Origin of the sequence: Sinorhizobium americanum (genome assembly GCF_001651855.1) — a bacterium.
In the GTDB taxonomy this organism is placed as follows: Bacteria; Pseudomonadota; Alphaproteobacteria; order Rhizobiales; family Rhizobiaceae; genus Sinorhizobium; species Sinorhizobium americanum.
The window spans coordinates 1-109,143 of sequence record NZ_LNQC01000038.1; the positions used below are offsets into that span (position 1 = coordinate 1).

Consider the following 109,143-nt stretch of genomic DNA (forward strand, 5'->3'; position numbering starts at 1 on the left):
ATCTTGTCCTCATCGATCTCCATGAACCGACGTTACCACGCGCGGCACCCAAAATCCCGCGGCACTGCTCGGATGGATACGCCGGATCGGCCGATCCCCTCTCCGTGACCGTCAGATCGGGTGGTCGATTGATCCTTGTCCCGCCGGCCAAATCAGCCGACGAAGCGTTGGAAATCGTGCGGCAATATGCGGGAAACGCGGTGGTCCGTGTCGGTCTGACGCAGTTTCCAGTTGGCGTGGGAGTCAAGGACCCGGCGGACCTCAATCGGGATTTGCTCGACGCTTGCCAAAACGTTCGCAAGGGCACGGCTATGTTCGCCAAGATCATCAGGATCGTTTCAAAGTGGTACGGCAATCCCACGCACGATGAAGCCTTCCTGCAGATCTTCGAAGACGCCGTCTACGCATGGAAAACGGGAGAGTTCGAGGGGGTGAGGGTGTTTCAAGCTCCCGATCCGGGAGGGAGCGTCACGATGGAAAATGTATCGCCGGTGCGTGCGGAAAACAAAAACAGCGACATCCACCCGGAAGAAGCTGCCACCGAACCGCCCGACGCCATCAAGATTGGTTCAGCCGAGATGCGGATCGACCTGTCGAGCATAGGCGGCAAATGACATTCTCGCGCGACGGAGACAGACGGGAATGTCCTGATTAAAAATCGGTCATTCCGGCCGAGGCCTCCATTGCCACACCTAGGTGGTTGACGAACCGCAAAACTGGGGGAAATTTCTCCCACTGCCCCACGGCAGGTGTGGCAGTCTGTTCCCGGTTACATCGCTGCGCCAGGTGCGGTTTAACCCGGCCGCTTTGTTTTGCCGGAACTAAATTAGAAAACCTGCGTTTAGTACCGTCGCACACCAAAGCGACGTAAATGGCAGATGTAAATAAGGAAGCGGTGTTCTCTGTACGCCCTCAAAAATGCCGCTCCTGCCGCTCCCCTATCCGGGCGGCTTCCCAGTTCATGGCTTGTAACAAGGCAGTGTCCGTGTCGCGCGGGCACTGCCTTAGTCGTGGCAGCTCCCGCCGAAGTCAAAGCGAGATGCGAAGCATGATAATATTCGATGACGACGTGGAGACAGCGCTAGCTTTCGCCTGCGAGGAACTCCAGATGACGCGGGAAGAGCTGATGCGCCTCCTCGTTCGCGAGTGGCTGGAGTCCTATGCTTACCTGCCCCTCAACGACTTGGATGAGGGCAGCGAGACTGCGGGAAGCGCGTAGGTGCCGCGGCCAAAGCCGAACATGTCTCACCGATTGTGCGCTAAGCCGCCACGTTTCCTGAAAGCCGACCGGCTCATCAGAGATGAGAGAATACTGGCGATACACAAACTTGAACTGGCGACCGCCCATGAAGCGCGCCAACGGTAAGACATGCTTGCGCTCCCCTTTCACAGATTGATGACCGCCCCCTGCAGCGTCGGAACGCGTGAGGGGTAAAAACCGTCCGGCTGCCGGCTGGCACCGAATCCGACACCGATGAACCTGCTTGAGTGCAGCACAGGTACGATCATACGGAGCGCTGCTGCCGTCCCTTCGTGGTGTCCGGAAGGGTTCACGAGGGTTACGATCTGGCCCCGGCGGGGTTGTTTTTATAAGGCGCACTCATTCATTTCTTATTCACGATTGCTACCGTAAAGTGTTGACAACGCGCGGATACGCGCCACTCGATCAAGCGGACGATTGCGTTCCTCGCCTCGACGACGGAAGCAAACGTTGCCAGCCTCTTCTTCCAAAATGGACCGTTCAAAGCGCCATGGAAAAAACGCAACTCAGCGTATGGGAAGATTTTTTTCAGTTCGATCACGCACTCGTCATTTCCGATGCCGTCCCTCAGCCGATCATTGTGAAGGACAAACATTCGCGCTTCCGCTTCCTTAACAATGCCGCCTGTGCTCTTCTCGGCAGAGCACGCAGCGATCTGATCGGACGCACGGATCACGACATCCTACCGGCGGCAGAGGCCGATCGCATACGTGCGATGGACCAACAGGTTCTTGAGACCGGGGAAGAATTCTCTTTTGAGGAAGACATCACTGCAGCCGACGGAACCGTCAGAAGCCTGGTGACACAGAAACGGCGCGTCGAACTCGCCAGTGGCGGCTCGAAGGAGATGCTGCTGGTGGTGACGATCCTGGATATGACCGCATGTCGTAGGGCAGAGGCAGAGCTCCGCGCCAGTGAAGAGCATTATCGGTCCTTGATCGAGCTCCATCCTCAGGTCCCGTGGACGGCGCGCCCATCCGGAGAGGTTCTCGAAGTCGGCCCGCGATGGAACGAGATTACCGGCTTCGAGGCTACCGATGCGCTCGGGACAGAGCGGGCGAAGGCGGTGCATGCTGATGATGTTGAGAACGTGGAGCGGCTGTGGTCCAGTTCGCTTTCAACAGGAGACCCGCTGGATGTCGAATTCCGGCTGGCGACCGCCGAGGGAAGCCACCGTTGGTTTCGCAGTCGTGCGGCTGCACGAAAGGCGGAGGACGATACGATTGTCGGGTGGTACGGGCTCCTGGAAGATGTCGACGATCGCCGAAGAGCCTTGGAGTCAGTTAAGGAGAGCGAGGCCCGTTTCCGGGCCATCGCGGACGATGCGCCGGTGATGATTTGGGTGACCGACGAAAGCGGCGCTGCCACGTACCACAGTCGCCTCTGGCTCGAAACGACGGGCCAGACTGCCGAGCAGTCCCGAGGTCTTGGATGGGCCGATGCGGTTCATCCAGAGAAGCGGCAAGAGGTCGAGGCCGGGTTCGTGGCGGCAATGCGCGACCGAAAACCGGTTCGCGTGGAATACCGTCTCCGTCGCGCCGACGGGACTTGGGCCTGGGTCATCGATCTCGGGCAGCCACGCTTTGCCTCCGACGGGCGGTTCCTCGGCTATGTTGGTATTGCCCTCGACATCACCGACCGCCGCAAGGCGGAAGTAGAGCGATTGCTGGCGCAGAAGCAAATGCACCACATGGCACGACACGACGCGTTGACGGGACTGCCGAATTGGCAGTTTCTTCGCGAGGAGTTCGAGTGCATATCGGACAATATCGTGCCCGACACGAAAATCGCAATTCTCTGCCTTGATCTCGAAGGCTTCAAAGCGGTCAACGAGGCATACGGTCGAGCCAGCGGCGACCTGCTGCTGCGCCGTGTCGCCGACCGGCTGCGAAATTGTGTCAAGCAGTCCGACATTCTCTGTCGTTTGGGCAGCGACGATTTCGTCGTCTTGCGCACCGGGATAAAGAGCAATGATGAAGCGCGCAACCTTGCTCAGCAGCTTATCGATGTCGTTGAAGTGCCGTATGAGCTCGCAGGATCGCATGTCGATCTTGGGGTTATTGTCGGACTTGCGGCTGCTCCGAAGGGTGACCAGTCGATAGACGAGCTTATCCAGGCTGCCGATATAGCGCTTGATCAGGCCAAACCCGATGGCCGCGGCACATATGTAGAGTACGAGCCGGGAATGGACACGCATCTCCAGGCAAAACAGCAGATAAAGGTTTTGCTTCGGCAGGCGCTCGCAAACAATGCGCTTGAAGTCCACTACCAGCCGCTGGTCAACCTCCATACGGGCAGGCTCACGACATGTGAGGCGCTGGTCCGATGGCCGCAACCAGGACGAGGCCAGATCTCTCCGGCCGAGTTCATACCGGTTGCCGAGGAAGCTGACCTGATCGGGCCACTTGGCGAATGGGTCCTTCGTCAGGCCTGCACCGAGGCAGCGAAATGGCCGCTCGATATCAGTGTGGCGGTCAACCTATCGCCTGTGCAGTTCGACCGCCGTCTTGCTGCGACGGTCTGCGACATATTGAAAGAGACGGGACTGAATGCCTCGCGCCTAGAACTCGAAATCACCGAGTCGGTCTTGCTCGATGAATGCGACCGCAATTTTCAGATACTGAAGGAGATTCGGCAACTCGGAGTCAAAGTCGCGATCGACGATTTCGGGACCGGTTATTCGTCGCTGAGCTATCTGAGGAGCTTTCGGTTCGACAAAATCAAGATCGACCGCAGCTTCGTTTCCGATCTGCCGGCCGGGAAGGAATCGCTGGCGATCCTCAGGGCGGTTGCCGGAATTGGACGCACGCTGGGAATCACCACTACCGTGGAAGGCGTCGAGGCTCCAGACCAACTCGAGATTATCAAGGCTGAAGGCTTCGATGAGGCGCAAGGTTACCTTTTCTCACGCCCCCTGCCCGCTGCACAGTTACTCAAGCTTATGCAGTCATGGGGTGACAAGTCTTCGCCATAGCAAGTTGCCGACTGACTGCCGACAGCGGCCCGATCTTGTCCGTATTGGCACCCTTTGAGAAAGAAAAGAAAAAGCCTCCACTGCTGCCCAGACAACAAGGAGGCTTCGCGCCCGAGGGTTCGAATTCAAAGGGGCCGCGACAATAGTGAACCTAGGCGCACTGCAACGAGAAACTGCTCACCAGCGGCCGGTGAAGAGATTGACACTCGCGTTCGGTATCTCCACCCACACCTTGTTCATGGCGAATCGCAGGGTCCCGAGCGTCGATCCTGAGACTGATAAGAGGCTGGCGATCTCGATCAACCAGCCTAGATTTTCTAACGCCGCCGCATCGGCTTCGTCGGAGGGAATACAATGGATTTCGCGCAACCCATGAGTTTCGATCCACTTGGATCCGACGGCTTGGAAATGATCGAAAGGGCGCTCCACGCCGAACTGCAAAGGCGCGCATTTTCACGCAAGTCAGAAGAAGCTGAAGCGCTCGCCGCGGAGGTGATTGCAGCCTACCACGCCGGGGTTCGTGATGATCTCGGTCTAAGTATTGTTGCAGGGCTGGCTTAAGGCCCGGCGGGGCTCCGTCCCTACTGTACGCCCCTTTAACTGGAAGTTACGCTTTTGGGAACCAATTCCGGAACACCGGAGTTTGTCTTTGTCGCCCTCACCTCAGCGCGACAAAGGCAAAAGCAGCGGCGCCTTCGATCCCCTCGGAGGACGCCGCTCTTTTTATGCGTCAGCGCTCAGCCACCATTGTGACGCCGCACCGCTCTGAAATCTGGCTTGCGCTTGTGCAAACGGAAGTGAAGTCAGTATACGCCCGCAGGGGAAGGTCACTGGATCGCAGAATAAATTCAGTCACCTTGCGGAACGAACCGATCATGTGCGTGCCCGAGGCTGACAGCCCGCTTGTCCAATACCGCGGACGAGATCTCAAACGCATGCCGGATGAGGATCTCTATCCTCGCTGCTGCCCAGGCGGTCCGATCGTTCCTACGCCTGGGCCTTCCCGGCGAACGCCTTCGAGAACGCCAACTCCTCATTCTTCGGCTCAAAACCTTCCGGCTAATTCTTCTGGATCTATTTGATCTCTATTGCTATCTGGCGTCATCGCGGCGTGCTCGTGGCTGGCGCTGATAACCCCGGCACTCTTTTCATGAAGATGGGCAAAACCGCGGCAAGGACGCCGCTGGCACCTTACCGCTTGTTGGTCGTCGCCGCTCTCACCTGCGCGGGGGGACGACCTCCATAGTCGTGTTCCCATTGATACATTATGCGATCATTTTAGCCCAGAACGTGAACATCCTTGCAACAAGGCGTTGCACGGGGCTCGTGAACAACGGCTCCCTTCGGACGCCGGCCTCGGCGCCAGCCACCACGTGGATGGCCGGCATCCGAAACCCTGCACCGAAGCAGACTCTCAGAGCGGAGTCGTGGTGGCCTCTTTGCGCCCCAATTGCGGCCGCCAGCTAGATCGAACTCTGATCCTGGAAGCGGCCGCTCGGCAGCGCTGGGAATACCAGTCTCGAGCCGTTGCCAAGTCGGCGAACGGTCATGCGACTTTCTTACCATCTTCGAGGTATCATTCGGTGGCGCATTGGGCGCGATGCTTAGGCTCGCAAACGCCTCAGCGAGAACACATGAGTCGGCCGATGACGCGCATACGAATTTCGCAGGACGTCTGACATGGGCGCGACCTCTCGCCCGAGAACCACTGGCCTGCGGCAATTCCTCGACCTTGAGCAGCAGCGCGATTGGATAGCGGGCAAGATCGACTTGCCGGACACGTGCGACCGCTTAGAGTCCCTGGAACAGCGCTTCAAGTATGTCGCTCGATTTGAGAAGCTACTTAGTCGCCCGCAAGCAGGGGAAGTACTGGAGATCCTCAGGCTATACGGTCCAAACTGCATTCCGATCCTCCTGCGCAAGACCGAGCGCTACTACTGGTCGGTTTCCTGTCTGCCGTCGACCTCGGACAAGCCGCTCGTACGCGTCAATGCGAGCTGGATGGAGCTTTTTACACTCTATGCCCAAGGCGAAGATATCCGCGCCAGATTCATCGTGCATCTTTCGGATTTCACTACAGATCGTTCAGCCACGCCGAGCCGAGTGGACGAACCCTTTCTCGAGCAAAGCGTCGCGATGCCAGAGCACGTCAGTTATTTCTTCCCGCGTGGTGCGGACATTTTCGGCATCAACGTGCGCGGCTCTGTCTCGATCCGCAAATTCCTCACGAGCCGCCGCGTGGTGAGCGCCATTCGCACGTTCAACCTGACGCACATGAACCGGGGGAAGAACGCCTATCAGGCGAGCCATTGCTACAGCGTGGCGGATTACATGCAGGCAGATTGAGGGGTTCTCTAATGCGTGCCATCCTGGCGAACTCACCGTCGCCGTCGCGGCCCCATTTCGCGACGTCGAGAATGACGGCGCCAACCTCGGCCGGTGCGCGCCCTGCATGTCGGTCATAGGGCATCTACAAAAGCTGATATCGTGGTGGAACGGCCGCATATTCGTGCCCTATGTCGGTCGTTAGAGCTGCGTTCGCCGATCTCCATAAAGCGGACACTGGCCATAACTCGTCCGAATGTCGGCTGATTATTTCGGAGTATGCATTCGAATCCTGGTCGGTCCGCCAAACACCGCCGATTGCCCTCTATAACTCGCTTTACCGCCGATCACCACACTCGCACCAAGCGGGGCTGAAAGCCGCCGATTCTACGCTACAGCCTCGGCATCGCGTGGCTCCCCGATTGCATCACGTATGAATATGTGGCCTCTGGCGCATTGGTTCCGATCATGACGCGCTATCCGGTCCCTCCGGGGGCCGCGTATGTCGTACGCCCGCCGAGCCAGCATCCCACCCGCAAAGTGCGGGTGCTCACCGAAATGCTGACTGAGTACTTCAAACGGAACCCGGAGCTTTGGGGTGTGGATAGTTAAAACGCGAACGGAGCGAAGCCTCGTCAAGAACCTGCATTCGACGGTCGCTCTATAACGAGGAGCCGAGCTCGACCGCGCCCGCGTTCCGCTGCCTGCGTACAACTCGGCATCATTCATATTTTGCCATTCGCTCGTGACCCTATTTAGGAGGGCTATGGAGGGGAACAGAGTAGATGTGGTTCTCTGGTTCGTCGTTCTCGGCCCACCGGAGGAGATTCGAACTGCACCTAAGTGGCTCGAACGCACTGTGTAAGTCTGCTTTCTTGGCCTCGCTCTCCAGAAGGGGACTGTCAGTTCACGGCCCCTGAACGCGACGTTAGTATATTCGATTGGCAATAACGCTCCTGGCGCAACTTGCTCGTTCAGATGAGCAAGACGAACGGGGGCCGTCTTCCACCTCTGAGACGATCGGAAGGCGGCAACATGCCCCCGAGATGTCGACTCCTATCCCTCGCCTTGAAGGGATCAGAACCAACCGCCCTGTTATTGGAAATTTCCTTTTTCATGGATTCGTTAGGCGAAACAAGAACTTGGCCTGACTGGAATGGGGCCGGAAGCTGAAGGTCGGCTTCCAGCTCAGGCCTCAGGGACAGCGGACATGATATTGGGTCTGATAGTTGGACGACCTACGCGCCAGTGTGACCTTCTTTCCCACATGATCTTGCCAGAGACTAGGCGCTTTAGGCGATGTCAATGGAAAACGAGATCAGGCGAAGCCCCAGACCTTCTCGCAATATCATCAGAGCTCACCCGCGTTGCAACTGCTTCAATCATCCGAGAACGGGGAAGCATCTTGACACGGAAGCTGCTCATTCCGAGCACGGTCTAGTGACAGAGAATCGCGCAGCAGGGCAGGCAAAGCAATGACCCCAGAGATGCGGCTCGGCGATCGGGGATGTTCACATACCGACCCTGAAAGCGTTGGCTTAGCGAGCTACGGATTGGTGAAGGAGAAGGAAAGGCATGGCAAGATGCACTGCACCAGCAAGGGGCCATCGCTCAGCGGCCGCCGCAGCCGACTGTCCTGCATGCGGGGGCCGGTATGGCCGCTATAGCAGTTACGGCGGGTATGGCAGCGGCTATAGCAGCTCCGGATCATACTCGTCCCCTTCATATTCCCCCTCAAGGAGCAGCGGCGGATCGGGGCGCCGCACCTCAAAGCCGCGCTGGTCGGGAGCCGGTTCGGCTGTGTGGTACACGCCTGAACAAGTGCAGGCGCTCATGCCGGTTCGCGAGAACGTCGAGAACCTAGCGGCGTCGCAGCCTGACCTTCGAGACGTGTTTCTCTGTCACGCGTGGGATGACAGGCAGGGCTCCGCTAAGGAACTGCATGATCTGCTCGAAGCGCGCGGTGTTCGCGTGTGGTTCAGCGAGAAGGACCTTGGCCTCGGGGTGCCGATGATGCGGGCGATCGACAAGGGCTTGGTGAATTCGCGTGTCGGTATCGTTTTGGTGACCCCGGCTATGTTGCGGCGCCTCCCGGCAGAAGGCATCGCAGACAAAGAGCTTTCGGCGCTACTCCGGCGAGAGCGGCTCGTCCCGGTTGTCCACGGAACCACCTATGAAGAGCTTGAGCGGGTCAGCCTCCTGCTAGCCTCCCGAGCCGGGCTGAATACCGCCGAAGAGTCGATGGCGGAAGTCGCCACCAAAATCGCCGAACTGGTCGCTACTTAGTCACGCCGGAGGTAAAATCGATGTTTTTCGGCGGACACCGCAGGTTTCTGCCGCGCCTTCGCTTGCTCCTGCACTTCGATAAATTCCAAAGTGATTTTTGCCGAGCTCTTGCCGGCACTGGTGAAGGCGGGCCTGAAACAGCTAAGATCCGCGTGCGTCGGCCCGCCGATCAGCATGGTCTGCGCGTGCGTTGATTTCTGCGAACTACAGCGGCGAAGGCTTTACTTGGGATTGGTGACAATTCATGACTAGGCATAACCTTCTTTTATATCGCCTGGATAGAAGTTTCTAATGATCGATCGTCCGAACAATCCGCGGGCTTTTGCAGAGGTAGTGTCCATCGACGTGTGGCGAACGCCCTATGCAGATGGCATAGGAGAAGCCGACCTGCATATCGATGTCGGTTTCTTTGAAGGTGGTCTGGGCGCTGACGCTTTGGCTGGATCGCCGGTTCGGTTCCGGCTCAGTCTCAAACGAGCCGAAATCCATGTGTTTCGCGACCAGGCAAATATTATCGAAATTCCCGCAAGCAGTGTCGCGCGGGCGGCCCTGGTTGCGAGTAAAGCGAAAACCACCACGACCCAGTCGAGATCGATCAAGGGTGCGGTCAAGGCGGCATTAGCGAATGGAAAGCCTCGGCTCGACCTGGACCTCGATGCCAAGGGCGGCACTGAAATCACCAAACGGATCGAGAAGGACGAAGATCTCGGCGAGATGCGCATAGCGCATCGAAAAATGTCCGACGGTCGCGGATATGTTTTCACAATCCAGCCGGCAACGTCGCGGAGACTCGATGGGTCAGCGTGGGATCCGGCCGCGCCTCGAATGAAGCTTCGCGACACGAAGGCCGGACGAAAGCGCGGCGACCCTCCAGAGGTAACAGTTCAGATCCATTGCAGACGCGAAGACCTCCTCATCGAGGATCCTACAATCGTTGACGCGACGGTGTGGAACGGCGGTCTGCTCAGCAGAAACAAGCAAATTGCAGTCGAACAGTACATCAAGAAGGAGGTACTCGCCATGGGTCTGCCTTGCGGCGATCTATCGGACTCCTTTGCGACCGTCATCCTGGCCGACGCCGTGTCCGTGGAAGAGCGATGATGTTCGACCGGTTGCGGGCGCTTTGTGCTGCCAGGACAGATAACCTTGCCGAACTGGCGGAAATTGCCGCACCCGGCGACTCAGCATTTTTCGACGGCGCCCAATTTGCTGGAGCCGACCTGCGGGCCACAAACCTCACAGGGTTTCGTCTGCAGGGAGCCGCATTCGGAGGGGCCGAAATCGACGAAACGACCATCCTGCCGGACACGACGTCGCTACTCGACCTCAAACGAAACGACAAGGACACTCCGTTTGCTGTTCATGTGGTCGAGGGCATTTCGTCAGCCATTCAGAAAGAGGTGATTGCCTCGCTCGATCATCTTGAAAGAAAGGTCGGCAGGCACGGAGGCTCTAATATAAGAGGCCCGATTTCGCGCCGATCGTCAAATATCCCTCTGAAGAACGACAACGAACGCAATTTCAGACTGAGCGCGATCAGACGCATGCGCCGTCTTGCCAGCGATATCGTCGCATCAAGGGAAAGCGATCTGACGATCGGAGGCGTCCTGAAAAACGTGGAGCGTCTGGTGGCGATGATTGAAATTTGTGAGAGCGTCCTGAAGAAATACGAGCCCCGGATTTATCAGCGTATTTCGCAGTCCATGAAAGCAGAGATGAAAAAGCTTGGCCTGCTGATCGCTAACCATGACGCACAAGTCTCGATAACCAGACAGCAATGGAAAGCCATCCTGTCTGTGCTGCCGGCGACGGTTTCCAGTCTGGAATATATTGGCGAATTTGCGTCGAAAAGCGGCTCCGGAGACATTCTCGCTAACTTACTTTTCAAGATTTTCTTCCTGCTGGAAGACGTCAAGGACCTTTATCTGGCGCTCCCTGCAGATCAGCAGAAAATTGACCCGGTCAGTTTCCAGATCCACCTCGAGACCGCGGACGAAGGTCCCGAAATACACGGACTTCGCGAACCCTACGCGATGTGAGGCGAGCAAATGCACAGTTGTCTGCAATCCAAAGCGAGCATCGCTTTGCCAAAGCACAAGCGAGTAAACGCGCCGACGAGTACATGCAACATGTTTTAGGAACGATCAGAAGCAAAATTCCGGCAAATGGGCTTATTGTCCGCATCGAGGACGCGCGCGAGCAAACCATCGGATAGCATTTTGAGCGTTCGAATGGCGAAGCAGTCGACGTGCACTTCTCGTATCGCCGGTTGGGAGAGAACAATGGATTGGATATGGTTGTCTATCTCGACAATAATCTTCGAATCACAATGCATCATATGGTAGCTGTGACCGCGCAGCGGGTGGGCTAGACTAAGTCGACGGGCCAAAGAAGAGTTGCTGCTTGTGAGGAGGGAAGATGGCGCGCAAAGTGTTTTTCAGCTTTCATTATGATCGTGACGTTCACCGTGTCATGCAAGTAAGAAATTCTTGGATCTTTCGGCCTGAAGGCGAAGCTTCCCCTTTTTTTGATAAGGCCGAGTTTGAACAGGTAAAGAAACGTGCGGGCGGTATCGAGAAATGGATTGAGGAGCAGCTTGCTGGGACGTCAGTTACTGTAGTCCTCTACGGTGCTGAAACCTATCATCGTCCTTGGGTACGTCACGAGATCAAGCGCAGCTATGAGCTTCGTAAAGGGCTACTCGCTATCGACATCCATAACATCAAGCATCCACAGAACGGAGCGGACGTTCAGGGTCTCAATCCGCTTTCTTATTTCAATGTCAACCAGACACCTTTGAACACGATGTACCGCCAGTACAATTGGGTTACCGACAACGGCTATGCCAACATCAGTTCCTGGATCGAAGCCGCGGCAAACGCTGTAGGGCGATAGACCATGGTTGGTAATGGTCGAACGCGTTTTCTTCGTGAATTTCCGGCCTCGTTGCACGAAGGGACTGGTGCCATTTTTGTCGGCGCTGGCGTCTCGATGGCGGCGGGCTATCCCTCCTGGTCAAAGTTGCTGACCGAAATAGGCGAGGAGATCGGCGTAAACTCCCGAGACATTCAGGATCTCGCCGCCTTGGCGCAATGGCACATCCGTGAGACAGGGAATGCGACGGGTGTGCGCAATGTGATCAAGCGCGAAATCGGCTTCGACCGGCCGCTTCCGGAAACCGTTAGAACCCTTGCTCGCCTTCCTGTCCGCCATATCTGGACCACGAACTACGACCGACTGATTGAACGGGCCTTTGCGGAGATTAGTCGGCCGTTGGATCCGGTCGCCGGCGCGAAGGACCTCGCGCTTAAGGTGACGCCCGGAGCAACCCGACTCTACAAAATGCATGGTTCCGTCGACAGGCTGGATGATATCGTCATCTCGACGGACGATTATGAGCTGTTTCGCACGAAGCGGGGAGCGTTCCTTCCGCTACTGCAGGCCCATCTGAGTAGCATGTCCATGCTTTTCGTCGGCCTCAGCTTAACCGATCCCAATGTCCGTCATGTCCTGTCGCTCATTAGAGAAAGCTTCACCGACGCGCCGCCGGAGCATTTCGCGATCCTTAAGCCGCCGAAAGCGGAGGATTTCACAAACGACGACGAGTTCAATGCCCGTCTTGCTCAACACAAACTTTGGGCGAAGGATCTCAGCCGATATGGCCTTGTTGCGGTTGAAGTCGATGATTACGATGAAGTCCCCGAACTGCTGCGCGAGGTCGAAAGGCGAGTCGCCGCTAAGCGTGTTTGGGTCAGCGGGAGCTGGCCACTGGAAGACGGCAATTCATTCACCCCCCGAGTCTATGCAGTGGCTGAAGAGATTGGCCGCCTGATCGGCAAGACCCATCGGGATCTGGTCACAGGCACGGGCCTGCTTGTCGGTCCAGCTGTCGTTTCCGGGTTTATGGACGCGCTTCGGGAAGGTGGCGGTTGGGATATCGACCGTAGGCTTATCGCCCGGCCGTTTCCTCAAGGAGTCTCGGGGCGAGCGGTGGACCGCGCCCAATGGACGGCCCTTCGAACTGAGATGGCTCGTTTGGCGGGCGTGACAATCTTTCTGGGTGGCTTGAAAACTAACAAAGGATCCCCCGTTGTCGCCGACGGAGTGATGGAAGAATTCGCACTAGCACAGACAGCAGGCTCCTTCGTTCTACCCGTTGGAGCATTCGGCGGTGCTGCCGAACAGATCGCCAAAAAAATGATCGGAGCCAGCGCTCCCCCAGACGGCCCGAAAGCCTCCAGGCCAAAAGATGACGAACTCATTGCCCTCTTGAACCCTTCGGCTAGCGACAAACAGATTCTCGCTACGGTTCGCGCGATCCTCGACCGACTCGCCAAGGTCGCATAGCGAGGATGGGCTTCGCGAATGGTTGAATTTATTACATCTGATGAACTCCGCAGGTACGCCGCGAGACGCTCTGCGGCGGAGCAGGCGCGCATGCGCATGACCGCTCGGTCTCGGTCACCCCAAGGCGCTACCTTTCTATCCCACTCCAGCAAAGACCAGGACCTTGTTGTCGGTGCGATCATAGTGCTCGAAAATCACGGTGCGCAGGTCTATGTCGACGAGGTGGATCCTGAGATGCCGCCCTACACTAACACGGACACAGCCAACCTGCTGAAATCGAGGATAAGGCAGTCCAGGAAGTTTGTTGTTCTAACCAGCAAGAACAGTAAGGAAAGTCGGTGGGTGCCATGGGAACTGGGAGTTGCTGACGGCTGTAAGGATCTTACAAACATTGCGCTCTTTCCTTCCTCCGACACCGCATACGACATGTCCTGGGCAGACTGGGAATATCTCGGCCTCTATCATCGTATTGTTTGGGGCAAGCACAAAAATTACGGGAAGGAGATCTGGATGGTGCTGGACCAGAGAACCTTTACGGCCACCGAGCTCTCGGCGTGGCTCCGTCGCTAGCGCTAACCCAAGAAGTAGTCCGGAAGCGTCTCCAAGGTTGCCCAAACTTGAAAAGGCATCCACGTTGCCAACGCAAGCGGCTTCGGCGCTACGTATCTGGCCGCGATGTCGGCTAAACGAGCTGGTACGCGCAAGATGAATCGATCGTCCTCCTCCACTACTGGATAGAGGCCTAAGAACTCGCGTCCACGATACTTGTCGTACTCATCGCGAACGATTGGAAGAACACAAACGCGACGCTGGGCACCGTGGAACCATCCGATCTCCCAGCTCATCCAGTTCGACGTGTTTGCGTGTTCTGAGTCAATGAACATCAGCCCTCTGGACGCGAGCATTTTGCCTTTGATGTATTCCGCGTCGGCGGGCGTGGTCTTACTCCGGTCTGAAATCGGCTTCTCAACCCAATCGCAGAATACGGTGAGGCCGATATCTTCGGTCAGTATGGTGTAGACGCCAAGAACTAGCTCTTCATCACGGATAGCTTGCGACAGAAAGATATCGTAGCGCGCTAAATCCGTTCTGGCATGGTGTGAGAGCAACTGGCGCGCAGTTAGACCGGCAGATTTAACGCTCATGCGAGCGCGCTCTCGGACATGGCTTTCAACTAGTAAACTCATCTTCACTCCAAGACAGCGAAGGGCGCAGCATCCCTAGTGGCTTGGGCGCTCCTCACTCACTCGACCTTGGAGGATTGCCTTCACGGCTCACCTGGCTTCTTGCTTGCTCTATCGAGGGGGTATTGTCTGTCTCTGCGTTTCTAACAAATTTTCGCAAATTTTCGACCTCATCGAAATACCGATCCAGTTGTTCTTCCTCGGTGGAGCCAAACGTGTGAGGCCTGTCCAGCATCCGCCGGTACGTGTCATAGAAGTTTGATTCACCTTCTCTAAAGGCACGGTAATTGTCCGCGATCTTAAACGAGCGATGGATAGCGAGCAGGATAGCTGAATAAGCAGAAATTACGGTAATGAGCCACTTCGACAGTGGGTCGGCGTCTGAGGCCTGAGCCAAAAAGGGGATAATGACTGATGAGGGAATTGTCCAAAACAGACAATAATAGTGGGCCCGCCTAAATAATTCCGCCTGCTTTTTCCAAAATCCTAAGGTCCCACGAATTCGATCAAAATGCTGCTGCAAAGCATCCTTTGCTCCATCAGTGAAATGCTTTGATTGCTCGAAATTTGGCCCGCCGGGATGGAGCTCAATTTTACCGAAAATTGTTCGCAGAACCGGCAGGCCGGTAATAACTGCAAGCGACACATACGCAAATATTGCTATAAGCCACCAATTTACATTCACAAACGCCATCGGCGATCCCAACAGGTTATTGCGCAGGCAGTTTCAGTCCATTTGCTTCATACAAAAAACGCTAGTAAAGGTTGATTCAAAAATGCGGTCAACTGCTACAAAACGCAAGTTGAGAGGGGCGATGATTCGGGGCTCAACACATTTCAATCTTGCGTGCACCAACGGTGGCACACGCTGAACACGCACATGGCCAACATTATACAGGCTACATTCGCCGTGAGCGTCGTGTTAAACCCTCTCGCCACTCCCTGTATCCGATCGCTTCGGGCCTCCTTCTGCGTGACTGGGGGTACGCCTTGTTGAACCCGGCGGACATTATCTCTGGCTCGCAAATCGCGGCAGCGCCGGGTGCCTACGTCCTTGGATTTTACGACACACGCATCACCTTCTACTCGCAGCAAGTGCGCGCACTGGAGCTAGCCCATGCGCTCTTTCATGAGCACCTGCTCCCCGCCAATGCTCGAGTCGCGGTCATCGGCGGCGGTGCAGCCGGCATAACGCTTGCTGCCGGCCTCGCCCTGCAGGGCGGCGTAAGCGTCCAACTGTTCGAAAAGGCCCATCGTCTGCTGCCACTTCAGGGTGACTCGCTACGACGGCGCCTTGATCCGCATATCTATGATTGGCCAAATCCAGATGCCGACCACGAAAGAGCAGAATTGCCGCTGCTCGACTGGCGCTCCGGATCGGCGATCGACGTCCGCGATGCGGTGTTGCACGAATTTGGCGAAGTCATCGCGGCGGCAGAGGGACGGCTCGCAGTACGCGACCGGCATCAGGTCACTGCCGTCACACCCCAAAATGGGCGTTTCATGGTTGCTTTCGACCGCGATACGGTCGGCGGCGGGCGCGAAAACGCAACGAGTGAATTCGACATCGTCGTACTGGCCATCGGTTTTGGTATTGAAGATCGTTTCGCTTTGGCGGATGCCGAAACCGCGAGCTATTGGCACGACGCCGGAGTGCCGGGCGCGGAAATCGCCGGTAATCCACGGCCGACTTTTCTCGTCAGCGGCAATGGTGATGGCGGGCTGATCGATCTGATCGCCGCAGCCAGCGCGACCTTCCGGCATGACGATATCGTCCGAGGCATCGCGCAGCGTCAGGGTGTCCAAGCCCTCAGCGAGCCGATCCTGGCGATTGACCAGCAGGCCATGATCGCCGACGCTGCAGGCCAAGGTTTCGACTTTATAGCGGCTTATGATAACGCCATTGGTGCCCAGGTCGAAGCTCTCGGTCTGGTCGATCAGATGCAAGAAAACTTGCGGGCCGGCGTTCAGCTCTTTTTCCAGACGCGCGAGCAGGAGCTCCTGTCGATCAAAACGGCGCGACTTAACCGCCTCGCCGTGTATTTGCTGAAAAAGGCATGCGAGCGCCCTGGCACGCAAAGTTTCACTCATCTCGTGTGCAATGACGTGCAACGAATTCCGTCCGAGCCTAACGACCGACAGGGTTCCCGACGCTTTGTGTGCGGTACAGAAACGGTCGTCGCGGACTGGATAATTGCGCGGCGCGGCCCCGGGCGAGCTTTGATTCGCCAACCGTTCGGCAATCTGCTTGGTGGCTATGACGCTGAGCACGAAGCCTGGGTGCAGCGCTTTCCTGTCGACAGTATCGCGCCTAGCCTCAATCCAGCAACACGAGAGCACTTCAGGCGGCTCGCCCGCCACGCCAAGCTCCCGCCTCCGCGCTATCAACTGGCCGCGATGATGGCCGCGATGCCACGCAGTGCCAAGCTCTGGCTGACGGAAGGTGGTGCCCGCTGGACCGGGGAATTGGCACCAACCGATGTTGCAACACTCTGGTCAGACGATGTTCCGCCGTTTGAATTGACAGTCATCGACCCGCCGGAGCAGCTCGGGCAGTCTTTAGCTCACGCTGTTGCGCGCCTCTCGATTCATGCGCCACGCATCGACTTGCTCGTCGACGTGGCACGTTGGCGCCCCTTCCTATCATCATTGTCGAGTGAGTCACCGACCGCTTCCGGGCTTCACCCCCCGCCTCTAAGGGCGCTCGGCGGCCAGCCTTCGATCCTCGACCCGATTGTCATGGCGGCAAACGATCTTGCGACAGTAATCAATCGGACGCTCGATAGCTGGTTACTCCAGGCGGTGAACCAACGTCTCATCCGCTACATCCGGCAGGGGGAAGATCCAGGCCACTTCGTTTCGTTTGTGGCTGCCGCCGATCTTCGCCAGCAGATGGCGCCGATCTGGCAAGACTGGGTTGCCCGATTTCAAGCCGAGCCTGTGCTCCTATCCCGTTTTCTTGGACTTTCCGTATGCGCGCGAGACGACGAGGCTGCCGCCATCGGAGCATCGGTCGTGGCCGGGCGCCGGCTACTCCCACAGCTCGTCCGGGCATGCGCCGTGGCACTCGCTGTCGCAACAACTTGGCAGGTCACGACGCCGCGGAGCGCGCATCCCGGTAATCTTGGACGCAACATCGGCGGTACGCAGAGGACCGGCCATACCTGCGCTGCGGGACTCATCGACAGCGAGGAGATGGCGCTGGTAGCCCTTCGACATGCCTGGACGACGGAATTCGTTCTGCTGCCTATGCAAACCATCCCACCAGCGCTGATGGCGGCGGCCAACAGCTCGCTTAACAGAACCGGCAATGCTATACCGCTGCTTGGCCAATCCGGTGCCGATGGGAAGTTGATGCTCACCGTCGATCAGCGCTTCCGTATTGCGGCTCAGGCTAGTGCGCAGGCGCTCGCCAACCTTCTGCTTGGTGTAGAAGAAGAGCATTTCACTCAGCTGAAAGCCGCTATCGAATCCGCTGGAGACCCACAATGAGCGAATCCTTAGCTAAATCTCCAGCGCAGGAGGTCCTGGATGCGGGCGAACTTCTACTCGCCCACCGAGCCAAGGAGATCAATCTTCAAATCGAATCCCGGCCGAATTTCGCCGGTCGCACCTTTGCTGGCGGTAGTGATACGCCCTCTGCCCGAATTGAGCCAAGTGACTTACCAAATCACGTCCGTGGGCTGCAGATCGGCCGCTATCCTGTGCTGCTGACGCTCCTACCCGAAGCCCCCGACGAGGAAGGAATGAGCGACGTTGTCCGGCGGGTGCGCAACCAGTGCGTTGTGGCCCGATCCTATCTTAGCCCGCCGGCGGCGCTCGACCTCCACGCGATCTTGCTCGGCCCCCGTGGCAGTGAGGGCGTCGATCGATGGCGCGCGCTGGCGCTCATTGCCGAGCGCGATGAACGTGTCGCCCGCAAGCTCGTCTGGCTGCGACCGACGGATGCTCGCGCCGACGAACAGAGCTTCGACGATTTTGTGAAGCGCAGCTTTCTCGCCCGCCCGTGGGTTACCGACGCAATCTTTTCAATGGCACCACTCGATAACGTGAGCCGTGCGGCAGCATACGGCGACGTCCCCCGTGACACCGCGGGCGAATGGATTCGAGCGGCGAGCGAACCTGAGGTCGACACTGACCAACTGGTCGAGGAGTTGGTGGCTTCCTGGCAGCGGCGGAGCGCGCGATGAGCAACACGTTTCTTCGGGAGGTTCATCTCCACGATTTTCGAACCTTTGGGGATTTCAAGCTTCCGGTTGCGCCCGGCCCCGGCCTTACATTGCTTGTAGGAACGAATGGACTTGGCAAGAGTAGTTTCTTTGACGGCATCGAGTGGGGCCTGACCGGCAAAATTCGCCGTTTTGAGAATTATGTCGGCCGACTTAAAGAGAGCGATTACATTACTCGACGTGATGCGCCGCCGGGGATGCACAGGGTCAGCCTTACATTTTCCGACGGGCAGCCTCTAACCCGCGGGCTGCTCGACGAACCTGATGACGGCGACTTGAAGGCCTTACTCAAGGATTCCAAATGGACTGAAATAAGTGACTTGGGGGCCTATCTCGGGTTCACTCATTTTCTCGGGCAGGCGTCACAACAACGGTTCACCAGCCGAGATAAAAACGATCAATGGCAGGCGCTCAAGGGTCCGAGCGGCATCGATCGTCTCGAGGCGATCCGGACAGCGTTACGCGGCCGCTCGACTATGAACGCTTTCAAGCGCCGCGCCGATCACGAGGCGGCTGCGGTTGAAATGGCTGCGCGGGCGCTTGAAGAATGGCAGGGATACTCAGCAAAGCTGGCCGAGTTGCGCATGCGTAGCGCCGCACTTGGCGCACAGTCCGAGGCATCGCTTCAACAGCGCCTTGCCGTCATCGAAGGCGCGCTCCTGCCCGACGACAATCTATCCACTGGCGTAGCAGACCGCTTGTCCCGCGTACGGTCTGCAATCGAAGCCGAGGAGCATAAGCTCGCACAGGATCGCGCCGCATCCGAAAGTCTTCGAGCCGTGGTTGTGCGTTTCGCCACGTCGGCCGCGCTTATTGAGAGCGATAACGTGCGAAAATTGGCTGCCGATGAGGCGGTCGCGACAGCAACCGGACAGCTGACCGAGGCGATGCTGGCGGCAAAGCAGGCCGACCAGGCCGCCGCGGAGCAAACGGAGATCGTCGCTCGCGCAAAATCCGACCATGACGAGCGCATTCGTGATCGCGCGGCGATCGCAGAGTCTGCTGCTCTCGAGACCGAGCGGCAGAGCGCGCAGGCGTTGGAAGCGACGCTTCAGGCCGATCGAGACCTTTGCCAACAGAATGTCGCGAATGCGCAGAATGATCTCAAGCGCGCGCAGGAGGCACAAGCGACGCTCGGACGGCTGGACAGCGAGCAGGCGACGCTTCAGCTCTGGTCGCTACGGGCCGCAGCCTTGAAGGCGCAGGAAATTTCGGCTCTCGAGCAGCGAAATGCCGCCCATGCAGCTGGCGCAGATCGGGCACGCAGCCAGCTACCCGAGCTCGAACGTGAAGCGGCCAAATCGCAAAATGCCGAAAATGCGGCCCGTGAACGATTGGCGACCCGCCAACGCGAGGCGTCTCAGTTGGCTGAGCTCTTGTCGGGCCTTGTTGCTCATATCGGACATGATGATATCAACTGCCCTGTCTGTGCCAGCCGTTTCGATCCGGGCGACCTCCAGCAACGCGCCCGCAATGCCTTGGCCGCTCAAGACGTACAATTGGCGGATGAGGTGCGTTCGGTCGACACATTCGCCGCCGCTACTGCAGCGGCGAAGCAGGCACTCAACCAGGCGCAGGCCATAATTTCTGCGGCTGTCGCAGCGGAAACTCTCGCCAAGGCGGCTGAGGAAGCCGTTGCCATTGAGCGGACCGCTATCGCGGAGGCTCTCGGCGTGCCTACCGATACTGACTTCACGGCGCTGATCAATGATCGATTGGCAGAGACCGGCCGAGCGCGGGCCGCGCATATCCGTGACGCGGGCGGCAGCTCTACTGACGTCAGCAGCGCACAGTCGCGCCTCGACGCCCTGACCGCGTCGCTTGCCTCACTCGACGATCGGCTTGCAACGGCAATCCAACGCCGAACTGTATATGAGACGACGTTGAAATCCCTAGAAGAACGTCTTTCAGCGCTCCAACAGCCACGGAGCGCTGAAGCCTCGGATGCTGCAATCGAGGCTCAGGGCAAGGTGCTAGAGGCAGCCCGCTCAAGCCTGGACAACTTGACCGTAAAGCGGGCACTCGCGGCGAACGCCGAAACAGCGGCGCGCGAGCGGCTCGCAGCAGCTGAAACCGAGAGGGACCGTATCGATGCGGCTCTCAGCAATGCCAATTCCGCCCGTTCCTTGGCACTTACGGCATGGCAGGAAGCCGGCATGTCCGAAGGCCCTTCATCCCAGGCCGTCGATGCCCGTGTCGCGGCGTTGGGCGACCGCGCGATCGCTCTTGCGCAGTATTCAGAAGAAATGAGCTCGCTGTCTCGGGCCTACCAAGCATGGCTCGGACAGAATGAACTCCACGAATTGCGCGGCGTCATGGAGACGCTTGGTGGGAAAGAAGCGCCGGACAATCCAGTTGTCCGGGAACAGCAGTTGCAGGATGACCTTGCGGCAGCACGCGACGCGCTGCAGTTGACCAACGATACCCGAGAAGCGGTAACTGCCTACGGTGAGCAGCTCAAATCCGAGGCCGATAGCTTTTCGACCAAGTTTTTGCTGCCGCTCAATGACCTAATCGACGCGTTCAACCGCGCGCTGTTGAGCACTCCGGGTGAGACGGTGCAATTCACTGCCGAGCACACAGTCGAACGGACTTCGCTTGCCATGGAGCTGCGCTATGCGGATCCAATCGAAAATGCTCAATATAGGACGTCCCTGCCGCCGCAGTTGGTCTTGAGTGAGGGGCAGATGGCTGCCAACGGCTTTAGCATCCTTTGCGCCGCCAGCACCGCTTATCGCTGGTCGCGCTGGCGCGCGCTCTTGCTTGACGATCCCCTGCAGCATAACGACATCATCCACGCTGCTGCATTTGTCGATGTGATGCGCAACTTGGTGGAGTTCGAAGGCTACCAGCTACTGATGTCGAGCCATAAGCGTGATGAAGGTGAATTCATTGCGCGCAAGTTCGATGCGGCAGGCTTGCCATGCACCGTTGTTGAGCTTGTCGGCGCTTCCAAGGATGGTGTCCGGACCGAACCGCCACGACACAACGCGGCGGCCCGCCGGCTCCTGGCAGAGCCTCAGGCGAAGCTGGCGTGACAGATCCGCAAACGTTGCGCGATCATTCTGAAGGAGAGCAAATTGGGTCGGCTGATTGATTAATCGATCATGAAAAATGCGAGGGATCGGCGGAGTGCATCGCCCTGCAACCGCAATCACATTACCCCCCATGCCCGAAACCTCCCCCTCCCCGTCATCTCCCGCAGCCCAAGCTCCTCGACGATCCGGAGCGCCGCCCGCGGCGTCACTTTCAGCGTCTCGGCGATCATGCCGGCGGAGACCAGCGGCCGCGCGATGGCGAGTTCGATCAGGCCCGGCAGATTTGAGGACGATCGCCGGCCGACCAGTTTTCGCTCCATCATCTGTTTTGCCAGCGCCAGCCGGTCGTGCTCCTTGAGGCCGAATTCGGCAGTCGCGATGATGCCATTGACGATGGCCAGCAGGCGGGTGTCGCGCGCACGATGCCGGCGCCGCTCGACGGCGATGGATTTGAGGCCGGGATTGACCGCCGCCAGATGTGCCGCCGTCGTCAGATCTGCTTGCCGCAGCGCCGCGGCGGCCAGCAACCGGCCGAGCCAAGGCGCGTGCTGCAGGACCTGCAGATCGTTCCACGCATCGAGCAGCAGCGCGGCCCGCAGCACCGGCGGCAGACCGTCGGTCTCGGTCAGCACAAGACGCCATTCGTCGAACCGTTCGTCCTCGTCCCAATCGAGGTCATAGACCAGCGGATCCTTCTCCCTCGCCCCACCTCGCCCCGGCGCCTTGGCCCCGGCAATAGCCGCGTCGGCGCGGGCGAGCACGGCGTCGATCGCCGCGAGTTCCGCGGCCAGCGGATCGGACTCGTCCGGCTCCCCCTCTCCCTCCCCGTTCGCTCCGGCAAGGGTTGTGGCCAGCGGTGGAGCATGGCTTGTGTTCCGATGAGCCGTGTCGTCTGCGACGGTGCCCTCGGTGCCCTCGGTGCCGCCACCGCCGCGGAGCGTGCGCAGGCCTTCATCGCTCAGTGCCCAGGCGGGCGGCTGCGCCGTGATCCGTCGCCGGCTGCGCAGCACATCGCGAGCGATGGTCAGTTCGTGGGTCGGGGCACGGACGTCGAGGCGGGCGTCGTGCAGCACCAGGTCTTCCAGATGGACGAGTTCGCCGTCGATCCAGAGTGAGGCGCAGGCGTCGGCAAAATGAGAGCGTTCGATCCAGCCGGCGCCAACCGGTGAGCGGGCGATGCGCTCGTCCAGCCGCACCAGAGCCGCGGTCGCATCAGCAACCGGTCGCTGCAGTCGCTGCAGGCTGGTCGTGGGGATTTTCGCCAAATCATAACGCATTGAAAACATGGTAAATGATTTGTTAAAGGGACGCTATATCATAATTATTGTCCGTCACTGGTCGATGTCACAGAGGTGACATCTCACTTCCGATAAGTATCAAGTATCGATAGTCAGCGTAATGCAGATGTATACCACTGCACCATGAAGCGTATTACACATAATGCTATTACTAGAGTGGACGACTTAAACGGGGCAATTCTATAACGTACTTTTAGATGCTTCCACGACCTGCTCAGAGTCTATGCAGCCGTGATTGTCCTCGAGATCGGTCGACCCCGCAAGACGATCGGGACCCTATAGAAAGCTGCCAGAACTGGAAACTCACTCACCCTCCAACGCTTGGCTCTCTGGCTCTGTGGTGGTGTCCTGCGCAAGCGCCTGCCGGCTGAGCAGCCCCGCATCTTCCAACCGCTCGATATCTGGCAGGTCGCGCAGCGTCTCGAGGCCGAACACCGACAAAAATTGCTTGGTCGTCACATACGTGTAGGGCGCCCCAGGCGTGGGGCTCCGTGGCCCGGAGCCGAGGAACCCGGCGTCGCGAAGCGAGCCGATCGTGTCGCGGCTTACGTCCTTCCCGAAGACTTTCGACAACTCCCCGCGCGTTACCGGCTGCAGATAGGCAATTGCGATCAGCACGGCCGCCTCGTGTTCGGAGAGGCTTGCCGCCCCTGAACGGGTCGGGGCGGCGGAAGCGCGGATTACCGATCCATAAGCGGCGCGGGTGCGATGCTGCCAGCCGCCGGCGACGGCGATGATATCATAGGGTCGTGTGCGCAGTTCCTCGCGCAGGTCGTCGATCAGCAAATCGATGCTGCAAACCTGGCCAACGACGCGCGCCAAGGTCTCGCGCGTCACCGGTTCGGCCGAAGCGAAGATCACCGCCTCGACCCGCAACATCCATTCGCGCCAGCGAAGCTCCGCCGGCACGTCCTCCAACTCCCGATCAATCAAACGTGCATCCGCGGCCTTCGTCCTTGAGCTGCGGGATGTGTTTGCGGGTTTGGTTCCGGCCATGCTCACAATCCATAAATCCGGAAGGCGGAGCGCCCGGACAGTTCATGGACCGCACCGAAACTTTCAAGCCGCTCGAACAGCCGTGTGCTCGCCCAACGGGAGAGATTGGCGCCGGGCGCGACGCCCGGCACGGCATCCTCGTCGAGCAGTTTGCGGATGACGGTCTCGGCCCCCTTGGTGCGGACCTTCGGCGCGACGGTAAGAAGCTTTTCCGCACGTCGGGCAATCTCGCCGGCCGAGCGCAACGCAGTACCTGTCCCTTCAACCAGAGCCAGGCACACGGCGCGCGGGAAGGCCGTCTCGCCCGGTCGTACGCGGCCCCTGCCCCCAAGCGTCCGGAAGGCCGATCCATACCGTTCGGCCATCAGCAGCGGTACGGGCAATGGCCATTTCAGCATCGAGGCGACCAGCGCATCGGCGAGCGCCCAGGCGAGCGGCTCGGCATCCGGACGGTCGGCGAGGATGGCGCTCACCAGGTCCGCTGCCGCAAACGGCACGGCGCGGCCGGACTGCAGGGCATTGTCGACATGATCGACGGCCGCCGCCAGCCGGTCGTCCCAGGCAAGGCCGAGCAGGTCAGCCAATTCGGCCACGGTCTTCGAAGAAATGCTGGGTTTTCGGCTGCCCAGCCTTTTGTAGGCCAAAAACACCTTTCCGGCCGGTCCAGTATCGTCGCCGGGTCCGGTCAGCAGCACGGCGTCGCGAAGCGCCGCCTCGTCCTCGTTTCGGCCCATAAGTCGAACAGCGACCGCAGCGCATTTCAGCGCCTGCCGGGCGCGCCAGCAGCCGGCCCAGACGGGTTCGCTTCGGACGAGATCGTCGAGCGATTTCAGGGCGATGCCGGCGGTGAAGGCGACGTCGAGCTCGTTCGGCTCTCGGCCGCGTGGCATGGCCCAGAACGGTAGCTGGGCGGGTGGAAGGGCCGACGATATCGGCTGTAGCGCGAGCGAATCCATGCCAGCAACCTTACCGCAAGCGTGCGGTTTATGCCATGATATTCGCCAATAACTGCACAGCTCGTCCCCAAAGATTTACGTCCGATAATGTTGCATTATCGGACGTTTTGCTCTTTATGTAAGAAATGGCTCAAATCATCGAGCAGAACAGCGAAAATCACGTCGAGGAGAGTTCTGCTCCGCCTGACAGCACGGCCGGCGACAACGATGTTTCCGCGGCGCAGCTGTCGGTGGAGGCCAGCGCTTCACTCCCCTCCCCTGTTGCCGAGGCAACCGCCGCGCTGCCGGCGCATCTCGAGCGCCTTGCCGGTCGCGCCCGCGGGTATGTCGAGGCGGCGAGCTCCGCCAACACTCGGAAGGCCTATGCCTCCGACTGGAAGCATTTCACCGGCTGGTGCCGGCGCCAGGGCCTCGCGCATCTGCCGCCCGACCCGCAAACCGTCGGCCTCTACATTACCGCCTGTGCGTCAGGAGCCGCGACGGTCGACCGGAAGCCCCATTCGGTAATGACGATCGAACGGCGCCTCTCCGCAATCACATGGAACTATGCTCAGCGCGGGCTCCCGCTTGACCGCAAGGACCGCCACATCGCTACCGTTATGGCTGGCATCCGAAATACCCACGCCGCCCCTCCCCGCCAGAAGGAAGCCGTGCTTCCCGAGCATCTGATCGCCATGCTGGAAACACTCGATCGCGGGTCATTACGGGGCATCCGCGACCGCGCCATGCTGCTGATCGGTTTTACCGGCGGCCTGCGCCGCTCCGAGATCGTCGGGCTCGATTGCGGCCGCGACCAGACCGAAGACGGCCGCGGTTGGGTCGAGACGTTCGACAAGGGCCTGCTCGTCACCCTGCGCGGCAAGACCGGCTGGCGCGAAGTCGAGATTGGCTGCGGCTCGTCGGATGCGACCTGCCCGGTCGTGGCCGTCGAGACCTGGATGAAGTTTGCCCGGATTGCAAAGGGGCCCCTCTTCCGCCGTGTCCGCGGCCAAGGCAAGGATGTCGGACCGGACCGATTGAACGACAGGGAGGTGGCGCGTCTCGTAAAGAAGGCGGCCCTCGCCGCCGGTATTCGCGGCGATCTGAGCGAGGGTGAGCGGGCCGAAAAATTCTCGGGGCATTCGCTGCGGGCCGGCCTTGCCTCCTCGGCCGAGGTTGACGAACGCTACGTGCAGAAACAGCTAGGCCATGCCAGCGCAGAAATGACCCGCAAATATCAACGCGTCCGCGATCGCTTCCGCGTCAATCTCACGAAGGCTTCTGGGCTTTAAAGGCCCCTCCCCCGGCTCGACCTGAAGCCGTTCGGCAAAAAATTCGGCATTGGATTTTTCGCTCCGCCCCAAAGGGAAATCGGGAAATGGGCGCTACAGCCTGAAAGGAGCTGATTTCGGTGCATTTCGGCCATAAACGGCCACTGGCGCGATTCCTCCGCCTGCGATGCCCGGGAACCCATCAAACACCAGAGTTAGCGCTGTACGGCCTTCCATTTTGCTTATAAAACACGCTAACAAAGGAACGTTTTCTAACGCGTTCTTATACAGCCCCTCGAAGCGGCCCATAAAATCCGATGACGAACGCTTCGCATCTCAATCCCCCTCCCCCGCCCAAAAGGCTCATCGGGTACGCCCGTGTTTCCACGGACGATCAGCTCAACGACGCCCAGGTCGACGAGCTGCGCGCCGCCGGCTGCGATCGGATTCACCAGGAGCACGGGTCGGGCGCTTCGCGGGCAAGACCGGTTCTGACCAAGCTGCTGAAGGATCTCGCCGCCGGCGACGTGCTCGTCGTCGTTCGCCTGGATCGACTGGCCCGTTCGGTCCGCCACCTGCTCGAGGTCATCGAGGACCTCGAGACGCGCGGCGTGCACTTCCGCTCGCTGCGCGATCCGATTGACACCTCGACACCGCAAGGGATGATTTCTCTGCAGGTGCTCGGCGCCGTCGCCCAGCTGGAGCGTGCACTGATTGCGGAGAGAACGAAGTCCGGCATGCAGGCCGCCAAGGCGCGCGGCAGGCTTGCCGGCAACCCGGGGCTTCGGGAACGGCGACCGGAGGCAATCCGTGCGATTTCCGCAGCGCGCGAGCGCGCCTACCTCGATGAACTGGTTGCGTCGGCGCAGACATGGTTGCCGACCGTACGGCAGCTGCGGCCGCAGCACAGCTGGGACGATGTCGTGCGCATTCTCAATCGTCGCGGGCACGACTGGACGGTCGAGCGATTGCGCCGGGCCGTTCATCGGATGGTGCGCGAAAAGCTCGCTAACCCGGAACTGCTCAGCCGATCTCCGCGTCGGCCGCCCGAGCAACATCTGATGCGGCTGGTCGCCGGTATCGCGATCGCCGATCCCGATCTATCGCTTCGCGACATTGCCGCCCAATTGGACCAGATGCAGGAGCCACCACCACGCGGCGGCAGGAAATGGCAGCCGTCTGCCGTCAGGGCGCTGTTGGACGAGGCGCGCCGCTTCGGGCTGGTTCGGTTCTGAGCGCCTATTCATGGGCCGACCAAGCTTCCTGAGCGGCCCTTCGTTTGTCCCAAACGGTGATACTCGACTTCCGACAGCAACCTGAGCTTGGAAGCCGGTCGCTGGCCTCCTCCAGAATTCGACCTGGCGGCGATGAACCGCGTTCTCAACGCGGCAACCTCGCGCTCGATAAAAAGTAAGGTGACGAGCCGAACCGCTATTTCGCCTGAGCCAGATCCGCAGTTGCGCGGCAGCCGTCAAAGTGACGATGCACCACGAAGGCGCGGGCTGGAGAATGGTCGTCGCAGCGCACGGCGAAGGGTGTCCAAGGAACAGATCAAGCACGCAATGACCGGTTACATGGGCATGCGACGACGCCATGGAGGCCGAAAGTGCAGCTGAGTCGCTGGAATGACGGCTGCGGTCCAAGTCTTCTGGCAGGTTTCGACCGCGGTCTCCACCAAAGAATTTCCATTGAATGCAAAGATGGCCTAGGTGCGCTCACCGTGCGAAAAATCGGTAGAGGGTTGTTCGTCGTCGTCCGCATGCTTCGAGTACCGAGCAAACGGCTCGACGCTCAATGCAGCGACAAGTGCTGCCTTCATCCAGCGCCTGGAAGTGGCGTTAACCGCAAAGTCCGTTGCGCCAAGGGCCGCTTCGATCATCTCGGGCGTAACTTTTTTCATCGCGCAAACTTCATTCCAAAAGCCGGAAGGATCCTACGAGTTCCCAGGACATTAGCGTATTTATGGAAAACACCCAAGATAACCAGGTATCTCTTTGTCGCGCCCGCAGGCCTCCGCCCGCATCAACCGCTGCGGGCCGCGGCCCGAAATAGCCGCTGTCGGCCGGCCAGATGTCCGCGACGCTCAAGCACCTAGGGCGGCATGGGGAAAACACGCTGCCGGCGCTCGCCTCGGGCCTCAGCTATGTCAAGGCCTGGTGCTGCGACTGACGGCGCCCTCCCCCTGGCCGCGCCGAAGGCGCTGCTGCTCGCTTAGTTGCCCATCAGGGATCCGCCCCGGCGGGAAGCCGATCCGGAACGCGTCATTCCAGTTCATTGCGGGATGGCGGATTTCTGAGATCTTCCGTCCCGGAAGTCATGAAGCAATCACTTGGACTCTACGCGTCGACTCTACGCGTCGAAGCAGGCGTCCCATGTCGTAATCGCCATTGGAGCGATGGATCCTATTGTCAGAGCTAGTGCGATCCGTTGATGTGGCACGCAAAGGAGAACTTTAGCAGCTTTGGCGTCAGACCTTTGCGGGCGAACTGGCGCCGAACATCGTTTCCCCGCCGGGGGCTGCACGAAAGGTCATATGGCCGCTCTGAAATGCCCCTTTCGCTCCTTGCCGCGAGCCTCACCCAGATTCTGGGGCTGGTTGTTGATGGGCTATTCACGACGCCGAGGTCGATTCTTTCGACAGCACGGTTGAACTGTTTGCAGTCGTTATCGTAAGCACTACAAAACCGCATCGTGCTGCTGGGAGCAGGGTACTCGACCCCCTTTTCGTCAGAGGAGACCATGCTTTCGGAGTTACAGCTGTAACTCCTGGGCTTCCTGTCCTCTCCAGCGCGACCTAGCAGCTGGTGTGGCCTTTACCACGGCTAAGTCGCCATTGCGGTACGCGAAAGTGCTCTCGCACGAGTCATCGTTGAGCAATTTAGGCGTGACCGTCGCGCGAAAGCTCGTCCATTACGTCAAACCCGGACCATGTGAAAGAGACAACAAACATGCTATGTCCAAGATTGACGGTCGCCTGAATCGCCCCCGAAGACGTTTCGCCATGACCTTGCGCGCGATCGTGATTGCGTCAGGCTCAACCAAATGTAGATAATCCCAATTCCAAAGGCCGGCCCCGGCGACCCGCCAGCGGCCCAGCGATCGCTTGTGACCGGTCAGCAAAGGATTCGATCATCTGCAGCGCCGCAACCGTTCGGCATACCCGCTAGGCTCCGTCAGGCACGCATCGACCAGCCAACTGTGGCGGTTTTCCCTCAGCCAGTGGCCCATGAGACCAGCTTGGCCTTGTTGTCCGTGCCCTTCCGGTAAGTCTTGCATCTTGGTCACTCGTTGAGGGTTGGAACGCCTTTTGCGGTGAAATCTGCTTCCGCATTCCGACCGCGGCCTTCCGATGGGAGTTCGCCCGACGCGCATTAGCATCGAAGCTCTTCATCAATGCGCAGGCTTTGATCAACGTGCCATCGGCAGAGAAGTGGTCCGTTAACCAGCGGAGCAGAAGTTCATTTTGCAGCCTTTTCATCAAAAGGCGCTCAGAACGGATGGAATAAAATGCTTGCAAAAGCATGGCGCGCATAGGCTTCTCAGGCGCGATCGACGACCGCGCGATCTCGCAGCGGTTGATCACGTCGAATGCGATCCTCCAGATCGACATAGCTGAAGAGTTGACCCCGTCGTCACGACGCCGCCGCGCATCTACGACTCCAAACGACCACGGACCTTTTTCAACAGCATGCTAGAGGCTCAAGTTACAGCTGTAACTCTTGCCACGAAAGTGAGGCAGGCTTACCGCTCTCGCCTACACCGCGTATTTTCCCTCCACCAATCCAAAGAGGCTTCGTTCAAGGTTGAGCTTTCCTTCGGCGGCACGATCAACCATTGCTCTGAAGTAGCCCCCCGGCTTCGAAATCTGCTCCGGATCCCGCAACGATTTTTCGAGAACAGTCGCCAGAATTGCCGCAGCGGCATATGCGCCCACGCGCCGCCGCCCGTCCATCCATCCTCCTTCAGAGAGCCCGATCATTCGCCGCAACATTTCACCGCTCCGATCCAGCGCGGACCAAGTGTCGAAGCGTTCGCCGATCATCGATTGCGCTTCGGGACAGGCGCTCTGCAAAAGTCCGATCGAGACCGAACCCAGCACTTGTGTCTGGATATTCGCACTCGACGGGCGAGGGGATCTGTTTTGAAGCGCTAGAGCTTTCGTCCCGGGCGGTGCTTCAACAGCCATCGGGGCAGCGACGTTGCGCTCTAGTAAATATGTTCGCTCGTTACACCGCGGGCCTTTATCCTTACATGCAAAGGAAGATTCAGAGTTAATATATGTATTAGCCCTGACATTGATGTCACCCTCGGCTGCCATTTTGTTCTCTTCATTGCGCGCCTGGATCCTCTCCAGGGCGTCTGCATAAAGAGAACGATATGACTCGGCTTTGTCTAAGATGCCGCTCGCGGTCAAATCAGCTCCTTGGACTCGGCTCCTCAAATCTTCGGCATCCTCCGGAAAGGCATCGCAAAGATCTTCCATTGCCCGGGCCAAGCGCGCTACGTCTCGTCGCGCTTCGGTTTCCGCCGCGAGCCTTGCGCGATAGGCCGCTACCTTCTCTTTAATCTCCGCAAACCGCACCCGCGCTGGAGTGAAGTCGATTCCAAATCCAGCGATGATGCCACCCCCTGTGTCACGATAGACAAACCGTCGGCCAGTCGGACTGTCCCGGTAAGCGGCGATGCCAGCCTCAACGAGCCGGCGGATGCACCGAATGACCGTGCGCTCCGAGCGCATCGTGTACTCGGCCAGCTTCGCGTTCGAGACGGCGACAATGGGCCGCCCGGTCCCTTTCCAGTCCTCTGGACGCGATAGCCCCAAGAGAATGTCCATAACATGATACGTCGTGCCGTCTATCCCGAGGATTGGAGCCGCCTGCTTCAGTAACACGGCAACGTCTCCTTTCGCGGTATCTGGCACATCATTCGTCATTGCCAAGCGACTGCTTGCGACGATGGCTGGCGTGACACGTCTAAAAGACGCGACGGGTGTAATTTCTGACATAGGATTCCCACTGTGGCGTATGCCACAGCTCCCATCTTCAGTTATTTGGAAGCCAGCAGGAGGGCGCAAAAAATCGGCCTCTGGAGTTACAGAGACTTGATTGTTTGGCCGGGCCGTCCTAGAATCAGATTGCTAAAGTGATGTCGCGGATCGGTTTCGGTCTGTTGGCTAATGGATCAAGGGTCTACCGATTGGCGTCGGTAGGCCCTTTTTCGTCTCGGTTGTCACCTCATTTAAGAGCCCTCTTTCTGCGTGGCGCGATATTCCTGCACGAGATCTGGAAGGCGTTCCAGAAGCCATGCCGATAGACCTGGGATACGCTTCTCAGGGATCGAGATAGTCATTGCATTCCCAGATCGTTTGGCGACGACTACGCTGCCATCTTCGATAGCTATCTCGGTGACGGCACTCTCCGACTTCCCTCGATTGTCCAATACTCCCAAAACCAACGAGAAGCGCTGATTGCTGTCGGCCGACGCCCAGTCTTCGTTCGAGGTGAGGGCCTCGACAGCATGGCGCTGCGTCGCATTGAGCGACCTGTTCTGAATGAGAGAGCCAAGTTTTTCCCACTTTGGTCTGCCGATCGAAGGCGCCGAGCCTATCAGCCGGATGAGATCTTCGGGGAGCGCCGCCGCGGCGTTTGTCAGGAAGGAAATATAGGCGATGTTTTTCTGTTCCTTTCGGCCGAGCGCTTCGGAGATCGTCTCGCGGCTGTAACCCTTCTCCTTAAGAGTGAGCGCAAAAAGAGCCTGCTCGATGAAGGAGAGGTTCAGGCGCTCAGAGTTCTCGATGCCCTGAGAGATGATCAATTCTTCATCGGAAAGATCTCGTACAATCGCTTTCACCGGACGCTTGAGGATCCGGCACGCCCGAAGCCGTCGATGGCCATAGGCCGCCTGATAGTGGTCCGGTCGGCCGGGGAGGGGACGCACGAGGATGGGGAGCTTTTGTCCAGCCTCCCTTATCCCCTCGACAAACGCTTCAAAGGTCCGGTCTCCCTCAATATCGAGCCGATCGCTGACGAACGAGGGAACTACTTTGTCAGGATCGATTTCGATTATCGACTCGGCCGACAGCAGCTGCTCATGGAGCCGCTTGTTTTCTTCCTCGATGGAGACAAATGCCCTGTCCATTGATTTGACAGCGGCCGAGCCCACACGCCGCTTCTCCGCGTCAGCAGACATGGTAGCCGACGGTGTGACCAAATCGTCAGGATTTACGTTGGCGAACAGGCTCTTCATTCGCTGATTGCGGTCGCGCGGATTGGTCATGACCTGCCCCACACCTCTTTGATGTGCCGAAGAATCTCTTTGTTGACAGAATCGACTGACTCCAGCGCGCGATTGAGCGTATCGCGGCCGACGCTTCCCCGGCTCATCTCATAGAGGCTTTTCTTCTCAAGGCCGGCGCTCGCAATCGCGGTAGTCTCGACAACCGCTGGCGCAAGAACATCCTCTTTGAACAGAGAGCGAAGCAAAGTTACGACATTGACCTGTGGACCGTCGTTTGGATTGTGGCGAGTTATGACATACCGAATGAAGTCGTGCTTTAGCACGCCACCGCGTTCCTCGATGACATACATAAGGTCGCTCATCATCGCCAAGAACTGGTTCATGCTCGCGACGTCTATCATCGCCGGATGAATGGTAATCAGAAGTCCGGTCGCGGCGCATAATGCTCCGAGCGTCAGATAGCCGAGCTGCGGTGGCGCGTCGATCAAGACCACGTCATAGTCAGCTTCCACTTCGCGAATGACAGAAGACAGACGCCGAAAAAAAATCTCATCTCCACGACCGTGACCATCGGCAATTGCCTGTGGGGTCTCGTGCTCATACTCCATGAGTTCAAGGTTAGCGGGGATCAGATCGATACCAGAGAAGTAGGTTTTCCGGATGACATCTCGTATCGGGCGCCGCCGGTCATCGTATCTAATCGCCGCATAGACTGTCTCATTCTCATCGACATCGAATTCTGGTTGATAGCCGAACATGGCTGACAGCGAGGCCTGTGGGTCGAGGTCGAGGGCCAGAACACGTAACCCAGCGATGGCCAGATAGTGAGCGAGATGAACAGTCGTTGTCGTCTTGGCCGAGCCTCCCTTGAAGTTCGCGACCGCAATGACCTGCAGCTTGTCCGAGCCTCTTCGCCTTGGCAGAAATTCAAGCGCGTCGTTAGGTCGCTTTCGCGCCAAGTGTTCACGTGTCTCATTGATCTGCTCAAGTGTGTAGGCGCGACGGCCGTTGTCGTGGCGGTCAGGGATGACGCCCTCCCCATCCAACGACATTTGCCGCAAAGTCGATTCGGCTATTCCGAGCAGGCCAGCCACCTCGCGTGACGTGTAGGTTTTCAAAGTTTTGATCGCATTAGGCTCGTATATCCGCTCCCGCAGCGATTGCAGCTGTGCGGACAGTAATTGAGACTGCCTGCTAATCTTCTCGGCGGACGATTCGATCATGTTTTCTGGCCGCATATTCATGGTTGTCATCACTCGCGACGCTTTTTTCATGATCGTCGCCCAATTTCCGTCGCGCTACAGTTAACCGATTCCCGAGTTGCGTCAAACGCTGCTTGGTTAACGAACGGTTAACAGAAACCATGCCGACTGCCCGAGGCACATCAAAATTCTCTCGTGAAATCCGAGTATTAGAGGAAACACAGGCCGTCTACGTTCCCATTCTGTTTTACTGTGAATCCTACATAGGTTTGCCTCCTCGAAAACTTCGCGAAGTCCGTCCGGCGCGGAGCGAAACCGCGTTGTCGAGCGAATCGGTCTGAAAAAACCTTGTAGGATTCTACAACTGCCGCCTGATTGAGATTCGTGCTGATTTCCCCGTCGTCCAACAACGACGGAGAGATTCATGCAGATTCTCGCGATTTCAAGACCGAGAAATATCCAAGAAGCCGAGCTTCTCCTCAGTCATCACGAGCTGCGCGCCAAGGTCTTTTCAGACCGCCTGAACTGGGACGTCGACGTTGCGGCAGGCCGTGAGGCCGATGCATTCGATCATCTGCAACCGACCTATATCCTGGCCATCTCTAAGGCCGGTCGACTGGCGGGATGTGCACGGCTTCTTCCTGCCACAGGCCCGACCATGCTGGCAGATGTGTTTCCCTCACTACTTCCGCAAGGCCGCCTGACCGCCCATTCGTCGATGATCGAGAGCTCCCGGTTCTGCGTCGACACGACTCTCGAAGAGGGGAGGGGAGACGGCTCCGTCCATGAGGCCACGCTGACCATGTTCGCGGGCATCATCGAATGGTGCATGGGGAATAACTACACCGAGATCGTCACCGTGACCGATCTTCGGTTCGAGCGAATCCTCGCTCGCGTCGGCTGGCCGCTGCAGCGGATGGGTGCTCCCGAGAAGATCGGTGTAACGATGGCCGTAGCGGGCACATTGCCCGCGGATGCGGACACATTCCAGAAGCTGCGGCCACCGAACTACCGATCCGAACTCACCGTCAGCCAGGTAGCGTAAAGGAGATCGCCATGAACCAGCTTCGTTCCCATCCGCGACTCGTGCGCAAACTTCAGGACGCGCTCGGCGATCACCTGTGCGCCGCCCTGGACGATACGACTGTCGTCGAGATCATGCTCAATCCCGATGGTAGGCTGTTCATCGAGCGGCTAGGTCACGGTGTTGCGCCGGCCGGCGAAATGTCTGCCGCCGCCGCGGAGATGGTGATCGGAACCGTCGCTCATGCCCTTCAGTCGGAGGTGGATGATGAGCAACCGATCATCTCCGGCGAACTGCCCATCGGCGGCCACCGGTTTGAAGGACTGCTGCCTCCGGTGGTGGCGAAGCCGGCTTTTACCATTCGCCGTCGGGCCTCACGGTTGATCCCGCTCGACGACTTTGAGCGTTCTGGCGTCATGACCGCCCATCAGGCGTCGACGATCCGCAGCGCGATTGCCGCCCGGCTCAACATCATCATTTCCGGTGGAACTGGGTCTGGCAAGACAACGCTGGCTAATGCGATCATCGCCGAAATCGTCAAGTCAGCGCCCCAGGACCGCCTCGTCATCCTCGAGGACACGGCTGAAATCCAATGCGCGGCGGAGAACGCCGTGCTCCTGCACACGAGCGATACTGTCGACATGGCGCGGCTCCTAAAGAGCACCATCCGGCTTCGGCCGGACAGGATTGTCGTCGGCGAGGTCCGCGACGGTGCTGCCCTCACACTGCTCAAGGCGTGGAACACCGGCCATCCCGGTGGCGTGGCGACAATCCACTCGAATACCGCCGTGTCGGCGCTACGAAGGCTCGAACAGCTGACCGCTGAGGCAAGCCAGCAGCCGATGCAAGAGGTCATCGGCGAGGCGGTCGACCTTGTCGTCTCCATCGAACGAACTTCGCGCGGACGGCGTATACGCGACGTCATTCAGGTTGAGCGGTTTGCGGGCGGCGAGTACGCGATCGAAGCAGACCAACTGATTGAAGAGCAGGAGGTGCGCCATGTCGCGTAAAGTCACCGTTGTCGCGCTGCTTGCCGCGCCCATCGTTCTCGCGCCGTTTGCTTGCGCGCTCGCCAGCTCTGGTGGCGGCGGGCTGCCGTGGGAAGCGCCGCTGGAGCAAATTCAGGAGTCTATCACCGGCCCCGTGGCCGGCGCCATTGCCCTTGCAGCGATGGCAATCGCCGGGGGCATGCTCATTTTCGGCGGCGAACTCAACGATTTTGCGCGGCGGCTCGTCTATATCGTCCTCGTCGCCGGCATCCTGCTCGGCGCCACCCAAATCGTCGGTCTGTTCGGCGCGACCGGCGCGTCGATCGGACTGATGGACGAGGAGAGGCAGTCGTTCGGCTTCAACGGAGAAGGGGAGGGGGCCCGTGGCTGATTCCCTGTCCGGCCTGCAGCGCAATCGCATTCATCGCGCATTGTCCCGTCCGAACCTGCTGATGGGCGCCGATCGGGAACTGGTGCTGCTCACCGGGCTCGCCGCCGTCATCCTGATCTTCGTCGTCCTGACGGTCTATTCGGCGCTCTTCGGTATCGCCGTCTGGGTCGTGATCGTCGGGCTGCTCAGGATGATGGCGAAATCCGATCCACTGATGCGGCAAATCTACATCAGGCACATTTGCTACAGCCCTTACTACAAGGCGACCAGTTCGCCGTGGCGGCGGCATTGAGGAGGCTGTGGTGGTTGCTTTGAAACGCTTCCGGGCCACAGGCCCTTCCTTCGCTGATCTCGTTCCTTACGCCGGCCTCGTCGACAATGGCGTCCTCCTGCTCAAGGACGGGAGTCTAATGGCCGGCTGGTACTTTGCCGGCCCGGATTCTGAAAGTGCGACCGCCCTCGAACGCAACGAGCTGGCGCGGCAGATCAATGCGATCCTGTCGCGGCTCGGGAGCGGCTGGATGATTCAGGTCGAAGCCATCCGCCTTCCGACGATCGATTACCCTTCAGAGGATCGATGCCATTTCCCCGATCCGGTCACACGTGCGATCGACGCCGAGCGCCGGACGCATTTCGCGCGTGAGCGGGGGCATTTCGAGAGCAAGCACGCGCTGATACTGACCTACCGGCCGCTGGAGTCCACGAAGACCGCGCTCAGCAAATACATCTACTCCGACGAGGAAAGCCGCAAGAAATCGTATGCCGACACGGTGCTCTTCATGTTCAATAACGCTGTTCGCGAGATCGAGCAGTATTTGGCGAACACGCTCTCGATCCGTCGCATGGAAACGCGCGAGGTCAGCGAAAGGGGAGGGGTGCGTTTTGCCCGGTATGATGAGCTGCTGCAGTTCATTCGCTTCTGCGTGACCGGCGAAAACCATCCAATCCGGCTGCCGGACGTCCCCATGTATCTCGATTGGATCGCGACAGCCGAGCTCGAGCACGGCCTGACGCCGAAGATCGAGAACCGGTTTCTTGGCGTCGTCGCGATTGACGGTTTGCCGGCAGAAAGCTGGCCCGGGATCCTCAACAGTCTCGACCTGATGCCGCACACCTATCGCTGGTCATCGCGATTCATCTTTCTCGACGCGGAAGAAGCCCGCCAGACGCTTGAACGCACACGCAAGAAGTGGCAGCAGAAGGTTCGCCCGTTTTTCGACCAGTTATTCCAGACAGAGAGCCGGTCAGTCGACCAGGACGCCATGACCATGGTGGCCGACACCGAGGACGCTATCGCACAGGCCTCGTCGAAACTGGTCGCTTACGGCTACTACACGCCAGTCATCGTGCTCTTCGATGAAGATGGCGAGGCACTTCAGCAAAAGGCGGAGTCGATACGCCGGCTGATCCAGGCGGAAGGTTTTGGAGCACGGATCGAGACGCTCAATGCCACCGACGCCTACCTCGGCAGCCTGCCGGGCAACTGGTACTGCAATATCCGCGAGCCGCTGATCAACACCAGCAATCTCGCCGATCTTATTCCGCTGAACTCGGTCTGGTCTGGCAATCCGGTCGCGCCATGCCCCTTCTATCCGGCGAATTCACCCCCATTGATCCAGGTTTCGAGCGGTTCAACACCGTTCCGCCTCAACCTGCATGTTGACGACGTCGGCCACACCCTCGTCTTCGGTCCAACCGGGTCGGGCAAGTCAACGCTTCTGGCGCTGATCGCTGCGCAGTTTCGGCGTTACGACGGGGCCCAGATCTTCGCCTTCGACAAGGGAAATTCACTTCTACCGTTGACGCTGGCTGTCGATGGCGACCACTACGAGATCGGCGTCGCCAACGAAGGAGAGGGGAGGGTGCCCGCCTTCTGCCCGCTCTCCGATCTGGACAGCGACGCAGATCGCGCCTGGGCGGCGGAATGGATGGAGATGCTGGTCGCGCTGCAAGGCGTGCGCATTACGCCCGATCACCGCAATGCCATCTCCCGGCAAATCGGGTTGATGGCCAGCGCTCCCGGGCGATCGCTATCAGATTTCCTCAGCGGCGTTCAGATGCGCGAGATCAAGGATGCGCTGCACCACTACACAGTCGACGGGCCAATGGGTCAGTTGCTCGACGCCGAGCAGGACGGCCTGTCGCTCGGTGCGTTTCAGACTTTCGAGGTCGAGCGTCTCATGAACATGGGGGAGCGCAATCTTGTGCCGGTGCTCACCTGCCTGTTCCACCGCATCGAAAAGCGCCTCGACGGCTCGCCAAGCCTGATCATCCTCGACGAAGCCTGGCTGATGCTCGGTCATCCCGTGTTTCGAGCCAAGATCCGCGAGTGGCTGAAGGTGCTGCGCAAGGCGAACTGCGCTGTGGTCCTTGCGACTCAATCTATTTCGGATGCGGAGAGCTCCGGCATCATCGACGTGCTGAAGGAATCGTGCCCCACGAAGATCTGCCTCCCGAACGGTGCCGCCCGCGAGCCGGGAACGCGGGAGTTCTATGAGCGGTTGGGTTTCAACGATCGCCAGATCGAGACCGTCGCGGCCGCGATCCCCAAGCGCGAATATTACGTCGCGACGCCGGAAGGCCGGCGGCTCTTCGACATGGCGCTTGGTCCTGCAGCGCTGAGCTTTGTCGGCGCTTCCGGCAAGGACGACCTGAAGCGCGTCCGCGCGCTGAAAACCGAACATGGCCGCGAATGGCCGATCCATTGGCTGAAAACGCGAGGAGTTCACGATGCCGCATGGCTGCTCAACTTCGACTAACCTGCTCCTCGGGCTGCTCGCCGCCGCGTCCATCGCCGCAGCCATTCCAGCGCAAGCCGGCACGGCCACAGGTGCCGCAACCGAATGGACCCAGGTGCTCAACAACGGCGAACTGATTTCGCTCGTCGGGCAATCCGGCGAGCAAATCCAGAACCAGCTCACGCAGATCAGCCAACTTGCCCAGCAGATCGAAACCCAGCTGAACATCTATCAAAACCTGCTCCAAAACACGGCCACGCTGCCGTCCCATATCTGGGGTGATGTCGAGAGCGATCTCAATCAGCTCCGCAGCATCGTCGACCAGGGTCAGAGCATTTCGTTTTCGATGGCGAATGCCGACGACCTGCTTCAGCAACGGTTCCAGAGCTATGCCAACCTCAAGACCAATCTGCCGAATGCAGCGAGCTTTTCGTCCACGTACGAAACGTGGTCGGATACCAACCGCGACACCATCGCCAGCACGCTAGAGGGGGCAAGCCTCACGGCCGATCAATTCGACGGCGAGGAAAGCACGATGTCGTCTTTGCGATCGATGTCCGAAACGGCAGACGGGCAGATGAGGGCCTTGCAGGTCGGGCACCAGATCGCTGCTCAACAAGTCGCGCAGATGCAGAAGCTTCGTGGCCTCGTTTCCCAGCAGATGACCATGATGGGCACCTGGCTGCAAGCCGAACAGACCGACAAGGATCTGGCCCAAGCTCGGCGTGAAAAGTTCTTCAACGCCGAGGTCAAGAGCATTCCCGAAGGTCAAAAGATGGAGCCCCGCTGGTGAACCGCGCCATCCTCATCGCCCTTTCGCTCGTTATCCTGTCTCTTGCGATGGCGGCGATCGCGCTGATTGTCAATCCCACAGACAGCAGCAAACTTGGCCTCACGGACGAGCAGCACTCTGCCGGGCAGACCTTCTTCGGCTCCGGCAGCGGGTTGCCTCCCGTTAAAGATGGTCAGGAGCTGCGTCCGAGATGGTGAATATAACTCTCACGCGCTCGGTCGTGATCGCAGGGCTCTTTTGCGTGGCATGTGCCGTTCCGGCTTTCGCACAGGAGGGACAGGTTCTAACCGAACTGGAAAATCAGGTCTCGTCCGCAGCGAAGGGGTGGGAAGCCACCATCATGGATGCAGCGAGATCGCTATTTTGGATCCTCGCTGCAATTGAGATCGGTATTGCGGCCGTCTGGCTCGCAATCCAGGCGGCTGCGCTTGATAGCTGGTTTGCCGAACTGGTCAGGCGGATCATGTTCGTCGGCTTCTTCGCGTTTGTTCTCGATAAGGGTCCGACATTCGCCCGAGCCGTCGTCGATAGCCTTTTCCAGATCGGAGCCGGCGGCGGTTCAGCCTCGCCCGCAGAAGTGTTTGACGCCGGAATACGGGTTGCCTCGCAAATGTCGCAACAGGCGCAGTTCGGTGTGTTCGAAGACAATGCGCTGGCAATCGCTGCAGTGTTGGCGATGAGCGTCGTCGTCATCTGCTTCTCGCTTGTGGCGGCGATTTTCGTGTCGGTGATGGTCGAGATGTATGTCGGCCTGCTCGCGGGCACGATCATGCTCGGATTGGGCGGTACGTCATTCACGAAAGACTTTGCCGTTCGCTATCTCGTCTATGCCTTTGGCGTCGGCATGAAGCTCATGGCCCTGGTGATGATCGCCAGGATCGGATCGAACGTCCTGCTTGGCTTAGCCCAGGCTCCCACGGCGACGTCGGATCAGTTCGTCACGACACTGGCCATCGCCGGTATTTCCGTCGTGGTCTTCATCATCGCCATGTACGTTCCAGGGATCATCCAGGGCGTCGTCCATGGTGCGTCCGTCTCCGGGGGGATGGAAGCGATCCGCCATGGTGGCCAGGCGGCGTCCTTTGTTGCTGGGGCCGGGTTCCTCGCAGCGGGTGCGGCAGGGGCAGGATCCGCGGCGCGGCAAGCCGCCCGAGCCGCCGGCTCCTCGATCATGGGATCCGCGGTCAGAGGCGCCGGAGCCGCTATCGGCTCGGCCGGCAAGGCTATGGGATCGGCGGCGAAGGAGAAGGCGATCGGCTCGCCGGGTGCCTACGCAGGCTCGCTCCTCGGGCTCGCGAACGCCAAGCTCGACGAGGGCCGCAGCGGGCACAGCGATCCAAAGCGACCTCCCGAACGCAACGACTAACAGCATAAGGAAAGGGATGGATCGATGGCAGCAAACCGCGCCCCCGAGAACCCGTATCTCGCCGCGCGCCAGGAATGGTCGGAACGATACGGCTCCTATGTCAAAGCCACGGCAGCCTGGCGTCTTGTCGGGATCCTTGGCCTGTCAATGGCCGTGATCGGGTTCAGCTACGCGATGTACCTGAGCACCCAGGTCAGGCTCGTGCCCTATATCGTCGAGGTCGACAAGCTCGGGACGTCGGTAACAGCCGGCTTTCCTGAGCAGATCGAGTATGCCGACGCCCGCGTAGTTCGCGCGACGCTCGGCAACTTCGTCACCAGCTTCCGCTCGATCACGCCGGACGCCGTGGTGCAAAAGCAACACATCGACCGGACCTATGCGCTTCTCAGGACTGCAGATCCATCCACGGAGAAGATCAACGCGTGGTTCCGCGGCAACTCGCCGTTCGAGAAGGCGAAAACGTCCACAGTCGCCATCGAGGTCAACAACATCGTGGCTCTCTCAAACCAGACCTATCAGATCGACTGGACCGAATACGAGCGCGACCGCAAGGGAAAGGAAACCGGCACGCGCCGGTTTCGGGGCATCGCAACGGTTACGCTGACAACGCCGCAGGACGAGGCAACGATCCGCCTCAACCCGATCGGTCTTTATGTCCGGGATTTCGACTGGACGGCACAGCTTTAAGGGGGATTTTTTCGATGCACAAAACAGGACTGATCGCAGCCGCCGGCTGCATGGCCGGGCTCGTTTTCGTAGCTTGCGCCCAGGCGCAGAGCATGACCACGAATGAGATGAAGGGAACGAACATTGCCAGGAAGTGGCGGGGAACGACAGGCCTCGTCACCACCGGCCCGGACGGAAAGGTCATCTTCCTTTTCGGTCAAACCCAGCCCTCCGTCGTCTGCTCGCCGCTACAGGTCTGCGACATCGAACTGCAGGGCGGCGAGATGGTTCGAGACGTTCTCGTCGGCGATACCGTTCGCTGGAAGGTCGAGCCGGCGACCTCGGGCGTGACCGGCGGGCAGGCGATCCACCTGATCGTGAAACCCTCCGAACCGGGCCTTGTGACCTCGATGGTCGTCACGACATCTCGGCGCACCTATCACATTCAGCTGAAGTCCCATCCGAGCCAGTATATGGCCCGGATCGGTTTCGAATATCCCGAGGATGTCTCCACCAAACTCGCCGACATCAATGCCCGTCTGGAGGCAGGCGGCATTCCTGGACCGGCGCCCGACAAGCTCAATTTCTCTTATTCGGTGAGCGGCGTCGCATCCTGGAAGCCGAAGCGGGTCTATTCGGATGGCGCCAAGACCTACATCCAGTTCCCGAAGTCGATTTCCGGCCAGGATGCACCGGTTCTTTTCGTCGTTTCCGGCGGGCGGAACCGCATCGTCAACTATCGGATGAAGAACGACATGATGATCGTCGACTACGCGGTCGACAAGGCGATCCTCGTTTCCGGCGTTGGCTGGCGGCAGCAGAAGATCACGATTCGGCGGGGAGGATGACCATGGGAAAGCTGCAGCTCACCCTCATCGCTGCCACACTTCTTTCCGGCTGCCAGACGGTCGAGAAGGCACTGCCCGCCGGTAGCGCTCCGGTCTCTCTTTCCGGACCAACTGCAAGCGCCATTGCCGTCGACATGGCAAGTCGGCTTGCCGACCAGATCGGCCCTGCCGGCACGACGACGATAAGGATGAAGAATGACAGTTCGGAATTTGCAACTGCGCTCGAGGCTGCCCTGAAGGGCTGGGGGTACACGGTCATCATCGACGGGAAGACCGCAAAGGACGTCCAGCCGGTAGAGCTTGCCTACGCAATCGACGGGATCGACGGCCAGGTTCTTGCCCGTCTGACGACATCCTCCATCGCACTCGGCCGCGCCTATACGCCGACAGCGGCCGGCGCCACGCCGTCGAGCCCGCTCTCGATCATGCAGCGCAACTGAGGGGAGGAGATCATGGTGCAATCGCTCCAGCTCGGCGCGTCCAATCCGGCGGATGATCAGAAGGGTATCCGTCGCCTCAATCGCCTGCCAATCGTTTTCGCCATCGTCCTCGTGGTGCTGTTCTGCGGCATCGTCGTGATCGGCCTGTCCTGGCGCGGTCTTTCCCTCAACCGTGGCGACGATATCGAAAGCGCCTCTAACATGCCGGCGACGACCTTCGGCGACCAGCTCAAACGCGGGGTTACCGACGGCATCATCGGCGAGCCGGTTGAACGCGAAGCGTTTCAGCCAACGCCCGCTGTCGCGCAGAAAGTCGAGACGGAGGAGCCAGTCGCAGAGCGCCGCCGAGTTGAGCGCGAAGAAAGGCGGCCACGCATGGAGTCCGAGGAGGACTGGAAGGCGCGCCTCAAACGAGAGCAGGACGAAGAATATATGCGTGAAGCTCAGCGCCAGAGAATGGCTCGCCTCCAGGCGCGTGCAACCGCTCTCGACTCGCCGCTGAAGGTGGATATCTCCGGGGCTGAGAAGGCGTCGGAAGATGCCACCGACAGCAGCCGCCACAACACGGACACAACGGCGACCAGCGCCTCCGATCTTTATACCGCAGCCATGAAATCTGGGTTGATGGGACAGAACGTCGATCCGAACGCCCAGAGCTCGAAGGAGGACTTCTTCAATCAGGATATCAAGGATCTGGGTTATTTGCCGGACCAGGTCGTGCCGCAGATGTCGCCTTATGAGCTGAAGCGCGGCTCAGTCATTCCGGCGACATTGATCACCGGCCTCAATTCTGATCTGCCGGGCCGGATTACCGCGCAGGTCAGCCAGAACGTCTACGACAGCGCCACAGGCTATCGGCTGCTTATCCCGCAGGGTGCGAAACTCTTCGGGCGCTACGATTCGAAGATCTCCTTGGGCCAGGAGCGGGTACTTGTCGTCTGGACCGACGTTATCTTTCCGAACGGATCGACGTTGCAGCTCGGCGGCATGGCCGGCACCGACGCGGAAGGCTACGGCGGATTCAAGGACAAGGTGGATCGCCATCTCTGGCGGGCATTCGGTTCGGCCGCATTGATCGCACTGATCGGCACCGGAATCGATATGTCCATGCCCGAAAGCTCGACATTGGCGTCTCAGGATACGGCGTCGGACGCGGCACGGCGCAATTTCGCGGAGAGCTTCGGTCGCGTGGCTGAAGAGACGATCTCGAAGAACTTGAGTATTCAGCCGACGATCCGCATACGCCCCGGCTACAAGTTCAATGTGCTCGTGGATCAAGACATTGTTTTTCTTTCAGCCTACAACGGCCACTAGACGGGAAGAGGGCCGGCTCATTGTACATTCGTTAGCATCGCGTCGAGGCAACCGCGACAAAAGTATTACATTGCTTCCTCGTGTTTTAGATCGACATTGGGTTGAATGTGCGTCGGCTCTGGAGGACCGGCACCTGATCAACGCTTTGCGACAGGCACGACGAGGTGGAAGACTCGTAGAACAACAAGAGGGTAGGAGAATAGCAGTGGACGAAGACTTTCGCTCCCTAATCGACATGGCGGAAGCCGCGCACGATGAACGTATGATCAAGAACGCGGTCAAGAACTTCGCGCAGGCATGCGGATTCGAGCGATTCGCTTATCTGCAAACCGAAGGCCTCGAAGTCCGGACCTTCAATTCCTATCCAAAGCCATGGCAGGACGTTTATCTCAACAGTCACTACGCTCGCATCGACCCCGTCGTCACGGAGGCCAAGCGCCGTATGGACGTGTTTGCCTGGACAGCGGACGACTGGCCGGATCGCGGCACTTCCGAGCTCCGACGGTTTCGCGACCAAGCTGTCGAACATGGCATTTATAGCGGGGTGACAATTCCGGTCGAGGGTAGCTTCGGCTCGAAGATGATGCTGACGCTGGCGTCATCGGAGCGGAAGGCTGACATTTCAAAACTGCAAGACGGTCGAAAGGCGCTTCAGGTGGTCATGACGATTCATTACCGCCTGAAGATCATCGGCGCCACGATGCTCGTCGCGCCTAAGCGGATGCTTTCCCCACGGGAAGCCATGTGCCTGATGTGGGCGATAAAGGGGAGGAGCGCGGGGGACACCGCCAAGCTGACGGGCATCAAAGAGAGGACGGTGCAGCACTATCTGGACAGCGCGCGGCGAAAGTTCGACGCCAAGACGGTTGCCCAGCTTGTTGCGATTGTCAAAGACCGGGGACTGATCTGAGCATCAGTCCTCATCCTCCGGGGGAACATCAGGGACATACCCGAGAGCCTCGACGATTTCAGAGAGTTCCTCCTGCTGGGCTTGCGACTTTTTCTGCCGAGCCAAATGCTCGTCCTGCAGGCTCTGAAGAACTGCGCTCGAGACGGAGGGATCGGCGCTGGCGCGGAGCCATTCTTGATAGACAGCTTCATCGGCGATGAGAAGACGCCGATGCTGGAGGATTGCCGAAACCGCCAAGTCCGCCAGTTCTTCTTTCTTCAGTGAGCTGTAGCGAGATCCTGCCTCTGTGGGTTCCTCGGCTTTCCCGGATGCGTTACGCTCGGCCATCCGCTTGTCCTCAACTTTCATTTCGCCACCCACTCACAAGAACACTACCGTGCGCATATATCGTTTGCGCCGTGACTGCACGGTCTGAATCGCCAGCTCATCGAACTTAAAAGTAATGCGCGGCGGCTCAACCAATAACACGTGCGGAAACGAATCGGAACTATCGTTCCTGGAACGATTCTTCCTATTTCAGTTCCGCTCACGTCATGGATCTCAAGGAGGTCATGGCGATCAACCTGCGTCGGATACGTCATGGCAAACACCTCACGCAGGAAGAACTGGCAGACCTCACGGGGCTGAGCGCGCGCTATATCGGAAAAATTGAGCGCGCTGATGCTTCAGCAAGCGTCACCGTTCTCGGTCAGATCGCAGACGCTTTGGGTGTTGACCCAGCCGCGCTCGTGACGAAATCCGGCTGACTTGGGCGAGGCGAGTAGATCTCATTTGCAATCGGCGGACATTCCCCGCGAATCGGTCATCGTCAGTTGCAGGTCTATCCGCCGATATTGCCGATGTCGGCCGTGGCATCCCCTGGGTCGGCGTCGCATTTTAGTCTATTTGGGACGGCAAGATTGCTTAACGTCGCCGTCCATCTAAATCCCAAGAGTGCCGTTGCTGCGGAACCGCGTAGATTTGCAGAAGCACGGTGTTCGGATGTATCCCGATTAAGTCGCCACCTTTGGGAATAGAAGCATGTATAACATCCCGCCTGGAGCCGAAGATATACACGGCCTAACCCTGATATCGATACTTGATACTTATCGGCGGTTAGCACGCCAACTACCGATCATACCCACTGGCGAACCATAAAATGCAGATAGAGTTCCTGTAGGAAATCATTTACCATAATTTCAATGGCTTACGATTTTACGAAAATCAGCATGACCGCCCTGATGCGACCCGCTTTCGACGCCGGCGTCGCACTGACGCGCCTTGACGAGCGGATTGCCCGATCCACCGTCGGCGCCGGCTTCCTCGAACGGCAAAACTTTGCCGACGCCTGCGCCTCGTTATGGATCGACGGCGAACTCGTCCACCTCGAAGACCTGGTCTTGCATGACGCCACCCGCGATATTCGCACGCCCACCCACGAACTGACAATCGCCCGCGATGTGTTGCGCACCCGTCGGCGAATTACCGCGCAGTCGCCGGACTGGACGTTGTCCGCAGAGGGTATCCGGGTTTTGCGACAGACGTCGGACATCAACGCGGCCGGCCCCGAGGCGTCGACGGCAGGCGCCATCCGGCGCGCGGTCCCCGCGGATCCGGAAGGGGAGGGGGATGAAGACGACGGGGGAAATCTGCCCGGCGCCGACTATGCCGCCATCGATGCAGTGCTGGCCCGATCGGAGGCGGCGATCGAACAAGCAAGAAAGCCCGGACGGACTTCGGCCGATGCCCGGGAACGAGACCCTCTCGTCTATGATCTCGACTGGGATGAGGATGCTCGGCTTGACGAGTGGCGCGGCGTGTTGCGTCAGGCCGAAAACTTGCCGGCGGTGCTGCAGGCCATCGTCACCCTCGATGCCTGGAACGAACTTGCCGTCCTGCAGCATGCACCTTGGCTCGGCCGCCTGTTTTGCGCCTCGATCCTGCGTCAGGCTGGCGTCACGTCAGGCGTTCATCTGGCGGCTATCAATCTCGGCCTGAAAACCATACCCGTCGATCGGCGCCGGCATCGCGATCGCGAAACCCGGTTGCTCGCCATCGCCCACGGTCTTTTGGCGGCCGCGGAGATCGGTCTGAAAGAGCATGACCGGCTTACGTTGGCGAAAGCGATGATGGACCGAAAATTGGAGGGGCGGCGAACCTCCTCAAAATTGCCGGAGCTGGTCGAGCTGGTGATGGCGAAACCGTTGGTGTCGGCAAACATGGTGGCGAAAACGCTCGAGGTGACGCCGCAGGCGGCGCGGCGGATCGTTTCAGAACTCGGCCTGCGCGAGATGACGGGAAGGGGGAGGTTTCGGGCATGGGGAGTCCTGTAAGTGTACTTCAATCCATCAAATGATGCGGTCCAAATCGTCTCTCTACAATTTAGGACCTGATTTCTTGAGGTTGGCAGTGATGCGCATTCTCCGCGCAATACAGCTGCTCGGGCTCGCGCGCTTTTCGATCGGATTCTTATCAAAGGAACGCAGCATCAAGCACGTTTGCTGAAGTTGCCACATGCGGAAAGCTCGGGATAATACAAATATGAGCACCCGCTACACTAGCAAATTCGCAATGCTCGCACCTATGGTGAGAGAATGCGTGTCTCCCGAAGATAGGACTAAATGCATATGTCGGAGATGAAGTCAGAGGATCTACTCGACCGCTATAGGCGAGAGGCGGCGATGCGCCTCGGTCGGGATGTAGGGCAAGAAAAGTATCGCGCAACAGACCCGGCAAACAAGTACATTCGCTGCAATTGTGGGCGGGAGCAATGCTGGACGAATGGTCTCCTACCTCTACGAGCTCACATAGCAGCGCTCTATCGAGCGATAGTTTCGATAGGTTATTCCCGCCGTTTCTTGGATTTCTCAGAGCATGATGATCCGTGGCCCGGAGTTATCTATGCACTTCAAATGGCGGGGGGGTTAGAGGATCTTTCAACTGATCCTACCTACGCTCACGATGATGACGCGGGCTATTACTGCGAATCCGTCGCCGATCGGGAAGATGAGGATCGGGAGCTTGCTTCGAAATATACCGCAGCCCTCATTATGTTTAATTTCGCCTGGACCGCGTATGAAGCGGCGATCGAAACGTCATTAGCCGATATGTATGGAAAGGATAAGCTGCCAGTTAGAGCAAGAAAGATGCTGGTGGACGAGCACTTGGAAGCATCCAAAGTATTCGCGCTCGACGTCAGCTACGCAGTCGCACGTAGGGCTTGCGCATTCCTCGATCCTCTAAGAATGGAAATCGACCATATTGAGAGTCGGTATGGTTTGAGCGGGCCATCAGCCGCCGCCGAGCTCGTTCGCATATTCCGGAACCACGTTGTTCATGGACGAGAGGTTTTGCCGGTAGAATCGGTGGCCCCGTGCTATCGGTTCTATTCGACCACGAGAGTACTGTTGCTGCTCATCCAATATTTGGTCCTTCGTAGGGTAAAATCGGCAAGCAAGCCTGTTTCCTTATCTGCCAATCAAGCCCACCTCGGAAAAGAGCCGGCGGACATCATGCTCCGAAACTTGCATTACTCCGATCACCGATGGCGTACCAAAATGCCTAAACCGAGAAAGTTTATAGCTACGACCCGTCATTTTGGCTGACCGATCGCAAAGAAAATGCTCGACGCCCGCAGCTCGTAAGGGTTGAGTAATCCTCGACGAGTATTTTTCATCCAAATTCTAATGGATTAGCAGAATGCGTATCGAACAACATAACTGGACCTCAAAGCAGCTCTATGATGATAAGAGTAAATTCAATCTAAATCCGGCCTGGCAACGAGGGCCTACATGGCAGGTACAGCGCCAATCGTTGCTAGTTGATTCCATTCTTCGCGGCATGGATATACCAAAGATATATCTCAGGAAACTGGCCAACGGTGCTACGTTCTCGCATGAGGCGGTTGACGGGCAGCAGAGGCTGCGTGCTATCTGGGCTTTCAGGGACGGTGCGCTACAACTCAGCTTTAGTGATCCTCCGGAATTGATAGGAAATACCAGTCTGGATGGCAAGACATTCGCCAAACTCCCGAAACCTCTACGCGATCGCTTCGACAACTTTTTAGTGAACATTGCTGAGATCGTTGAAGGCACAACCGACGAGATTACGAATCTCTTCTCGCGATTACAGATGGGGATGTCGTTAAACCCGGCTGAACTAAGAAACGCAGTCCTTGGCGCCATGCGGCACGTGGTCGACATGGTCGCGACTTCGCATGTCTTCTTCGAGACGAGTCGCATCCCCGACAATCGTTACAAGCGGCAGGATTACTCTGCCCACGCTTTTGCGATGGCCGTCTTTCAGGCCAGTAGCGATATAAAAGCGCCTGATCTGAAACGAATGTTCGAGACATACAAAAATGGAAGAGAGGCTGAAGTGCAGGGCCTCTTTACAAAAGTGGGTGAGGCACTTGCGGTTTTAGCGGAAGTCAATGCTAAGGCCCGGTTTAGTATAACCCAGAAATGGATATTTGTGGATCTTACCTGGCTTATCATGCAACACCACGACGCAGGCATGGCGGTTGACGCAGTTAAACTCGCAAACCGGTACATGGAATTTGAGCGTCACCGAAGGGAGAATATTCGAAATCCAGAACGCCTCCTTACTCAACGAGGTAGGGGAGCGACCGAGCGGAAACACCTCTATAACTACATTACGGCCTTTAAGGCGCAGGGTGGCACCAAAGAAAATCTTGTAGCGCGAAATACCGCTTTGAAATTCTTCACTCAAAATATTGAGGTCTAGGATGGCGTTTGATCCGAGTAGCATTCCGGACCGCCTCAAGGCGGACTACAAGAATAATCGCGTCGCCGTCTTGGTCGGCGCCGGAGCCTCGATCGGCGCGGGTCTACCCACTTGGGGCGTGCTTCTCGAAAGCATGATTGCCGCTGCGCTCGGTCACCAAGTTATACGAACAGAACGCGCTGAGGAGTATACGCAGCTTCTAAAAAACCCAACCAACTATTTGCTGGTAGCTTCTGGGTTGAAAGAGGATTTGGGAGGTCACTTCGATCAGTTCATTAAAGATACGTTCGTCGCCCCAAAGCCGAAACCAACAGATCTTCACAGGGCGCTTGTCGAAGCAGACCGGCTCCAATTTGTCATTACAACCAACTACGACTCGCTTTTAGAAAAAGCCTTTCGAGTGCGAGATGAAGATGTCTCTGTATATGATTTCACGGACACAGGCGCAGTGCAGCGAAGTCTTTCCCAACGCGAGTTCTTTATACTTAAGGCCCATGGCGACGCCCATAAGATCGGCAACGGTATTATACTGACGGAGGGTGATTATCGAAACATCCTTTATCGGCAGCGCGCGTATCAAAGTCTGCTTTTTTCGATGTTTACAATGTACACAATAGTGTTTGTCGGAGCTTCCATGACAGACCCTGAGGTTCGTCTACTCCTTGGCTACATCTCAGAGGTGTTTACACCTTCTGGAGGGCCTACGCATTATGCGCTGATGACTGAGGAAGAGGTCACAGAAGTCGAAAAGATTCGCTGGCTGAAAGACAGCCGTGTTCAGTTCCTTCCTGTCAGCAAGGCAAACAACTACTCCGACATCACAGAATTCGTCGCCGCGCTTCACGCCTTTGGATGATAACGTAAGCTGAACGGGCGAGCGAGGCTCATCAGCCTTTACTTGAGGGAGCGCTTACATGAAGTTTTGTTTGGATGGAAAGGGCCAACAGGCCGTATACTGGGAAGTCGGGAACGGCGCCTGGAAGATCGCGTGGATTCAAGATCGAAGCGCAGACAGCGACCGGGATTGGGCAGGAACTGGCCTTTATCTAAACGTTGTCCGAGCCACGGGCTATCAATCTGGGCCGTCTGGCAATGCAACAGATTTCCCGATCGAAAAGCACCTTCATCATCTCTCTCACAAGCAAATATTGGCTAATTTCGTAACGGCAGTTTCGATCTGCACTGGTCACAAATTAGAAAGCGTTGATCTCTGACTTGTCGGCGCATCTCGAGCTGCGTGTAGAGTATGATTGATCGAATCAAATCTTCGTCTACAACTTGTCGGAAAATTGGGGGCGGAGCTTGTCGGAAGCATCTTCTACATTTGCGTGGGTACGGTTCTTAAGAAACTACGGGCCGATCCCTACTAACGACAACATGTACGACGAGACGATACAGCGCGCGCTGCGACGTCATAAAATCAGACCGATTACACTCCCCGCGCCACTTCGCGCCGAGCTTGTAGAAAACTTTCGCAGTCCGTCTCCGGTGTCGTACATCATCACCGGCACAGCAGGTGATGGAAAAACATATCATTGCCGAGAGGTTTGGATCGAGCTCGGCGGCGATGCGAACCTCTGGAACCAAGGCGCCAAGATTCAGCGTCTGGACATTTGCGACGGCCGGTCTCTCGTCGTGGTCAAAGACTTGAGCGAACTGCGCGACGACGAAAGTGCGTCGCTGATCACTGAATTTTCGGCCGATATCGCGGACGCAGCAGCCTCAACATCGTATCTTTTTGCCGCCAATCACGGGCAGTTGCTCGAGAAATTCAAATCCGCGCCGAAGACTCCTGAGATCGAACGGGCGAGCCAGGTCGTCGAAGACCTCTTGGTTACGAGCGTGACGAACGACGCGGGAATTCGCCTCGAGTTGAGAGATCTCAGCCGATCTCCGGCGGCTCAGATGATAACGGCGATCATCGCAGCGATAACCGAGCATGAAGGTTGGCAGGGGTGCGACGGCTGCTCCGCGGGCGGCGACGGCGCTATCTGTCCCATCTTCGAAAATCGCCGACGGCTCATGGGCATCGGCGAAGAGGATCCGTTCAAAAAGCGATTAGCGGCGATCATTGAACTCAGCGAGCGCAATGGAAGCCATTTCCCGGTGCGTCAACTCTTGGCATTGGTCGCCAACAGTCTTCTCGGTCATCCCGACGCCCGGGACGGATTGATGACATGCGCCGACGTACCTGCGCTGCAGGACGCCGGCCACCTCGATTTAGCGAGCATCTACCGCAACATTTTTGGCGAAAACTTGAAACCGAGCAGGGCAGAGAAGACTGAGCTTTTCCGTAAGCTCAATGCGTTTGGCATCGGTGCGGAGACAAGCAACCGGGTTGATAATCTGCTCGTCTATGGAGCCGACGATCCTGCCTATAAAGCGGATTACGATGAACTTGTCGTCTCGGATCCTGTGTACGGAGCGACGGCCGCCTTCACCAGTGCTCAACGCACCTACCTCGAGGGTGCCGATGCTAATGAACGCACTGTCTTCCTTGGAGCCCTTCGGGCCCAGCGGCAGCGCATGTTCTTTACGATGCCAGAGCCCAAGGTCGACGAGTACGATCTCTGGGACCTCAGCGTGTTCCGTTACGCTGGCCTATACCTCGAAACGGCACACAAAATTTCGGCCGGACAAGCTGCTCCCCGGCAAGCGGTCAGTATGATCGTACGTGGACTGAACCGTATCTTCACAGGGATGCTGGTTCAGAACCAAGATGAGCTTGTGCTTGCGACCTCTGGCAGCTTTTCGCAGTCGAAGCGCAGTCCGCTGCTCGATGAAATCATCTCGGTGCCTCGAGCAAGCGGTGAAGAGGTCAGCATTGTCCCGGACAAAGCTGGCCGAAACTTCGGAGTCTCGGTCAAGCTGGTGCGAGGCGGCGAAATTCCTCCTGTGTTCCTGGCATTGTCGCCGACAAGGTTTGAGTTCCTCGGGCGCGTCGCCGAGGGTGCCCTCCCAAGCAGTTTTTCGCTTGAGTGCCACGAAGATCTATTGGCCTTCAAAGCGCGGCTGCTGCGGGAGACCGAAAACCGCCGCAAGCTCGATGGCGATGACGTGACGGCAGACGGAGAACTCGTCTTGAGGTTTATCGATATCAGTCCCGATGGCCGCGCTCAGCCGCGACGCGTGATCGTGCGAGTATGACAATGGAATTTCTTGACCGCCCTACCCAGTTCGAAGAACGCACCGGGCCCGCTTATTGGATCGACGAAGCGATTTGGGGACACCGCCTTCATGACGAGCAGTCACCATGGCTGACGTTTCTCGAGTTTCTGACGGTGCTCCTGTCGGAGCACCGTGAAGGGCGCGCACTCAGGGAGGAGGTGTATAACAGCCTCTCGTATAAGCCACAGCTTCAGCTACGTCTGCGCAACCTCGTGTTCAACAATCCGCATGTTATGACGGTTCGCACCGAAGCGGGGTCAGACGACGCGGCATGGTCGCTTTGGCTCGATAAGATGGCGGAAACGGCAGGCGGCATCGACAAGCCCGATTTCAGGTATCTTCGCGATCGCTTCGAAACGTTCGACGATTTCGCGGCCGTCTTGAGCTTCCTTCAAGGCTCAGCGATTGAAGGGTCGAGCAACAAGCGGTGGAGCTCCAAATTCGTCTTCCCGTTTGGGCCGCATTCTCTATTCGAAGACGTCAACGTCAAGCCGAATGGCAGCGTCTCGAACGATCGCCGCTTTTTCGCCCGCACCGGCGAAATTCTCTATCTCATGTTAAGCAGGAGCAAACACGCTCACGAGCTTCGCGCCTTGCTGACCTCCCGCTTTCTGGATAAACCGGAACCTTATGATGCGATGGCGCGGGCGCTTCAGGGAGACATCCAGCTCGCCAAGGCAGAACGTGGGGGCGCCTATCTGCCATGTTCGCGGCATCCTGTCTTCGATCGAATGGCGGAAGATTGGCTTTCGATCCTGAAATTGCCCATTCCCGGCCACGACGCAATCCCGCACCTTGTGACCACTGCAGGTCTCAATTTGCTTCTTTATCAACTCGATCGGGCAAGAGAGCTGCTTGATCGTTCCCCTGTTGAACTCGTTTGCGAAATCGTCTCGCCCAAAAAGTCTGTTGTGCGGGATCTGTCAGCCGACTCCTATCAACATAACAACATGCTGCCGCAACTGGCGATCGAGCGGTTTATCATGCGCATTGCCGAGACGCCGGCCTGGACAGCCGCCGTTGCATCTGACGAATCCGTCTTGAGGGCCAGTGACCTGATGCAGCGTGAGTTTGGATGGCCGGACGGGGACGACGACGAGACTGTTGGTGATCCGAAGCAACTGCTTGACGAACTGCTCGGGAAGGCCACTACCCGGCACAAGCAGCACGTGGGCAAAATTCATGCGACATGGTCGCGGGCGATCGGACTGTCGTCGCGTCGCTCGAGCCGGCGCTTGCGCTACGCACCAACCGATCGGTTGCTGAAGACCCTCGTCGTCGCGTGCGTAGATAATAGGCTCGAATTCAAAGACTTCCTGGCGCGCTTACATCATCGCTACGGGATCGTTATTGGGGATGCGCAGGCACGATCATTTGTCGATGCCGGGACTGCAGATCAAGAAGACTTTTCGGACAACGCCCATCGCCTTGAAGAGCGACTGGCAAGCCTGGGTCTCCTCAGACGCCTATCCGACAGCTGCGCCTATGTCGAAAACCCATTCCAGAGAGCGAGAGCCGAGTGAACCCCTCTGATCTCATTGGCGCCGCCGGCGCGACATCGATCCGGTTACGCCTTGACGCGCTGTCGGCGGAAGATGGCATGGCGCGATATCTTCTCGATCGTCTGACCGGCGAGCAGGTCGCTGCAATCACCCAAGCCTTGCTCACCGATGCGAAAGCCACCGAGCTTTTGAACATTGCGTTGCCGCGCAGCCTGGTTTCATCCTTCGGACTCCCGGACAGCGTGATGACGGATGAGCGGATGGTGGCGATCCGGCACGCCGACTATGACCGCCCCGCACTTCTTTTTGCCAACACGGATGAAGACCAAGGCGCCTCTCTCGGGGACGTAACACTGATCGGTGCGAAACAGCTGACGGAAGAGCCGGGACCTTGGGTCGAGGCCGCCGCTGCCGGCCTTGGTTTGAGCGAAAGCCAAATCGCGACCTGGATGGCCGCGCTGAAGGGGCTGACTGCGGCCGATGACTGGACGCTCCACCAGATTGCAACCTATGTCGCCATGACCCGAGCGCGAGTCGAAACCGATGCGGTACCGGTCACGGATGCCCTCGGATGGGCATTGCCGGCGTTGCGCCTGCCGCGCGACAGCGGTTACTTTTTGGGACTTGGCGAACGCGATCGCGAAGTCCCGCGTCGGTGGAAAAAACTTTTCGAAAAGCTCGTCGCGGATCGAAAACCTTTGATGGTCAAGCAGCGTCCCAATCGTCAGCTCATCGAAAATGAAGAGTTGAGAGAGCAGTTCGCGGAGGTGCGGGATGATATACCGGCGGAGATCCATCCTGCCATTGATGCTTTCATTGAGGCCGCGCCAGGCTGGGGCCCGGAAGCAGAAGCGCTCAGCCTTTTCGAATGGGAGGCTGAGAGCGTTCTCCAGCTGTTTTCCGGGATAAAGCTGAAGAAGACCTCGCTTGCCCAAGAGACAGTGAATTTCTTCGAGTTCACGTTTCCCGACCGGCTGAGTCCAGCCGACAACGAATACCTCCGCGTTCTGAAGGGCCGGTCGCTGAAGGAGACGCGGGAGGACGACCGCGAATTTTTCGAGGCTCACAGGGATGATCTGGCGCAAGACAAGGCTCTGAGGGTCAAGTGGGAGCGCTTCGTCTTCGGTCGCCCGATCGAATGCACCGATTTCCTTGAAGGCCTGTTGCGAGTCATTGAACGTCTCTTTGGCCAGGTGAGCCTCGGAGGTGGCCCCCGTAAACTGAGCATTAAGTCGGCCCGGCGATCGCGTAACCAGTGGCTCGACCTCAATGCCGACGTTGGCCTATATTTCGGCCTGCGCTACAGAGGGTTGCCCGCGCTTCTCGGCGCAGCCGTCGAATGGGACGTACCCCATCTCTTCAGCTACGAAGAACTGCTTGATCGCGCAAAAGCACGTCAGAAAAAGTATCGGCGAAACGAGTCGACGGCGCGAGGTGCCTTGCAGATCAAATTCGATGTGGCGCTAACGGCCGGACGGGAGCGGGCAACCGTTCAGCTCGTGTGGACCGGCCAGCCATCAGCCATCGGCCTGGAACTGCCGAAAGATCTCGGTCGCCTCATCAAGCGCCCGTTTGGACGCAGCAGCGTTGCCCGTCTCTCGGTTAGTCGAAAGGGCGCCCTCCAGTCGGTGTCTCTCAGCGATACAGGAACGCTGCAACCAGCCTTCGGGCAGGATGCTGGAACGCTTATCCCGCGCACGAGCACCGGCATCGACCTTGCGAAGCTCTTCCCAAAACTCTTGAAGGAGGCCAGCGAGGCAGGCCGGATCACACAGGCGGGCGCTGACGACATTGCTGCGGCGTGGAAACAATTCGTCGCCTTGTATACCGACGCACTTACATCCCTGCAGTCGTCCGGGTACGCGTCTGCCACGCTCATCGCGCAGGCTGACGCCTACGGCGCCCTGCTGAATAGTTTGGCCAAGAATGCCATAGGTGATCTTAACCGCCGCGATATCTGGGAGCCGGTGCTGCGGATCGGGACGATCGAAGTACTGGGGAGCGCGCCGTCAGCCATCATCGCGCCTTGGCACCCGCTGCGCTTGGCTGGTGTCGCCGCTAAAATGCGATCGGTGGCAGGCTTGGCCGACTATCTCTTGTCGGATGTCGATGTGAACTTCGGCGACTCGCGTCTGTTTTTCAGCGATCTCCGCGACGAACTCAGCCATCCGCTCTACCCGGAAGTAGCCGTCGGCTATGACGGCAGCGAACCTGTCCTGCTGACGGAAACGAGCACGGTCAACGACTACAGCTTGGCCGAGCGGCCGGTCCGTGATCCGTCTGAGGCAACCACGGACGTCGACCCATCAGAGGCCGCAAGACAGATCCGCGCTTTGCTCGAACGCTATCTCGACCTGCAGCCGCATGAGCGGTCGAATCTCAGCATCATGCTCTACAATTGCGATGCGGCCGGGTTGCCGCTCGCAACCGTGAGCGCGCTAAGTTCGGTGCAGGACCAAGAAGAAGTCCATTGCAATGTGCTGGTCCGCCATCGCGACCGGGCCCGCTTGTCTGGAGTCTACACCGAGCTGCTTGAACGATCGGAAAATGATCCCGATGCGGTTGTGGTCAGCGAGACATCGCGGAACTTCATGTCGAAGCTGCGTATCGGAGTCATGCTCGACGTCGCGGGCGGATCAAAGTCGGGCGGAGCACGCGAGATAGACGTAGCGTTCCTGCACGACGTTGTGTCCCGTCAAGCGCGTGAACAGTGGTTTCCGGTTCCGGCTTTGCAGGATAATCCCTCTTTGCTTGAACACGTACCGGCCCGCTGGTCGTACCGGCGGGTTACTGCCGAAGACGAACTCAAGGCGACGAGCTACCTGACGTGCCCACGTCAGCCCGACGCGGGCTGGGCCTATATCGACGCCGTCGCGAACGTTGTTCGGCGCCAGTCGCACGGTCCAGACGAGCACTATCTGCCGGCGCGCCAGATCTCGTTTCAAGATGGTGGCCTGAAGGGGATGTTCGACGAGGTGCATAAATTGGCGGAGTGGGTCGCCACCTATGACGATCTTCTCGACAAGCGGCAGCTTGCTGCCCAAGGGATCAACGTGATCCGGTATCGTCGCCAACGCACCCACGGCCGCAACATGGTCGTCTCGTCGACATCGGAGCTGCGAATACTTCACGTGCTGGTCAAGCGGCGGCTTGCGGAACTCTCCTTGGGTCTTGACGACGACCGCCTTGCAGGTCTCGCGCGCCGAATGATCGAAGACGCCAATGCGATATCCGGCGATATCGTTTTGCGTGCAGCCAAACGAGGTGTCTCGGCCGGCGAGCTGATCGGTTTGGTGCTGAGCCGGGCCCTGGTCGAAGAAGAGCTTGGTGAGCGAGCAGCCGTTGCCTGGTTCCTCCTAGATGACTACGCGGAGTGGCTTGGGCAAAAAGAAGAAGGGATCGCCGATATCCTTGGCATCAGCCTCTCGACCGGTGAGGATGGTCTTCCGAAGCTCAGGGCAATCGTGACCGAAGCGAAGTACGTGGACCAATCTGGCTTGGCGGAGGCGAGCCGCAAGTCGCGCAGCCAGTTGCGACAGACCGTTGCCCGTATCGATGACGCCTTGTTTGGCGATCCCGGACGCCTCGATCGCGACCTCTGGCTTTCCCGGATTTCCGATCTGCTGCTGGACGGCACGGCGGCACTGGGGCAGGCAAACCTTCTTGAACGCGTTCGCGACGGCATTCGCCGCGGTGCTGTGCCGATCGATTTGCGCGGTTACTCCCACATTTTCGTTTCCGGCCCGGCGACCGACGGCAGTTCGCTGGGAGAGCAGGATGATTTGCCGGAAATCCAGATGGGCCTTCAGGAAACCTTTACGCGCGAAGGGCTTCGCAAACTGATCAAGGCTTACCAGGCCAAACAAAGTCTAACCGAACTCCGCGCCCAGCTCGGCGAAAAGCACACGTGGAACTCGGTCAGCTATCGTCATCCGGCGCCGCGGGTGGATTGGACCAAAGCCATCAAAGAAGAGCATTCGATTGCTGCAATCGAACACCCGATTAGCCACGACTATGATCAGGATGACGACGAGGGCGATCCCGAAGGCGGAATCGTTATCGAGGCCGTGGAACCCGGCACAGGCGACAATGGTTCGGTCGCCGCGAGCGGCGACAGCGGCGGCCTGTCCAGCGGGGAAACCATGCCTGCCTCAGTCTCGGCCCAAACCAAGGGCGAAAACCCGACAACCATCTCAACTCCGTCTCTAACGAACACGCAACCGGGTGCTCCAGCGTTGCCGAGCGCCGAAACGACTGCTCCGACGCCCGACAAACCCTCCCGCGCCGGCGTCGACATCGGCATTGCCGCCCTGATCGAAGCTCGCGCACAAAAAGCGCGCGAAAACTCGGCAGACGAGCGAGAATGGTTGGACAGCACCGCACAAAGGCTGCGCTCCGCACTGCTCGGCTACAATCTCCAGGCTAAGATCGTCGGAACGCGCCTTACTCCAAACGCCGCACTCATCCGTTTCATGGGGTCGGATCGTCTGCGCGTTGAAGACATCGAAGCGAAGCAGTCATCCCTTCTGACGACGCATGGGCTGAGGCTGATCTCGATTTCGCCATTGCCGGGCGAGATCGTCGTCGGCGTAGCGCGGCCGCAGCGACAGGTCGTTTCCCTTTGGGATGTTTGGGGCCGACGGGAAATCAATCGCAATGCCGCGGGCGTGAACACGTCCTTCGTGCTCGGCCTGAAGGAACTCGACGGCGATATCCTCTATCTGAACCTTGGTGGGCCATTCGCCGGCGGCCAACAGCATGAGCCCCACACGCTCGTCGCAGGCGCAACCGGGTCTGGGAAATCTGTTCTAATCCAAGCGCTCCTCCTCGACATCGCTGCGACCAACTCCAGTGATCTGGCGCATATCCACCTGATCGACCCGAAGATGGGTGTCGACTACGCGGCAATCGAGCGGCTGCCGCATTTGCAGGGCGGGGTGATTGTCGACCAAACGCGGGCGGTTGAAGTCATGGAGGGTCTCGTCACAGAGATGGAACGCCGCTATGAGCTTTTCCGGTCCAAAGGGGCTCGAGACATTCGAGCGTTCAATTTCAAAGCTGAGCGTGACGAGCGGCTGCCATACGTCTTCCTGGTTCATGACGAATTTGCGGAGTGGATGCTGACGGAGGATTACAAGTCTGCCGTGACATCCAACGTTTCGCGCTTGGGCGTGAAGGCACGCGCCGCCGGCATGCATCTGATCTTCGCAGCACAGCGGCCCGATGCGAATGTCATGCCGATGCAGCTACGCGACAACCTTGGCAACAGATTGATTTTGAAGGTTGCGAGCGTCGGAACATCCGAAATCGCACTTGGCGTGAAGGGAGCGGAACAGCTCTTAGGGCTTGGCCACCTTGCAGCAAGGCTGAGCGGTGAGCCAGCAATCATATATGCCCAGGCGCCATTCCTGTCCGATGATGATATAGACGCCGCCGTGGACGCAATTCTGGCCAATGACGCCGGTAGTGGTCCGGATGACTAAGCCAGCCGGAGGGGGATTACTTATGGCAGACGACGCAGCTAGCGGCTGCTTCGTCGAGCCCGTAGACATCGTCGATTGTCTCCGAAGTTTTGCCGGATAGCGGATTGATCCGCCGGCCGCGCCGCAATCGCTCCCGGCGTTTCTCGTAATCTGAATTGATCTGTTCGACCCGTTCGGGCGAGATCAGATCCGTCAGGCTTTCGCCTTGGCTCCACGTGAACGGCGAGCCGTCTCGTAGCGCGGTCTTTTCATAATCGACGGCCTCGGCGAAGCGGTCTGGATGATGCTCGGCGAGCCGAACCCATTCGATCTTCTGCTGGTAGAAGCAGAATGTGCACCCGGACCGGGAACGCCATTGATAGTAGGTCGGCTCACCAACGTCTGACTGCTCGAGTATCTCGATGACGCCGGTACGGTCGACGCCTGCTTCACGAAGCGGAAGATGGACCCGCATGTTGGGGTGTGTGGCTTGATAGCCCTCGCGGCTTGGCTCATCGGCGCGGATGGCAACGTAGGAGTGTACGATCGTCCCACTTTCCAGATCCTTTTGCAGCCACTGCTCCAAGGGCCGGAGTTTCAGCTGTCGCGTGCACCAGCGGGTGCGGGGCGAGGGGAGAAAATTGCCGTACTCGTCCAACCAGAAATCAAAGTCGCGATCGGGGTTAAGCCGCTGGATCGGCCGACCCAGGAAACCTTCGAGCTTATCCAGGAAGGTATAGACCTCAGGCAGCTCCTTACCGGTGTCCGTGAAGAAATACTCGATCGGCAGCTCTGGATGATGCTGCCGCATGTAAACGGCGAGCGCGGCGCTGTCGCGCCCGCCTGAGAGACCGAGGATATGACGTTCCCCACTCATTGCCTACCAACCTCATCTTCGCCATCGGCTGCCATCATCGCGACTGCACGCGCCAATGCAGCAAGCTGCAGTCGTCCACTCTTGTTTTCTGATCTGAGCGAAGCCACCAGGCGATCAGCGATTCCCGCGGCGGCCACCTTTTCGCTTTCGCTCAGTTCGAAGCTGCGCATCAACGGCGGCGTCTTCGGGTCGAGGCCGACGACAAGTGCAAGGGCCTCGGTCTGGGAGCGTCGATCTCGCACGATCGCCAGAGCCTCAAGCTCCCGGAAACGGCGCCCGTATCGCGCAATTTCGGTCAAAGCCTCCTGCCGGTCTCTATCCGACCAATTCCGGGCGGGGCGGTGCAACAGGACGCTAACGGTGCTCTCGATGTCGCCTTTTCCGAGCTCCATCGCTGCAACGCGATCTGCGAACGCATCGAAATTGTAATCGTTCGTCAGGCCCTTCAGCAGCGATGCGCGTTCCGCAATTCCAGCGAAACTCGCGGCATCGATACCGAGCGCTTTTGCAAGTGCCAGACGCAACTCCTCGAGAAGCGCCGGATAGCTCGCTTCGGCCGCTTGGAGGGCATGATAGACCGCCTCCGGGGAGAGCTCTTCACCGAGAGCAGCCGGAAGATCGTCAAACAAGAGACGCTCGGGGTCGTCCGCCTTCACTACGACCCCGCGGATTTTCACCGCCAGACGATCAAGATTGGTGGTCCGCTTTGCGAACTGTGAGAGCTCTTCGAAACGCTGAAAAAGAGCTGCGGCAACGGGCAATGACGCGCCATGATGGTCAACGCCGAGCAGCTGCGCGAGCCCACTGAGAAACGCTGTTTCGCGCACGGACCGGTCGATCCGCCTCAAACGGAAGAGGCCGGGCTTCTGCAAAAGCTTGTCGACGACGACGTCATCGATTGCTGTTTGATAGACCCCGTCGATGTAGACTGCGACGCTCTCGCGCTTGGCAAGCATGTAGGCAAGCGCCAACACCGGCATGACACCGGCTTTGATGCCATAGGGGGGCCGAGCCCACTCCGCATAAACAGCATCGAGAGGCTTTTCGCCCGCAAGGTCGATTACCTCCCACGCAGGCCGAAGCGATGCTCCCTCTTGGCTATCGTCCGGCTCTGAAAAACCAAACACGCCGGCCTTGATCTCTTTGTGCAGTCCGAACGGTCGAAGCAAGGTAAGATAGAGGCCGAGTTCTGCAGGATACTGGGTCATTCCCAGCTGCTCATCTGCATACGAGTTGACCATCGCATGAGCCAGTTCGCGCAAAGCCGCCATCGAATTCGATGATGGTTTGTCTCGCTGGAGCAACTCGCTCTTGATAATCGGCGCCTTGTAGAAACCGGCGTCGGCCAGCGCACTTGCAACGACCGTTAGCGGTGCGCGAATGGCGTGGCTCGGCTGAGGCGCCAGGTACCAGCTTGCGTTCTCAAATGCAGTCTCGAGCGCCCGATGAAGCTGATCGATGCAGTGGGATTGTCTCGCGGCAATCTCCCGCCTCGCTATCCGGTCGCCCTCCAGCTGCGGGTGCTCACGGAAAACGCGTTCGACCGCCAACAACTCTGCGGCCGTTGACCGGAGGGCAAAACTGTCATTTGCCCCGCCTACGGCGATCACACGCTCCTCCGTTGCCAGCGCTTTGGCGGCTTTCTGCGCCAGTTGATTGACTGATTTCGTAGTCAAAGAACCGTCGCCGAGGAGCAATAGTAATAGGCCGCTGCCACGAAGGGGGCGGGCCAAAATGCCGCTCGTCAACGACTCGATCGTATCGTGTGGACCGACGACCTGCAGCGCTATCTCAAAAGTCCTGAGCGCGCCTTTCTGGAAATAATGTCGCTTGGCTGTTGCAAAGCCCAGGCCGACCCGGCGCGGAATGTCCGCGAGTTCAAGTGAGTCCGCCGGTTGGATAGCCCGCCCAATGGCCTCCTCAAGATCGAAGTCGCTGCCGGCAAAAAGGGCATATCCACCAAGGCGTGGCTGCCGGATCAGAATAGCCCAATCGACGAGATCCTTGATCGCTCCGCTGATCGCTTTCATCGTGAAGCCGGGTACGGACGCGCTCAAAAAGTCGTCTGCAAGCACGACGCCAGACCCGTTCCGGAAAAACTCGATGATCGCGGCCGCTTTCGTCAATGCGACGTGCAGACTGGTTCCTTTAACACCGGCCCGCTCGATCGCCTCGAATGCGAGGCTGAAGCGATTACCGTCCACACCCGCGGTAAGGGCCATCCCGAAGTTCGCAACAAGATAGTCCCAGAGCATCGCGGGGTCGTAGGTCCCGGCCTCCAGATCGGTTGTCTCCAGAAACTCCTTGAAGCCGGAGGGTTCAGCCGAACTCAAGAAGCCAAAAACGCTTCGTTCATTTTGGGCAAACCGCGCTCTTGAGATCGGTCCGAGCAGAAGTGCGCTCACCGGGTTAAGAGGCCATGTCTGCGCGAGCGCGTCCGCCAGAACGTCGACGTCCGTGGGACGACGTTTGGCGACCGCTTCAGCAACAGTGCGGGCGCCGGACCCATCGTGATCAGGGCGCTCGGTGGCGATGGCCCGGCCAAGCAGCGCAACTGTTTCGTCTGCGCCTGAAAGAAATGCGATGTCCTGGTAACGGCCTTGAACCTTACGCCACTCCTGGCGCGCATCGCGGGCGGCACGCGCGGTGTACTGGTCAAAAGACTGGTGCAGAATGCCGATGACGACCAAGCGGCCGCTGCTGCGCGACGCATGCTCGGCAAGGTCCTGAAGCAGATGAACGTCGCCACCCTCGAGTGCTTCGTGCTCAAGAAGCTTGCCGAGTTCGTCGAGAATGAGGAGGGTTCCACTCGACGCGCCTTCGCCGCCCGCGATCAAAGCCTTGATAAGGCGATCATCGCTTGCTGCGAACTGTGACGCGGTACCCGGCGACCAACCAAGCGCGTTGCGTGCGGCTTCAACGATTGCATCCCGGAGCCGTGTCCGGCTTCCGGTAACGGCGACGACTTTCCAGGCGCCGCCGGTTTCCGGGAACGCCTCGTTGAACAGGGTCGAAAGAGGCTCCCCCGCAATGTCTCGAGCAATCTTCCGGTTCTTCTTTGCGCCGGCCACCAGGTTCGCAAGCAGCAAGGCAGCGCTCGACTTGCCGCCGCCATAAGGACCGGTCCAAGTGAAGGCGCCCTGGTGGTGGTCCCGCTGGCTCTCACCAAGGATACGCAGAGATTTCGCGACGCTTGCCTGCAAAACGTATCCGACCAATGGTGGCGTGCCGTTCAGGTCCGCGTCGAGCCGGGCTGATCGCGCGAAACGGCGATCAATGGAAACTACACAGGAAAGCTTGCTCATGCTGCGATCTGACGGTCGAGTTTGCGTGGGTAAGCGAGAGAAAGAACCGTCGTTGGATCAAACTCGGACGTGCGCTGGATCTGGCGAAGACCGGCCGTGTCTACCCATTGCCAAGCACCTGCCGTCAGATCGTCAAGCCGCATCAGCCGGGAAACCACGCTGTCTTCGTCGAGTTTGAAAACGCGGCCCGGCGAGCCTGCTCCATAACATATCTGTTCAGCCGTCAATGTGGTCGCGCCGCCGGATCGTTCCCAGAACTGACCAAGCGCGTAAGCGAAAACGGCGTCATGGAGGCTTGGCTTGGGACCGCGAACAAACTCGTACCAGCCGCCAAGCCGAGCTTCCCGGATCAGTGCAAGTTCGGCTAACAGAGGCTCTGCGGCGTCTTCGTTGAGAGTATCTGCGCGCCGCACATAGCTGCGCAAGAAAACCTCGATATCGCGCTTGAGTGTTCCGCGCGTTGCCCGCCATCCGTTGCTCTCGACCAAGGCCATGAGCTGGTCGAGCAACATCGTCGGGTCAAACTCGATCGCATTGAGCAAATTGAACGCGTAGTAGGCAGTTGTTGTCATCGCCGGCGTGCTGGCGATATGCCAATGAGCGAGCCAAATCGTCGATGGTTGCTCAAGGTAAGGATCGAGACCGTCGTCGCTGAGAATCGCGTGACCAACCCCGGTTGGCGCAACGATGCGATCAACTTCGGCGAAAAAGCCCGAAGCGAGCGCCCAATAGCGCATCGACACGGCCATATTGCGCCCGACGCCGAAACGAGTTATTGCATCTTGTTCCTGGAATGTTCTCGAATCAGCTCCGCTGCCGATCGCGTCGAAGGCCTTCTTCAACCATAGCAATCGAAGCGGGAACGTCTCGTGTCCCGCAAACTGCCCTCTCGAATCGATCTTTATCGTAGCGCGTCCCATGAGGGGACCTTACTGGTGAACCTCTCCAGTTTCAAGGCGAGACAGCGCGGCGGCATCAACAATATGGTCGGCAGCGGCTAATATCTCTTCCGAATGCTGGTAGCGATTACAGAAAATCCGAATAACCCCACGAGCGTCCGTTTCAGAAAGACCAATAGATTCAAGAACATGAGAAGTCTTGATTTGCCCTGAGGTGCATGCCGAGCCTGTTGAAAGCGATACGTGGCGTGCGATGCGGGCGCACAGCTCGTCCGCATCGACGTCGAATAACTGGATGGACGCTGTGCCTGGAACCGTTGGCGCATCGCCGCTGACCCGACGAAAGCGAAGCTGCCGTTGTTCGAGCGTCTCAAGCAAGCGCTCGATCAACGCCGAGCAATGCTCCTGGTCGGATTCAAGTCGATCTCTCGCGAGCCGAGCTGCCGCACCGAAGCCCGCGACGAGTGCGACCGGCTCAGTTCCGGGCCTCATACCGCTTTGCTGGCCACCACCCAAAGTCAGTGGAAGCGGCTTCGGCGCCGATGCTGCAACATACAAGGCCCCTACGCCCATTGGACCATAGCACTTGTGGGCGGAGAGGGTGAGGTAGTCGACTTCAAGCTGAAGGACGTCGACATCGATCTTGCCGGCTGCCTGTGCAGCATCACTGTGGAAGAACGCGCCGCTCTCATGCGCCAAGACAGCAGCTTCCTTTACCGGCTGAATGACACCGGTCTCATTGTTGACCATCATCACTGATGCAAGGAGGAGATCTTGGTCGACTAGTTTCGCAAATTCAACAAGATCAAGCCGACCTCGACGATCGACGGGAGCAATGCTGACGTCGAACCCTTCGGACTGCAACGCGTGAGCAGGCTCCAAGACAGCCTTATGTTCGACTGCCGAAACGAGGACGCGTTTCCGGTTTGGATCGAATCTGCGAGCCGCGCGCGCCATGCCCAAAATGGCGAGATTGTTAGCCTCTGTGGCGCCCGACGTGAAGGTGATCTCGCTTGCGGTGGCGCCGATCAGGTCGGCAACGGATTGGCGGCCATCGGCAATCGTCCGTGCGGCAACCTCGCCTGAAACGTTCGGCGAACCCGCATTGCCAGGGTGCGCCCAAACGGCCAGCATCGCGTCGCGAGCTTCAGGCGCAAGCGGTAAAGTGGCAAAACCATCGAGATAGATTGGGTGCCCCATTTCAGAATCCTCCCGCACTCGACTCGCATTCGATGCTAAAGAGAATCGAACGATGAGGTTTAAGATGTCGAACGGTATAGCGAATGAACCACAGCAAGAAAATTCCCATAATCACAGCGTCGTGGAACGTATCCGGATAGCTGATATCTATCGAGAGCAGTATGCGCACTTCCGTTCAATGAACGACATCTTGTACAAGATCCCTCCGCTTTTTACCGTCGCGCTAGGAGGTTTATGGTATTTTGCGGCTTCTCAGCTGAAGACCGATCGAGTCGTCGCAGCGGGCATCTTTTTCTTTTGTGTGATTCTCAGTATTGCGTTCATAAATATTATGGGAAGGTTCGGGCGAGCCTTTAATGGCTATCTCGATAACCTCAACAAGTTCGATGGCGAATATCGGGTGACTTTGAAGCCGTCTGGTTGGCCTTCGACTGTAAAAACGATCCAACTTCTTCTTTGCGTTTCAGCGATCGTTTCGATTATTGGCGCGGGCCACGCCATCAGGATGCAGCCCTTGCAATCGACGCCCGTCGGAGCGTCAGTCGATCAAGCTACTAAACCGTAAAGGCGGCTTCTCGCGAATTAGTGTCGCGCTTTTGTCGGCCAACATGGCGGAACTGCACTGGGGAAAAAGTCACGGTGACCATCAAGGCATCGGGGCGACTTCGACGAGATGTTAGTAGCGAAGCCGTGGCACCAAAGCGACATTCGGGCGCCACGGCAGTTTGGCTGAGTCGGCGGTTTGGCTGCCATTGGGTCGAATGATATGCCAGAGATATCACGGGCTCCGGACTGCTCAACGCGGAGTAGTCAAAGCACTCTTTTTAGAGTGATCTTCTACAATGACCCTAAGGGGTCGCTAGCGCCGAAGGTACGGCGCTATTGCGTGCTCGGTCTATTTTCCAATCATCTCACCGCGGATCCGCATCATCCAGATAGTTTTTTATGCTTATCTTAATCATGTAGTGATCGGAGAGAAAGCGATCGTGGGCAGTAAGGTCGGACGACCGCAACACGTATTGTCGGGTGTAGCGAAACTCTGGTCGGTCCACAGCAACGAAAGCTCGATCGAACGGCGCTTCCTTATACTGCGCGCTCCAATAGGTCGCGCTGTCGTTATTGTTCAGATCGACGAAACCCCCATCGATGAAGGCCTCGATTGCGGGTTCTGCATTGCTGAGAATGTTTGTATCACCGATCAATACCAATGTCGGGTCAATATCAGCTCTGACCCGCTCGATTGCTGCGCAGAGGCTGACCGCCTCCTTGCCTCGGACACGACGATTCTGTGTCACGCCGCCATAGTTCGACTTCATGTGCAGCGGCACCAGGCTCAGCCTCCTTTTTTCAGGAAGCTGTTCCCAATCACCGTTCTCCGACCGCCGCCAAACCAGGATTTCCGAACTGAAGCTGAAGAGGTGAGGCTTTCGATCCCAAAGAACGTCTTCAGCGTCCTCATGGCTCACCTCAAGGGCAGTGATCTTGTCGAGGCTCAGCCGCTTCGTATTCCACATCACAGCACATAGCTGCGATTTATCTCCCTCTTGGCGATTGGGAACGATTTGGTAGGCCCATGGATCGTCAAGGTGTTCTTCCAACAGGTAGCAGACGACATCCAGATCGGCATTTCTGCGCTCGGACCTTGCGCGGCTTTCAATGACTGGCTGACCTTCGCCCAGCCGAACTTCGGCATCGCCAGGTGTAAGATAGACTTCTTGAAGCGCGATCACGTCGATCCCCGACATCTCTATGTGATCAGCCAGAGCAAAAGCGCTTTGCTTACGTTCGGCACGGGGCGCGCCGCTCAGATGTTCAATATTCCAGCTTGCAATCTGCAGAAAACCCATTTTTCCCTCCCTCTGATGGCCGGCTTGCAATTACGATTCAAACCGTACCAAACATTCATTTTAGGGTTGTGACAGCTTCAGCGTGAGCTTGCAGGAGCCTGTAAAAAAAGTAATGCCTTCAGTGTCGATGACGGCTTCGACGCGCGTGCTATCCTCGAGACGGGCCGCGGTCGAACGTGGCAATTTTGGGGGGCGGAGGGAGACAAACAGGTCGCTGACCGAAGGGTAGGCCCATTCAGGACCTTCAAAGCGTTCGAACGGCTCACAACCTCGCATCAGCATAGGGCCACGTTGGCTGGACGTTGGCCAATGGATCGGCTCCGCGATAATGAGTTCGCACGCTACGATCGCAAATCGCGTATCCCCAATTGATAAGCCGCTTCGAAGTAAGCTCGCCGAGGTCTGTGAGGCGGGTGGATGTCCGTGCGAGACGATCGGTGAGCGGTCCGTCACATGGCAACGCGCTAGGCGGCGTCAACCGATCAGCATCGGTGTCAATTCCCCAATAGGCGCCAAGCCTTTCATGCACGCGCGTCTCATTGGCGTTGAGTCTGCCACTGTCGAAGGCGGCATTGCCGGCCGACAATCTCTCGATCAGATTGCGTCGCCGCAAGGCCCGGACTTGGTTATCGGTCACATCAAGAATTCGCCTAAGCTGCCGGACCCAATCGAATCCAATATGGGCACCTCGCCCGAACGGGGCACCGCCGTCACTCACCAATATCGTCATGTAGCGCTTAACCACCGGCTCGAGTCCGTGGTTGTCGTACACGCCGCCATCTGTCAGCACGATTCGACTGCGTAGAGTGGCTAGTTCGTCCCGGGACAGCGATGGGACGCCAGATCGAGAGGGCCAGTCGGTAAAGCTGCCCTCAGGTAGTCTCAGTTCCAGCGGGGAGAGCACCGGCGGAAAAGCTGAGGAAGCTGCGACAGCTTGCGACAATCTAAGCTGCGGTTCGTTAAGCCTACCAATCACATAGTCCCCCGCGTAGGGTTTAGAGAACCGAAACAAAACACCGCTCTGGAGATTGGTCGCACAGAGTACAAATCGAGGCACGTCCGGTATGTCCTGAAGGGTCAGCGCACCGAACAGGTACTTTTCATAGGCTTTTGCCAACAGGGCCGCTGCCGACACACCTGGCAGGAGGCCCGTGAGAGCGGTCTTTACGTCGAGATTATGCCGCGAAAACGAGAGTATTGGTGCCACGTAGAGCCGCTCGAATTCGCCGAAAACTCCCCTTTCATCGGCGCGCCCCAGCTGACTCCAGACCGCAGCTAAATGTCCAGCCGCGATCGAGCCGGCCGATACACTCGAAATTCGTTTGACTTTCGATAGCAGGCCGAGCTCGTTCAACCGGATCAAGGCACCGGCATGAAAAAGCATGGCGCGAAAGCCGCCGCCCGACATCGACAGTCCGATTCCTGGTTCGAGCGCGTTGCCTTCCCAGCCAAATTGGGAAACAGAATCGGCGAGTCGCGATTCCATCGGTCCAACATCGGTTGTCTGCGGCATAACTGTTCCTCACCGGTGCGGAAATCGTAGTCGGTTAGTAGAAGAAATCTGTTGCCATCATAGCGTGTTTCGTGTTGATTTTACTATAAGCAGTGTCGGAGGGGGTACGGTGGAGCCTTTCCTTGTCCATGACGTTGCGGTGGCTGGACCCGCGACGCACGCGCTAGTAATCGGAGTTGGTGCCTACCCTCATCTCAATGGCGGGACGGCAAAGCGAACTGCTGACCACGATGGCATGGAGCAGCTCACCTCGCCTCCCATCTCTGCCCGCGAGTTCGCCGCGTGGCTGATTTCGGAATTTCACCACCCGGACAAGCCTCTCGCTAGCGTAGCCTTGTTGCTCTCCGAAGCCGCCCCGACACCCTTTGTCGACCCCACAGACGGTGCAAAAAGCTTTGCTGTGGCTGAAGCCACGTCCAAAAATGTCGAAGACGCGATCAAAGCATTTTTCAAGCGCGGTGATCAGGACGTCGGGAACCAGCTCATCTTCTATTTCTGCGGCCACGGTATCGGGCAGGGAACGGATACCGCATTGCTATTGGCCGACTATGGGCAAGACGAATTGAATGCGCTTCGCGGCGCCATTGACTTTCGTATCCTGCGTCTCGGTATGAACCGCTGCAAAGCAGCAAACCAAATCTACTTCGTGGACGCCTGCCGGTCATCAACAGACACTCTTATTGAAGCAGCAGGCAATGCGGGTCTGGTTGTAATTGGGGCCGGACCGCGTCCCCACGGACTTGAGCCTCGGCGCGCACCTGTATTTTATGCCACCCACAATGGCTTCAAAGCATATGCCCTGCCTGGCCAAGCAACGATTTTCACTGAAGCTCTGCTAAAGGGCTTGCGCGATTTGGGAGCCGACGACGATATGGGGGACTGGAGGGTCACCACCGGCAAGCTCCAAACGGCTGTGGAACATGTCGCGGAACGCGCTGCTGCGGACATCGAGAAGCGACAAGTACCGACCGCGGATGACGTATCGAATTTCTATCTGACCTTCATCAAGGACATTCCTGATGCCTTGGTCTACGTCGTCAGTAATCCACCCGATGCAATCGACACAGCCTCGTTGAGCTTCCAATTGGCAGGAGGAGCATTAATCAATGCACCGGTTGCTGGACGAAAGCCACAACTGTGGGCGTTGCAACTCCCCTCGGGCGACTATGAGTTTACGGCTGTGTTCGGCGCCAAACCGCCTCAGAAGGTAAGGAATCACGTTCATCCGACGTTCCGCCAAGTTACCATCGCGGTGCCACCATGAGCAGTCTTTCCGTCTATTTGCAAAAATACTCTGTCGACACCTCTATGGGTGCTGTAGCAACCCTGCAGCAGCTGTCTGACGACAAGGGTAACCCGGTCAGGGGTACCCGCACTGAGGTTACGATACCGGCTAATAACCATGGGAACGCAAATTCCGTTGACGTCGCGCCTGGGAGATGGCTCGTCGAGGCGACGCTTCCGTCTGGTGAGATCATTACGACTGAGGTTGCCGTAGAGAAGGATGAGGACCTTTCCGTTCCCCTTCACTCGGTTGAGCACTCTCCGCATGAGTGGCTTGGGATGCAATACCTTGTGGGTAACATCGAGGGCGAACAAACGCTTCAGCGGCTTAGCAGCAGAAAGAGCACGCCGGAAAGTGCCGAGCGAGACATGCTTGCGCGCAATAGCCCTCCGGTTGTTCGCTTCCCAAACCAGGACTCGGCGTTGCGGGGGGCGGCCGCTTGGCAGAATGTTTTTAAGTCCGGAGATGACAGACCAGCTCCTCAATGGCCGTTGATGGAGGACAGCGGGCGCGTCACATGGCTCTATCACGCGCAAGGCATAGAACCGCGCCGGCATTTAGCTCGCGTCGAGTGGATGGGCGAAGATTTCGCTGTCTCGCTGCCACTTCCCTGGATGACCGTGCGATTCCACAACTTTGCGACTGCTGAGATAATGGTCGGCCTTGAGCCGCGTGAAAACAAGATTCGCATTGGTGTCGTTGTCTCAGACCCCGATTTTGCTCCGATGGCGGGCTTAATGACAGCGGCGACGTTGCCGAAGGCAGCGATCGCCTTCGACCAGGCACGCGACCTGCTCTTCGGCAAGGGTGAGCATCCTCTCGCAGCAACGGCTGGCGCCTATGTCCTACTTGCTGCGGGCCGGCAGGAGGGTGGCTGGCACGGATGGGTGGACAACTTGGCGAAACGGTTCCCGGAAATTCCCGATGGAGCGATCCTCAGAGCTGCCTTGCGCCTTCGCTTTCCAAAGACGCAGGACTCTTCGGCGGAGGCGAAGGCGAGCCTGCTCGAAGCGTTCGACCGCGGAATTCCTTACTATTCGGCCGGGATTTCCTGGCTTCTCGACGGGCTTTCCCAGTTTGTTGGAGACCCTGCAGTGGATGAGAAGCTGCGGTTGGTGCATAAAGTTGCACTAAGGCTCGATGTCTCTCAAGCGTTTACCGTGATCAGGACAACGGAAAGAGGGAAGTGATGAGCATCTTCCGCATAGATATGTTGCCCGGCCGCGAGGGTGACTGTCTGTGGATTGAGTATGGCGACGCTGCTAAGCCGCACCGGATTCTCGTTGACGGTGGACGGCCGTTAGCCTGGAAGACTCTTGAAACACGGTTCGCTCAACTCGCGCCGGATCAACGGTATTTCGAGCTACTTGTCCTCTCCCATGTCGATGCCGACCACGTCGAGGGCTTGTTAAGAATGCTGAAAGCTCCGGATCTTGCCGTCAGCTTCAAAGACGTTTGGTTCAACGGGCACAAACACCTTGAGAAGATCGAGTCGCTTGGTGCCAAGCAGGGCGAAGAGTTCACCGATGGTATCGGACAGAAGGGCTGGGCATGGAACGCTGCCTTCGATCACAAGTCGGTGGTAATTCCTGAGACCGGTGAATTGCCGGTAAAGACGCTCTCCGGCGGAATGCGGCTTACCCTCTTGTCTCCTACTTGGGAGAAACTCGAAGCGCTAAGTCCGGTTTGGAAAGCCGAGTTGCGAAAAGCAGGCCTGCTCGGACCGGAGGAAGACGATTCCGACTCTCCAGGCGTCGAGAGCCTTGGTGCGCTCACGATCGAAGAAGTTGAAGAGGCTGCTGCGTCCGCATTCAAACCCGACACTTCGGAAGCTAACGGCTCCAGCATTTGCGTTCTGGCAGAATTCGACGGACGGAGGGTCGTATTGACGGGAGATGCCCATGCGCCGTTGATGACAGAGTCACTTAGAAAGCTTCGCGATGGCGGCCCTCCGACCGTCCTCGACGCTTTTAAACTCTCGCATCACGGAAGTCATGGTACGCACACAGTCGAACTGATGAACGAGATCCGTTCGAAGCGTTTTCTCATATCCACCGACGGATCGCGCCATAAACATCCCCATCTCGAGGCAATTGCCCGCACGGTCAAACATGGCGGCGGCGACATCGAACTTATTTTCAACTACGAGACCGCCCATACCTCCAAGTGGGACGTGGCGAAGCTCAAAAATCACTTTGGCTATTCGACCACTTATCCGAAGAACGATGAAGCGGGAATGATCCGCACGGAGCTCTAATTTTTTCGTCGGCGCTGGGACCGAACCTTGCCTCTTTAGTGCGGATCAAAGCCTCGGCCCAGAGGGAGGCCAACCAACCCAAGTACGCCACTACCCTCGATCGATTCAGGGCATAGTGGCTGCGATTTGAGCACGTTACGCCTGAATTATTGCAGCTGACGCATAGCTGCAGTGCAGCATCAGCGCTGGCGAACGGCAGTGGCCCGAGTATGATCATTTTCATCGAAGCGATGCACCTCCTCCCGCAACGCTTCGAAATTCAGATGGCCCACTCCTCCTCCCAAGGGACGTCTGTTGGAACGGCGGCACTCCTCCTCCCAAGTCGCTGTTCGGTTCTTTTAGGAAAGCCTGCCGCACCTCCTCCCGCGGCAGGCTTTTCTATTTCGGGGCGATGGACCTCAGAGCCCGAGATCAAGTTGGGACTGCGGTTGCGCATCGCCGATTTCCGGGGCCGTTAGCGTTGAAAGCGTGACGCCGAGCAGCCGCACTGGCCGCTTGAATGGATAGACGGTCGCCAAGAGGTCCGATGCTGCAGCAAGGATTTCGGGAACGCCCGCAAGCGCGACTGACCCAGTTCGGCTGCGCGTCGCCTGGGTGAAGTGCGAGTATTTGATTTTTACCGTCACCGTCTTGCCGCTGATGCCTTGCGCTTCGCAGTAGCGCCAGACCTTTTCGGCAAGGGGTTTCAGCTCCGCCGTCGCCAGATCGAGATCAGCGATGTCCTCGACGAAGGTATCCTCCGCGCCCACGGACTTGCGGATCCGATTGGGCTTCACCTGGCGCTCGTCGATGCCACGGGCGATGCCATAGAAATACGGACCCGACTTGCCGAAATGCTCCACCAGGAATTCAAGCGTCTTCTCCTTGAGATCGAGTCCGGTCTCGATCCCATATTTCCGCATGCGCTCCGCAGTCGCCGGCCCGACACCATGGAATTTCTTGACGGGGAGGGCCTCGACGAAGGCCGGTCCGTTCTTCGGCGTGATCACGGCCTGGCCGTTGGGTTTGTTGAGGTCGCTTGCCATCTTGGCGAGGAACTTGTTGTAGGAGATGCCGGCCGACGCGTTGAGCCCGGTGACCGCTTTGATCTTGGCACGGATTTCCAGTGCGATCTCGGTGGCGATGTCCATGCCTTTCAGGTTCTCGGTGACATCGAGATAGGCTTCGTCGAGCGACAGCGGCTCGATGAGCGGCGTATATTCCGCGAAGATTTCCCGGATTTGCTGGGACACGGCCTTGTAGACGTCGAAGCGCGGCGGCACGAAGATCAGCTCCGGGCATTTTCGTTTCGCGGTCACCGACGGCATGGCCGAATGGACGCCGAAAGCGCGCGCCTCGTAGCTCGCCGCCGCCACCACGCCGCGCGCCGCCGGATGGCCGACCGCAACGGGCTTTTCACGAAGCTCCGGGTTATCCCGCTGCTCGACCGATGCGTAAAAAGCGTCCATGTCCAGATGGACGATTTTTCGGACGGGGGTTGGACTCATGTCGTTCATGGCGGCTTCGGCGATCACGATGGGCGCGGCATGTCATCTGGAAGGCGGCGCCGAAACAAATAGAGAACATAGCAGTCTTTGCCGCGAGATCAACTATTTCAACTGGCCCGGGGCCTATGTCCGCGAAACTCCGGACCGCCCGCGGCGTTGTCGTCTTGTGAGCTTCGACAATCAGGAGGCAGACGTCGGCGCCGCCGCTCGTGCTGCTGGAGGATGCCGCGAAATGGACGACAATCTTTCCAAATACCGTGCCAAGCGCGATTTCAAAAAGACCAGCGAACCGAGCGGTGAGGCGCAGGTCAAGCCGTCGAACCGCCGTCGGTTCGTGATCCAGAAGCACGACGCCACCCGGCTCCATTATGACCTGAGGCTCGAGCTCGACGGGGTGTTCAAATCCTGGGCGGTGACCAAGGGGCCGTCGCTCGATCCACATGACAAGCGCCTGGCGGTCGAGGTCGAAGATCACCCGCTCGACTATGGCGACTTCGAAGGCACGATCCCCAAGGGTCAATATGGCGGCGGCACGGTGATGTTGTGGGATCGCGGCTACTGGGAACCGGAGGGTCGCAAGTCACCAGAAGAGGCCTTGAAGAAGGGCGACTTCAAGTTCACGCTTCATGGCAAGCGGCTACACGGCAGTTTCGTCCTGGTGCGGATGCGCAACGATCGCGATGGCGGCAAGCGAACCAACTGGCTGCTGATCAAGCATCACGACGATCATTCGGTCGAGGAGAATGGCGCGGCGGTCCTTGAGGAGAACCCGACTTCGGTCGCCTCCGGCCGCAGCATGGAGCAGATCGCGGAGGGCGAGGGCCGCAAACCGAGACCGTTCATGATGGCGAAGGCGAATGTCGAGGCGGATGCTGTCTGGGACAGCAAGCATGGCCTGGCGGCCGACGAGCGCAAGAAGAGATCGCGGAAGGATGTCGTGACCTCCACGGCAGCCGACCTGCCGCACTTCATCGCGCCGCAGCTCTGCGAGACGCTTTCGCGGCCGCCGGCCGGTGCCGACTGGCTGCATGAGATCAAGTTCGACGGCTATCGGATTCAAATGCGCGTCGCCGAGGGCAAGGTGACGCTGAAGACGCGCAAGGGGCTCGACTGGACCGCGAAATATCCAGAGACCGCTGATGCTGCATCCGAACTGCCCGATTGCATCATCGATGGCGAAATCTGCGCCCTCGACGACAATGGCGCACCGGATTTCGCAGCACTCCAGGCCGCGCTCTCGGAAGGCAAGACCGGTGACCTTGTCTATTTCGCCTTCGACCTGCTGTTCGATGGCGGAGAGGATTTGCGGTCGACGCGCCTGCTCGAGCGAAAGGAGCGGCTGGAAAACCTTCTCACCGATACCGGCGATGATCCTCGCATCCGCTACGTCGAACATTTCGAATCGGGTGGCGACGCCGTGCTGCGCTCCGCCTGCAAGCTGCACCTCGAGGGCATCATCTCAAAGCAGATGGACGCACCGTATCAGTCCGGCCGCACCGACACTTGGGCGAAGTCGAAATGCCGGGCTGGACACGAGGTGGTGATTGGCGGTTACGCCAAGACCAACGGCAAGTTCCGCTCTCTCCTGGTCGGCGTTCACCGCGGCGATCACTTTGTCTATGTCGGCCGTGTCGGAACCGGCTACGGCGCCAAGAAGGTGCAGACGCTGCTTCCGAGACTTAAGGGACTGGAGACGGCCAGATCGCCGTTCACCGGTATTGGCGCTCCGAAGAAGCAGGCCGAGGTTGTCTGGGTGAAGCCCGAGCTTGTCGCTGAAATCGAATTCGAAGGTTGGACTGCTGACGGCCTTGTCCGTCAGGCGGCCTTCAAAGGTCTGCGCCAGGACAAGCCGGCGAAAGAGGTCGAGGCCGAGAAGCCGGCGACACCCGCCAAGACCCACACATCCGAGCCGGCGCCGAGCGCAAAGACGAGGGCCGTTCACCGCAAAGGCGCGAAGAGCGAAGTAATGGGCGTCCTGATCTCCAGTCCCGGCAAACCGCTCTGGCCGGACGCCGGCGATGGCGAGCCGGTCACAAAGGAAGACCTTGCCCGCTATCATGAAGCTGTCGGCACCTGGCTCATCGATCATATCAAGGGACGGCCCTGCTCGATCATTCGAGCGCCGGACGGCATTGGCGGCGAGCAGTTCTTTCAGCGACATGCGATGCCCGGCACGTCCAATCTGCTGGAACTGGTGAAGGTCTTCGGCGACAGGAAGCCCTACCTTCAGATCGACCGGATCGAGGGGCTCGCGGCGATCGCCCAGATCGGCGGTATCGAATTGCATCCGTGGAACTGCGAACCCGGCAAGCCGGAAGTGCCCGGCCGTCTGGTGTTCGATCTCGATCCTGGTCCCGACGTGCCTTTTGCTGCTGTGGTTTCGGCCGCGCGCGAGATGCGCGATCGGCTGGATGAACTTGGCCTCGTCAGTTTCTGCAAGACCACGGGCGGCAAAGGGCTGCATGTCGTCACGCCCTTCGCGGTGAATAAGCGCAAGCCTCTGTCATGGGCCGAGGCCAAGGGATTCGCGCATGATGTCTGCCTTGAGATGGCTCGCGACAATCCCGACCTCTATCTCATCAAGATGAGCAAGATCCTTCGCGGTGGCCGCATTTTCCTCGATTATCTCCGCAACGATCGCATGGCGACCGCTGTGGCGCCGCTCTCGCCGCGCGCGCGGCCCGGCGCCACAGTCTCGATGCCGCTCAACTGGACGCAGGTGAAGTCCGATCTCGATCCGAAGCGGTTTACCGTCCGCACCGTGCCGGCGCTGCTTGCGAAGACCACTGCCTGGCAGGACTATTGTGATGGCGAGCGTCCGCTCGAGCAGGCGATCAAGCGCCTCGGAAAATCAAGACGGGCCGCGTGATTCCTAGGGGGCTGGCCCGGACCATGACCGATGGACGAAGAAACGAAAGACCAATCTTCCACGCCCGCGCGTGTGGGTGCGACGACCGACCTGCCGCATGACCGCATGACGCTTGCACGGTTTCGGGAGGCGTTCCCGCGTGCCCGCTGGAGCGACAGGCTGAACGCATGGTTCGTTCCGGGTCGCACCGCCGAAAAACGCATCAGCCGCTGGCTGGCCGAGATGGAGGCGGAGGCCGATAGATTCGCTGATGAGAAAGGCAGGGACGCGTTCGCCTTCGATCCGATCGAAAGCCGCTATCTCGAGGCGACGCCCGCCACGTTGCAGATCCAGACACCCTATTCACGCACTGTCGTCAACGAGATCCGGGAAATTCCGCACGCGCGCTGGGACGCCGATCACCGGCTATGGACCGTTCCTTACCGCTCGTTCGATGAACTCCGCAAGCGATGGCCCACGATCGAGGCGGCGGCCGAGCGCAATGAGCCGGAAGCACGGCGGGCCCGGCGCGAAGCGATCAAGGGAACGCAAGAAGACGAGGCATCCAGGGCGAGGATGAGGGAGCGGCGGCGGAAACGCTATCCCGTTCCTGTCGATGATGCTCCGCCCTTCGAGCGCGCGGTCGGCACGCATGTCGGCGTCGTCTTCTTCATCGGCATCGACGGCGAGCTGGCCGACCCGGCGACGGTCAGCACGTTCTACTTCCCCGCCGCAGATGGCGAGGAATTTGTCTGGGCGTCCTGGCGATCGGGTTCACTGGAAGAACTGGTGACGACCTGGCCCGCACGAATGCCGCCTATCGAGCGCGAGCTCAAAAGGGGCTGGTGGATGCCGACGCTGGAGGAACTGCGGATCGCCCGGCGCGACGCCAAATCCAGGCGACGGGCCAGAGAGCGTAAGGACAAGAAAGATGCTCCCGGTGAAAAACCAGCAGACAGCGCTTGAGGAGTTCCGGAGCATGCCGCCCATCGCGCCGCGCGAAATGGTCGGGCTTTGGAAAGGACACGGCATCCCGACGGGGCATCCATTCGACGGTGTACTCGAAAATCTCGGCTGGTTCGGCAAACGGTTCACACCGGAGATGCGCGCCGATGCCTTGCTGTTTCGATCGGGGGACCGGAGGCTGGTCGCGGTTGATCCCAAGTGGATCCCGCTTCGGCTGGCGTTGCGTTTTCATGAAGTTGGTAGAATGCGCATGGCAAGTAACCTGTTTTCCTATCTCCAGCGTCGTCTTCGGGCGAAAGGTCCGGTCGCTTCCATGAAGACCATGGTGTTTGGCGGCGTCGAGAGCGCGGCCATGGTCTATGACGATCAACCCATTGTCGATCATTTTCGACGGATCGATGCGGAGATGATCATGGGCGCGATGACCATCAAGGGCGACGAGCGGATCTATTTCTTCGAGCTCCAGCGTGTCGACGGACCTTGACATGCGTGCAGCCGGTCATCATCTGTCGCTCACACCCGTATCGATGATCGCCTTGCCGGGCAGCTTGTCTGCAGCGCGGTCGTCCGGGTCCGACAGGGCGCTCCCCGCAAGGGTCGAGCGCCCTGTTTTTTATCGGCAGGGCTTCCCAAATCTCGGTGGTGTCATACTGAGAACCATTACGGTTCCTAAGGGTTCGCCTCGTCAGGAGGTCCAAGCTATGAAGCCTGAACAATTCCTTGAACGCTGGAAAACGGAGCATATCGATAGCGGCACGCAGCAGAGCGACGCGTCGAGGCTGGTCGAGGATCTTCTCGCCGACGCCGAGAAGGAGGGCATCAGTCGCAACATGCTGGTGGAAGCGGCCGGCAGCGGGCTCGTCAACTATATCGTTGGCGCTATCAAAGAGGCGGTCGAGGAGGAGCTCCGGTAGCGGTCATTCGCGGCGCGGCTCGCCACCCCCGCCTTTCAGAGGGTCGCCCGTTCGCTCATGTCAAACACCGCGGCATTGTCCTGAACCTCGCGAAGGCCCTTGTAGGATGCGTGGCGCAGGCTCCCGTCATGGGTCCAGCCACGAAACTCGATCTCCGCGATCAAGGTCGGCTGGGCAAAGACCAGGTTCTTGCCCTTGAGCGGCACGGCCGGTTTGCTTGTCTTCAGCCGGTCGAGCGTCTTGCGCAAATACTCGGCATCCTTGGTGTTAAACCCCGTTCCGACCGAGCCGACATAGACCCAGTCATGTCCTTTGCGGCCGGCGAGAAGCAGGCTGCCAAGCCCGCCGCGGGCAGTCAGCGACTGCTCGTAGCCGATGATCATGAAGCTTTCGCTCTGGACGCATTTGATCTTCAGCCAGTCACCGGTGCGGCCGGAGCGGTAGGGCCGATCCCGGTGCTTGGCAATGATCCCCTCGAGCCCCATCGAGCAGGCTTTCGCGAGAAATGCTGCGCCATCACCATAGACTTCCTCCGACAATTGGATGGCGCAGCTGGAGCCGTCAAGAAAGCCTTCGAGCAGATGCCGGCGCACGGAGAGTTCGGTTCCCGTAAGGTCGTGGCCATCGAAATAAAGTAGGTCGAACGCAAAAAACACCGACTCCGTCGACGAACGCCTGCCGCCACGCCCGCCAAGCGAGCGCTGCAGCGCCCCGAAATCGGACCGTCCTTGCTCATCGAGCACGACGGCCTCGCCATCGAGGATGGCGGTCCCGACACCGAGCTTGCTGGCGGCCTCGGCGATTGCAGGGAAACGATGCGTCCAGTCGTGGCCGCCGCGGGTGATGATCCTGACACCCTTCGGCTCGATATGGATTGCCAGGCGATAGCCGTCCCACTTCACCTCGAACGCCCAATCCGGCCCTTTCGGCGGGACCGGCTTCAGGAGCGCCAGGCAGGGCTCGATGCGCTCGGGCATCGGGTCGAACGGAAGATTGGGCTGTGCCGGGTCGTGCGGCCGGGCGGGTTTGGACTTGGCGACGGAATCATCCTGCAGCAACGGTTTGGCGCGACGGCTCATTTGGTCGCCCGTTTCTCAGCCGCGACTGACTTCCGCAAAGCGTCCATGATGTTGACGACATTGCTCGGCGACGACGAAGGTGCTGTCTTGCCTTTGGCCTTCTGCGGCTTCAACGCCTTCTTCTTGGCCGCGATGATCTCGAGCAGCCGTTCCTGGACCGGGTCGGCGACCAATTTCGGGCTCCAGTCCTTCGTCTGCTTTTTGATCAGCTGCTCGACGAGCGGCATCATCTCGGAGTCGGCTTTCTCATCGCCGATCGCCTCGAAATAAGTGTCTTCATCGCGGACTTCATCGCCATAGCGTAGTGTCCAGAGGACGATACCCTTGCCGCGTGGCTCGAGCATGACGGCGCGCTCCCGGCGCGAAATCACCAACCGGGAAATGCCGACCATGTTCTGAGCTTCCATCGCGTCGCGGATGACGGAAAACGCCTCCTGCCCGACAGGATCGTTGGGCGAGAGATAATAGGGCGTGTCGAGCCAGATCCATTCGATGCTGTCGCGGGGCGTGAACGTCGAAATATCGATCGTTTTGGTGCTTTCGAGTGCCACATTCTCGAGCTCCTCGTCCTCAAGGATGACGTATTCGTTCTCACCGCGCTGATAGCCTTTGACCTCATCCTCTTCCTTGACCTCCTTCCCGGTCACGGAGTCGACATAGCGGCTGACGACACGGTTCTGTGTTTGCCGATTGAGCGTATGGAAACGGACCTTATCGCTTTCTGACGTCGCCGGCATCATCTGCACCGGACAGGTGACCAGCGAGAGTTTCAGATAGCCTTTCCAATAGGGACGCAGGGCCATGGCTGTGACCTCCGATCAGCCGGCTCGCCGCGGCGGCGCCTGAGCTTGCTTTGCTTTCGCCGCGGGCTTGGCTGCCTTCTGGCGGCCGGCGCCGCGGTTGGCGTTGGCGGCAGTGCGCTTCGGTTTCGTCACTTTCGCACCGATGCCGGCGCTCTCGCGCAGAGCCTGCAAGAGATCGCTGGGCCTGGAGGCGACCGGCGCCTGTCTCTTCGGCAGCGAGCGGCCCTCGATCTTGGCCTTCACCAGTTCCGCCACCGCCGCTTCGTAGCGGTCGTCAAAGGTGCTTGCGTCGAAACTGCCTTTCTTGGTGCCGATGATGTGCTCGGCGAGCTCGAGCATTTCCCCTCCGATCTTCATATCAGGCATGTCGTCGAACGCCTCCTCCGAAGAGCGCACCTCGTAATCGAAGTTCAGCGTCGAGGCGATCAAGCCCTTGCCATGGGCGCGAATGAGCACGGTGCGCACCCGGCGAAATAGAACGGTTCGCGCGATAGCAGCCACCCCTTGCTTTTTCATGCCGTCGCGGAGAAGCAGAAAGGCGTCCCGGCCCATCTTGTCGGGCGCCAGGTAATAGGGCTTGTCGAAGTAGGTCGTATCGATCTGCGAGCAGGGAATGAAGGCGTCGATCTTCAGGGTCTTGTCGCTGTCGGGAATGGCGGCGGCGACCTCGTCGGTTTCGAGCACGACATATTGGCCGTTCTCGACCTCATAGCCCTTGACCTGGTCCTCGCGCTCGACCGGATCACCGGTCTCGCTGTCGATGAACTCCCGCTTGACCCGATTGCCGGTCTTGCGATTGAGCGTATTGAAGGCGATGCGCTCCGAGGATGATGCGGCCGTATAAAGCGCCACAGGACAGGTCACTTCCCCGAACTTGATGTAGCCTTTCCAATTCGCTCTTGGCCCAACCATGACCCTGACCTCCCGAACGCAACTCAAGCGATTCAAGCGAATCAGCGGCGAATCGTTCCGAGTCGAAACGAATCATTTTTCAATAACTTAGCTGCGATCGCGTGCTCGTTTTGCGAGTCCCGCCTAGAGTCCTGATTCGGTGATCTTTTCGGGGCCACGCGCGTTTTCATGGAGGAACAACTTCAAGGGAGTCTCGTCGTGAGTAAGCGCGAACTGATCGATACCGGAACCGACAAACGCTATGTCCGCCGTGACAAGAAAGGCAGGTTCAAGGAGAGCGACGACGTCTCGCGATCGCTGTCGGACGATGCCCGCCGCGATGCGAAACACGAGGCCAAACCGGGCCAGGGTGACAAAGGCGATCGCAAGCATTGAGACTAGGTAAAGCCTCTCAACTGGCCATCGGCTACTTTGTCGTGCCGTACTTGTTCGCGCGCTCCTGAAGGAGCGCGCATCGCTCGATCAGTTGCTCAAACGGTTCAGAATCTCCAAGCAGAAGGCCGTCATCGACCATTTTTGCATAGTCCTCACTGAGCGCGCGGAGACCATCTCCAGACGGTGTCAGAACCAGATTGCCGTTGACGGCGGCCGCATAGTCGATCGGTGACCGGTCGGCCGCCTTTTCCGCAAAGAACATGGATTTGTGTTTCGCCACGGCATCGGCAAGCTGTCGGTCAGCAAAAGCCTTGTCGGCAAAACCGGCATCGTCCAGCCGGACGACGTCATGCCAATGGCGCGCGAACCGATCCCCGCGGAGGCGCTCCTGCAGGCAGAAGACGTGGATCGCGGTCGCCTTCTCCCAGAATGTCCGCTCGGCATGCATGACGCGTGGGCTTGCCTTCGGGAATTCAACATCATCGACAAAACCCGCGGCGTCGCAGCCCACATCGCGGATGCTGGCCGGCTCACCGGTCGATCGTGCTCCGAACTCCAGCATGACGCTCGGTGCGACATAACCCGATCCGCTGCTCACGGCTTCGTAGTCGAGATAAAGCGTATCGCCCTCGATGCGGATCCGTGCCGGAAGGGATTGGCCGCGCACTGCCGCTGCAATGACCGGCTCCACCGACTCGGCCACCCAGACAGGAAGGCGCTTTCGCACTTCGCTGGTCCAGCGCTTCTCCTCGCTGCGGGTTTTCGGCAGTGCCTCGTCATTGTCACCAACGAGATCGGCGGCCAAAGCCCGGATATCGTAAGTCAGGTCGATGTCTTCCGAAAACCGTCGAATGGCGCCATAGGCTTTCGAGAGCGAGGTGCCGCCCTTGAACACCAGGTGCTCGCCAAGCTTCGACGAATAGAGCGCCTCAAGTGCCCAGACGACCCAGACATCCTTTTCGAGCAGATGAATGGGCCGCCCAGTGCGGGCGGCTGCGACAGCTAGGGCTTCACGCCTGTCGTCCTTTGACAGTGCCAGAAAACGGTCAGCCATGCGCTGCCCTGCCCACGCTTCTTGCGAGCCACGTCGGAAACTGCGGTGCTGCGGCCACCAACTCGCCAAACTCGGCCGGCGGGAGCTTTCGCTTGATCCTCGACAGTGCCTCCTCGGCCTTTTCGGGTCCGAGCCATGCAAGTGCCCGGACCGCCACGCCGGCCGGCCGATCGGCAAGAGCCAACTGCCAGCGGGGCACGTGCTTGAGCTCGACGCTCTGCTTTCCAAGGTTCATGGTCCGGCTGGGGCCGGATGTAAGGTAGACGGAACGGACCGGAACCTGTGTGGTCAATCCCAACGCATTTGCCGCCGCGGCGCCATGGGAAACGATGATCTCGCCGCGCTGCTGCGCCATCGCCTCGACGGCCTGTTCGACCGTCGGCGGCCGGCTGCCAAAGCGACTTTTGACGGGCCGCATGTAGATGCCACGACCAGCCCGGATGAGTTCTCCGCGCTCGGTCAACCGCGAAAGGGCCTGGTCGACCGCAGCACGATTTCCGAGATGCAATAGGCTCTTGGCCGAGAGGGGAGATCCTTCCGGCATTTGTTGGGCATAGCCCAGGATCTGAGACGTCAGGTTTTGCATGGCGTTACTCCTGTCAGAAATATATGCATGTTTCTGACAGATTGCAATGAAACGGCGGCTACCCCGGAGAGGCCACGTTCCACTGTGCGGGTATCTAACGACGGCGACAGGTCAAAGGCGCGTCAAAACAGCATCGGTTGAGCAACCGGTTCGCCTGCTTTGGTGACGATCGTGGACCCATAGGGCTCCCGCGAGATCACGATGATCGCATCGTTCGGAAGCGGTCGGGCAAGCGCCTTCGCCTCGTCCCATGGCGCCCGCATCCAGACATCGGTCTCCTCCCTGGTCAGAAGCAGGACCGGCATGGCTTTCTCGTGGATCGGTTTGACGACATTGTTCGGGTCAGTGGTCAGAAAGCCATAGAGGTCGTCGGTCGTCGGGCCATCCTTCACCTTGCGCACGCTGGTCCATTGCGGAACATGGAGCCCGGCGAAGAACATCAATGGCTTGCTTTCGTCTCGGGCAAACCAGGCGTTCGGAGTTTTTCCACCTTCCTCCTTGCTCGCCGGATCCGGCTCGGCAAAGCTCGTGACCGGCACGAGGCAGCGATGCGCGACACCAAACCACCGCTTCCAATGTGGAAAGTTCAGTTTTCGGACATTCGTGGTCCCGCTGTCGAGTTGCTCCCGGACGAGCTTTTCAAAATCGACCTCCTGCCCCTTGGCGCGCAGCTTTTCCGCCTTTTTCTCGGCTTCCTTTTCAAGCGCAAAACGGGGGGACGGCAGACCCCAGCGCGCATGGACAAGCTGCTTTCTGCCATTGGCGGTATTGCGCACGATCGGCCCCATCTCGTTGGGGTTCATCTGGTAGGCCGGCATCAAGTTGATCAGGCTCTCGGCATCCTGTGCCCACTTCGCCACCCAGTCCTTGTCTTCCATACGGTAGAGATTACACATCGCAGCGTCAGATCCGGTTGATGGTGCCGGCATCCTAGTCGACAGAAATGCTTGGCGCCAATGGCACGCCGGCAGCAAAATATCTGAGATATTTCTTCTGCCGGGCCAAAACAGCCGACATGTTGATTCCTCTCGCAAATCTGTCCGAAGTTCAAATAGGGCGGATAAAATTCCTATTTCGGGTTGCTTGACTCTTTTATGTCGGCGGAACAGATAGTGAACATCTGTGTTTGAACGACATGATGTCGATCCTGAAACGCGACCTAATAGGATTCGTGAACGATGACTGCTGCCCGCGAATGGGTCATATCCGATCTACGCGAGCGTATCGCCTCGCTTGAGGGCGGCACGGTGAGGAAACGCGGCTGTCTTGCCTTCGGGGTTGACGAGATCGACGCGGCCCTTCCGGGCGGGGGCCTCGCCTATGGCGCTCTGCACGAGTTTGCCGGCGGCGGGTCGGGAACGGTCGATGGCGCAGCCGCGGCTCTTTGCGTCGCGGGTATTGCGGCACGCACGAAGGGTCAGATCCTCTGGTGCATGACGCGTCCCGACCTGTTTTTCCCCGCACTTGCGCAGGCGGGTCTCAATCCCGATCGCGTGGTCTTCGCCGAAGCCGACCGCGAAGAGGATGTGCTGGCGACGATGGAGGAGGGGCTGGGCTTCGGCGGCCTGGGCGCTGTCGTCGGTGAAGTCGTCCGGCTTCCGATGACCGCATCGCGGCGGCTGCAGCTCGTCGCGGAAAAAACAGGGACGATGGGGCTGGTCGTGCGGCGGTGGCGGCGGCAGACCGAGGCTTCAGATTTCGGGCAGCCGACGGCATCGACAACGCGGTGGCGGGTCAGCGTTTTGCCGTCGGAGGAGCTTCCGGTCCCAGGCGTCGGCCGACCTCGATGGCTTCTGGAGCTGATGCGCGTGAAAGCAGGTGAGTGCGCGGAGTTTATCGTAGGAGCGTGCGATGCCACGGGTCGTATCCATCTATTTCCCAGATCTCGCGATCGAGAGGATCAGACGCGCCGATGGGACGGGAGAACTGTCGCCTGAACGGCCGCTCGTCGTCATCGAAAAGAGCGGATCCAAGCGCTGGCTTGCCGCCGTCGACGCCAAGGCGAGATCGGCCGGGCTGCATGTCGGCATGCCGGCGGCCAAGGCGCAGGCGATCGTCCAGGGCCTGCAGGTGGTAGAGGCAGATCCCATCGCCGACGTTGCGGCACTCGAGCGCCTGACGCTTTGGGCGCTGACGCAATATTCGCCGATCGTTGCCATGGATGCGCCTGACGGGATCGTCATGGACACCGAAGGCGCCGATCATCTCCAGGGCGGCGAGGATCTCATGCTTTCCAGCATCGTCAACCGGTTCCGCGCCCGCGGTCTCACGTCGCGGGTTGCTATCGCGGACAGCTGGGGTGCAGCGCATGCGCTTGCGCGGGCAAGCGGTCGTGAAACGGTGATCGCGCCGCGCGGTGCGACGTCACGCTTTGTCGAGAAGCTGCCGCTTTCTACATTGCGGCTCTCGCCTGAAACCGTGATCAGCCTGCGGACGCTCGGGTTTCAGACGATCGGCGAATTGGCGGCGACGCCGCGTGCGCCGCTCGCCCTTCGCTTCGGTCCTGAAATAGGCCGTCGCCTCGATCAGATGTATGGACGGCTACCGGAGCCGATCGATCCAATCCGACCGATGGATGTCGTCGAAGTCAGCCGTGCTTTCGCCGAGCCGATCGGAGCACCCGAAACCATAGCGAAATATGTCTCGCGCCTCGTCGGAGAGCTCTGCGACGCGCTTGAGAAAAAGGGGCTTGGGGTTCGCCGATCCGACCTTCTCGTTCACAAGGTCGACAACACCATGCAGGCAATCCGCGCCGGCACGGCAAAACCCGCCCGCGACGTCGCCTGGCTGACGAAGCTGTTCAAGGATCGGATCGAGAAGATCGAGCCGGGCTTCGGCATTGAAAAGCTGTCACTCGTCGCCGTCATCGCCGAGCCGCTTACAGAGACACAGAAAACCTCCTCCCTCATCGAGGAGGAGGTCGTCGATATCACGCCGCTGATCGACGTGATCGGCAACCGCGGCCAGCGCGTCTACCGTGTCGCGCCGGTCGCAAGCGACGTACCGGAACGCAGCGTCACGCGGATTGCCGCCGCAGCCGAGGAGGTCGGTGCGTCCTGGACATTGCATTGGCCACGGCCGGTGCGGCTTCTTGCCCGTCCAGACCCGATCGAGGTGATCGCACTGCTGCCGGACCATCCGCCCGTCTCGATCACCTGGCGCGGCAAGCGCCGGCGCGTGAAACGTGCCGACGGCCCGGAGCGGATTTTCGGCGAGTGGTGGGCGCGGAGTTCCGAATTTGACGCCGTGCGCGACTACTTTGTCATCGAGGATGACGCCGGCGAGCGCTTCTGGATTTTTCGGAGCGGGGACGGTCTCGACACGGCGACGGGGTCGCAGAAGTGGTTTCTGCACGGGATCTTCGCATGAATTACGCCGAGCTCCAGGTCACGACGCATTTTTCGTTCCTGCGCGGCGCTTCGTCGGCCGAGGAACTGTTTGCGACGGCGAAGCTGCTCGGCATCAGGGCGCTCGGCATCGTCGACCGCAATTCGCTCGCCGGCATTGTTCGCGCGCTCGAAGCCTCTCGTGCGACGAGCCTTCGTCTGGTCGTCGGCTGCCGTCTCGATCTACAGGATGGCATGTCGATCCTCGTCTATCCTACGGATCGCGCCGCCTACGCGCGGCTGACGCGGCTCTTGACGCTGGGCAAGGCCAGGGGCGGCAAGGCCAATTGCATTCTCACGCTCGATGATGTCGGACACTATTGCGAGGGCCTCATTGGCGTGCTCGTGCCCGACCTTGCCGATGAGGCATGCGCCTTGCAGCTCAGGAAGATGGCCGGGATCTTTGGCGATCGTGCCTACGTCGCCCTATCGCTCCGGCGGCGACCCAACGACCAGATGCGATTGCATCAGCTGTCGAACATGGCCGCGCGCTTCAAGGTCAGGACGGTCGTCACCAATGACGTGCTGTTCCATGAGCCGTCTTGCCGTCAGCTCCAGGATGTCGTCACTTGCATTCGCACCGGCACGACGATCGACGATGTCGGGTTCGAACGCGAACGCCACGCCGATCGCTACCTGAAGCCGCCGGAGGAGATGGCGCGTCTGTTTCCGCGCTACCGGCAAGCGCTTGCCCGGACGATGGAGATCGTCGAGCGGTGCAGCTTCTCACTCGAGGAACTGACCTATCAATACCCGGAGGAGGCGATCGTCCCCGGCAAGGACGCCCAAGCGTCTCTGGAGCATTACGTCTGGGAATGCGCGCCGCAGCGCTATCCCGAGGGCTTGCCCGACAAGGTGCAGAAAATCGTTCGGCACGAGCTCGAGCTCATCCATACCATGAAATACGCCCCGTATTTCCTGACGGTGTTTTCCATTGTTCGTTATGCGCGGTCGCAAGGCATCCTCTGCCAGGGACGCGGATCGGCCGCAAACTCCGCCGTCTGCTATATCCTGGGCATCACCTCGATCGATCCCGAGACCAATGATCTTCTGTTCGAGCGTTTCGTTTCCCAGGAGCGGGACGAGCCGCCCGATATCGATGTCGATTTCGAGCACGAACGGCGGGAGGAGGTGATCCAGTGGATCTACAGGACCTATACGCATCAGAAGGCAGCACTTTGCGCGACCGTGACGCGCTACCGTGCCAAGGGCGCGATCCGTGACGTCGGCAAGGCACTCGGATTGCCGGAAGACATGATCAAGGCGCTGTCGTCCGGCATGTGGTCCTGGTCGGCCGAGATGGTCGGCGAACGAAATCTGCGTGAACTCAACCTCAATCCGGACGACCGCCGGCTCGCACTGACGTTGAAGCTCGCCCAGCAATTGATGGGAGCCCCGCGGCACCTCGGCCAGCATCCGGGTGGCTTTGTCCTGACCCATGACCGGCTTGATGACCTGGTTCCCATCGAGCCGGCGACGATGGCTGACCGGCAGGTGATCGAATGGGACAAGGACGACGTCGAGGCGTTGAAGTTCATGAAGGTTGATGTCCTGGCGCTCGGCATGCTGACCTGCATGTCGAAGGCTTTTGCCCTGATCAAGGAGCACAAGAACGACGAGCTCGATCTTGCGAGTATCAGGCAGGAGGATCCGGCAACCTACGCAATGATCCGCAAGGCGGACACGCTCGGCACCTTTCAGATCGAGAGCCGGGCTCAGATGGCGATGCTGCCCCGGTTGAAGCCGCGCACCTACTACGATTTGGTCATTCAAGTGGCGATCGTTCGGCCGGGACCGATCCAGGGCGATATGGTCCATCCTTATCTGCGCCGCCGCGAGGGCAAGGAGCCGGTCGAATATCCGACGCCCGAACTTGAAGCCGTGCTTGGCAAGACTCTCGGTGTGCCATTGTTTCAGGAGTCCGCCATGCGGGTGGCGATGGTCTGCGCCGGCTTCACCGGTGGCGAGGCCGATCAGCTTCGCAAGTCGATGGCGACCTTCAAGTTCACCGGGGGTGTGTCGAAGTTCAAGGACAAGCTGGTCACGGGAATGATCAACAACGGCTATTCGCCGGAGTTCGCGGAAAAGACGTTCTCGCAGCTCGAGGGCTTCGGCTCCTACGGCTTTCCGGAAAGCCATGCCGCCAGCTTCGCGCTCATCGCCTATGCCTCCAGCTATGTGAAGTGCCACTACCCCGACGCCTTCTGCGCGGCCCTGATCAATAGCCAGCCTATGGGGTTCTACGCGGTCGCCCAGATCGTCGGCGACGCCCGAAAACACGGTGTGGAAATCCGGCCGGTCTGCGTCAACCGCTCACGATGGGACTGCACTCTAGAACCGATGGGGGGCACGGATCGCCACGCGGTGCGGCTCGGCATGCGTCTGGTCCGCGGGCTTTCCGCCATCGACGCCGCGAAGATCGTTGCCGCGCGCATGGATCAGTCCTTCGAAAGCGTCGACGACATGTGGCGTCGCTCCGCGGTTCCCGCAGCAACGCTGGTCGAGCTTGCCGAGGCCGACGCTTTTTTGCCGTCTCTGAATCTGCCGCGGCGCGATGCGCTCTGGGCGATCAAGGCGCTCCGCGACGAGCCGTTGCCGCTCTTCTCCGCTGCCGCCGAGCGCGAGCAGAGGGCAATCGCCGAACAGCAGGAGCCGGAGGTGGAGCTCCGCCAGATGACCGAGGGGCACAACGTTATCCAGGACTATAGCCACACCGGTCTGACGCTGCGCCAGCATCCGATCGCCTTCCTACGCAAGGATCTTGCCGCCCGCAGCATCGTCACCTGCGAGGAAGCGATGTGCGCGCGTGACGGCCGCTGGCTGATGACGGCAGGCCTCGTCCTTGTTCGACAAAAACCCGGATCGGCGAAAGGCGTCATGTTCCTGACGATCGAGGACGAGACCGGGCCGGCCAATGTCGTGGTCTGGCCGAAGCTATTCGAGCGCCGCCGGCGGATTGTGCTCGGATCGAGCATGATGGCGATCAATGGACGGATCCAGAGGGAAGGCGAGGTGGTCCACCTCATCGCCCAGCAGCTCTTCGATCTTTCGGGCGATCTGTCAGGTCTTGCGGACCGCGACGACGCATTTAGGCTCCCGACCGGTCGCGGCGACGAGTTTGCCCATGGCGCGCCAGGCAGTGCGGATTCGCGCGAGCGTGCGGCTGCGAAGCCGCGCGACATCTTCATCCCGGATCTGCACATCGACACGCTCAAGGTGAAGGCCAGGAATTTTCATTGATTTGCACGCTGCCAACAGTCGTGTCCAATCGATCGCGTCATCGGTAAGAGAGCAGCTTGCGCGCCTTGAGGAGATCAATGGGGCCACTACGACGATCGATCAGCCCACTCAGCGTAATGCTGCCATGGTCGAGGAGTCGACTGCTGCAAGCCACGCACTTACCCGGCGACATTGGATCGCTGAACGAGCTTTTGAACCAATTCAAAATCGCCGACGAGGCAGGAAACTGGGCCACAACTCGGCTGCATCAAGCCGCTTAGTCGAGGCTGCGGCTGTTCGAGGCACGTGCGAAATTGACTTTGCGGCCTGAGTGAAGTCCCGCCAGCGCACTCTCCGGGATCCTGCGGAGGTGCTCGCCCTTCCTCTTCAGGCGTGCCGCGTCTCTATACGTCTAACGATTTTCGAAAGACGATCGCTGTGGGACTCCCCGTCGATATCACCTGACCTGTTGGCAAGAGTTCACCGGTCTCCCCCGGTCGGAACTCAACAATGGTGTCGCTGTCTTCATTGGCGACATAGAAATACTCTTCCTCCGGATCGAAGGCGAAAAATCTAGGGGTGGCGCCATTGCAGGGCAGCCATTTTGGGCTTGCTGGTTTTCCATCATTTCCGAGTTGGAATACCGCGATAGAATCATGCCCCCGATTTGACGCATATATGCAGTCTCCGCGTTTCGACACTGCAATTTCGGATGCGCGGCTGTTGCCGGTGTAATCCCTTGGCAGAGACGACACGATATCCACCGGGCGCAAGCTGCCGTTATCGTCATCAAATTCGTAGGTGGTAACGGTCGAGTCAAGCTCGTTGAGAACATATGCCAGCGCCCTTGTCGGGTGGAAGGCTATATGCCGGGGGCCACTTGCCTCTCGACAACGGCACCGCGCTGCTTCCAGTAGTGAGCCGTTTTCAGCATTCAGTCTCAACGAGACGATCTGGTCAAAGCCCTTCTCCGGCACGATAAGCCACCTGCCTGACGGGCTAAACGGAACGTGATGCGGCCTGCCGTAGTTCTGTTCCTCTCGACGTGGGCCGAACTCGCCCGCGAGAGCCTCTACATGACTCACGGGACCTAGATCACCAGTCGATGATACAGGCAGAGTGACGACGCTGTCCGTGCGATAGTTCGCGATAACGAGCCATCTATGCGTTGGATCCAGCGCAAGGTGAACAGGGTTCCGGCCTCGAGTGGCTTGACTGTCGACCTTGCCAATAAGGCCAGTCTCACGCTCGATCGAGTATGATGTCACCAGATCAAGGTCGCCGTGGACGGCATATAGAATATCCAACGTCGGGTGCAGGGCCAGAAATGACGGGTTCGGCTCCGTTTCGAGCAACTCGTTTTCAGCGCGCGACAGCTATCTCGGTGCTGTGACCGACTGGCAAAAGCGCCGTTTTGGATGGGATGTGCGACCGGAATGGGTCGTGCCGATCTCCGGTGTCATTACGGCGCTCAAGACCATCGTGCAGGCCTTTTCGGCCCCAGGCGACACGGTTCTGATCCGGCCACCGGTCTACGCGCATTTCCACGACGATGTGCTGATCAATGGGCGGTTTGCCGTCAGTGCACCCCCGGACCGAGGCCGGCTATCGCTATGATGCGGCGGTGTTCGAGGCAGCGATACGTCCGAACACGAAGATCTTCATTCTCTCCAACCCACACAATCCGACCGGCAATGTCTGGACGGAAGACGAACTGCGCAGCATGGGCAGAAATCTGCGCCCGCCATGGGGTTTTGGACCAGGACCTGATCATCAATCCCTCTTGTAGGCATGTGCCGTTCGCCAGTCTGTCCGAGGCTTTCGCTGAGAATTCGATCACCTGCACAGCGCCCTCCAAGACATTCAACCTGCCGGGGCTGCAATGCGCCAATGCCTTCATGCCGAACCCGCGCCTCAGGGCAGAATTCCGGCGCCAGTTGGAACGCAACCTCTACCCGAAGGTGAACGCGATGGGCATGGTTGCCGCCGAGGCGGCCTATACCCACGGCGAGGCGTGGCTTGAAGGGCTTATCGCTTACGTCCGGGCAAACCACGCGCATTTCGCAGCCGCGATCCACGGGCTGAATGCCGGGCTTAAGGTGCTCCCGGCGGATGCGCTTTATCTTGCATGGATGGATTGCCGGCCTTTGGGAGTGGATGCCTCCGCGCTCGAGACGTTCATGCTTACCAAGGCGCGGCTCTGGCTCGACAAGGGGCAGAAGTTCGGCCTGGAGGGGCATGGCTATATGCGCGTGAACCTCGGCTGCCCGCGGGCTACCGTCGATGAAGCGATCGCGGCTGAAAGCCGCCGTCGCGGCGGGATAATCCCGCGCCGCAACGATAAGCAAGGTTCGGGTCTGATCAGGCCGGAATCTGCAGCACGTCCGGGTGCTGAAGGGGTGCGTCCTTGATCCAGATTTCAACACCCTCGGGTCCGGTCACCGCCTGAATCGGTTCATCTGCGGGCAGCCGGCCCCAGCTCTGCGGCTCCAACTGCTCATCTCCGATTGCCAAGCTGCCGGAAAGCACGAGGAATTCGAGACCGCGGCGATTATCGACCATAATAGTGGCGTCGGGCCGCCAGCGCTCGATCGATACGTGTTCTTTCCCATCGTCGAACAGGACCCGCGCGGCCTCGGCTCCTTTGCGCAAAGGCACGGTTACACCCTCGCCGGGCTGACGGACGATCTGTGTGCTGTCACCCTCGCGATACTGCCAGAGCCGCACGAAGATTGTGCAGCCGTCCTTCGACGCTGGTACATGCGAGGTACCGGGCGGATTGCGGAAATAGCAGCCCGCCGGATAGTCGCCATGTTCGTCCTGAAACGTGCCTTCGAGCACGAGAATTTCCTCGCCACCGCTATGGACATGACGCGGGAAAGCGCTTCCCGGCGCGTAGCGCACGATCGTGGTGGCGCGGGCGACTTCACCGCCGACGCGATACAGCATCCGGCGATCGACGCCGGCGGACGGGCTGGCACTCCAGTCGAGCTTAGTCGAATGGACGGTAACTGGTTTCGTCAGGTCTTCATTGATGCGCATTGGTCTGATCTCCTATCGTCAGCACGATCCGGAACTTCGCGTTACCGGATCTCATCTTTTGGACAGCTTCCTGGGCGCGCTCCAGCGGCATGATCTCGATCATCGGCCGCACACCCGTAAGCACGCTGAAATCCAGCGTCTTTTCGTTCTCATAAGGGGAGCCGGTGATCGAACCGATTACACCGCGCTCCGCGCCCACCAGGTATCCTGGAGATACCGGTAGCGGATCTTTGCCGACGCCGAGGACGACGAGGCGGCCCTCCGGCTGAAGAGCAGGCATCAACGCGGCAACTGCCGTTGGATTGCCGGTCGTCGTCAGGATCGCTTTTGCGCCACCCATGGTGTTCAAAACCTCGGCGGCATTTTCCAGTTCAGTGTCGATGTAGCGATGCGCACCCAGACCCATCGCGTCGGCGGCGATATCCGTGCCTCGGCCCACCGCGACCACCCGAAAACCCATCTTCCGGGCATATTGCAGGGCCATGTGCCCGAGGCCGCCTATTCCAAGGATGGCGACGGTATCGCCGGCTTCCGCGCCCGATTTCTTCAGTGCGTTGAATGTGGCAATGCCGGCGCACAGGATCGGTGCGGCTTCCACGGACAAAAGAGCTTCCGGGATCGAGACGAGTCCCGTTGCGCGTGCGATCACCATCTCGGCATAGCCTCCGTCGCAGGACGACCCGACCACGGGCTGGTTGCGGCAGAGATTGAAATGGCCTCGCCGGCACTCGCTGCATTCGTTGCAGTGGCCGCCAAGGCGACCGACGCCAACGCGCTGACCGATCTTCCAGATCGACGGCGTGTTCTGGCCGAGTGCGACGATCCGGCCGACGACCTCATGACCGGGAACGCGCGGCGGGTTCAGCGCCGAATCGGCCCTTTCGATGTCGCTGACATCGGCGCCGCAGATGCCGCAGGCCTCGACCGCGATCAGCACTTCACCGGCGCCAGGTGTAGGCGTCGGCCGCTCCACAAGCTCAAGCATTCCGTGTGCGCTGACCTGCATGGCTCGATAGGTGGTCTTCATGTTCCCGGTCCTTATGTAGGGACTTTATCGGACACCGCGGGGAACGCCTGTCCCTCGGACTTGCGCAGCCTGCCGATAAGTTCGCTCGCTGTACGAGTGGCCGCTTCCACAGCGCCGGCCAGATAACCAGGCTCGCTGATGCTGGTTTCGCTGCCGGCCAGCGAAATGTAATCGCGCCACTTTCCATTGATCCATGGCCGCGGGTCCGCACTCGGATGGCCGCCTGCTTGCCGGTCGTCTGACGTCGCGGTCAGAGGGTCGTCCGCCCAGTCCTTGAACAAGGTCGCGCGGGGGCTGGCGGCCTCGGGCCCGAACATCTGCGCGAGTTGCTGAACCGAAGCCGCGACGATTGCGTCACGCCCGGCGGCAGCGCGCTCGGCCGCGGGCACGCCGACGAAGCCGAACAAAGCGGCCCTGCCGGACGCGGTAGTCGCATCGTGGATCTCGACGAGCGGTCCGACCATGCTTTGTGCCGTGCCCGAGAGGCCGGCTTCGCGCCAGAAGGGACGATCGTAGAGCGCGAAGAATTTTGCATGCGGCGCCATCCAGGTCGGGGTGCGCTGCCACCGCTCCAGTGTTGCAAAGTCGAGAGCGGGCGAGAACAGGATCTTGGCCTCGATGAGACGCGGCGGCATGGCGAAGAGGACATGCGACGCCCGCTCTCTCTGCGCCGATCCGGTCGCATCGAGGTACTGCACAACGACGCCTTCGCCGTCGAGCGAGACATGCGTCACCTGTGCACCGAGTTCAATGCTCTCCGCCGGCAGGCTTTCTGCAAGCGCTGATATTATCGCGCCGGTTCCCCCGACGAGCCGCATGGACTGCGGTTCTTGACGCATTCCGCGATAGCGCTGCGGCGCTTCGCGAGCCATCCGCTGAAAGATCACGTCGCCATCGCTGTTCTGCTCGAAGTGGTGAAGCCCGAGTTGATGGACGAGGTCGCCCATGGCCGGCTGCATGCCGGGCCAGAACCAGGAGGGTCCAAGGTCGAAACCGTCGCCAGACGGTTTACCGGTTCCGTCGACCGATAGAATTCGGCCGCCCAGGCGGTCACGAGCCTCGAGAAGCTTGAAGCCGATGCCTGCTCGATGGAGGAGCCGCGCTGCGGTCAGGCCCGCAAGCCCGCCGCCGACGATCAGAATGGATTGTGACAAGGGAAAGCTCCTCGTGAAGAGTGAGGGCCGGATATCCGGCCCCTCCAGGCCTGCCGGGCTCAGGCCACGGCGTAGATGCGGATGTCCGGGGCTGCCGCCAGAAGTGGCTTCAGCCCGGCTACGACATCGTCCGTGAACAGTTCGCTTTCGAGATAGGCCTTCGCGTCTTCGACGCTGTTGAATCCGTGCAGAACCTGAACGTCAGTATCGCGAATGAGAAGCTCCTTGGAGGTCGCGCCCGCAATCTGAGAGAGGAACGGCTCTTTGTACTTTTTATAGACTTCCGCGGCGGCGCGGCGGTTCTCGGCTGCGATCTGCAGCGTGATTTCAAGGTAAGCCATGTCATCCTCTTAAGTTTCGATTGGTGCAGTCGCTCAATAGGGGCAGTCGTTCGCCTGTGAAGCGTCGTCCGGGCAGGGCAAAAATTTGCCGCTACTGGCGACCGGCGGTAACACCGCCATCGACAGGCAGAACGACGCCGGTGATCCAGGATGCGCTTTCGGAAGCGAGGAAAAGAATTGCTTCGGCGACATCCCGTGGCTGTCCGTTACGCCCCAGCGGATGGAAGGCGTCAAAAGTCGGAAGCACTTCCTTCACCTGGACGTCGGACAGGAACGTGTTATAGACCGGCGTCTCGACGACTGCCGGGGCTACGGCGTTGATGCGGATCTTGCGGGGCGCAAGTTCGATGGCGAGGTTGCGGACCATGGCATGCACGCCGGCATTGGCCGCGGAATAGGCTGCCGAAGGCGTGGCGCCGATCGCCTGGATCGCCCACATCGATCCGGTCTGGACAATCGCACCGCCGCTATTTTTGGTCATGGCTTTCGCGGCGGCCTGGGCAGTGAAGAACTTGCCCTTCAAAATCGTGGCGAGATACCAGTCATAATCTGCCTCGGTCAGATCGAGGAATGGCTTCGGATTGAATACGCCAGCGTTGTTGACCAGCACATCGAGCTTTCCGAAGCGCGACACAGCCGCATCCACGAGTGCAGCGCCGGTTGCCGGCTCCGCAATATCACCGGCCGACGCAACAACGTTCTTGCCGCTGGGGTCGATTTCACGCGCAGCTTCCTCTAGTTTCTTGAGGTTGCGGCCGTTGATGGCGACCTTCGCGCCCTCAGCAAGGAAGCGCGCGGCTGCTTCTTTCCCGATACCAGAACCTCCGCCGGTGATGGCGACCACTTTGCCTTCAAATCGCATTATCTATCTCCTCATATATCTATCGATAGATAGATTGTCGATTTCATATAGACGAGACAAGCGCCCATTGCAACCCCTATCTATCGAGAGATAGGTGGATGTTCTCGGTGCGAAGCCTGGCCACCTGGGGACGAAGAGAGTGGCCGGCGACGAGGGCAAAACCAGCGCGCCGCCCGGATTCCAGGCCCTGAACTGCAAGTCAGGGTAAAGACACCAGGGTTCAGGTCGAGGCGAGGGCCGGATGACCGGCCCTCGTTTACCCCGTTACTCTTTCGGCAGGCTCGCGATTGTATCGAAGACGCGGGCCGTGTAGGTGAGCGCCGCGCCGGCATTCAGAGCGATTGCGGTGCCCAAAACCTCGGCGATCTCGCCGTTTGTGGCTCCCAGTTCCACGGCCTTCTTCGCATGAACAGCGATGCAGCCATCGCAACGGGTGGTGACGGCGACCGCCAGAGCAATCAGTTCATGGAACTTCGGCTCGAGCAGTCCAGTCTTGCTGGCGCTCGTCTCGATCGTGTGCAGGCCGCGCAGTACATCTGGGCTCTGCTTCGCGAACTCGCCGACACGGCCGAGCAGGGCGTCGCGATAGGCATTCCAGTCTTGCATGTGCATGTGAGATCTCGCTTTTTCCATTGTCGACAGGGCGTTGAGCCGCGGAATGTCGGGTTTTGAAGGTCGATCGGAGCTGTTCGCCAAGGTCTTCTACAACATCATGGCGGTCGCGCCCCGGCGCTTGAGGGTTGTTCGTTCTGGGGCGCCAAGGAGCGCCCCAGAAACTTGAATTTACGAAGCGAGGCGCTCCGAAAGAGCTTCGGCGAGCGGTACGGCCGACGCCGGGCTCTGGCCCGTCATTAGGACGCCGTCGACGACGACGTTCGGCTCCCAGTTCGCCTTGCTCTGGTAGTTGGCACCGCGGTTCTTGAGCTCGTCTTCGAGCGAGAACAGCAGGTGGTGGAGCAGTTCAATCTCGGTGTCCTCGGCGTTCTTGAAGCCGGTTACGTTAAGGCCGTTTACGAGATACTGGCCATCGTCCTTCTTGACATCGCGCAGGATCGCAGGTGCATGGCACACCATGGCGATCGGCCGGCCGGCCTTGTGGAAGTCACGGATCAGCTTGATGGCGAAGGAGTCGGAGGCGAGATCCCAGAGCAGACCGTAGCCACCGGGGAAGAATACGGCATCGAACGTGCTGTAGTCGATGTTGCGCAGCTTGCGGGTGTTGCGGGCGGCGAACATCGCGACCGGGTCGGCCAGGAAACGGTCCGTATATTCGGTGGTAAACGGTGCCTTCATGCTAAGGAGGTCGATCGGGGCCTCGCCGCCCTCGGGAGAGGCGAACACGACCTCGTGACCGGCGCCGGTCAGGATATAGTAGGGCGCGGCCAATTCATGGAACCAGGTACCGGTCTGCTTGCCGCTGAGGCCCATCTCGTCGACCGACGACATGATGAGAAGGATGCGCTTTTGCTTATTGCCAGTGCTCATTAGATCTTTCCTTTCCCGTGGTCTGTGACCAAGCTCATAATGTTAGCTGTTGTCTATCTATCGATAGGTAGACGCTTAATACCTAGTCGATCCAATTACGCTTTGCAATGCCTATCTATCGATAGATCGAATGATTTTTCAGGCGGTCGCGCCGGTGTTGCTATTCTCTCCGGAATGACCTATCTACTGATAGATTGAGAAAGGCTATGGCAATGAGCGATACGACAGAGGCAATTATGGACGCCGCCGAGGAGCGGATTCGGCGGACGGGCTACAGCGGCTTCAGCTTTCGCGAGATTGCCGCCGACGTCGGCGTGAAGAGTGCCAGCGTTCACTATCATTTTCCTACCAAAGAAAAGCTCGCGGCGGCCGTCGCCCGCCGATACACGGACCGCTTTCTCGAGGCGGTGGATCATCAGCTCGCCGGCGGCGAGGATATCGTCGAGGCCTGGCGGCAGGTCTTTCGAGTCGCCTTGCAACGCGACGGAAGAATGTGCCTCTGCGGCGCCTTGGGGGCGACATCGCAAGATTTGTCGAGAGAAGTCCGCGACGAAGTCAAACGGTTCTTCCTGCTCGGGATCGACAAGCTGACCATGGCGGGACTAGCCCGGAACAGCGCGCTGCACGTGCTTGCCGCCCTGGAAGGCGCGATGCTGACGGCGAACGTCCTGGAGGATCCATCTCTGTTCGACAAGGGAACTGCCGCCCTCGCGTGACCTCTTTTTGCGGAGGGTCTTTACCTGGGCTGCCTTTCGGTCAAGCTGTGGTATTCACGCGGGATTGGGCCCGATCAGCCAGAACGCTGTCGAGACCTAAGAAGCATGTCCTCGATCATCTCGCGCTGGGCGCCACAGCCGCCAATGCGCCCGACTTCGCCCGCGACCGGCTCCAGCTTAGCCGTGCAATCTGCGTAATTTTCCTCCGCAAGTCGAAGGCGGCGCGGCAGATTGGCGGCACGATAGGCCCTGCGGCAAGCGCCCCTGGATCGATCAAGCCGGTCAATGCCGCCACCCGTCAAAACGGGGCGGACGCGTGCTTTCGTGGCCGCGCCCGCCATTTATTTGTGGTGGTCGCGCACCGGACGGCGCGCTGACTGCAGGCAAGCGGATACCCGACACCGGTCAGGGTAACGAACCTGCGGGAGTCGCAGGTGCGACACTGCTGTTATTGTGTTTCCAGAAAGTCGTCCCGGCGTGGGTTGAACGTATCGATCAGAATACCCTCAGTAACAGCCACGACCCCATGAACGAGGTGCGGCGCGACGACGAAACTGCTTCCCGGGCCCAAGCGGACGGTCTCCCCGTCGACGGTCACATCGAAGGTACCCTCTGCGACGTAACTCACCTGGCTGTTCAGGTGGGAGTGTAAGGGGCGGATGCCGCCTTCCTCGAAGCGAAATGCCACAAGCATGAGTTCCGGCCGCTCGCTGAGTACGGCTCTGCGGTTGCCCGGCGCGACTCGGTCCAATCAAGATTTTCTGGAAGCGTGTAAAACATCAAATCCTCACTCTTTCTGTAGGTGTGCGGTCGCGTGCGGTGGGACAACCAGATCATGATCCGGGCCACCATTCTCGATCACGGTTGTGTGTCGATCACTTGCTCGACGACTGCCAACGCGCTGTCGGCGTCTCTCGCCTCAATCGAATTCAAAAGTGACGACAGGCAAGCCGTGCGATCCGTCAACATCGAGGTTTCAGATAACCCGGCCTCTAGATCATTTCGGAGCGCGGCTGCCAGGCTCGTAAAAAGATCGACGAGCAACTTGTTTCCTGAAGTCGACATTATGCGACGGTGCAGGTCGGTATCGTATGCTTGGCATGCGGCGGGATCGCCACGATGTGGCTGGGCTAGCGCGCCTCGGATTTCCTGGATCTGCGAGGGCGTCGAACGTCGGACGGCCAAGCTCACTGCCTGCTTGTAGATCGCGCCAAGCACTTCCCGCTTGTCGCGCAGGCTGTAGTGCCTGAGGTTTTTCTCGAGAGGTGCCGCTGCCGGACAACACACATACGTCCCCGAACCTTGCCGTGTTTCCAGCAATCCTTCCGACACGAGAACCCGCACCGCCTCCCTTATCGTTCCTCTCACCATCAACGTGTCGGCGAGAACAGTTTCATTTGGAAGACGTGTCCCGACTGGCCATTTGCCGCTGCCCACCTCGGCGCGCAGCATCTCGGCGGCAGTCTCGGATATGTTCTTACGGCGGATCGGACGCACGATTGTTCCTTACGGCTTCCCGGTCGGCCAGCTCGGTAGCACCAATGAATCTCGCAAGATGTGAGAGACGGCGGCCCTGGAAGCTGCCGTTCGAGGTTTTAGGAGGAAACACGCTGTCGCGCCGACAGCTTTGACCGCGTCTTTTGCTTTTCTTCCGCGGCTTGAAAGTGCTGCAAGATCCGGTCACGTTGCCGTTCGATGTGATTTCTTATCGTCTCGGACAAGCCTGCCAGGTCGCGGCGCTTGAAAGCATCCAGGATAGACCGGTGCTCCTGCACGATGAGCATCGAACATTCCGGATAGCGATCGTACAGGTTTTCGAACCAGTCCAGGTAGACATCGCAGTCGCGCCCGACTTCGTTCACCGCTTCGTTGCGGCAAGAGTGCCGGATCTTGAGGTGGAACTTATGGGAGACGCTTTTATAGGTCCTGACATCGTTTTTCTCGACAGCGGCCGCCATCTGCTTGGCATACTGCTCAAGCTCGTCGACGTCGTCTTTGCTCGCCGATAATGAGGCGAGATAGGTCCGTCCCACATCCACGATCCACCACAATTCGAACTTCTCTCGAATCATCTCCAAGCTTGGAACGGTTATCTTCCGATCTCGCATGCCGGACCTCTGCGTAAGCCCGACACGCTCCAGTTCTGCAAGGGCTTCGCGGGCCGGGGAGCGGCTGACGCCGTAGGTTTCGGCCAGCGCCTCTTCCGAGATGGGACTGCCCGGAAGCAACTGTCCTTGCAGGATGTCGTTCTTCACCATCGAATATAGTTGGGAAGAGAGCTTGGATCTCTGCATTTGGCGCTTCGGGCCGGCTTCTGAAACCATTCGTATTTCTTCCTTTGACAGTTCCATCTCGGCAGGCGCGGCTGCGCCTCCGCAAAACATAAGTCCTCTTGGGTCCGCACGCCCCGGCTCCAGCGGGGCGACATGCACCAGGGCCGTCCTCCCGATTTCTGCGTCAGCTTCCGCGTCCGACCAATTCGTTGTCGGCGATCATAAACCACTTGCAATCGCTTGTCACGTATGTATCCTGAATCCCGTATTCTGTATCCGAAAGGCATGCAGATTGAGTTGGCGCCTTCACCGCCGACAAACCGCGTCACCGGACCTTTGACCGGCTGAACGAACGCATCAATGAGGAGGAAGTTAATGGCTGAAGTTGTTTGCGCCCTGAGCATGTCCCATGCCCCCGGCGTCCTCGGATGGGCGGACGCGCCATCCGAAGCGGTTAAAAAGAGCATCCACGAAGCCCATCAGGAATGCGCTCGGCGTCTTGAGGCCGCACGCCCCGACTTGATCATCGCCTTCCTGGACGACCATTTCGAAAACCATTTCCGCAACATGATGCCGGCTTTCGCGGTTGGCATCTCGGCATCCCATAGCGGCCCGGCCGACTATATGATGGAGGCTCTCAAGTTCGACGAGAAGGTCGTGATCGAGAGCAATGTCGAGCATGCCGAGACATTGCTTCGCGGGCTCATCAAGCGCAACTTCGATGCGGCGCGCATGGGCGAGATCGAATACGGCAACAACCTTCTTGTGCCGTGGAAGCTGATCCGGCCGCAATACGACATTCCTGTCATTCCAATCTACACGAACGTGTTCTCGCCGCCGCTGCCGAGCATGGCGCGTGCATACGACATGGGTGCGGCGGTACGCGATATCGTTGAACGCGAATTGCCGGCCGGCCTTCGGGTTGCGTTCCTGGCGACCGGCGGCCTGTCGCATTGGCCTCCCGTCTGGACCGAGGGTGCGCCGGAAGACGACCAGTTCCTCCAGCGCATGAAGCGTTATCAAAGCGAAGGGAAGCACGTCGCGGAGGAAGATCCGACGCTCTATTCCGACCTGGCCGCCTACGAGATTGAGATGGCCGACAAGATGCAGTGGCCGCTGCGCCATCAGCACCCGCTGGTCAACGCGGCGTGGGACCGCGAAATCATCGAGGCCTTCGGAAGAGGCGACACCGAGTATCTTCGCAACTGCACCTTCGAAAGCGTGGAAGAGGGTGGCGGACACGGTGGTCACGAGATCCTCAACTGGATGGCCGTGATGGGCGCCATGGGCGGGTCGAAGGCCGACGTGATCGGCTATGAGCCGGTCGTCGAGTGGATCTGCGGCATGGGCTACATCGCCTACGACGCAGCAGCATAGCTGCAGTCAACCACCCAGTTGCCGAACGCCAGGAGCCCGCACAGGCATGTGCGGGTGCGGGCTTTCGCATACCGTTCGGCAACCCCTCAGCTGGCGTTTCTGGAGATAGGCATGCCTCTTTTTGAAGACCTAGAGTTCTCGATTGACGGCCATCGGGTCGCCTACATCGAAGGCGGCAAGGGATATCCCCTGCTGATGATCCACGGATCCGGGCCTGGTGCATCGACATTGGGGAACTGGAGCCGGGTCCTCGGACCCCTGTCCGAGCGATATCATGTCCATGCAATGGATCTGATCGGTTTCGGCAAGTCGGACCGTAAGAAATCGGAGCCCTTCTTCGATCTCGATCTCTGGATTCGGCAATGCAAGGCGATGCTGGCAAAAATCCCCGGTGAAAAGGTCGGAATTATCGCACATTCCATTTCAGCGTCGCTCGCCCTGCAGGTCGCCGCATCTGAAAGCCGCGTCGGTCAAGTCCTGACCACCGGGGCCATGGGTGCGAAATTCACGGTCAACGAAGGTACGGTCGCCTGCTGGACGTTTCCGGAAACCCGGGCGGATCTTAAGAAAGCGATCGGGTTCCTGATCAACGACAAATCGCTGATCGACGATGCCTATCTGGACGCACGGGTAAAGGTCCTCCATGAGGATCCCACCTACAAGGACTACTTTTCGCGCATGTTTGCCGGCGATCGGCAGCGCTATGCCGATCAAGCCATCATCGACCCTTCGGTGCTGGCCCGCATCAAATGTCCAGTGACGATGCTGCACGGGAGAGTGGACGAACCATTCCCGCCAGCGACCACTCTCAAACTTGCCGACCACATACCGCAAGCGGACGTCGTCCTGCTCGCAAACTGCTCTCACTCAGTGGCGCTTGAGCGAACGGACGCGCTTTTGTCCGCCGCTCATACGCTCTTCCCGCAACCACAATAAAATAACAACACCTTAGAGGGGTTCTACTATGGTTACCGGAATTTCGAAATATACACTCGGCTTTGCCCGCATCGCCTGTGCTGTCGTCGTTGGATCACTTTTCGCGTCGCCCACGCTAGCCGAGGAGCCCGACCGCCTGGCCGGGATCGTCGAGCCGGTCGTCGCGAAAAAGCCGCTCAAGCTCGGCGTAACGCTGGTCCATCTCAACGACGATTTCTGGAAAGGCATCGCCTACGGGATTGCCGACGAGGCAAAGCGAAGCAATGTCACGGTCGCCCAGATTTCGATTGCCGGCGCCTACGGAAACGTGACGCAACAATTCTCGCAGATCGAAACCTTGCAAAGCCTTGGCGTCGACTATGTCGTGCTCGGCGCTGCTGCTTATAAGGGTTACGATCCCCAGCTTAAGCGGCTGAAGGATGCGGGCATCGGCGTCATTGCCGCAGGCATCCCGGTCGACAGCAAGAACGTCGATTTCGGTGTCACGCAGGATGATGGAGCGATCGGTGTCGGCCTGGCCAAGGAGATCTGCGAGGCTGCCGGGTCGGACAAGGCCGGCGTCATTGCGCTACCGGGACCCGCCGGGGCTGAATGGGCGCGCTTGCGGCTCGATGGTTTCGAGCAAGCTCTCAATGCCTGCCCGAACGTAACCTTGGTCAAGGGTGCTGTTACCGGAGGGCTTGAGCTGGAGCAGGGCCTCACCCAGGCATCGGATATGCTTCAGAAAAATCCGGACACCAAGTTCATCTTCACGCCCGTGATACCGCTTGGACTTGGTGCGGCCCAGGCAGCTCGGCAGAGCGGCATCCAAGCCCAGGTGGTTTCCGCCACCATCGTCCGGGAAGCTCTCCCGTTGATCAAGAACGACCGCTTGTTGGCACTCACGTCGGAGCCCGGCATCCTGATGGGCCGTCTCATCGTGCAGTTCGCCATTCGAGATCATGAAAAGCTCTCGAAAGGCGACGAGTTCAAGACTGAGGGCATGGCCTATCCGACGATCTTCACCAACAATGCCGTGATCACAAAGAAGAACGTCGATACCTACGGTTACGACGTCTACGACCTTCCGCCGAAGGATTGGTCTTTGAACATCAAGCAGTGACGGTGCCCTGATGACACCACTCCTGCGACTAGTCGACGTCAGCAAGTCCTTCGGAGCGACAAGGGCGCTCCGGGGGGTCTCCATTGATATTTTCCCGGGTGAGATCCATTGCATCATCGGGGAAAACGGGGCGGGCAAGTCCACTTTGGGCAGAATGTGCGGGGGCTTTGTCCGACCTGATACCGGCAGCTTCTGGTATGATGGCAAGGAAGTTCCATTTTTCAGCCCTGAAGAAGCGCGAGCCGCCGGCCTGGCGATGGTTTTCCAGGAGCTTTCGCTGGCGCCGGATCTGAGCATCCAAGACAATCTCTTTCTTGGCGCCGAGCCGACCCGTAACCCGCTTCGCGTGCTCAGACGCTCGCGAGAACGGTCGGACTGCAAGAGCGTTCTGGATGCGGTGGGGCTTGGCAGGATCGATATCAGGCAGCCAGTCAACCAACTCCCGCCTGGCCAGCAGCAGCTTGTCGAAATCAGCAAGGCCCTGGCGCGCAAGCCGAAGATTCTCGTGCTCGATGAACCCTCGGCCATGCTCAGCCTGGCCGAGCGCAAACACCTGCACGGCATCATGGGCGAGCTTAGGGCCAACGGCACTGCTATCGTCTTCGTTACCCACCATGTGTCAGAAGTCGCCGAGCTCGCCGACCGCGTCACCGTGCTTCGCAATGGCGCTCTCGTTGAGAGCATCACCGGGCGCCAGACCGTCGATCAGATCGTTGAGCGTCTCGGCGGCGGCGGTATTCCTGCCCCGCATTGGCCACAGCAGAGCCAGGTCGTTCAAAACCCCGATAATAGCGCGGCCGATCTGCTCTCGATCGTGGTGCCGCGTCTGGACGGTAGCACCGAAGCAATTCGCGTGGCGCCTGGTGAAGTCGTCGGGCTCTATGGCGTCATCGGCTGTGGTAGCGAGCGGATTGCTTCAATCGTATCGGGCCAGGCATCGGACGCCGCATCCGTCGCGATGGAGGTCGAGGGGCAAAAGATCGCCGTCAATACGCCTGTTCGAGCGCGAAGGCTCGGCATAGGGCACCTTCCAAACGGCCGCGCCGCGAACGGGATTCTCCCGACGAGAAGTATAAGCGAAAACCTCTATTTGCGTCCCCGCAGCCGCAAGCAGCGGGCGTCGCTTGCTCCGACGGGCGGAGATCCTGACAAGGAACTGTCGGAAATCGGCGTCCGGTATGGAAATGCCAAAGATCCGATCACGAGCTTGAGCGGCGGCAACCAGCAGAAGGTCCTTATTGGTCGGCTGCTCGGATCCGACCTCCGTCTGCTCGTGCTCGAGGAGCCGACGGCCGGAATCGATATCGCCGCAAAAGCGGACGTTCACAATCTACTGCGCAAATGCACAGGCAAGGGATGGGGGATCCTTCTTGTGTCCAGCGATCTCGAAGAAGCGATCGCGCTCAGCGACCGCATTCACACGATGTTCGATGGACAGTGCGTGCGCACGTACAGCGCCCCGACCACCGGCGACATGTCGTCGATCTCGGCGGACGTGGTTGGCGCGACACATGCAAAAGACAGGGAGGAAGTCCTATGAGTTCGCAAAGCAGTATCAACCAGGCCAGCCCTCCAAAGGTGCGGCATCTGTTCGGACACGTTGGCTATGCCGACTTGATGTTGCCGTTGCTTATCCTGTTGCTGGCGCTCGTCGCAGTGATGATTGAGCCGCGTTTCCTTTCAACGAACAACCTGCTCAATCTCCTTCGGCAATTGACGCCATTGCTGATTTTCGCGGCCGCCCAAGGCATTGTCATCATGTCTGGCGGGCTGGATCTTTCGCAATCATCCGTCTTGTCTGTGGCCGGGGTCGTGGGCGTCCTCGTGATGCCGCAGCTCGGTATTGGCGGCGGCGTTTGCGTCATGATTGCTGTTGGCGCTTTTTGTGGGCTGTTGTCGGGCTTCGTCGCCGCCGCTACGGGGGCTAGTCCGCTCATCGTCACCCTATCGGCCCTTTCCATCACGCAGGCGTTCGCCCTCATTTTGGCGAATGGTGTGCCGATCTACGACGTTCCCGGCGAATATACCGATCTGGTCGGCTTTACCTCACTTGCCGGAATTCCGGTGATGGTTTTGATCGGCCTGGCAGTCTTGGCCTGCTGTTGGGTCCTGCTGCGCTTTACCGTCTTTGGACGGTACGTGTACGCCATGGGTTCGAACTATTCCGCGGCTTTGCATTCAGGCGTCGATGTCCGTTTCTATACGGTGCTCGTCTATGTTTTGAGCGGCACCTGCGCCGGGATCGGTGCGGTCGTAGTGACCGCCTGGACAAGCGCTGCCCAACCGATTGCGGCACCCAATCTCGCTTTGCAGGCCCTTGCCTCCGTCGTTCTTGGTGGGGTGGCTCTCAAGGGCGGCAGCGGTGGAATGATCCATGTTGTGTTCGGCGTCGTCACGCTCGGGATGCTTTCGAATGTTCTGAACATGATTGGCGTGTCCGCCTATTTCCAAACACTGGCAGTCGGCCTCGTCATTCTGCTGGCGGTCTGCCTCGACCGGCTCCGGCAGCGCTCGGCTCGCCGATAAGTCCCCGATCTCGCATCCAACATGGGTGGTGCAGTGCCCACCCGTCCCCTCAGACAGGAGTAAATTGATGAAGTTTGTTACATTCCAGCATCGGGGCAATAGCGCCGTCGGCGTTCTGGTCGACGACGGTTCTCGCCTGGTGGACCTTACCGCAGCGGGCCTCGCAACAGATATGCGGGATCTGATCGAGAACTACGATCAGCGCACTGCCCAGATCGAGAAGCTTGTCCAAGAGAGAGCCAGCGCATTGCAGCTCTCCGAGGTGGAGCTTCGCGCGCCGATCCCCACCCCTCGCCGGAACATCTTCTGCGTGGGCAAGAACTATCATGAACATGCTGCAGAGTTCGGTCGCAGTGGTTTCGACGCCGGGTCGATCGGCGGCACCGAAGTTCCGGAATATCCGATCATCTTCAGCAAGCCGCCGTCATCGGTGATCGGCCCCGGCGCAACGATCGAGTGGGCAAATGATCCCTATCAGTCGGTGGACTACGAAGCCGAGCTTGCTGTCATCATCGGTCGTTCCGGCCGCGTCACCGAAAACGATGATCCGATGGATTTCGTCTTCGGCTACACCATCATCAACGACGTGACCTCGCGTGAACTGCAGAAGCGCCACAAGCAGTGGCTGCTCGGCAAAGGTATCGACACCTTCGCGCCTATGGGGCCTGCGATCGTCACGCGGGAAGCAATGGGCGACATTTCTTCCAAGGGCATTCGCTGCCATGTGAATGATGAGCAGCGTCAAAACGCCCGGATTGGCGACCTGATTTTTGACGTTCCGACGCTGATACGAGCAATCGGTCGCTCGATCTCGCTGGTGGCCGGCGACATCATTGCCACGGGTACACCTGTTGGTGTCGGCATCGGCTTTAACCCGCCGAAATACCTCAACCCGGGCGATCGCGTTCGCGTCGAAATCGACGGAATCGGCACCATCGAGAATCCAGTCGGATAATCGTCGCACATCGAAGCTAGGAGTAGAGAATGGCCGACATCAATATTTACAACCCCGAAAAGCTTGGCCCGCCAATGGGGCAGTACACACATGTCACCCGCGTGAAGGCGAACGAGTTTCTGTTCCTCGCGGGGATGCTTTCCGGTGACTCTGCTGGAAACGTCATCGGTGAGGGTGACTTTGACACCCAGACCGCGCAGGTTTTCAAGAACGTGGAAGCCGCATTGGAATCTGCGGGGGCGTCCTGGAGCAATGTCGTGCAATTCACGACCTATTTGGTCCACTCACAGGACATCCCGAAGTTCATGGAATTTCGTCTGCGTGAGTTTCCCAAGATGTTCCCTGACGGAAAATATCCGCCGAACACTTTGCTGATGGTCGACCGGCTGGTGAAGGAACCGTTCCTCGTAGAGGTCCAAACGATCGCGGCGCTCTAAGCGCGAATACGTTCGTCGGATTATCGAAGAGAGCAGGCTCAGCCAAGCAGGCGAGGGCCTGCTCTCGGCCACCTGGTTGTGAAGAAAAGTTGCGATGCCCATATCGAAGATCCTTGTTGCCAACCGTTCCGAAATCGCCATCCGCGTCTTCCGCGCGGCCAATGAGCTGGGGCTTAAAA

At 59.2% G+C, this 109,143-nt stretch carries 96 protein-coding genes and 2 pseudogenes; 62 read left to right on the forward strand and 36 right to left on the reverse strand.

Features of this window, described 5'->3' with window-relative positions; genetic code table 11:
- Positions 1-53 precede the first annotated feature (53 nt).
- The 7 genes and pseudogenes from ATC00_RS03205 to ATC00_RS33890 all read left to right on the forward strand — a co-directional run bounded on the left by ATC00_RS03205 (position 54) and on the right by ATC00_RS33890 (position 8,846).
- A complete protein-coding gene (locus ATC00_RS03205; protein ID WP_064251980.1) occupies positions 54-614 on the forward strand; it encodes a lysozyme family protein in 561 nt (186 codons plus the stop codon).
- Between the two features lie 434 nt (positions 615-1,048).
- A complete protein-coding gene (locus ATC00_RS32750) occupies positions 1,049-1,219 on the forward strand; it encodes a hypothetical protein (protein WP_162532527.1) in 171 nt (56 codons plus the stop codon).
- Positions 1,220-1,751: 532 nt separating this feature from the next.
- Positions 1,752-4,235, forward strand: coding sequence for a sensor domain-containing protein (locus ATC00_RS03210; protein ID WP_037390268.1), 2,484 nt, complete (start codon positions 1,752-1,754; stop codon positions 4,233-4,235).
- 354 nt (positions 4,236-4,589) lie between these two features.
- A complete protein-coding gene (locus ATC00_RS30730; protein ID WP_037390269.1) occupies positions 4,590-4,796 on the forward strand; it encodes a hypothetical protein in 207 nt (68 codons plus the stop codon).
- A 1,119-nt stretch (positions 4,797-5,915) separates the two neighbouring features.
- On the forward strand, positions 5,916-6,581 hold the full coding sequence (locus ATC00_RS03220) for a hypothetical protein (RefSeq protein WP_037385491.1): 666 nt from the start codon (positions 5,916-5,918) through the stop codon (positions 6,579-6,581).
- A 378-nt stretch (positions 6,582-6,959) separates the two neighbouring features.
- Positions 6,960-7,172 (forward strand): annotated as a pseudogene (locus ATC00_RS30740) (LysR family transcriptional regulator); the annotation flags it as partial.
- 1,221 nt (positions 7,173-8,393) lie between these two features.
- On the forward strand, positions 8,394-8,846 hold the full coding sequence (locus ATC00_RS33890) for a toll/interleukin-1 receptor domain-containing protein (RefSeq protein ID WP_052035545.1): 453 nt from the start codon (positions 8,394-8,396) through the stop codon (positions 8,844-8,846).
- Here ATC00_RS33890 and ATC00_RS03230 read toward each other — a convergent pair.
- On the reverse strand, positions 8,843-9,022 hold the full coding sequence (locus ATC00_RS03230; RefSeq protein WP_064251967.1) for a hypothetical protein: 180 nt from the start codon (positions 9,020-9,022) through the stop codon (positions 8,843-8,845). The genes ATC00_RS33890 and ATC00_RS03230 overlap by 4 nt on opposite strands.
- Positions 9,023-9,137: 115 nt before the next feature.
- On the opposite strand from ATC00_RS03230, the gene ATC00_RS03240 reads away from it, so the two are divergent.
- The 5 genes from ATC00_RS03240 (at position 9,138) to ATC00_RS03260 (ending at position 13,763) form a co-directional block, all read left to right on the forward strand.
- Complete coding sequence (locus ATC00_RS03240) at positions 9,138-9,947, forward strand: hypothetical protein (RefSeq protein WP_153045157.1); 810 nt, start codon at positions 9,138-9,140, stop codon at positions 9,945-9,947.
- The gene (locus ATC00_RS03245; protein WP_037385480.1) at positions 9,947-10,885 is read left to right on the forward strand and encodes a hypothetical protein; all 939 of its coding nucleotides are present in this window, start codon (positions 9,947-9,949) and stop codon (positions 10,883-10,885) included. Before ATC00_RS03240 ends, ATC00_RS03245 begins: the two co-directional genes overlap by 1 nt.
- Positions 10,886-11,264: 379 nt before the next feature.
- On the forward strand, positions 11,265-11,741 hold the full coding sequence (locus ATC00_RS03250) for a TIR domain-containing protein (RefSeq protein WP_037385478.1): 477 nt from the start codon (positions 11,265-11,267) through the stop codon (positions 11,739-11,741).
- A gap of 3 nt (positions 11,742-11,744) precedes the next feature.
- On the forward strand, positions 11,745-13,193 hold the full coding sequence (locus ATC00_RS03255; RefSeq protein WP_037385475.1) for an SIR2 family protein: 1,449 nt from the start codon (positions 11,745-11,747) through the stop codon (positions 13,191-13,193).
- A gap of 18 nt (positions 13,194-13,211) precedes the next feature.
- Positions 13,212-13,763: a toll/interleukin-1 receptor domain-containing protein gene (locus ATC00_RS03260; RefSeq protein WP_037385472.1), complete on the forward strand. Its 552-nt coding sequence runs from the start codon at positions 13,212-13,214 to the stop codon at positions 13,761-13,763.
- Positions 13,764-13,765: 2 nt separating this feature from the next.
- Here the strand turns inward: ATC00_RS03260 and ATC00_RS03265 are convergent, their stop codons facing one another.
- Both ATC00_RS03265 and ATC00_RS03270 read right to left on the reverse strand, forming a co-directional pair.
- A complete protein-coding gene (locus ATC00_RS03265; protein ID WP_153045159.1) occupies positions 13,766-14,380 on the reverse strand; it encodes a hypothetical protein in 615 nt (204 codons plus the stop codon).
- A gap of 52 nt (positions 14,381-14,432) precedes the next feature.
- Entirely contained in the window at positions 14,433-15,071 is a 639-nt protein-coding gene (locus ATC00_RS03270; protein WP_037385470.1) for a DUF4231 domain-containing protein, read from the reverse strand.
- 296 nt (positions 15,072-15,367) lie between these two features.
- On the opposite strand from ATC00_RS03270, the gene ATC00_RS31925 reads away from it, so the two are divergent.
- Genes ATC00_RS31925 through ATC00_RS03290 form a run of 3 tightly spaced genes read left to right on the forward strand, consistent with a single transcriptional unit; the run spans position 15,368 to position 21,644 of the window.
- Positions 15,368-17,869 (forward strand): ABC-three component system protein, encoded by a 2,502-nt coding sequence (locus tag ATC00_RS31925; RefSeq protein ID WP_161951895.1) that lies wholly within the window; start codon positions 15,368-15,370, stop codon positions 17,867-17,869.
- Positions 17,866-18,567, forward strand: coding sequence for an ABC-three component system middle component 1 (locus ATC00_RS03285; protein ID WP_052035530.1), 702 nt, complete (start codon positions 17,866-17,868; stop codon positions 18,565-18,567). The genes ATC00_RS31925 and ATC00_RS03285 overlap by 4 nt, the downstream gene beginning before the upstream one ends.
- On the forward strand, positions 18,564-21,644 hold the full coding sequence (locus ATC00_RS03290; RefSeq protein WP_037385463.1) for an AAA family ATPase: 3,081 nt from the start codon (positions 18,564-18,566) through the stop codon (positions 21,642-21,644). The genes ATC00_RS03285 and ATC00_RS03290 overlap by 4 nt, the downstream gene beginning before the upstream one ends.
- 116 nt (positions 21,645-21,760) lie before the next feature.
- On the opposite strand, the gene ATC00_RS03295 is transcribed toward ATC00_RS03290, so the two are convergent.
- The 3 genes from ATC00_RS03295 to ATC00_RS03305 form a co-directional block, all read right to left on the reverse strand.
- Entirely contained in the window at positions 21,761-22,930 is a 1,170-nt protein-coding gene (locus ATC00_RS03295) for an RHE_PE00001 family protein (RefSeq protein ID WP_064251968.1), read from the reverse strand.
- A gap of 315 nt (positions 22,931-23,245) precedes the next feature.
- On the reverse strand, positions 23,246-23,875 hold the full coding sequence (gene scpB, locus ATC00_RS03300; protein ID WP_037385825.1) for an SMC-Scp complex subunit ScpB: 630 nt from the start codon (positions 23,873-23,875) through the stop codon (positions 23,246-23,248).
- Positions 23,876-23,940: 65 nt separating this feature from the next.
- Positions 23,941-24,894, reverse strand: a complete 954-nt coding sequence (locus tag ATC00_RS03305) for a DUF1403 family protein (RefSeq protein ID WP_037385462.1) — start codon at positions 24,892-24,894, stop codon at positions 23,941-23,943.
- 125 nt (positions 24,895-25,019) lie between these two features.
- Here ATC00_RS03305 and ATC00_RS32470 point away from each other — a divergent pair, with 125 nt between their 5' ends.
- Both ATC00_RS32470 and ATC00_RS03315 read left to right on the forward strand, forming a co-directional pair.
- Positions 25,020-26,165 (forward strand): site-specific integrase, encoded by a 1,146-nt coding sequence (locus ATC00_RS32470; RefSeq protein ID WP_037385460.1) that lies wholly within the window; start codon positions 25,020-25,022, stop codon positions 26,163-26,165.
- Between the two features lie 296 nt (positions 26,166-26,461).
- The gene (locus ATC00_RS03315; RefSeq protein ID WP_037385459.1) at positions 26,462-27,379 is read left to right on the forward strand and encodes a recombinase family protein; all 918 of its coding nucleotides are present in this window, start codon (positions 26,462-26,464) and stop codon (positions 27,377-27,379) included.
- A 470-nt stretch (positions 27,380-27,849) separates the two neighbouring features.
- On the opposite strand, the gene ATC00_RS03320 is transcribed toward ATC00_RS03315, so the two are convergent.
- From ATC00_RS03320 to repA, 5 genes and pseudogenes are all read right to left on the reverse strand, one after another.
- On the reverse strand, positions 27,850-28,044 hold the full coding sequence (locus tag ATC00_RS03320; RefSeq protein ID WP_037385457.1) for a hypothetical protein: 195 nt from the start codon (positions 28,042-28,044) through the stop codon (positions 27,850-27,852).
- 1,197 nt (positions 28,045-29,241) lie between these two features.
- Positions 29,242-29,795, reverse strand: a pseudogene (locus ATC00_RS34015) (transposase); the annotation flags it as partial.
- Positions 29,796-29,898: 103 nt separating this feature from the next.
- The gene (gene repC / locus ATC00_RS03330) at positions 29,899-31,149 is read right to left on the reverse strand and encodes a plasmid replication protein RepC (protein ID WP_072597225.1); all 1,251 of its coding nucleotides are present in this window, start codon (positions 31,147-31,149) and stop codon (positions 29,899-29,901) included.
- 233 nt (positions 31,150-31,382) lie between these two features.
- Complete coding sequence (repB, locus tag ATC00_RS03335; RefSeq protein WP_173827764.1) at positions 31,383-32,420, reverse strand: plasmid partitioning protein RepB; 1,038 nt, start codon at positions 32,418-32,420, stop codon at positions 31,383-31,385.
- Complete coding sequence (gene repA, locus ATC00_RS03340; protein ID WP_082911974.1) at positions 32,417-33,634, reverse strand: plasmid partitioning protein RepA; 1,218 nt, start codon at positions 33,632-33,634, stop codon at positions 32,417-32,419. The genes repB and repA overlap by 4 nt, the downstream gene beginning before the upstream one ends.
- Before the next feature lie 373 nt (positions 33,635-34,007).
- Here repA and traI point away from each other — a divergent pair, with 373 nt between their 5' ends.
- The 13 genes from traI (at position 34,008) to ATC00_RS03405 (ending at position 45,062) form a co-directional block, all read left to right on the forward strand.
- The gene (gene traI, locus ATC00_RS03345; RefSeq protein WP_037385448.1) at positions 34,008-34,628 is read left to right on the forward strand and encodes an acyl-homoserine-lactone synthase; all 621 of its coding nucleotides are present in this window, start codon (positions 34,008-34,010) and stop codon (positions 34,626-34,628) included.
- An 11-nt stretch (positions 34,629-34,639) separates the two neighbouring features.
- Entirely contained in the window at positions 34,640-35,617 is a 978-nt protein-coding gene (trbB, locus tag ATC00_RS03350; RefSeq protein WP_037385445.1) for a P-type conjugative transfer ATPase TrbB, read from the forward strand.
- Positions 35,607-35,987, forward strand: a complete 381-nt coding sequence (locus ATC00_RS03355; protein WP_037385442.1) for a TrbC/VirB2 family protein — start codon at positions 35,607-35,609, stop codon at positions 35,985-35,987. The genes trbB and ATC00_RS03355 overlap by 11 nt, the downstream gene beginning before the upstream one ends.
- Positions 35,980-36,279 (forward strand): conjugal transfer protein TrbD, encoded by a 300-nt coding sequence (locus ATC00_RS03360; RefSeq protein WP_037385439.1) that lies wholly within the window; start codon positions 35,980-35,982, stop codon positions 36,277-36,279. Before ATC00_RS03355 ends, ATC00_RS03360 begins: the two co-directional genes overlap by 8 nt.
- A 10-nt stretch (positions 36,280-36,289) precedes the next feature.
- Complete coding sequence (locus ATC00_RS03365; protein WP_037385436.1) at positions 36,290-38,746, forward strand: conjugal transfer protein TrbE; 2,457 nt, start codon at positions 36,290-36,292, stop codon at positions 38,744-38,746.
- Positions 38,718-39,518: a P-type conjugative transfer protein TrbJ gene (gene trbJ, locus ATC00_RS03370; protein ID WP_037385433.1), complete on the forward strand. Its 801-nt coding sequence runs from the start codon at positions 38,718-38,720 to the stop codon at positions 39,516-39,518. The genes ATC00_RS03365 and trbJ overlap by 29 nt, the downstream gene beginning before the upstream one ends.
- Positions 39,515-39,715, forward strand: coding sequence for an entry exclusion protein TrbK (gene trbK, locus ATC00_RS03375; protein WP_037385430.1), 201 nt, complete (start codon positions 39,515-39,517; stop codon positions 39,713-39,715). The genes trbJ and trbK overlap by 4 nt, the downstream gene beginning before the upstream one ends.
- A complete protein-coding gene (gene trbL / locus ATC00_RS03380; RefSeq protein WP_037385428.1) occupies positions 39,709-40,884 on the forward strand; it encodes a P-type conjugative transfer protein TrbL in 1,176 nt (391 codons plus the stop codon). Before trbK ends, trbL begins: the two co-directional genes overlap by 7 nt.
- A 24-nt stretch (positions 40,885-40,908) precedes the next feature.
- On the forward strand, positions 40,909-41,571 hold the full coding sequence (locus tag ATC00_RS03385; protein ID WP_037385426.1) for a conjugal transfer protein TrbF: 663 nt from the start codon (positions 40,909-40,911) through the stop codon (positions 41,569-41,571).
- A gap of 14 nt (positions 41,572-41,585) precedes the next feature.
- A complete protein-coding gene (trbG, locus tag ATC00_RS03390; protein ID WP_037385424.1) occupies positions 41,586-42,398 on the forward strand; it encodes a P-type conjugative transfer protein TrbG in 813 nt (270 codons plus the stop codon).
- 2 nt (positions 42,399-42,400) lie between these two features.
- Positions 42,401-42,838, forward strand: a complete 438-nt coding sequence (gene trbH / locus ATC00_RS03395) for a conjugal transfer protein TrbH (RefSeq protein ID WP_037385421.1) — start codon at positions 42,401-42,403, stop codon at positions 42,836-42,838.
- Positions 42,839-42,850: 12 nt separating this feature from the next.
- A complete protein-coding gene (gene trbI, locus ATC00_RS03400) occupies positions 42,851-44,152 on the forward strand; it encodes an IncP-type conjugal transfer protein TrbI (protein WP_037385418.1) in 1,302 nt (433 codons plus the stop codon).
- Between the two features lie 205 nt (positions 44,153-44,357).
- A complete protein-coding gene (locus ATC00_RS03405) occupies positions 44,358-45,062 on the forward strand; it encodes an autoinducer binding domain-containing protein (RefSeq protein ID WP_037385415.1) in 705 nt (234 codons plus the stop codon).
- A 3-nt stretch (positions 45,063-45,065) separates the two neighbouring features.
- Here the strand turns inward: ATC00_RS03405 and ATC00_RS03410 are convergent, their stop codons facing one another.
- Complete coding sequence (locus tag ATC00_RS03410; protein ID WP_037385819.1) at positions 45,066-45,389, reverse strand: transcriptional repressor TraM; 324 nt, start codon at positions 45,387-45,389, stop codon at positions 45,066-45,068.
- A gap of 206 nt (positions 45,390-45,595) precedes the next feature.
- Here ATC00_RS03410 and ATC00_RS03415 point away from each other — a divergent pair, with 206 nt between their 5' ends.
- The 8 genes from ATC00_RS03415 to ATC00_RS03450 all read left to right on the forward strand — a co-directional run bounded on the left by ATC00_RS03415 (position 45,596) and on the right by ATC00_RS03450 (position 59,940).
- The gene (locus tag ATC00_RS03415) at positions 45,596-45,808 is read left to right on the forward strand and encodes a helix-turn-helix domain-containing protein (protein WP_018097600.1); all 213 of its coding nucleotides are present in this window, start codon (positions 45,596-45,598) and stop codon (positions 45,806-45,808) included.
- Positions 45,809-46,234: 426 nt separating this feature from the next.
- Positions 46,235-47,374 (forward strand): RHE_PE00001 family protein, encoded by a 1,140-nt coding sequence (locus tag ATC00_RS03420; RefSeq protein WP_037385408.1) that lies wholly within the window; start codon positions 46,235-46,237, stop codon positions 47,372-47,374.
- A 294-nt stretch (positions 47,375-47,668) separates the two neighbouring features.
- On the forward strand, positions 47,669-48,646 hold the full coding sequence (locus tag ATC00_RS03425; RefSeq protein WP_153045161.1) for a hypothetical protein: 978 nt from the start codon (positions 47,669-47,671) through the stop codon (positions 48,644-48,646).
- Between the two features lie 94 nt (positions 48,647-48,740).
- The gene (locus ATC00_RS03430; RefSeq protein ID WP_037385403.1) at positions 48,741-49,787 is read left to right on the forward strand and encodes a DUF262 domain-containing protein; all 1,047 of its coding nucleotides are present in this window, start codon (positions 48,741-48,743) and stop codon (positions 49,785-49,787) included.
- 1 nt (position 49,788) lies between these two features.
- Positions 49,789-50,643 carry an SIR2 family protein gene (locus ATC00_RS03435; protein ID WP_037385401.1) on the forward strand — a complete coding sequence of 285 codons (855 nt, stop codon included), beginning with the start codon at positions 49,789-49,791 and terminating at the stop codon, positions 50,641-50,643.
- A gap of 521 nt (positions 50,644-51,164) precedes the next feature.
- A complete protein-coding gene (locus ATC00_RS03440) occupies positions 51,165-52,934 on the forward strand; it encodes a hypothetical protein (protein WP_052035528.1) in 1,770 nt (589 codons plus the stop codon).
- A 2-nt stretch (positions 52,935-52,936) separates the two neighbouring features.
- The gene (locus ATC00_RS03445) at positions 52,937-54,478 is read left to right on the forward strand and encodes a hypothetical protein (RefSeq protein ID WP_037385396.1); all 1,542 of its coding nucleotides are present in this window, start codon (positions 52,937-52,939) and stop codon (positions 54,476-54,478) included.
- Entirely contained in the window at positions 54,475-59,940 is a 5,466-nt protein-coding gene (locus ATC00_RS03450; RefSeq protein ID WP_037385393.1) for an FtsK/SpoIIIE domain-containing protein, read from the forward strand. Before ATC00_RS03445 ends, ATC00_RS03450 begins: the two co-directional genes overlap by 4 nt.
- 16 nt (positions 59,941-59,956) lie before the next feature.
- Here the strand turns inward: ATC00_RS03450 and ATC00_RS03455 are convergent, their stop codons facing one another.
- From ATC00_RS03455 to ATC00_RS03470, 4 genes are read right to left on the reverse strand one after another with little or no spacing between them, the layout of a single operon-like run.
- Positions 59,957-60,796 (reverse strand): phosphoadenosine phosphosulfate reductase family protein, encoded by an 840-nt coding sequence (locus ATC00_RS03455; RefSeq protein ID WP_064251971.1) that lies wholly within the window; start codon positions 60,794-60,796, stop codon positions 59,957-59,959.
- Complete coding sequence (locus ATC00_RS03460) at positions 60,793-64,101, reverse strand: hypothetical protein (RefSeq protein ID WP_037385387.1); 3,309 nt, start codon at positions 64,099-64,101, stop codon at positions 60,793-60,795. Before ATC00_RS03460 ends, ATC00_RS03455 begins: the two co-directional genes overlap by 4 nt.
- Positions 64,098-65,021: a DUF4007 family protein gene (locus tag ATC00_RS03465; protein ID WP_037385384.1), complete on the reverse strand. Its 924-nt coding sequence runs from the start codon at positions 65,019-65,021 to the stop codon at positions 64,098-64,100. Before ATC00_RS03465 ends, ATC00_RS03460 begins: the two co-directional genes overlap by 4 nt.
- Positions 65,022-65,030: 9 nt before the next feature.
- Positions 65,031-66,200 carry a cysteine desulfurase family protein gene (locus ATC00_RS03470; protein WP_052035527.1) on the reverse strand — a complete coding sequence of 390 codons (1,170 nt, stop codon included), beginning with the start codon at positions 66,198-66,200 and terminating at the stop codon, positions 65,031-65,033.
- A 64-nt stretch (positions 66,201-66,264) separates the two neighbouring features.
- Here ATC00_RS03470 and ATC00_RS03475 point away from each other — a divergent pair, with 64 nt between their 5' ends.
- Positions 66,265-66,765: a hypothetical protein gene (locus tag ATC00_RS03475; RefSeq protein ID WP_153045162.1), complete on the forward strand. Its 501-nt coding sequence runs from the start codon at positions 66,265-66,267 to the stop codon at positions 66,763-66,765.
- Between the two features lie 346 nt (positions 66,766-67,111).
- Here ATC00_RS03475 and ATC00_RS31930 read toward each other — a convergent pair whose 3' ends face one another.
- Positions 67,112-68,047, reverse strand: coding sequence for an endonuclease/exonuclease/phosphatase family protein (locus tag ATC00_RS31930; RefSeq protein ID WP_072597303.1), 936 nt, complete (start codon positions 68,045-68,047; stop codon positions 67,112-67,114).
- 262 nt (positions 68,048-68,309) lie between these two features.
- Complete coding sequence (locus ATC00_RS03490) at positions 68,310-69,560, reverse strand: patatin-like phospholipase family protein (protein ID WP_234782244.1); 1,251 nt, start codon at positions 69,558-69,560, stop codon at positions 68,310-68,312.
- Between the two features lie 139 nt (positions 69,561-69,699).
- On the opposite strand from ATC00_RS03490, the gene ATC00_RS03495 reads away from it, so the two are divergent.
- Genes ATC00_RS03495 through ATC00_RS03505 form a run of 3 tightly spaced genes read left to right on the forward strand, consistent with a single transcriptional unit; the run spans position 69,700 to position 73,102 of the window.
- Complete coding sequence (locus tag ATC00_RS03495) at positions 69,700-70,824, forward strand: caspase family protein (RefSeq protein ID WP_234782251.1); 1,125 nt, start codon at positions 69,700-69,702, stop codon at positions 70,822-70,824.
- Positions 70,821-72,035: a hypothetical protein gene (locus ATC00_RS03500; RefSeq protein ID WP_037385370.1), complete on the forward strand. Its 1,215-nt coding sequence runs from the start codon at positions 70,821-70,823 to the stop codon at positions 72,033-72,035. Before ATC00_RS03495 ends, ATC00_RS03500 begins: the two co-directional genes overlap by 4 nt.
- Positions 72,035-73,102: a ComEC/Rec2 family competence protein gene (locus ATC00_RS03505; RefSeq protein WP_052035525.1), complete on the forward strand. Its 1,068-nt coding sequence runs from the start codon at positions 72,035-72,037 to the stop codon at positions 73,100-73,102. The genes ATC00_RS03500 and ATC00_RS03505 overlap by 1 nt, the downstream gene beginning before the upstream one ends.
- 398 nt (positions 73,103-73,500) lie before the next feature.
- Here ATC00_RS03505 and dinB read toward each other — a convergent pair whose 3' ends face one another.
- Complete coding sequence (gene dinB, locus ATC00_RS03510) at positions 73,501-74,598, reverse strand: DNA polymerase IV (RefSeq protein WP_064251972.1); 1,098 nt, start codon at positions 74,596-74,598, stop codon at positions 73,501-73,503.
- A gap of 223 nt (positions 74,599-74,821) precedes the next feature.
- Between dinB and ligD (ATC00_RS03515) the strand changes: the two genes are divergently transcribed.
- From ligD (ATC00_RS03515) to ATC00_RS03530, 4 genes are all read left to right on the forward strand, one after another.
- Complete coding sequence (gene ligD, locus ATC00_RS03515) at positions 74,822-77,458, forward strand: DNA ligase D (protein WP_064251982.1); 2,637 nt, start codon at positions 74,822-74,824, stop codon at positions 77,456-77,458.
- 30 nt (positions 77,459-77,488) lie between these two features.
- Entirely contained in the window at positions 77,489-78,403 is a 915-nt protein-coding gene (locus tag ATC00_RS03520) for a hypothetical protein (protein WP_064251973.1), read from the forward strand.
- On the forward strand, positions 78,369-78,887 hold the full coding sequence (locus ATC00_RS03525; protein ID WP_037385694.1) for a DUF4334 domain-containing protein: 519 nt from the start codon (positions 78,369-78,371) through the stop codon (positions 78,885-78,887). The genes ATC00_RS03520 and ATC00_RS03525 overlap by 35 nt, the downstream gene beginning before the upstream one ends.
- Before the next feature lie 217 nt (positions 78,888-79,104).
- Positions 79,105-79,317 carry a DUF768 domain-containing protein gene (locus ATC00_RS03530; protein WP_037385691.1) on the forward strand — a complete coding sequence of 71 codons (213 nt, stop codon included), beginning with the start codon at positions 79,105-79,107 and terminating at the stop codon, positions 79,315-79,317.
- A gap of 35 nt (positions 79,318-79,352) precedes the next feature.
- Here ATC00_RS03530 and ligD (ATC00_RS03535) read toward each other — a convergent pair whose 3' ends face one another.
- Genes ligD (ATC00_RS03535) through ku (ATC00_RS03545) form a run of 3 tightly spaced genes read right to left on the reverse strand, consistent with a single transcriptional unit; the run spans position 79,353 to position 82,111 of the window.
- On the reverse strand, positions 79,353-80,396 hold the full coding sequence (ligD, locus tag ATC00_RS03535) for a non-homologous end-joining DNA ligase (RefSeq protein WP_064251974.1): 1,044 nt from the start codon (positions 80,394-80,396) through the stop codon (positions 79,353-79,355).
- On the reverse strand, positions 80,393-81,199 hold the full coding sequence (ku, locus tag ATC00_RS03540) for a non-homologous end joining protein Ku (RefSeq protein WP_064251975.1): 807 nt from the start codon (positions 81,197-81,199) through the stop codon (positions 80,393-80,395). The genes ligD (ATC00_RS03535) and ku (ATC00_RS03540) overlap by 4 nt, the downstream gene beginning before the upstream one ends.
- 15 nt (positions 81,200-81,214) lie before the next feature.
- A complete protein-coding gene (gene ku, locus ATC00_RS03545; RefSeq protein ID WP_064251976.1) occupies positions 81,215-82,111 on the reverse strand; it encodes a non-homologous end joining protein Ku in 897 nt (298 codons plus the stop codon).
- 198 nt (positions 82,112-82,309) lie between these two features.
- On the opposite strand from ku (ATC00_RS03545), the gene ATC00_RS32860 reads away from it, so the two are divergent.
- Positions 82,310-82,486: a hypothetical protein gene (locus tag ATC00_RS32860; protein ID WP_153045163.1), complete on the forward strand. Its 177-nt coding sequence runs from the start codon at positions 82,310-82,312 to the stop codon at positions 82,484-82,486.
- A gap of 31 nt (positions 82,487-82,517) precedes the next feature.
- Here ATC00_RS32860 and ATC00_RS03550 read toward each other — a convergent pair whose 3' ends face one another.
- The 3 genes from ATC00_RS03550 to ATC00_RS03560 form a co-directional block, all read right to left on the reverse strand.
- Entirely contained in the window at positions 82,518-83,540 is a 1,023-nt protein-coding gene (locus ATC00_RS03550; RefSeq protein WP_064251977.1) for a nucleotidyl transferase AbiEii/AbiGii toxin family protein, read from the reverse strand.
- On the reverse strand, positions 83,533-84,126 hold the full coding sequence (locus tag ATC00_RS03555) for a DUF6088 family protein (protein WP_037385345.1): 594 nt from the start codon (positions 84,124-84,126) through the stop codon (positions 83,533-83,535). The genes ATC00_RS03550 and ATC00_RS03555 overlap by 8 nt, the downstream gene beginning before the upstream one ends.
- Before the next feature lie 122 nt (positions 84,127-84,248).
- A complete protein-coding gene (locus ATC00_RS03560; RefSeq protein WP_037385341.1) occupies positions 84,249-85,022 on the reverse strand; it encodes an SOS response-associated peptidase family protein in 774 nt (257 codons plus the stop codon).
- Between the two features lie 282 nt (positions 85,023-85,304).
- On the opposite strand from ATC00_RS03560, the gene ATC00_RS03565 reads away from it, so the two are divergent.
- Genes ATC00_RS03565 through ATC00_RS03575 form a run of 3 tightly spaced genes read left to right on the forward strand, consistent with a single transcriptional unit; the run spans position 85,305 to position 90,752 of the window.
- Complete coding sequence (locus tag ATC00_RS03565; protein ID WP_037385339.1) at positions 85,305-86,063, forward strand: ImuA family protein; 759 nt, start codon at positions 85,305-85,307, stop codon at positions 86,061-86,063.
- On the forward strand, positions 85,978-87,495 hold the full coding sequence (locus ATC00_RS03570; protein WP_037385337.1) for a Y-family DNA polymerase: 1,518 nt from the start codon (positions 85,978-85,980) through the stop codon (positions 87,493-87,495). Before ATC00_RS03565 ends, ATC00_RS03570 begins: the two co-directional genes overlap by 86 nt.
- Positions 87,492-90,752, forward strand: a complete 3,261-nt coding sequence (locus tag ATC00_RS03575) for an error-prone DNA polymerase (protein ID WP_037385334.1) — start codon at positions 87,492-87,494, stop codon at positions 90,750-90,752. The genes ATC00_RS03570 and ATC00_RS03575 overlap by 4 nt, the downstream gene beginning before the upstream one ends.
- Positions 90,753-91,135: 383 nt before the next feature.
- Here the strand turns inward: ATC00_RS03575 and ATC00_RS30760 are convergent, their stop codons facing one another.
- Positions 91,136-92,086: a lactonase family protein gene (locus ATC00_RS30760; protein ID WP_161951896.1), complete on the reverse strand. Its 951-nt coding sequence runs from the start codon at positions 92,084-92,086 to the stop codon at positions 91,136-91,138.
- Between the two features lie 70 nt (positions 92,087-92,156).
- On the opposite strand from ATC00_RS30760, the gene ATC00_RS33330 reads away from it, so the two are divergent.
- From ATC00_RS33330 to ATC00_RS33340, 3 genes are all read left to right on the forward strand, one after another.
- Entirely contained in the window at positions 92,157-92,348 is a 192-nt protein-coding gene (locus ATC00_RS33330) for a hypothetical protein (RefSeq protein WP_162532528.1), read from the forward strand.
- The gene (locus ATC00_RS33335; protein WP_234782245.1) at positions 92,296-92,520 is read left to right on the forward strand and encodes an aminotransferase class I/II-fold pyridoxal phosphate-dependent enzyme; all 225 of its coding nucleotides are present in this window, start codon (positions 92,296-92,298) and stop codon (positions 92,518-92,520) included. The genes ATC00_RS33330 and ATC00_RS33335 overlap by 53 nt, the downstream gene beginning before the upstream one ends.
- A gap of 109 nt (positions 92,521-92,629) precedes the next feature.
- Positions 92,630-93,142, forward strand: coding sequence for a beta C-S lyase family protein (locus ATC00_RS33340; protein ID WP_234782246.1), 513 nt, complete (start codon positions 92,630-92,632; stop codon positions 93,140-93,142).
- Here the strand turns inward: ATC00_RS33340 and ATC00_RS03585 are convergent.
- From ATC00_RS03585 to ATC00_RS03615, 7 genes are all read right to left on the reverse strand, one after another.
- Positions 93,093-93,773: a cupin domain-containing protein gene (locus tag ATC00_RS03585; RefSeq protein ID WP_037385332.1), complete on the reverse strand. Its 681-nt coding sequence runs from the start codon at positions 93,771-93,773 to the stop codon at positions 93,093-93,095. The two genes, ATC00_RS33340 and ATC00_RS03585, sit on opposite strands and share 50 nt — an antisense overlap.
- Positions 93,760-94,800, reverse strand: coding sequence for an alcohol dehydrogenase (locus ATC00_RS03590; RefSeq protein WP_037385330.1), 1,041 nt, complete (start codon positions 94,798-94,800; stop codon positions 93,760-93,762). Before ATC00_RS03590 ends, ATC00_RS03585 begins: the two co-directional genes overlap by 14 nt.
- Before the next feature lie 11 nt (positions 94,801-94,811).
- Positions 94,812-95,954, reverse strand: coding sequence for a flavin monoamine oxidase family protein (locus ATC00_RS03595; protein WP_037385327.1), 1,143 nt, complete (start codon positions 95,952-95,954; stop codon positions 94,812-94,814).
- Between the two features lie 59 nt (positions 95,955-96,013).
- Positions 96,014-96,295 (reverse strand): hypothetical protein, encoded by a 282-nt coding sequence (locus ATC00_RS03600; protein ID WP_037385324.1) that lies wholly within the window; start codon positions 96,293-96,295, stop codon positions 96,014-96,016.
- Between the two features lie 91 nt (positions 96,296-96,386).
- Entirely contained in the window at positions 96,387-97,157 is a 771-nt protein-coding gene (locus ATC00_RS03605; RefSeq protein ID WP_064251978.1) for an SDR family NAD(P)-dependent oxidoreductase, read from the reverse strand.
- Positions 97,158-97,421: 264 nt separating this feature from the next.
- Positions 97,422-97,769, reverse strand: coding sequence for a carboxymuconolactone decarboxylase family protein (locus ATC00_RS03610; RefSeq protein ID WP_199275539.1), 348 nt, complete (start codon positions 97,767-97,769; stop codon positions 97,422-97,424).
- Positions 97,770-97,940: 171 nt separating this feature from the next.
- The gene (locus ATC00_RS03615; protein WP_037385316.1) at positions 97,941-98,642 is read right to left on the reverse strand and encodes a type 1 glutamine amidotransferase domain-containing protein; all 702 of its coding nucleotides are present in this window, start codon (positions 98,640-98,642) and stop codon (positions 97,941-97,943) included.
- A gap of 236 nt (positions 98,643-98,878) precedes the next feature.
- Here ATC00_RS03615 and ATC00_RS03620 point away from each other — a divergent pair, with 236 nt between their 5' ends.
- Positions 98,879-99,358, forward strand: coding sequence for a TetR/AcrR family transcriptional regulator (locus tag ATC00_RS03620; protein ID WP_234782247.1), 480 nt, complete (start codon positions 98,879-98,881; stop codon positions 99,356-99,358).
- A gap of 448 nt (positions 99,359-99,806) precedes the next feature.
- Here ATC00_RS03620 and ATC00_RS03625 read toward each other — a convergent pair whose 3' ends face one another.
- The 3 genes from ATC00_RS03625 to ATC00_RS03635 all read right to left on the reverse strand — a co-directional run bounded on the left by ATC00_RS03625 (position 99,807) and on the right by ATC00_RS03635 (position 101,682).
- Positions 99,807-100,109, reverse strand: coding sequence for a cupin domain-containing protein (locus ATC00_RS03625; RefSeq protein WP_234782248.1), 303 nt, complete (start codon positions 100,107-100,109; stop codon positions 99,807-99,809).
- 107 nt (positions 100,110-100,216) lie between these two features.
- Complete coding sequence (locus tag ATC00_RS03630) at positions 100,217-100,855, reverse strand: FadR/GntR family transcriptional regulator (RefSeq protein ID WP_052035524.1); 639 nt, start codon at positions 100,853-100,855, stop codon at positions 100,217-100,219.
- A 98-nt stretch (positions 100,856-100,953) separates the two neighbouring features.
- Positions 100,954-101,682 carry a GntR family transcriptional regulator gene (locus ATC00_RS03635; RefSeq protein WP_052035523.1) on the reverse strand — a complete coding sequence of 243 codons (729 nt, stop codon included), beginning with the start codon at positions 101,680-101,682 and terminating at the stop codon, positions 100,954-100,956.
- Positions 101,683-102,006: 324 nt separating this feature from the next.
- On the opposite strand from ATC00_RS03635, the gene ATC00_RS03640 reads away from it, so the two are divergent.
- The 8 genes from ATC00_RS03640 to ATC00_RS34020 all read left to right on the forward strand — a co-directional run.
- Positions 102,007-103,008 (forward strand): DODA-type extradiol aromatic ring-opening family dioxygenase, encoded by a 1,002-nt coding sequence (locus ATC00_RS03640; protein ID WP_037385310.1) that lies wholly within the window; start codon positions 102,007-102,009, stop codon positions 103,006-103,008.
- A gap of 48 nt (positions 103,009-103,056) precedes the next feature.
- On the forward strand, positions 103,057-103,944 hold the full coding sequence (locus ATC00_RS03645; protein WP_234782249.1) for an alpha/beta fold hydrolase: 888 nt from the start codon (positions 103,057-103,059) through the stop codon (positions 103,942-103,944).
- Between the two features lie 28 nt (positions 103,945-103,972).
- Positions 103,973-105,046 carry a substrate-binding domain-containing protein gene (locus ATC00_RS03650; protein WP_037385304.1) on the forward strand — a complete coding sequence of 358 codons (1,074 nt, stop codon included), beginning with the start codon at positions 103,973-103,975 and terminating at the stop codon, positions 105,044-105,046.
- Positions 105,047-105,056: 10 nt separating this feature from the next.
- Complete coding sequence (locus tag ATC00_RS03655) at positions 105,057-106,586, forward strand: sugar ABC transporter ATP-binding protein (RefSeq protein WP_064251979.1); 1,530 nt, start codon at positions 105,057-105,059, stop codon at positions 106,584-106,586.
- Positions 106,583-107,572, forward strand: a complete 990-nt coding sequence (locus ATC00_RS03660) for an ABC transporter permease (RefSeq protein WP_082911984.1) — start codon at positions 106,583-106,585, stop codon at positions 107,570-107,572. Before ATC00_RS03655 ends, ATC00_RS03660 begins: the two co-directional genes overlap by 4 nt.
- A 172-nt stretch (positions 107,573-107,744) precedes the next feature.
- Positions 107,745-108,527, forward strand: a complete 783-nt coding sequence (locus ATC00_RS03665; protein ID WP_234782250.1) for a fumarylacetoacetate hydrolase family protein — start codon at positions 107,745-107,747, stop codon at positions 108,525-108,527.
- 29 nt (positions 108,528-108,556) lie between these two features.
- Complete coding sequence (locus tag ATC00_RS03670; RefSeq protein WP_037385298.1) at positions 108,557-108,964, forward strand: RidA family protein; 408 nt, start codon at positions 108,557-108,559, stop codon at positions 108,962-108,964.
- Between the two features lie 94 nt (positions 108,965-109,058).
- Positions 109,059-109,143: biotin carboxylase N-terminal domain-containing protein (locus tag ATC00_RS34020; RefSeq protein WP_153045166.1), on the forward strand; the 85-nt coding region annotated here is incomplete at its 3' end.

What these genes read in the sequence shown, in the direction of transcription:
- ATC00_RS03320 (WP_037385457.1), bottom strand. Translation starts at nt 28,044, where the DNA reads ATGAAAAAAGTTACGCCCGAGATGATCGAAGCGGCCCTTGGCGCAACG.
- ATC00_RS03605 (WP_064251978.1), bottom strand. Translation starts at nt 97,157, where the DNA reads ATGCGATTTGAAGGCAAAGTGGTCGCCATCACCGGCGGAGGTTCTGGT.
- ku (WP_064251976.1), bottom strand. Translation starts at nt 82,111, where the DNA reads ATGGTTGGGCCAAGAGCGAATTGGAAAGGCTACATCAAGTTCGGGGAA.
- ATC00_RS03475 (WP_153045162.1), top strand. Translation starts at nt 66,265, where the DNA reads ATGTCGAACGGTATAGCGAATGAACCACAGCAAGAAAATTCCCATAAT.
- ATC00_RS03500 (WP_037385370.1), top strand. Translation starts at nt 70,821, where the DNA reads ATGAGCAGTCTTTCCGTCTATTTGCAAAAATACTCTGTCGACACCTCT.
- repB (WP_173827764.1), bottom strand. Translation starts at nt 32,420, where the DNA reads ATGACCAATCCGCGCGACCGCAATCAGCGAATGAAGAGCCTGTTCGCC.
- ATC00_RS03610 (WP_199275539.1), bottom strand. Translation starts at nt 97,769, where the DNA reads ATGCACATGCAAGACTGGAATGCCTATCGCGACGCCCTGCTCGGCCGT.
- ATC00_RS03285 (WP_052035530.1), top strand. Translation starts at nt 17,866, where the DNA reads ATGAGCGAATCCTTAGCTAAATCTCCAGCGCAGGAGGTCCTGGATGCG.
- ku (WP_064251975.1), bottom strand. Translation starts at nt 81,199, where the DNA reads ATGGCCCTGCGTCCCTATTGGAAAGGCTATCTGAAACTCTCGCTGGTC.
- ATC00_RS03415 (WP_018097600.1), top strand. Translation starts at nt 45,596, where the DNA reads ATGGATCTCAAGGAGGTCATGGCGATCAACCTGCGTCGGATACGTCAT.
- ATC00_RS03220 (WP_037385491.1), top strand. Translation starts at nt 5,916, where the DNA reads ATGGGCGCGACCTCTCGCCCGAGAACCACTGGCCTGCGGCAATTCCTC.
- ATC00_RS03550 (WP_064251977.1), bottom strand. Translation starts at nt 83,540, where the DNA reads ATGGCTGACCGTTTTCTGGCACTGTCAAAGGACGACAGGCGTGAAGCC.
- ATC00_RS03615 (WP_037385316.1), bottom strand. Translation starts at nt 98,642, where the DNA reads ATGAGCACTGGCAATAAGCAAAAGCGCATCCTTCTCATCATGTCGTCG.
- ATC00_RS03635 (WP_052035523.1), bottom strand. Translation starts at nt 101,682, where the DNA reads ATGGTTTCAGAAGCCGGCCCGAAGCGCCAAATGCAGAGATCCAAGCTC.
- ATC00_RS03665 (WP_234782250.1), top strand. Translation starts at nt 107,745, where the DNA reads ATGCGGGATCTGATCGAGAACTACGATCAGCGCACTGCCCAGATCGAG.
- repA (WP_082911974.1), bottom strand. Translation starts at nt 33,634, where the DNA reads ATGACAACCATGAATATGCGGCCAGAAAACATGATCGAATCGTCCGCC.
- dinB (WP_064251972.1), bottom strand. Translation starts at nt 74,598, where the DNA reads ATGAACGACATGAGTCCAACCCCCGTCCGAAAAATCGTCCATCTGGAC.
- ATC00_RS03655 (WP_064251979.1), top strand. Translation starts at nt 105,057, where the DNA reads ATGACACCACTCCTGCGACTAGTCGACGTCAGCAAGTCCTTCGGAGCG.
- ATC00_RS03270 (WP_037385470.1), bottom strand. Translation starts at nt 15,071, where the DNA reads ATGGCGTTTGTGAATGTAAATTGGTGGCTTATAGCAATATTTGCGTAT.
- ATC00_RS03490 (WP_234782244.1), bottom strand. Translation starts at nt 69,560, where the DNA reads ATGCCGCAGACAACCGATGTTGGACCGATGGAATCGCGACTCGCCGAT.
- ATC00_RS03355 (WP_037385442.1), top strand. Translation starts at nt 35,607, where the DNA reads ATGTCGCGTAAAGTCACCGTTGTCGCGCTGCTTGCCGCGCCCATCGTT.
- trbG (WP_037385424.1), top strand. Translation starts at nt 41,586, where the DNA reads ATGCACAAAACAGGACTGATCGCAGCCGCCGGCTGCATGGCCGGGCTC.
- ATC00_RS03620 (WP_234782247.1), top strand. Translation starts at nt 98,879, where the DNA reads ATGGACGCCGCCGAGGAGCGGATTCGGCGGACGGGCTACAGCGGCTTC.
- ATC00_RS03255 (WP_037385475.1), top strand. Translation starts at nt 11,745, where the DNA reads ATGGTTGGTAATGGTCGAACGCGTTTTCTTCGTGAATTTCCGGCCTCG.
- ATC00_RS33335 (WP_234782245.1), top strand. Translation starts at nt 92,296, where the DNA reads ATGGGCGGTTTGCCGTCAGTGCACCCCCGGACCGAGGCCGGCTATCGC.
- ATC00_RS03240 (WP_153045157.1), top strand. Translation starts at nt 9,138, where the DNA reads ATGATCGATCGTCCGAACAATCCGCGGGCTTTTGCAGAGGTAGTGTCC.
- ATC00_RS03650 (WP_037385304.1), top strand. Translation starts at nt 103,973, where the DNA reads ATGGTTACCGGAATTTCGAAATATACACTCGGCTTTGCCCGCATCGCC.
- ATC00_RS03575 (WP_037385334.1), top strand. Translation starts at nt 87,492, where the DNA reads ATGAATTACGCCGAGCTCCAGGTCACGACGCATTTTTCGTTCCTGCGC.
- ATC00_RS03435 (WP_037385401.1), top strand. Translation starts at nt 49,789, where the DNA reads ATGGCGTTTGATCCGAGTAGCATTCCGGACCGCCTCAAGGCGGACTAC.
- ATC00_RS03555 (WP_037385345.1), bottom strand. Translation starts at nt 84,126, where the DNA reads ATGCAAAACCTGACGTCTCAGATCCTGGGCTATGCCCAACAAATGCCG.
- ATC00_RS03385 (WP_037385426.1), top strand. Translation starts at nt 40,909, where the DNA reads ATGGCAGCAAACCGCGCCCCCGAGAACCCGTATCTCGCCGCGCGCCAG.
- repC (WP_072597225.1), bottom strand. Translation starts at nt 31,149, where the DNA reads ATGTCAGAAATTACACCCGTCGCGTCTTTTAGACGTGTCACGCCAGCC.
- ATC00_RS03410 (WP_037385819.1), bottom strand. Translation starts at nt 45,389, where the DNA reads ATGGCCGAGCGTAACGCATCCGGGAAAGCCGAGGAACCCACAGAGGCA.
- ATC00_RS33340 (WP_234782246.1), top strand. Translation starts at nt 92,630, where the DNA reads ATGCCGAACCCGCGCCTCAGGGCAGAATTCCGGCGCCAGTTGGAACGC.
- traI (WP_037385448.1), top strand. Translation starts at nt 34,008, where the DNA reads ATGCAGATTCTCGCGATTTCAAGACCGAGAAATATCCAAGAAGCCGAG.
- trbB (WP_037385445.1), top strand. Translation starts at nt 34,640, where the DNA reads ATGAACCAGCTTCGTTCCCATCCGCGACTCGTGCGCAAACTTCAGGAC.
- ATC00_RS03290 (WP_037385463.1), top strand. Translation starts at nt 18,564, where the DNA reads ATGAGCAACACGTTTCTTCGGGAGGTTCATCTCCACGATTTTCGAACC.
- ATC00_RS03570 (WP_037385337.1), top strand. Translation starts at nt 85,978, where the DNA reads ATGCCACGGGTCGTATCCATCTATTTCCCAGATCTCGCGATCGAGAGG.
- ligD (WP_064251974.1), bottom strand. Translation starts at nt 80,396, where the DNA reads ATGAGCCGTCGCGCCAAACCGTTGCTGCAGGATGATTCCGTCGCCAAG.
- ATC00_RS03250 (WP_037385478.1), top strand. Translation starts at nt 11,265, where the DNA reads ATGGCGCGCAAAGTGTTTTTCAGCTTTCATTATGATCGTGACGTTCAC.
- ATC00_RS03430 (WP_037385403.1), top strand. Translation starts at nt 48,741, where the DNA reads ATGCGTATCGAACAACATAACTGGACCTCAAAGCAGCTCTATGATGAT.
- ATC00_RS03590 (WP_037385330.1), bottom strand. Translation starts at nt 94,800, where the DNA reads ATGAAGACCACCTATCGAGCCATGCAGGTCAGCGCACACGGAATGCTT.
- ATC00_RS33890 (WP_052035545.1), top strand. Translation starts at nt 8,394, where the DNA reads ATGCCGGTTCGCGAGAACGTCGAGAACCTAGCGGCGTCGCAGCCTGAC.
- ATC00_RS03660 (WP_082911984.1), top strand. Translation starts at nt 106,583, where the DNA reads ATGAGTTCGCAAAGCAGTATCAACCAGGCCAGCCCTCCAAAGGTGCGG.
- ATC00_RS03465 (WP_037385384.1), bottom strand. Translation starts at nt 65,021, where the DNA reads ATGGGACGCGCTACGATAAAGATCGATTCGAGAGGGCAGTTTGCGGGA.
- ATC00_RS03265 (WP_153045159.1), bottom strand. Translation starts at nt 14,380, where the DNA reads ATGAGTTTACTAGTTGAAAGCCATGTCCGAGAGCGCGCTCGCATGAGC.
- ATC00_RS03245 (WP_037385480.1), top strand. Translation starts at nt 9,947, where the DNA reads ATGTTCGACCGGTTGCGGGCGCTTTGTGCTGCCAGGACAGATAACCTT.
- ATC00_RS03460 (WP_037385387.1), bottom strand. Translation starts at nt 64,101, where the DNA reads ATGAGCAAGCTTTCCTGTGTAGTTTCCATTGATCGCCGTTTCGCGCGA.
- ATC00_RS03260 (WP_037385472.1), top strand. Translation starts at nt 13,212, where the DNA reads ATGGTTGAATTTATTACATCTGATGAACTCCGCAGGTACGCCGCGAGA.
- ligD (WP_064251982.1), top strand. Translation starts at nt 74,822, where the DNA reads ATGGACGACAATCTTTCCAAATACCGTGCCAAGCGCGATTTCAAAAAG.
- ATC00_RS03585 (WP_037385332.1), bottom strand. Translation starts at nt 93,773, where the DNA reads ATGCGCATCAATGAAGACCTGACGAAACCAGTTACCGTCCATTCGACT.
- ATC00_RS03530 (WP_037385691.1), top strand. Translation starts at nt 79,105, where the DNA reads ATGAAGCCTGAACAATTCCTTGAACGCTGGAAAACGGAGCATATCGAT.
- ATC00_RS03565 (WP_037385339.1), top strand. Translation starts at nt 85,305, where the DNA reads ATGACTGCTGCCCGCGAATGGGTCATATCCGATCTACGCGAGCGTATC.
- ATC00_RS32750 (WP_162532527.1), top strand. Translation starts at nt 1,049, where the DNA reads ATGATAATATTCGATGACGACGTGGAGACAGCGCTAGCTTTCGCCTGC.
- ATC00_RS03230 (WP_064251967.1), bottom strand. Translation starts at nt 9,022, where the DNA reads ATGCTGATCGGCGGGCCGACGCACGCGGATCTTAGCTGTTTCAGGCCC.
- ATC00_RS03295 (WP_064251968.1), bottom strand. Translation starts at nt 22,930, where the DNA reads ATGTTTTCAATGCGTTATGATTTGGCGAAAATCCCCACGACCAGCCTG.
- ATC00_RS32470 (WP_037385460.1), top strand. Translation starts at nt 25,020, where the DNA reads ATGGCTCAAATCATCGAGCAGAACAGCGAAAATCACGTCGAGGAGAGT.
- ATC00_RS03470 (WP_052035527.1), bottom strand. Translation starts at nt 66,200, where the DNA reads ATGGGGCACCCAATCTATCTCGATGGTTTTGCCACTTTACCGCTTGCG.
- ATC00_RS03440 (WP_052035528.1), top strand. Translation starts at nt 51,165, where the DNA reads ATGTACGACGAGACGATACAGCGCGCGCTGCGACGTCATAAAATCAGA.
- trbJ (WP_037385433.1), top strand. Translation starts at nt 38,718, where the DNA reads ATGCCGCATGGCTGCTCAACTTCGACTAACCTGCTCCTCGGGCTGCTC.
- ATC00_RS03525 (WP_037385694.1), top strand. Translation starts at nt 78,369, where the DNA reads ATGCTCCCGGTGAAAAACCAGCAGACAGCGCTTGAGGAGTTCCGGAGC.
- ATC00_RS03305 (WP_037385462.1), bottom strand. Translation starts at nt 24,894, where the DNA reads ATGGATTCGCTCGCGCTACAGCCGATATCGTCGGCCCTTCCACCCGCC.
- trbI (WP_037385418.1), top strand. Translation starts at nt 42,851, where the DNA reads ATGGTGCAATCGCTCCAGCTCGGCGCGTCCAATCCGGCGGATGATCAG.
- ATC00_RS03315 (WP_037385459.1), top strand. Translation starts at nt 26,462, where the DNA reads ATGACGAACGCTTCGCATCTCAATCCCCCTCCCCCGCCCAAAAGGCTC.
- ATC00_RS31930 (WP_072597303.1), bottom strand. Translation starts at nt 68,047, where the DNA reads ATGGGTTTTCTGCAGATTGCAAGCTGGAATATTGAACATCTGAGCGGC.
- ATC00_RS03600 (WP_037385324.1), bottom strand. Translation starts at nt 96,295, where the DNA reads ATGGCTTACCTTGAAATCACGCTGCAGATCGCAGCCGAGAACCGCCGC.
- ATC00_RS03445 (WP_037385396.1), top strand. Translation starts at nt 52,937, where the DNA reads ATGGAATTTCTTGACCGCCCTACCCAGTTCGAAGAACGCACCGGGCCC.
- trbL (WP_037385428.1), top strand. Translation starts at nt 39,709, where the DNA reads ATGGTGAATATAACTCTCACGCGCTCGGTCGTGATCGCAGGGCTCTTT.
- ATC00_RS03670 (WP_037385298.1), top strand. Translation starts at nt 108,557, where the DNA reads ATGGCCGACATCAATATTTACAACCCCGAAAAGCTTGGCCCGCCAATG.
- ATC00_RS03640 (WP_037385310.1), top strand. Translation starts at nt 102,007, where the DNA reads ATGGCTGAAGTTGTTTGCGCCCTGAGCATGTCCCATGCCCCCGGCGTC.
- ATC00_RS03560 (WP_037385341.1), bottom strand. Translation starts at nt 85,022, where the DNA reads ATGTGTAATCTCTACCGTATGGAAGACAAGGACTGGGTGGCGAAGTGG.
- ATC00_RS03425 (WP_153045161.1), top strand. Translation starts at nt 47,669, where the DNA reads ATGTCGGAGATGAAGTCAGAGGATCTACTCGACCGCTATAGGCGAGAG.
- ATC00_RS03210 (WP_037390268.1), top strand. Translation starts at nt 1,752, where the DNA reads ATGGAAAAAACGCAACTCAGCGTATGGGAAGATTTTTTTCAGTTCGAT.
- ATC00_RS30730 (WP_037390269.1), top strand. Translation starts at nt 4,590, where the DNA reads ATGGATTTCGCGCAACCCATGAGTTTCGATCCACTTGGATCCGACGGC.
- ATC00_RS03520 (WP_064251973.1), top strand. Translation starts at nt 77,489, where the DNA reads ATGGACGAAGAAACGAAAGACCAATCTTCCACGCCCGCGCGTGTGGGT.
- ATC00_RS03505 (WP_052035525.1), top strand. Translation starts at nt 72,035, where the DNA reads ATGAGCATCTTCCGCATAGATATGTTGCCCGGCCGCGAGGGTGACTGT.
- trbH (WP_037385421.1), top strand. Translation starts at nt 42,401, where the DNA reads ATGGGAAAGCTGCAGCTCACCCTCATCGCTGCCACACTTCTTTCCGGC.
- ATC00_RS03455 (WP_064251971.1), bottom strand. Translation starts at nt 60,796, where the DNA reads ATGAGTGGGGAACGTCATATCCTCGGTCTCTCAGGCGGGCGCGACAGC.